The sequence below is a fragment of the Streptomyces sp. 3N207 genome (assembly GCF_052246355.1).
Taxonomy (GTDB): Bacteria; Actinomycetota; Actinomycetes; order Streptomycetales; family Streptomycetaceae; genus Streptomyces.
The window spans coordinates 1-109,997 of the sequence record NZ_JBQQBV010000026.1; the positions used below are offsets into that span (position 1 = coordinate 1).

Here is a 109,997-nt window from a genome sequence, read left to right on the forward strand (position 1 = left end):
GGGGGGGGAGGGGGTGTGGGGTGTCCCTTGGGTCCCCCCCCCACCGCACCGGGTTATCGGTGGGAGAAGTTGAGCGGGCGGCCCAGAGTTCGAGCTACTGGATGTGAGGGAATGGAAAGCGGACTGGTCGATGAAGTATCCACCGTTGACGCAAGGACAAGCACGCCGAGACCGGGCGGGGATACGCCGCGCCTACGGGAGAATTCTCCACTTTCCCGCCCGCTGCGACGAGTGATCGACATCGCCGCCACGCTGTGCGTGGCCACATGCCTCATTCATCTGCTTTTCGTCTTTCTGCACGTGGCACCACCCAGCACCATTTCGAAACGTTTCCAGGATCGGATCAACGCATGGATCTTCCCTTTGTTCGAGCAGAACTGGAAGCTCTTCGCCCCGAACCCGGAATCTTTTAATCAGAAGATCTCGGTGAGAACCATGCATACTACGGAAAACGGCACCCGTCAGGTCAGTGGCTGGTTCGATCTGTCTGCCGTGGATGATGCAGCAGTCCGGCACAGTGTCTTTCCGAGCCACACTGCGCAGAACACCCTGCGCAGGGCTTGGTCTTCTTATCTCGAGACACACGGCGGGGACGACCAGCCCCATTCGGATCGGTCCCGAATGATGCAGGAGTACCTGAGCAACATCGCGGCGGATCGGGTCGCTGCGCATCGGCGGGGCCCTTTCGAGAGCGTTCAGCTGCGTGTGCGTACCCGTCCGATCGCCGCGTCGTCAGCCGAAGGGAATTCTCAGCACACGGCACCCCCTCGTGGAGAGGTCCGGCATCTGCCGTGGTGGGAGGTGACCCCCCGTGCGAACTGAGCGCCCGAATCCCCCGAGCTCGCCCCGTGGGCGGCAGACCACCGCGCAGCTCGCCGGTACCGCGAGGAAACGAACGTTCGACACTCTGAGGTCCTGTCGTGTCGCCCTCACCGAGCAGGTCGGTTACCTGTACGCCGCGGCGGTGCTGCGCATCGGCTATGGGTTCCTCTACCTCGTCTTCCTCCTGCGGGAGTTCCCGCACCGTGACGAGATCTGGGGCCCCGGTTCGCCGTGGACACCTGCCCTCGCCAACGAGTTGTTCGTGCAGACCGGCTGGTCCAGCATCCTCACTCTGTCCCCGGGGCGCCTGTACTTCGAGACCTGCTACACCTTGGGCATCGTCACCTCCCTGCTCTTCATGCTGGGCTGGCGAGCAAGGGCCGTCTCCGTCGCCTTCGCGGTCATCGTGGCCTCGTTCCACGCACGGACCATCTTCATGACGGACGGGGGAGACAACCTGATCCTTCTCATGTCCCTCTACCTCTGCCTCACCGCATGCGGACGCCGGTGGTCCCTCGACGCGCGCAGGCGCCGGCTCCATTCCAGTGCGGCGGGTGCAGGGCTTCCGGCACCCACGGAGATCTCCAGCTTCCGGCTCCAGTTCGGGACCACGCGGCGATACCTGGTGACGCTCATCCACAACTGCGGAATGCTGGTCATCGCGGCCCAGGTCTGTCTCCTCTACGGGGCCGCGGGGCTCTACAAGGTGCAGGGCAGCTTCTGGGGTGACGGAACTGCCCTGCACTACGCACTCAACCTTGACCTGTTCCGGCCATGGCCCGCCCTGTCGCAGATGGTCGACCGTCAGACGATCTTCATCGCTGTCGCCGGATATTTGACGGTGCTGCTTCAAGTGGCTTTCCCCTGCCTGTTGTTCAGCAGACTGAAGTACGCCCTCCTCCCGATGCTCCTCGGCATGCACGTGGGGATCGCGGTACTTATGGGACTCCCGTATTTCTCCGCCGCCATGATCGTCGCCGACGCCGTATTCCTCCCCGACCGCTTCTACACCTCCGTGGCGCGCTTCCTGCGGCGGAAGGGAGGCCGGGAGGCCGACGGAAGGCCGGGAGCTGCCACCCCGGCGAAGAGTTCACTCCTGCCCTCGCAGCCTCGATCAGCGGACATGGGACAGAAACCACTGGGCCCCACTGGAACAGATCGCCGGTTCGCGACCGGTTCCGCGCCGCCTCCGTAACCCCTTCGGAGGCTCTGGATCGCCCCGCACCCCCTACGAGGACACGGCGTCGGCCTCGCACTCATGGAAGAAGCCCACCGGCCTCACAATCGCCGTGACCGTGGTCCACGGCTGGTCCACACACCCTGATCAAAGTCGAGACACCAGCGCACAGGGTGAGACACCCGCACAGCGAAGGGGCACCACCTGCACGGTGGTGCCCCTTCGTGAGCTGGGCCTTCATTCAGGCTGCGGAGGCGGTGGGATTTGAACCCACGGAGGTGTTGCCACCTCTACGGTTTTCAAGACCGCTCCCTTCGGCCGCTCGGGCACGCCTCCCCGCGTCGTTCGAGGACGACGCGGGGACAGCCTAGCGCGTGGTCAGTCGTCGCCCTTGCGGGAGCCGAGGGTCAGCTCGACGGTCTTCTCCTTGCCGTCGCGCTCGTAGGTGAGCTTGACCTTTTCGCCCGGCTGGTGGGTCCAGATGGTGCCGATGAGGGTGGGGCCGCTGTCGATCAACGTGTCGTCGAGCTTGGTGATGACATCGCCGGGCTTGAGGCCCGCCTTGTCGGCCGGACCGCCCGGGGTGACCGGGTCGGCACCGCCCTCGCCGGTGTTGGAGATGGTGGCGCCCTTGCCGCCGCCGCCCAGCTCGACGGTCGCGCCGATCACCGGGTAGACGGGGCGGCCGGTCTTTATCAGCTGCTCCGCCACGCGCTTGGCCTGGTTGGAGGGGATCGCGAAGCCCAGGCCGACGCTGCCCGACTGGCCGCCTTCCGGACCGCCACCGCCACCGCCACCGCCCGGCTGGATCGCCGAGTTGACGCCGACGACCGCGCCCTGGGCGTTCAGCAGCGGGCCGCCCGAGTTGCCGGGGTTGATCGAGGCGTCGGTCTGGAGCGCGCTCATGTATGACGCCTGGCTGCCTTGGCCGTCGCTGGAGGCCACCGGGCGGTTCTTCGCGCTGACGATGCCGGTGGTGACCGTGCCCGAGAGGCCGAACGGAGCGCCGATCGCGATGGTCGCGTCGCCGACCGCCACATCGTTGGAGTCGGCGATCGGAAGCGGCTGCAGCGTCCGGTCGCCGAGGCCGCTCAGCTTGAGCACGGCGACGTCGTAGCCCTGTGCCTTGCCGACGACCTGCGCGTCGTACTTCTTGCCGTCGGAGAACGTCGCCGTCAGCTTGCCGCCCTGCGCACCGTTGGCCACCACGTGGTTGTTGGTGACGATGTGGCCTTCCTTGTCGAAGACGAACCCGGTACCGGTCCCCTCTTCGCCGCCTCCGGAAGACCGGATGGTCACGACGCTCGGAAGCGCCTTGTCGGCTATGCCTGCCACCGACTTGGGGGAGCGGTTGAGCTTCTTCGGGTCCGCGGAGGAGCTGATCGTGGTGGTGTCGCCGTTCGCGTTGCGGTCGGCCGCCCAGAAGCCGATCCCGCCGCCGATGCCGCCGGCGACGAGCGCGGCGACGAGGACGCCGACGAGCAGCCCGCCGCGCCGCTTCCGGCCGCCCGGCTCCGGACCGAGCGGGTCCGAGGGCATCGCCCAGGGATCGTGCGGCGGCATCCCGCCACCGCCCGGGCCGCCGGGAGCGCCGCCCCCGCCGCCGTACGGGGGCGGAGGCGGCGGCGTCTGACCGCCCGCACCGCCCTGGCCCCAGCCTCCGGACTGCCCTGCGCCACCGTCATCGGAGCCCGGACCCGAGCCCGTGCCCGCGCCCGGTCCGCCGCCTGACACGGAGGGGGCTGCCGGGGCGGACGGCGGCTGCTGCGGTACGGGGGCCGTCGGCCCGTCGCCCGCGCCCTCCGGCATCCTCGGCGCCGCGTCGCCGTCCACCTGCGCCGACTGCACCAGCGTGTCCCCCGCGGACTCCTGCGCCGATACGACCGTGTCCTGGACGTCCGGACCGTTCTGCGTACGGTCCATGGCGGTGGCGGTGTCCGCGGCAGCCGCAGCAGCGGCGGAGGCCGGACCGGAAGCGGAAGAGTCGGGGGAGGGCAGCGAGAAGTCGCCGTCCTCGCGGCTCGTCGGGGCGCCGGTGGACGGGGCCTGGGCCGGCGCCGGGGGCGTGGGACCCGGCCCCGCCGCAGGCGTCACGGCAGCGCCCTCGTTCTCGGTGCTCACAACTCACTCCTCATCAGGTACACGACATCGCCGGGCTGGGTGTGTTCACGTACGCGGGTATCCGTGGACAGCTTTTCCCATCGCACGTCAGACGGACGTAAGCCGTCGCTGAGCGTCCGCTGGCCTTCTTTACAACAGGCCAACACCGGACAGAACGCCCGGCTTTCCCGGCCGCCACCGCACCCTCAGCCGCCACCGTCGACGGCGTACGGACCGACAGCGGGGCGGCGTCACCCACACGACCCACCGCTCGCACACGCGTACTCCGTGATCACAGCAACCAGCCTAGGCGCGCCGGACCCGAACCGCCCCTCGGCGACCTCGGCCACCGCACGGAGGCCGACTTCCACCGGAAGCACTCCGTAGAGCCCTGCACAGCGTGCACACCCGGCCCGGTGGCACGATAACCCGGTGAGCAACGAGATCGCCGGGCCGCGCCACCGTCCCGGCCGCCACCCGTCCGTCATCGCCCACCGCGGTGCCTCCATGGCGGCCCCCGAGCACACGCTGGCGGCCTACCGCCGCGCCATCGAGGAAGGCGCCGACGGGCTGGAGTGCGACGTACGGCTCACCGCGGACGGACATCTCGTCTGCGTCCATGACCGCAGGGTCAACCGCGTCTCCAACGGACGTGGTGCCGTCTCGGCGCTGGAGCTGGCCGAACTGGCCGCGCTCGACTTCGGCTCGTGGAAGGGCCGGCACGCCGACCCCTACGAGTCACCGGACACCGCGCTGGACACCGACGAGACCGACGGCCGCGCCGCGACGCCGGGACGTGTCGGCGCCTCGGGGCCGGTCGGCGCCATGGAGCCGGCCGGCGCCGCTGGGCCTGCCGGGAGGCCGCAGCGCAGCTCCGGAACCTCCGTACGTCCCGGTACGGCGGACCCCGAGCGCACCTCCGTCCTCACCCTCGACCGCCTGCTCACCCTCGTCGCCGAAGCGCCCCGCCCGGTCGAGCTGGCCATCGAGACCAAGCACCCCACACGCTGGGCCGGCCAGGTCGAGGAGCGGCTGCTGGAGCTCATGGACCGGCACCGGCTCGGCACACCCGTACGCATCATGAGCTTCTCCGCGCGCTCCCTGCAGCGCATCCGCGTGGCGGCGCCGCAGATACCGACGGTCTTTCTGATGCAGTTCCTGCTCCCCCGCCACCGGGACGGCCGGCTGCCGCACGGTGTGCGTATCGCCGGTCCGAGCATCCGCATCCTGCGTGCCCACCCGGAGTACGTGGCACGGGCACAGCGTGCGGGCAACGAGGTGCATGTGTGGACGGTCGACGAACCCGAGGACGTCGAGCTGTGCGTACGGCTCGGCGTCGACGCGATCATCACCAACCGCCCCCGCCAGGTCCGCGCCCAACTCGGGCGCGGGCGGGCCGGTTGAGAAGCGAGAGGGCCCGGCGGACGGAGTGCACCGGCGCACTCGGCGCTTATTGCAGACACGCGAGTGCGTCAAGAGAAGAAGAGTGGCCGGTTTCCGCCGCACTCAACTGGGGCATTCATCCCGATGGCGTGGGGCAAAGGAGGTCTCGGGGGTGGCGTTGGTGGTGGCACAGGAGGTGCCTACTTCGTCGACCATGGCCGTGCCCCATGGTCCGTCGGGTGTACGAGTCGCACGGCGCAGGATGCGCGAGGAGCTTCGCGCATGTGGCGCGCCCGACACGGTGGTCGATGATGCGACCTTGATTCTTTCCGAACTCCTCAGCAACGCGTGCCGACATGCGCGCCCACTGCACGAGGAGGCGGCCGGAGCGGGCGGTGCGAGCAGCCCGGTCGAGACAGTCAGAGCGTCGTGGCGCAGGGACGTACGGGGTGAGGTGACCATCGCCGTCACGGACGGTGGCGGTCCGACCCGCCCACTTCCGGCCAAGCCCTCCGTCACCGCACGCGGCGGCAGAGGGCTTGCCATCATCACGGCCCTCGCCCGCGACTGGGGGGTGCGTTCCGAACCGGGCACCCCCGCGGACGAGCCACCGGGTGTGACGGTCTGGGCCGTGCTGCGGCCGGAAAGTTCGTTCAGCGGCCGGGTCGCCGCCAGCCTGGGCGACCTCGACGACGGGCTCGGCGGCGAGTTCGACCTGGCCTCGGTGGAGGAGCTCAAGTAGCCGACGGCTTGACCGGAGTGTCTTGCATATCCGGCATCGGGGCTGCGCCCCGAAGGGGCGCGGGGAACTGCGCGACCAGCCACAGAGCACCCGCAGCCCGCACCCTTCGGGCAGGGGCGCCCCCTCACCGGAACAACGTTGGCGTAGGAAGAGCAAGCCGCGCGGCAAGCGCAATCCGCGCATGCAGCGTCGCGCGCCGTCCAGCTACTAGGATCACGGCGCCTACACACCGCCGCATACCTGGAGAACCGCTCGTATGGCAAAGAAGCGCCGACCCCAGTCAGCCGCCGCGGCGCCCGTCGGAACCTCCGCGGGCACGGCAGCCGCCGGAAGCCACCCGGTGGTGGGAGCCCGGCAGCCGTGCCCCTGCGGTTCGGGCCGCCGCTACAAGGCGTGCCACGGCAGGGCAGCCGCACAGGCGGCAACCGAGCTGGTGCGCCGCCCGTTCGAGGGGCTGCCGAACGAGAGCGACTGGGTCGCGATGCGCGAGCTGGTCCCCGCCGCGACTGCACGTCTCACCCTCAAGGACGGGCTGCCGGAGGGCGTTCCCGCGGTGACGCTTGCCACGGTGCTGCCGATGGCATGGCCCGCGCTCCGTCGCGACACCGGCGAGGTCCTGTTGGGCCTTCAGAACGACACGGCGTCCGGCGACATCAGCCGCGATCTGGCGGACACTCTCAGCCGGGCACTCGCGGCCGAGCCGGGCACGCCCGTCGACGCGGGGCGGGCGGCGCCGGACGGCCCGCGGCTCCAGGACCTGTTGGACTTGAACGCACCGTTCGAGCCAGAGGTGCACTCAGGGTTCGAGTTCTGGCTGGACGGTGACGAACAGCCGGCCGGTGAGGTGGCTGCGTCGCTGGAGAGCGCCAACGCGGCCGCGATCCCCACCGCCCGGCTGACGGGCGTGGAAGGCGCGTACTGGTGCGAGGCGCCCGAGAAGAACCACCTGCGCTGGGTGATGACCCACCCCGAGGAGCGGCTGCTGGACGCGCTCGCACGGCTGCACGCAGCCGGTGCCTCGGCGCTGGGGGAGCCGGGCGGTGCCTCCGGCGCCGAGGGCTCCCGGCTGGTGGGCTCCTTCCGTGCGCACGGGCTGACCGTGCCGGTGTGGGACCTGCCGTCGGAGATGACGTCCGAGGACTGCGAGAAGCCCGCGGCAGCGTTCGCCGAGCGGCTGGCGGAGGCGCTGTCGCTGACGGCGCCGCTGACGGCCGACGAGCGCCGGGCGCGCAGCGGCCTCACCAACCGTCAGGTGACGCTCAACTGAAGGCTGTCGGCGGATTCGACGGGGGGTTTGCGAAGGACTCGTGCCGTGACTCCGGTCACATCGAGGCCCCTAAGTTGCCCTACTCGCAGGTAAATCGGCGTCCGGATATGGGCGATCGAATTTGCTAACAGCCGATCTCTTGTTACCGTTCTAAGAGCCCGGTCGCTGGTGCATCCCCCGTCGCCAGCGACCGGGTTCTTTTGTGCCCGGCTCCGGACGGCGATCGAACTGATCGACTAACTCCGGCCGGGGCGCGGCGAGTTGTCTTCGCGGTGCCGCCCGTCGCTGCCGACCCGCAGCAGCCGCTCACCGTCCGCCGGGACCACCTCGACCACCGCTGAATACGCGCCCTCAGCCGCCTGTGCAGCCTTCGCACCGCGGTCACGCGGCGTCTCGCACACGCCCCGATCACCGCCGTCGCGCAGCGTGCAGTGCACCCTCTCCATCCGTCCGTCAGGGCCGTGGAGAGAGAGGACGGCAGGCAGCCGACGGTCGGTCGGGTTGCGGTAGTACGCGCGGGCCCAGGCATCGCCGCCCTTGGTCAACACACAAGCGCGGGCCGCCACACCTTCGGGGGAGGCGATTTCCGGCCCGCAGGAGATGGCCGGACGCCCACGCTCCGAGGGGCGGACATCGGAGGGGTGAGGCTCGGGAGCGGCGTCACCGTCATCAGCGTGCCGGGGCGGCTGGGCGGCGTGGAACGCCTCCGACGCCAGTCGCGCGTCCTGGCCCGCCACCGCAGCGGCGAGCGGCAGCGCGGCGGCGAGCGCAAGCGCGCTGGCGAGCGTGACCCCACGGAGCCGGGAGGTGCGCTGTTGCGGCTGGTGCATGAGGGACCCACTTGGGACACGAGCGAGGAGAGGGGGACCGGGCCGATTGATGAGGTGAACATATCGGGGCCGAGGGGCCGCCGGTTCGACAAGCCGCCCGTTTCCCCCACAACTCCGGTCGGCTCCTACCCGTACGGGTGAACAACGCACCCCGTTCCGTGGCAAGCCTCAGCGTTCCGGTGGCCAGCCTCAGCGGCCCCGCCCCAGTAGCCCCCGCACCAATGGGTCGGTCCCGGTGAGTCCCTCAGCGGGTCGCTCGGCAGATCGGCCTCAGTAGGCCAGCCGGCTCCCGTTGTCCGGCGTCGCGGAGCTCTCCTCGACCAGTACGTCGAGCAGCGTCTCCATCCGGGGCAGCCACGGACGCTCCTGGCCACCGCGTTCCGGCTCCCGCTCCCAGCGGACCTTGCCCGCGCCGGTGAGCGAACCGGGCAGCGCCACATAGCCGCCGTCACCGTGGAACCGCAGTGAACTCGGCACCCGGTCCTGGGCGTACAGCAGTTCGCCCAGCTCTTCGAGGGCGTAGGGCTCGACCAGGACCGAGAAGCGGGTGGGCGTCGCGATCACCGGGCCGACCCGGACGCCGGTGCGGTCGAACGTGGCGAGGGCGCGCGCCCCGGCGACGGCCGGCAGGCTCAGCGCGCAGGGCGCCGTGCCACCGGTCGCGAGGATGACGGGGGCGTCCGGCCGGTTCTCCCACCACCAGCGCACCATCGTCGGGTCGGTGGTTGCCGCCAGCAGCACGGGCTCGAAGGGGTGTGCCCCCGGCACCACGCACTCGGGATCCGGACACGCACAGACGGCCGAAGCACCGCGGGTTCCCGGTGACGCGAGCGCGGCGCCGGGAACCACCGGCCACTGCCACTCGAGGGCCGCCGTCAGCGCCGTGTTCCGCATCGGTGACCTGTGGTTGTACCGTCCGGACCGCGCCCAGAGCCGACGGCCCTGGAGCTGCGCCCAGGCCCGGAGGGAGCGCCTTCCGAGGATCTCGCGCATGAGCGCTCGTTCCTTTCCGTGAACGCCGAACAACGCCTATTACGCAAACACAGCAAATATCGCCAACTGGCCGTGCCGACCGATCTCTAGCTCAATACACCACGTGAAGCTCTGGTGACCGTGCGTGCCGAACAGCGCATCATGTTGCGGGCCGAGCGTGGAACGTGGCGGGGGGTGGCGCATGCATGGCGTTCGCGCTGTGGACTGCCACCTGCGCCGATGCTGCTCGTACTTGCTCGTTGCTTGCCGAGCACCTCCCCCAGCCTCCGGCTGGTGAGGTACCCACAGAATCCGCTCGTACCGCGCCTGTGCTGCCTGGTGCAATCCTGCGGCTGGTGCCCTCCCGCAAGAAGCGGGCGGGTCGGGGCCCGCTGCTCCCTAGGACGCCATGACTCCCCACAGGGTTCCGTACCCGCAACGGCGGTGCCAACGCGCTGCCGAATGGCCTCAGTCGACAGCAGTATGCACGCCACGTGGGCGATTTTCCGCCAATCTTTCCACACCTCGGCCAGCCCCCGTGAGGCGGGTCCCCTCGCCGGACATCCTCGGCACCGCAGCGCACGTGCTGGACATGCCCCAACGGCATGTGTAGATGTAGTGGCATTGATAGCGGAGCAGCATGACATGGGGGTTTGCGATGCTATTGGGACAGTTCACCCGCAGCCTGAGCCGCCACCCATGACCTCCCCGCACCTGCCGAAAGTGGCTGGAATCCAACCGGTGGTCTCCTCGAACTCCTCCACGAACGCAGCGGCATCCGCCGCTGCGGCACCCACCGCGTCCACAACCTCCACGACGTCTCCGGATCCAGCAACCGGCACGTCGTCTGCCGCATCGGCAGCGGATCCGTCCGCGCGGACCGCTCCCCCGGAGAGCGGAAGCTCACTGGCCGACCGCAACCGGATCTGCGACCTCTCCTCGCTCCACGACCTCACCACTCGGCTCGTTCGCATCACCAGCCTCGACACAGCGCTTCGCGAGACGCTGCGCGCCGGTTCCACGCTGCTGGGCGCCCCCCGCGGCATGATCGCGCTCGAACCCGGCACCGATCCCGGGAGCGACCCCTCCAGCACACCGGGCCGTGCCCCTGAACGCACCATCGGGCTCGGCCTCGGCCGCGCCGATCTCGGCCAGATCGAGACCGTCCCCCGCTCCTCCGCCGCGTACGCGCGCATCCTCGACGCGGAGCCCGGCGTCGGCGCGGCGGCCGAGGCGAGCCCTCCGGCCGGCGCAGCTCAGCCGTACAGGCCCGGCCGCAGCGACGACTCCGGCCACAGCGAAGTCCCCTGCCGTGGCGACGACGAGGCCGCCGCCTCCGACGCGTCGCCGGGCCCGGCTCCCGCCGGCGGCATCACCTGCCCCGATGTCGCCGCCGACCAGGGCCTCTCCCCCCGGCACCGGGAGGTCGCGGCCCGCCTCGGCTACGCGGCCACCTACGCCGTTCCGCTCACCACCGAGTCCGGCATCCGGCTGGGGGCCGCCGTCTGGCTCTACGACGAACCCGGCGAGCCCACGCCCCGCCAGCGCGAGCTGCTCGGCAGCTATCTGCGGCACGCCACCGAGCACTGCGCCCGGCTGGGCGAACTCGCCCGTACCCGCGCGGACATGGCCACCCTCAGCGAGGAACTGCTGCCCAGCGCGCTGCCCCGGGTGCCCGGTGTCTCGCTCGCGGTACGGCACCGTACGGGCCCGTGCGGGGGCGGGGACTGGTACGACGCGCTGCCGCTGCCCGACCGGGCCGTGGGGCTCGCGGTGGGCGGGGTCACCGGCAGCGGACCGGCAGCGGTGGCCGCCATGGGACGGCTGCGGGCCTCCCTGCGTGCGTACGCGGTGATGGAGGGCGAGGACCCGGTCGCCGTGCTGTCCGATCTGGAGCTGCTGCTGCGGCTGACCGAGCCGTCCTGTTCGGCGACCGCGCTGTTCGTCTACGCCGAGCCCGCCACCCGCAAGGTCCTGCTCGCCGGGGCCGGGCACTGTGCGCCGCTGATCGTCGGGCCCCGGCGCATCGAGCCGGTGGAGACGGCCGTCTCGGCGCCGCTGGGGATGCTGGCGTGCTGGGAGGCGCCCAGCGCGGAGGTCGTCCTGCAGGAAGGCGAAGCCCTTCTGTGCTACACGGACGGGCTGCTGCACCGCACGGGACACTCCATGGACCGCGCCTTCGCCCGGCTGCGCTCGGCCGCCGCCTCGGCCCCGCGCGCCGCCCGGGAGGACCCGGAAGCCCTCGTCGACCATGTGCTGCGCACCGTGCTGCCGGGGCCGCTGGCCGATCTGCCGGACCACCCCGAGGACGTCGTACTGCTGGCGGCCCGGTTCTGAGGGACGCCGCTTCCGCCCGGACCGGAACCGGCATCGGCCCGCACCGGCCGAAGCTCACATCCGCACAGCCGAACGTCACATGCGCACAGCTGTGGACCAGCCGGGCCCCACCCATACGATGGAAGGTGGTTTTATCCGTCAAAGAGGAGGCAGACGTGGCAGACGCCGCTGACGAGCAGCCGATCAAGCAGCGGAAGAACGGCCTGTACACGGGCGTCTCCGACGAGCTCGCCGAGAACATGAAGTCCGGCTGGGGCGACACCGAGCTGCACGATCTGGAGCCCGTCACGCAGGTCGCCGAGCTTGCCGAACGGCGCGAGCGGCTGTCGGCACGCTTCCCGGGCGAGCGTCTGGTCATCCCCGCGGGCAACCTCAAGACCCGGTCCAACGACACGGAGTACCCCTTCAGGTCGGCCGTCGAATACGCCTACCTGTCGGGCAACCAGACCGAGGACGGCGTACTGGTCCTGGAGCCCAGCGGAGCACACGGCCACAGCGCCACCCTCTACCTCCTGCCCCGCTCCGACCGGGAGAACGGCGAGTTCTGGCTGGACGGCCAGGGCGAGCTGTGGGTCGGCCGCCGGCACAGCCTCACCGAGAGCGAGAAGCTCTACGGGCTGCCCTGTGCCGACGTACGCACAGTGGCCGACACGCTCCGGGAGGCCACAGGACCGGTCCGGGTCGTACGCGGGCACGACGCCGGGATCGAGGCGGCGCTGGCGGACAAGGTCACCGCCGAGCGGGACGAGGAGCTGCGGAGCTTCCTGTCCGAGATGCGGCTGGTCAAGGACGAGTTCGAGATCGGCGAGCTGCAGAAGGCCGTCGACTCGACGGTGCGCGGCTTCGAGGACGTCGTACGGGTCCTCGACAAGGCGGAGGCCACCTCCGAGCGCTACATCGAGGGCACGTTCTTCCTGCGCGCCCGGGTGGAGGGCAACGACGTCGGCTACGGCTCCATCTGCGCGGCCGGGCCGCACGCCACCACGCTGCACTGGATGCGCAACGACGGGCCGGTGCGCTCGGGCGAGCTGCTGCTGCTCGACGCCGGTGTGGAGACCCACACCCTCTACACCGCTGACGTGACCCGCACCCTGCCGGTCAACGGGCGCTTCACCGAACTGCAGCGCAGGATCTACGACGCGGTGTACGAGGCGCAGGAGGCGGGCATCGCAGCCGTCAAGCCGGGCGCCAAGTACCTCGACTTCCACGAGGCGGCACAGCGCGTGCTCGCCACCAGGCTGGTCGAGTGGGGTCTGGTGGAGGGCCCGGTGGAGCGTGTGCTGGAGCTGGGCCTCCAGCGGCGCTGGACGCTGCACGGCACCGGCCACATGCTCGGCCTGGATGTGCACGACTGCGCGGTCGCCCGCCGGGAGACGTACGCCGACGGCACGCTGGAGCCGGGCATGTGCCTGACGGTGGAGCCCGGGCTGTACTTCCAGGCGGACGACGAGACAGTGCCCGAGGAGTACCGCGGCATCGGCGTACGCATCGAGGACGACATCCTGGTGACCGAGGACGGCAACCGGAACCTGTCCGCCGCACTGCCGCGCAGCAGCTCCGCTGTGGAGAGCTGGATGACGAAGCTGCGGGCCTGAGCCCGGCGGCAGCCCCTGAGGCAGCCGGCAAACAGTCGAGCACAGCGGTGAGGACGGGAGTCGACGTCACGGCACACGCCTGCTGAGCGAGGTCACGGACAAGAAGGAAGAGAGCACGCTTTGGTCTCCCGGTTGCGGACCGGACTGCTGTCCGCGTTTCCCTTCCTTGCCATGGGTGTCGTCGGTGCCGCCGATCTGACGGGCGGCCCCGGGATCGGGGTGCAGCCGATGATGGCGCTCGGTCCCGCCTTCGCCGGGCTCACCGGCGGCAAGCGGCGTACCGCGCTGGTCGGCGCGCTGGCGATGGCGCTGTCGATCGCGCTGAGCCTCTACAACGGCCAGTTCGGCGAAAGGCGCGGCAACGCCACGCTGATCTCCGTCGCAGGTGTCTCGGTGGCCGCGCTGGTGGCGACCGCGATGCGGCAGAAGCGGGAGGCCGAGCTGGCCAATGTGCGCTCCATCGCGGAGGCCGCCCAGCGTGTGCTGCTGCGTCCGGTGCCGCGCGGCGCCGGGCGGCTGCGGGTCGCCGTCTCCTACACCTCGGCCGTCGCCGAGGCACGGATCGGCGGCGACCTGTACGAGGTGGTCACTTCGCCGCACGGGGTGCGCGTCATCATCGGGGACGTCCAGGGCAAGGGGCTGGAGGCGGTGGAGACGGCCGCCGTGGTGCTCGGCGCTTTCCGTGAGGCCGCCTACGACGAGCCGGATCTGCCGGCCGTCGGGGAGCGCCTGGAACGGGCCCTGGACCGGCACCTGCTGGGCGAGAAGTTCGTGACGGCGGTGCTCACCGAGGTGCCGCACGGGGCGCACGCCCAGAGCGCGACACTGCTCAACTTCGGGCACCCGGCGCCGCTGGCGGTCCGGCAGGACGGCAGTGTGCACTTCGCGGAGCCGCCGCAGCGCTCCCTGCCGCTGGGGCTCGGGCTGCACGGCAGCGAGCCGCCACGCCCGCACGAGGTGCCGTTCGCCCCGGGCGACCAACTGCTGCTGTACACCGACGGCGTCACCGAGGCCCGCGATCCGGACAACCGCTTCTACCCGCTGGACGAGCGCGCCCACCTGCTCAAGGACACCGACGCGGAGGGCGCGCTGGAGGCCGTACGGCAGGACCTCCAGGAGCACGTACGCTCCCCGCTGCACGACGACGCGGCCATGCTGCTGCTGCGCTACCGCAGCGCCACGGGTGAGCAGGGGGCGGTCAGGACGCGGTCATGAGGTGTCCGTCGCGGCGGGCGAGCACCTTGTCGAAGCTGACGACGGCACCGCCGTGGCCGGGCCGGTTGCGGAACCGTACGTGGTCGGCGAGGGACTCGATCAGGAACAGGCCCCGCCCGCTCTCGGCCTCGTTCGCACAGCGGGCCGAGGCGTACCCGGCGGGAAAGCCGGGGCCGGTGTCCGCCACCTCGATGCGGCAGCGGTTGCCCTCCAGATAGGCGGAGACACGGTACGCACCGGCCATGTCACCCGCGGTGCTGCCGTGCTCCACGGCGTTCGCACACGCCTCGGACAGGGCGAGACACATGTCGTAGGCCACGTCCGGGTCGACGCCGGCCGAGGCCATGGAGCTCAGCAGGAGCTGCCGCGCGAGCGGCACACTGGCGGCTTCGCGCCGTAGCCGGAGAGACCACCACAGGCTGCTCATGCTCACCCTCCATGCGGCTCGACACACGGATTACCTATTGCCTGCCCGTACCAGCACTACGCGGTGCCGTCGCGATGACCCCCGTACGGCGGAGGGCGGGCAGCGCCATGTGCAGGCCGTAGGGCACTACATGCGGTACGGCTGAAGCACGACCCGGGGTGCGCGCCCCCTCCAACCGGAGGGCACCTTGGCAACCTGACGCGGCGCACCGGTGGGGTGGTTGAGCGCCGGTGGAGCCGGTGTGGCCCTGCTGTGTGCAGGGTGGGAGGGCGGTGAGATGATGGCGCGGCCATGACTGCCGGTGCGGACCTGAGACTGCTGCGGGCTGCGGTGTTCGCCGCGGTCTGCGTCACCGTGTCCGCCGCCGGGCACCTGCTCGCCGCCGACACTGTGCTTCCGTTCGGAACGCTGGCGTTGGGCTTCGGCTGCGTGTTCGTGATCGCCGTCGCGCTGGCCGGGCGGGAACGCTCCCTGCCGGGCATCGTGGGGCTCCTCTCACTGGGCCAGGTCGCCCTGCACCTGGTGTTCTCGATGGGTGCCGGCGGACACCACGCCGCGGCGGGAGCTGCCGGCTCGGCCACCGCCCAGGGGCCGGGCGGGGTACGGGCGCTGGCCGGGAAACTGCTGTGCAACGACAGCGCGATGGGCATGAGCGAGGCCGAGGCACGGCGGGTCGTCGCCCGCGCGGGGCTCGACCCGCACGCGGCCTCCCCCACGGCAGGCAGCGGCGCGGGCGGTGCCGCGGAGCACGCCGCGCACGCCGGCCACCATGCCGGCTCCGCGATGCCCTTCCCGGACACGCCGCTCGACTGTCTGCGGGAAGCCGCGCGGGCCGCGGCCGGCATGTGCGAGGTGCCGATGCTGCTCGGGCATCTGTGCGCCGGGCTGCTGCTCGGCTGGATGCTGCGGCGGGGCGAGGCCGCGCTGTGGCGGCTGGTACGGCTGTCGGCTGCCGCCGCGGCGGCAGCCGACGAGCTGGTGGCCGCGCTGGCCCTGGGTACGGCGCTGGCCTACGTCCGGGCGCTGCACACCGGGTTGCTGTCCTGGGCGCCCGTGCGGGTCGGCTTCGACCAGCCTGCCGACGAGATGCCGCCCAGGCCACTGCTGCTCCAGCACTCCGTCCACCGGCGCGGCCCGCCCGCACGGTCGGCGGACGCCTTCGCGCTCGCAGCCTGACGCACCGCATTCACGAAGCTCACCGGGATCGGACTGTCCACGTGCCCGCTCGACGGGGCACGGGGCGGCCCTGCCATGACAGCGACGCGGTGCGGGCCTCGCGCGCCCGCGTGCCCGCCCTCCCGCATGTCATGTCACTCGTCCTGCGTCTCGCAGGCCGTGCCTCTCAGGAGCTCACCCATGAAGATCGCCAACCGCCGCGCCGCTACCGTCTGCGCGCTCGCCGCCGGGACCGTACTGCTGGTCGGGGGCCCCGCCTCGGCGCACGTAAGCGTCGACCCGCAGGAGGCCGCCAAGGGCGACTACAGCACGGTCAACTTCAAGGTTCCGAACGAGAAGGACGACTCCTCCACCGTGAAGCTGGAGGTCACCTTCCCGACGGACCACCCGCTGGCCTCCGTGATGCCGCAGCCGGTGCCCGGCTGGGACATCAAGGTCGAGAAGAAGAAGCTGGACAAGCCCATCAAGGTGCACGGCGAGAAGATCACCGAGGCCGTCTCGAAGGTCACCTGGAGCGGCGGGAAGGTCAAGCCGGGCCAGTTCCAGCAGTTCCCCGTCTCCATGGGACAACTGCCCGAGGATGCCGACCAGTTGGTGTTCAAGGCCCTGCAGACCTACGACAACGACGACATCGTCCGGTGGATCGAGGAGCCGAAGGAGGGCGCTGCGGAGCCCGAGCACCCGGCTCCGGTGCTGAAGCTCGCCGCCGCCGAGGACGCCGGGAAGGGCGCCGCCGCCTCGGGCGCCTCCTCGGACGACGCGAAGGCCACGGAGAAGACCGCGGCCTCCTCCGACGCCGACTCCGGTTCCGGCTCGGACACCACCGCACGGGTCCTCGGCGTCGTAGGCATCGTCGTCGGGGTCGCAGGTGTCGCCTTCGGCGTCCTGGCGGGACGGCGCCGCACCGCGTGATCCGGGGCCCGTACCTTCCCTGACGGGCCCGTACGTCCCTCACGGTGGTGCGGCCCGGCGTCCGTCGTCCGGCCGCACCACCGGCACCTCAGCCTCTGGACACCCTCACCCTCTGCACCATCCCTACTGCACGATGCGGACAAGCACTATGCGCACAACGAGAACGGCCGCGGCAGCCGTCGCCTTCGCCGCAGCCGCCACGCTCGCCCTGGCGGGCTGTGGCTCCGGCGACGGCGGCGACAAGGCCGCGGACAAGCCGGCGAAGGTCGAGAAGGGGCAGCACAAGGGCGCCACGGCCCTCGACGAGCCCTTCGCCAAGCCCGACCTGACGCTCACCGACACGCACGGCAAGAGCTACGACCTGATCAAGGAGACCAAGGGCCACCCCACGCTGCTCTACTTCGGCTACACGCACTGCCCGGACATCTGCCCGCTGACCATGAGCAACATCTCGGTGGCCAAGGCCAAGCTGTCGCCGGAGCAGAAGAAGAAGCTGCGGGTCGTCTTCGTCACCACCGACCCCAAGCGGGACGCCCCCAAGGAGCTCGGGAAGTGGCTGCACGGCCAGGACCCGTCCTTCACCGGGCTGACCGGCGACTTCGACACCATCCAGGCGGGCGCCCGCAGCGTGGGCATCAGCGTCGAGCCCTCGTACAAGAAGAAGAACGGCGACATCGTCTCCACACACGGCGCCCAGCTGCTCGTCTTCTCCCCCAAGGACGACAAGGCGCACGTCCTGTACACCGAGGACAACACCGGGCCGGAGATCCTCCGGAAGGACCTGCCCAAGATCGTCGAGGGGAAGAACCCGTGACCGCCCGCCCCTTCGCCCCCCGTTCCCGCCGGTCGCTCGGCGCCGTAGCGCTCGGTGCGGCACTCACGCTCGCCCTGGCCGCCTGCTCCTCCGACGACAAGGAGGGTGCCGCCAAGGGTGACGGCCGCCCCGAGCTGAAGGTCAGCGGCGCCTATGTACCGCAGCCGCCGACGAAGGAGATGGCCGGCGGCTTTCTGACCGTACGCAACGGCGGCGACCAGGCCGACAAGCTGACCTCCGTCTCCAGCGATGTTGCGGGCAAGGTCGAGTTGCACAGGACCGTCAAGCAGCAGATGCAGCAGGTGAAATCACTGACCGTGCCCGCCCACGGCACTCTCCGGCTGGAGCGCGGCGGCAACCATCTGATGCTCATGGAGCTGGAGCGCAAGCCGGTGAAGGGCCAGACGGTCACCTTTGTGCTGCACTTCGCGCGGTCCGGCTCCGTCACGGTCAAGGCTTCCGTCGAAGCGACGAACTACACACCCAAGAAGTGAGGTTCGCAGGCGTGCCGTCCACCACCCGAGCTCCCTTCCGCACCGCTGTCCGCTCCGCCGTACGGCGCTCCTGCGCACCCCGGTCCGCCGCCCGTCGCTCCGCCGCCTCCCGCGTGCTGCTGGCCCTCGTCATGGGTGCCGTCGCGCTGCTGGGGGTACTGGCCACCGCGGGCCCGGCAGGGGCGCACGCCGCGCTGACCGGCAGCGACCCCGCGGAGGGCTCGGTGGTGCGCGGCGCGCCCCGGCAGGTCACGCTCGACTTCTCGGAGGGCGTGGCGATGTCCGACGATGCCATCCGGGTGCTGGACCCGCGCGGAAAACGGGTCGACACCCGTAAGGTCCGCGACACCGGTACGGGCAGCAAGGTACGGCGTGCCGTCTCGCTCGAGCCGGGTCTCGGCAAGGGCACCTACACCGTCGCCTGGCAGGCCGTCTCCGCTGACAGCCACCCCGTCTCGGGCGCGTTCACCTTCTCCGTGGGCAAGCCGTCCAAGACGAGCGTGGCACCGCCGCAGCAGGACGGGAACGCGGGCGGCGGGACCGTGGAAACCCTCTACGGGTTCGGCCGGTACGCCGCCTACGCGGGCTTCGTGCTGCTGGTGGGCGGTGCGGCCTTCGTGCTGCTGTGCTCACCGCGGGCCGCCTCCTCGCGGGCGGTGCAGCGGCTGACGGTCACCGGCTGGAGCGTCCTTGCGGCGTCCACGCTGGTGCTGTTGCTGCTGCGCGGCCCGTACACCGGCTCGGGACGGCTCGCCGACGTCGTCGACCTGGGCGGGCTCAAGGACGTGGTGGCCACCAAGCCGGGTGCCGCGCTGGTTGCCCGGCTGCTGCTGCTCGCGGCAGCCGCACTGTTCGTCTCGGTGCTCTTCGGTGCGTATGCGCGGCGCGGAGAGGAGGACGTCGAGAGCGCGGACCCGCCCGAGAGGGAGGAGGCCGACCGGCAGCGGCGGGATCTGTTCTTCGGGCTGTCCATCGGAGGCGCCGTGGTGGCGGCCGGTCTCGCGGCGACCTGGGCGATGGCCGAGCACGCCTCCACCGGTATCCAGACCGGGCTGGCGATGCCCGTCGATGTGCTGCATCTGCTCGCGGTCGCGCTGTGGCTGGGCGGTCTGACCGCGCTGTTCTGCCTGCTGCGCTGGGGGCCCGCGCCCTCGGGTGCAGCAGTGCGGCGGTTCTCCCGGCTGGCGCTCACCTGTGTCACCGTGCTGGCCGCCACGGGGCTGTACCAGTCGTGGCGCCAGGTGGGGTCGTGGAGTGCGCTGACGGGCACCTCCTACGGGCAGCTGCTGATCGTAAAGGTCGTCCTGGTGGCCGCCCTGGTGACCGTCGGCTGGTTCTCCCGACGGTGGACAACCAGGTTGACCGATGTTCCGGCAGAGGCTGGAAAACCCGGGAAGAGCGCGGCATCCGAGCGGGCCGAATCCGCAGCCCGTACGGCAGCCGTTCCGGGCAGCCGCAGCCCGGAACGGGCCGCTGTCCGAACGTCCGCACAGGACAGCATCAAAGCCTCAGCACAGGACGAGACCGGAGCTTGCGTATGGGACGAGACCGGAGCCCCCGCGCAGGACGACGCCGGGGGCCCGGGACGCGAGCCGGCCGACCCTGTACGGGCCGCACAGCTGGCGCGGCAGCGGGCCGCGGCCGAGGCGGCCAGGCGCCGTCAGGAGCGGGAGGCCGACCCACAGCGCAGCGGGCTGCGCCGTTCGGTGCTGACCGAGGCGACCGTCGCGATCGTCCTGCTGGCCGTCACCACACTCCTGACCGGCACCGAGCCGGGCCGTACGGAGGAGCGGGTACGGGAGGCGGGCAGTGCCGCGCAGAACGAGCCGGCCGGGCCGGTGGATGTGAAGGTGCCGTTCGACACGGGCAGCCCGGGCGGCAAGGGCACCGCCGAGCTGGAGATCGAGCCTGGCACCAGCGGCGAGAACGCCCTGGAGCTGCGCACCACCAGCCCCAGCGGCAAGCCCGTGGAGGCACGCGAGGTGAAGGCCACCTTCACGCTGCCGGCCAAGGACCTCGGTCCGCTGCCGGCCCCCCTCAAGCCGGTCAAGGGCGAGCAGGGGCACTGGAAGGCCGCCGGGCTCCAGCTGCCCATGGCCGGAAAATGGAAGGTCGCGATCACCGTCCGCACCTCCGACATCGACCAGGTCACCGAGACCACGACCGCCACCATCGGCTGAGCCGGAACCGAGCGACGACGCATATGAGCAAGCAGAACGCACAGAACTCGCACCACCCGCGGAGCACGCGGAAGACCAAGGCCCAGCGGAGCAATGCCCCGCAGAGCACCCCGGGTGACGGCGCCGACGACCGCTCCTCCGACACCCGGGGCCAGGTCCAGGGGCAGGCGCGCCCGGAAGTGGCCGCACAGCTGTCCCGCCGCCGGCTGCTGGGCACCGCCTCGGCGGCAGGCGCTGCCGGGCTGGCGCTGGGCGGTGCGGGGGGCGCCTGGGCGCACTCGGCGGCCCAGGAGGAGCCACCCACGGCGCTGGAAACGCTGGGCTCCTCCACCGTGCCGTTCCACGGCACCCACCAGGCGGGGATCGTCACGCCCGCACAGGCGCACGGTCATCTGCTCGCCTTCGACCTCGTCCCGGACGCCGGCCGGAAACAGGCCGCGGCACTGCTGCGCCGCTGGTCCGAGGCCGCCCGGCGGATGATGGCGGGCGAGCGGCCCAGGGACGGGGAGCGGGACACCGGGATCGCGCTGGACGCCGGTCCGTCCTCGCTGACGGTCACGTTCGGGTTCGGCCGTACGTTCTTCACCCGTACCGGCCTCAAGGACCGGCTGCCGACCCAGCTGGCGCCGCTGCCGGACTTCTCGGCGGACGCGCTGGACAAGAAGCGCTCGGACGGCGACCTGTGGGTGCAGATCGGTGCCGACGACGCGCTGGTGGCCTTCCACGCGCTGCGCGCCCTCCAGCGCGAGGCGGCGGGCACCGCTCGGGTGCGCTGGCAGATGTCCGGCTTCAACCGTTCCCCTGGCGCCACCGACCGTCCCCGCACGGTGCGCAATCTGATGGGCCAGGTCGACGGCACCAACAATCCCAAGCCTCGGGAGAAGGACTTCGCCGCGAAGGTGTTCGTGCCGTCCTCGGGTGAGCCCTCCTGGATGGCCGGCGGCTCTTACGTGGTGCAGCGGCGCATCCGGATGCTGCTGGACGACTGGGACAAGCGCTCACTGGACGAGCAGGAGAAGGTGATAGGGCGGCGGAAGTCGGACGGCGCGCCGCTGACCGGCGGCCATGAGCACACCGAGCCGGATCTGGACAAGCGCGGCTCGGACGGGCTGCCGCTGATCGCCGGGGATGCACATATCCGGGTCACGGCCCCGGAGACCAACGGGGGAGCTGCGATGCTGCGCCGCCCGTTCTCCTTCCACGACGGCTTCCGGGACGACGGTGCGCCGGACGCGGGGCTGCTCTTCCTGGCCTGGCAGGCCGACCCGCTGCGCGGCTTCGTACCCGTCCAGCGCAAGCTCGACCGGGGGGACGCGCTCTCCCGCTTTCTGCGGCACGAGGCGAGCGGGCTGTTCGCCGTACCGGGCGGTCCCCGGAAGGGCGAGTACGTGGGCCAGCGGCTGCTCGAAGGCTGAGACCGGCACCCGGTGGGCTCCCCGCCCGACTACCGTGGCGGCATGTCACCTGCAAGCCGCTATACGTACCTCGGCCCCGAGGGCACCTTCACCGAAGCCGCGCTGCACACCCTGCCCGAAGCCGCCACCCGTCAGCTCACCCCGATGGTGTCGGTCCCGGCGGCCCTGGACGCCGTACGGAACGGGGAGGCGCAGGCGGCGTTCGTACCGATCGAGAACTCGGTGGAGGGCGGCGTCACGGCCACCCTGGACGAGCTGGCCGGCGGCCGCAGGCTGATGATCTACCGCGAGGTGCTGCTGCCCATCACCTTCGCGCTGCTGGTGCGCCCGGGCACAGCGCTGGAAGAGGTCAAGACGGTCACCGGGCATCCGGTCGCACAGCCGCAGGTGCGCAACTGGCTGGCCGCGCATCTGCCGGACGCGCTGTGGGAGTCGGCGGCCTCCAACGCGGACGGTGCCCGGCTGGTGCAGGAGGGCCGCTACGACGCGGCCTTCGCGGGTGAGTTCGCCGCCGCGACCTACGGCCTGGAGCCGCTGGTCACCGGTATCCACGACGCGGAGAACGCCACGACGCGCTTCGTGCTGCTGGGGCAGCCGGGGCGGCCGGCTGCTCCGACGGGCGCGGACAAGACCTCGGTGGTCTTCTGGCTGCGCGGGGACCAGCCGGGTGCGCTGCTGGAGGTGCTGCACGAGTACGCCTCGCGCGGCGTCAACATGATGCGGATCGAGTCGCGGCCCACGGGTGAGGGCATCGGGCAGTACAGCTTCTCGGTGGACTGCGAGGGTCATGTGCAGGAGCGCAGGGTGGGTGACGTGCTGATGGGGCTGAAGCGCTCCTGCCGTGCGGTGCGCTTCCTGGGCTCGTACCCGCGCGCCGACGAGCAGCCGCCGACGCTGCGCTCCGGCACGGCGGACGAGGACTTCGTGGCGTCGGCGGACTGGCTGTCGCGCTGTCTGGACGGGCGGGACTGACCCCGGCGGGGTGTCGTACACACCCTCTCCGAAGTTATCCACAGGGGCGGGTGCCGACCTGTGCACAAGTCGACAGAGAAAACGGACTCAGTCGACAAAGCGGCATGCAGACCACATCTCCCTCCACAGTCCCCAGCTCCCACCCCGTCACCACAATTCCGCTGATCAACTCTTTGGAGTGAGCTAATCCCCCTCGATTGAGTGGGTATTTCTGGTTTACCCCGGGAATTCCACGCGGGCCGAACAGTTGCCGGAACGGAACTCCCTCATTTCCACAGCAGCACTTCTTCGCCTGTGGAAAACTTCCCCGGCGCCCGGCGCAGCTGTGGATAAGTGCTGCCGGATCCCTGCTCACGCCCTGTTCAACTCCCCCACGAGTGCGCCCAGTCCACCGGCTCCCGGCAGAGCGGACAGACTCCGCCCGGTGCTGCCGAAAGACCGGAAAGCCGTAAAACCGGAAGAGCGAGAAACCCCGAGAACAGTATTTTTCCGAGGGTGGCAAAACACCTAATTCGGACAAAACATGGCAAATAGATATCGAATCGAGCGGCGTCCGAGGCCACCGGTAGTCTGGCGGGGTGATTGACCTTCGCCTGCTCCGTGAGGACCCCGACCGTGCGCGCGCTTCCCAGCGTGCCCGTGGAGAGGACGTCGGCCTCGTCGACGCGGTGCTCTCCGCCGACGAGCGGCGCAGGTCCTCCAGCGTCCGCTTCGACGAACTCCGCTCCGAGCAGAAGCAACTCGGCAAGCTCATCCCCAAGGCCGAGGGCGAGGAGAAGGCGGAGCTGCTGCGCCGCACCGGTGAGCTGGCGAGCGCGGTGAAGGCCGCCGACGCGGAGAAGGACGAGGCCGCGGCGGAGACCCAGCGGCTGCTGCGCCAACTCAGCAACCTGGTGCACCCGGACGTCCCCGTCGGCGGCGAGGAGGACTTCACCGTCCTGGAGACCCTCGGCACGCCCCGCGACTTCGCGGCCGAGGGCTTCGAGCCCAAGGACCACCTGGAGCTGGGCCAGAAGCTCGGTGCCATCGACGTCGAGCGCGGCGCCAAGGTCTCGGGTTCGCGGTTCTACTTCCTCACCGGCGTCGGGGCGCTGCTTGAGCTCGCCCTGGTCAACGCGGCGGTCGCCCAGGCGACCGAGGCCGGTTTGACGCCGATGCTGACGCCCGCGCTGGTCAAGCCGCAGGCCATGGAGGGCACCGGCTTCCTCGGCCAGGCCGCGCAGGACGTCTACCACCTGGACAAGGACGACCTGTACCTCGTCGGCACCTCCGAGGTGCCGCTGGCGGGGTACCACATGGACGAGATCATCGAGGCCGATCGGCTGCCGATGCGCTACGCCGCCTTCTCGCCCTGCTTCCGGCGCGAGGCGGGCTCGTACGGCAAGGACACCCGGGGCATCTTCCGCGTCCACCAGTTCGACAAGGTGGAGATGTTCTCCTACGTCGCACCGGAGGACTCCCAGGAGGAGCACCGCAGGCTGCTCCAGTGGGAGAAGCAGTGGCTGTCCTCCCTGGAGCTGCCGTTCCAGGTGATCGATGTGGCCACCGGTGATCTGGGCTCCTCGGCGGCCCGCAAGTTCGACTGCGAGGCGTGGATCCCCACCCAGGGCAAGTACCGCGAGCTGACCTCCACTTCGGACTGCACCGAGTTCCAGTCGCGTCGCCTCTCCATCCGGATGCGGGACGGCAAGAACGTCAAACCGCTGGCGACGCTGAACGGGACGCTGTGCGCCGTACCGCGCACGATCGTGGCGCTGTTGGAGAACCACCAGCAGGAGGACGGCTCGGTGTGGGTGCCGCCGGTGCTGCGGCCGTATCTGGGCGGCCGTGAGGCGCTGGAGCCGGTCGCCAAGTGAGCGCGCCGCCCGCCGCCTCCGCCGACCCGGACGCGTTCCCGTACCGGCTGATCGCCACCGACCTCGACGGCACGCTGCTGCGCTCCGACGACACCGTCTCGGAGCGCACCCGTGCCGCGCTGGACGCCGCCACCGCGCGGGGTGCTGCGCACATCGTCGTCACCGGCCGGGCTGTGCCGTGGACGAAGCAGATACTGGCGAACCTCGGCCACCGCGGGCTGGCGGTGTGCGCACAGGGCGCCCAGGTCTACGACGCGGGCTCCGGCCGGCTGCTGACCTCCGTCACGCTCGACAGGCGGGTCGCCGAACAGGCCCTCGCGCAGTTGGAGAAGGAGGTCGGCACGGTCGCGGTGGCCGCCTCCCGCGACGGGCTGGACGGCGAGGTGCTGGCGGGGCCCGGCTACCGCGTCCACGACGGGCCGCTGCCCTACATCCCGTTCGACGACCGCGAGACCATCTGGCGGCAGCCGCTGAACAAGATCTACATCCAGCACTCGCAGCTCGACGACGACGAGCTGGCGAAGGCCGCACGGGCAGCCGTCGGCGAGCTGGTCGGTGTGGTGATGGCCGGTAAGGGCATCGTGGAGCTGCTGCCACTGGGCCTGTCCAAGGCCAAGGGGCTCGCCCTGGCCGCCCGTCGGCTCAAGGTCCGCGCTGCCGAGACCATCGCGTTCGGCGATATGCCCAACGACATCCCCATGTTCGCCTGGGCCGGACGGGGCGTCGCCATGGAGAACGCCCACGAGGAGCTGCTGGCCGTCGCGGACGAGGTGACCGCCTCCAACGACGAGGACGGCATCGCGCTGGTGCTGGAGAAGCTGGTCGGCTGACGGCGGTCAGTGCGGCCCGCCCAGGAACGGCCCGGGCCCCTTCAGGCTGCGGACCTCGGGTACGTCTCGAAGTCCCGCACTCCTGACAGCCGGGCGACCGGGGCTGGACCGATCTTCGTGATCTGCGGGGTGACGGCGCCGGCGGCCGGGGTCGCTGTCCTGCTGTTCGTACGGGGGCGCGCGGCGACCGAGCAGGCGCCCGGTGACGGGCACGCGGATGGAGGCGGGCACGCACCGGACACGCGGCACGCGGTTCACTCCTCGGCTTCGTAGGACGACGGTTCGCCGGCGCAGGTGGCCGGTGCTGTGTCGCCAGGGGCACGGGGGGAGGGGGCGGCACCGCGCTGTGCGTCGTACAGCGCGGTCACCTCGTGGAGCCGGTGCAGCAGTTCGTCGATGGCCTCGGGGGGATCGAGCACCTCCACCCAGTGGCCGAACTGGAGGAGCACGCTGACGCCGGGAAGGAAGGAGAAGGCAAGGCGGACAGTGACCCAGTCGCCCTCGTCCTGGTCCGCTGTGTCCCCACCCGGGGCCTCGGTCAGGAGGGGGCCGACGATCCGGGTGAACATGCCGAGCCGGGAGCAGTGCACCCGTACGGTCACGTGCACGTCCCTGGGCCGCTCCTCGACGCGGCGGCGCAGCGTCTGCCAGACGTCCGCGAGTTCGACCTCGTCACGTCGCCGCACCGGCTCCTCCAGCACGGTCGCTGAAGCGATCCGGTCCGCGCGGAAGAGGGCGGGGGAGCGCTGCCGGTCGGCGACCAGGTACCAGACTCCCGCCTTGCTGACGAGACCGTACGGATCGACGGTGTAGGTGCGCAGTTGGCGGTCGCCGCTGTGCCGGTAGCGCAGGCGTAGCCTGCGGTCGGCGAAGACCGCCGTGTGCAGCGCGTCCAGTTCGACCGCGCGGCGGGGACCGGGCAGCCAGCGGTCGGGGTCGACCAGGATGCGGCGGCTGGTCAGTTCGGCTGCCGGACGGTGCGGTGCGGGGAGCGCAGCCATCACCTTGCGCAGGGCCGAAACCAGCGCACTGTCGAGACCGAGCGCGGAATGCACGCCCTGTGCGGTCAGTACGAACAGGGCACGGGCCTCGTCACCGGTCAGGCCGGTCACATCGGTGCGGTAGCCGGGCAGCAGCGTGATGCCGCCGTGCCGCCCACGCTCCGCGTACACGGGCACCCCGGCGGCCGACAGCGCCTCCACGTCCCGGTAGATGGTCCGTGCGGAGACCTCGAGCTCCGCCGCCAGCTCGTCGGCGGGTACACGGCCGCGCGTCTGGAGGAGCAACAGGATGGCCAGCAGCCGGTCGGATTTCACCTCCCAACAGTGCCGCAAAAACTTGACGGGTTGTGTCAAGTTTTCGCGGCAGACTCTCCTCACGTCGAAGCCACCGGCTCCGCAGAAGCCAGTGGCACCACATTGAGGAGCGGACTGTGAACAGCACCCCTGAGATCCCCGACCCCCGTCCCCTGTACGCCCGCGCCACCGCCCAGCTGGCGACGCTGGTCGCCGCCGTCCGGCCCGAGCAGTTGGACGGGCCGACGCCGTGTTCCGAGTACGACGTACGCGACCTGCTGGGCCACCTCGTCAGCGCGGCCCGCCGGATCGCGACCGTCCCCGAGGGCAGCGAGGGGAAGGGCCCCGACGTTCCCGAATGGACGGCCGACGTTCCCGCCGAACAGTGGCCGGAGCTCTACGAGGACGGCTGCAAGCGCATGCTCAGCGCCTGGGACAGCGACGAGGTCATGGACGCTGTCGTGACGGTGCCCTGGGGGCAGATGCCGGGCCGGATCGCGCTGTCGGGTTGTGTGATGGAGACCGTCGGCCACACCTGGGACCTGGCCCGGTCCATCGGCTGGACCGGCGAGCTGGACGAGGAAGTGGCCCGGTTCGCGCTGAGCTCCGCACAGCTGGCGTTGCCCGCCAAGGGCCGCGAGCACCTGCCGTTCGGCGAGGTGCAGCAGGTCCCGGAGGGCGCCGACACCACTACCCGGCTCGCCGCCTGGCTGGGCCGGGACCCGGAGTGGCGCTCACCGGGCAGCCCGGCGCAGCAGTAAGCCGTAAGAGACAGACCGAGCGGCAGTCCGGACAACCGACAGTCCCGGGCAGCGGCAGTCCGGACAGCGACAGTCCGGACCAGCGACAGTCCGGACCAGCGACAGGAGAGAGCAGCATGGCGGGGAGGACGGACGGGATGCGGACGGAGGCACTGGACGCGCTGCGCGACGCGGTGCGCGGCAGTGTGCTCGTACCTGGGGACGAGGGATACGACCAGGAGCGCGCCGGTTTCCAGACCGGGAATCCGCACCGCCCGGACGTGATCGTCGCCGCGCACACGCCGGAGGACGTCCGGACGGCGGTCGACCACGCGCAGCGGCACGCGCTGCCGCTGGCCGTGCAGGCGACCGGGCACGGTCTGGGTGCGGCGGCCCGTGAGGGCGTGCTGGTGAGTACGCGCCATATGACGGGCATCCGGATCGACGTGTCGGCGCGCACCGCGTGGATCGAGGCGGGCGTCCGGGCGCGTGATCTGGTTGCGGAGGCGGCACGGCACGGACTGGCGCCTGTCAACGGTTCGGCTCCGGGGGTCGGCGTCGTCTCGTACGCGCTGGGTGGCGGAGTCGGGCTGCTGGGGCGGGAGTTCGGCTACGCGGCGGACCGGGTGCGGCGGATCGATGTCGTCACGGCGGACGCGCAACTGCGCGAGGTGACAGCACACAGCGACCCAGAGCTGTTCTGGGGGCTGCGCGGGGGCGGCGGCGGTTTCGGTGTGGTGACCGGGATGGAGCTCGAACTCGTCCCGGTGGAGCGCATTTTCGGCGGCAGGCTCGTCTTCGACGGTGGCCAGGTCGCGGAAGAGGTGCTGCGGATCTGGCAGAAGTGGACCGAATCGGTCCCCGACGAGCTGACCTCTGCCGTGACGCTGCTGCCCATGCCCGACATACCCGCCGTTCCTGCACCTCTGCGGGGCCGCTATCTGGCTCAGGTGCACATCGCGTTCACCGGGTCGCGTGACGAGGGCGAGCGGCTGGTCGAGCCGCTGCGCGGCATCGGCTCGCTCCTGGTGGACGAACTGCGGGAGATGCCGTACGCCGAGTGCGCAGCGGTCTTCAGCGAGCCGGACACGCCGCACTCGTACCGCAGCGCCAACGTACTGCTGGGCGCCGGCGGACTGGACGACAGCACACGGCGGTCCGTACTGGCGGCTGCCGGACCGTCCGCCGAGGCGATGTGTGTGCTGAGCGTGCGCCATCTGGGCGGTGCCTTCTCCCGTCCGCCCTCCGTGCCGAACGCGGTGGCGCACCGGGACGCGGAATATCTGCTCTATGTGCTCTCCCCGGTGTCGGACCCGGGCGAGGACGTGGTGCGCGCCCTGCACGAGCGGGTGCTGGACCCGGTGAGTGACCAGGCGCTCGGACGGAGCGCCAACTTCCTCTACGGGCCGCAGGACCGCCATGTCGCACAGGCGGCCTACGGGCCCGAACTCGACGGTCGACTGGAGCGGCTGAAGGCGGAGTGCGATCCGCAGGGGCTGTTCCGGTTCAACCTGCGGGGCACCGGGCGCGGTTGAACCGACCGGGCTGCCGCCGGGTCGTACGGAGCAGCAGGGGACGAGGGAGAAAGAGAGCGCTCCCTCGTCCCCCGAATCGCGTAACCGTACGACTGTCGAATCGTTGTACCCCTTGCGCGGAGACGACTGGAGAGCGCGGCGACGAGAGTGTGTGAAGCAGTGGTAGCCGGTTGAGAGCCGGCCCGCGCAGGACGCGGGGCGGGTACCGAAGGGCTCTTGCCGGTAGTGCGGTACGTGGGAAGACATGAGCTGATCTCCGCTCCTGGTTCCTGGATACGGACACCTGTCGACCCCCAGGTGATCGGGGTTTCTCAGACATGTCCGGAACGAGAACCCAGGAGGGTCTCCCATGTACACCGATTCCGTCCTGCTGGAGTCGCGCAGCGCGCGCTCCGGCATGGCACACAGGGTCGAAGTCCTCGACAAAGTGAAGGCGTTGGCGTTTTCCACAGGCCGTGCACAGGCCACCACGCGGGATGTGGCCAACTACTTCGAAGTGCCCGTGAATACTGTGGAAAAGCTGACCGAGCGACACCGCGAAGAGCTCATCAGCAACGGAATGACCGTCCTCCGGGGTGCTGACCTGCGCGAATATCAGGCCGACACGATGCCGGTCTCATCCGGGCCGGAGAGCGGTTATCCACAACGTCGTAGTGCACTCACCGTCTTCAGCCGCCGTGCCGTCCTCAATGTGGCGCTGCTGCTGCGTGACAGCGTGGTCGCCCAGCGGGTCCGTACGTACCTCCTCGACGTCGAGGGGAGCGCCCGTACGCACCCCGGGGTCGAGGCGATGCGGCAGTCGACCGAGGAGCTGCGGCAGACGGTCAGCACGCTGGCCGTCGGTTACGGGTCGCTCGACCGCAGGGTCGGCAATCTGGAGGCGGCCGGTGCCGAACTCGGCGCCGTACTGCAGGAGCTGGGTCCGGTCATCGGCCAGCTTTCCGCGCGGGTCGAGCGCATGGACGACCGGCTGGCCCAGACCGAACGCCGCACGGAGCGCACCGAACAGGTCGTGTGCGCGATGAGTCAGCGGCTCGCCGACATGGGTGAGGAGATGCGTGCCATGCGGCGGGAGCTGCGCGGCGTCGTACGTGCCGTGGGCGCCGAGCCGGCTTCTCCGCCGTCGGGCACGGAGTCCTGAGGGCAGCCGCCTCGTGAACTGAGGGGTGCTCCCGGCTCGTCACAACGCGCCGGGGGCACCGTCCGGCCGATCCTGTTGCATGCGCCGGACCGTCATGGGCCCGCTGTGCCGTCCGGCGGCAGCAGCTCGACCGTGCTGAGCCTGTGCCGCAGGTGCGCCTGTTCGGCTTCGTTGCCGGCCAGTCCGAGTGCCTGGCGGTAGGCCGCTGCGGCCTCGGCGGGCCGGTCGAGCCTCTGCAGCAGGTCTGCGCGGGCTACGTGGTAGGGAAGGTAGCCGCGGAGCCGCTCCTCGTCGGCCAGTTCGTCGAGCAGGGCCAGGCTCGCTTCCGGGCCGTCACGCATGGCCACGGCCGCCGCCCGGTTCAGTGCGACGACAGGGGACGGGGCGAGCGTGAGCAACACGTCGTAGAGCGCGACGATCTGCGGCCAGTCGGTGGTCGCGAGGTCCGCCGCCTCGTCGTGCAGGGCAGCAATGGCGGCCTGCACTCCGTACGGGCCGGGCGGGCCGCCGGTCAGTGCGGCGGGCACCAGGGCGAGCCCTTCTTCGATCAGGGGGTGGTCCCAGCGGCTCCGGTCCTGGTCTTCGAGCAGGACGAGTCTCCCGTCCGGCCCGGTGCGGGCCCCGCGCCGCGCATGGACCAGCAGCATCAGGGCCAGCAGCCCGGTGACCTCCCGGTCGGTGGGCAGCAGCCGGCGCAGGATCCGCGCCAGCCGGATGGCTTCCTCGGCGAGATCGGGCCGCTGGAGGTCGGGACCGGAGCTGGCCGCGTATCCCTCCGTGAAGACCGAGTACAGGACCTGCAGCACCCCCGGCAGGCGCTCGGGCAGTTCGTCGGCCCCGGGCGTCCGGAAGGGGATCCGGGCCTCACGGATCTTCTTCTTCGCCCGTACGACCCGCTGCGCCATCGTCGCAGTGGGGACGAGATAGGCCCGTGCGACCTCTGCCGTCGTCAGCCCGGCCAGACAGCGCAGCATCAGGGCGCCGCGGGCCTCGGCGGGCAGTGCCGGGTGGGTGCAGGTGAAGAACAGCTGCAGCCGTTCGTCGGGAAGGGCGGCTGCGGCGTCCGCGGGCGGGGTGGAAGCGGCCCGGTCCGCTTCCACCTGCAGGACGGCGAGCCGGGCGGCGTAGGTGTGGTCCCGGCGCAGCCTGTCGACGGCCTTGCGGCGGGCTGTGGTCAGCAGCCAGGCGCCGGGCCGGGCCGGGACCCCCTGTGCCGGCCAGTGCACCAGCGCCGCCTCGATCGCGTCGGAGGCGACCTCCTCGGCCAGGTCCAGGTCGCCGAAACGGCGCACGAGAGAGGCCAGCAGCCGGCCGTGTTCCTCGCGGAACACCGACTCCACAGCGCTGCCGGTACCGGGTGCCTGCTCGTGCACCGCGTTCACGCTCCGAAGTCGGCGACCGGCCGCACCACGACCGAACCGCTGCCGCGCGCCCCCGGGCAGCGGGCCGCCCAGTCCAGCGCGGCGTCCAGGTCCGGCACGTCGATGACGTAGAAACCGCCGAGCACCTCGCGGGTCTCCGCGAACGGCCCGTCGACGACCGTCCGCTCGCCGTTCGGGGCGACCCGGATCGTGGTGGCGGTCACCAGGTCTGCCAGCGACTCCCCCGAGACCAAGATGCCCGCGTCCCGCACCTCCTTGTCGTAAGCCGTCCACTCCTGCACGTCGCACTCGGCGGCCCCGCCGTCGGCGTCGATCGCACCGGCGTTGATCAGAAGCATGTACTTCACAGCTGAACTCCTGTCGGTTCCCGGGTCTGTCGGTTCCCGGATCCTGTCGTCTCCACGTGCAGCGAAGCGCCGCACACCATGACGACGAACGGGCTGCGGCCGGATCGACAACGTCTCTGAAAAATTCGTCCAAGGCGAGTCCTCGGACCCGTGCACTGCTCGCCTGCGAGGCTCGCCGGGCTGCTGGTCGCGTCGGGCTGCTGGTCGCGCCGGTGGCCGGCGCATGGGTGTGGGCGACGCTGCTGGGCCTGGGCGCGGGCAGGGACCGCAGGATCGCTGGTACGGCGCACTGGCGGAACGTCCGGCGGGTGGGAGCGAACGCCTCGCTCCCACCCGCCTTTTTGCACCCCTCCTCGCCCCCGAGCCAGCTTTACTCCTCCCCCGCCAGCGTCAGCGTGCGCAGCTTCTGCCCGGCGAAAAGGGTGCCGCCTACGGTGACGACCACGATGAGCACCAGTGCCGCCGGAAGTCCCACCGAAGAGGTGACGTCCGCGCCGCTGCCCGCAACCTTCTCGGCGAGTGCGAGAGCCCACTGCTGCACGCTGAGCGTCTTGGCACCCGGCACCAGACTGCCGATGAGCGCCTCCCAGATCAACGCGTACACCAGGCCGATGACGACAGCGTGCCTGCTGACCGTCCCCAGCAGCAGGAACAGCGCGCTGTAGGCGACGGAGGCGACCGCTGCGGCAAGCGCGTAGGCGACGGCGATCTGCTGGCTGTTGCCGTTCAGGATGAAGCCCGCGACGAGTACCGGTACGGCCGAGAAGACGGCGGTCGTACCGGTGGCGACGAGCAGTTTGGTGACGATGACGGAGGTCCGTGACACCGGCTTGGAGAGCAGATAGACGACCGAGCCGTCGTCGATCTCCGGTCCGATGGCGCCCGTTCCGGCGATCACGCCGATCAGCGGCACCAGTGTGGCGAGCGCGAATCCGCCCAGCAGTTGGCTGGTGACCGCGTCGTCGGCGCCGTTCATGGCGCGTACGGCGGCGGCCACGACGAGCAGCAGTGCCGGGAGCGCACACAGGATGAGCGCGCGGCGGCGACCGAGGAGTGCGCGATAGGTGAGCCGCGCGACCGTCGGGTTGTACATCTGGTCAGCTCCTTTCCGCCGCTCAGGCCGCGACGAGGTACGAGAAGACGCTCTCCAGGGACTCGTCGGAGGGCGAGACGGTGTAGAGCCGGATACCGTGCTCCCGCGCGACGCGGGGCAGCAGCGTGGTGAAGCGGGTGAAGTCGACGGCCTGGATGCGCAGCGCGTCCTCGGCCTTGTCCACCTCGATGCCCGCTGTGGAGGCGTCCGCGATGAGCGCCGCCGCCAGCCGCCGGTCGTCGCTGGAGCGCACCAGATAGCGGTGCGGACGGTCGGTCATCAGGCGGCGGATCTTGCGGAAGTCGCCGCTGGCGGCGTGCCGCCCGGCGACGATGACCTCGATATGGGAGGCGAGCTGTTCGACCTCCTCCAGTATGTGCGAGGAGAACAGCACGGTGCGGCCCTCGTCGCCCATCCTGCGCAGCAGTTCCATCAGGTGCATGCGCTGGCGCGGGTCCATCCCGTTGAACGGCTCGTCCAGCAGCAGCACCGAGGGCTGGTGCACCAGTGCGGAGGCCATTTTCACCCGCTGTCGCATGCCCTTGGAGTAGGTGGAGATACGGCGGTCCTGTGCATACTCCATCTCGACCGTCGCCAGCGCCTCGGCGGCCGCCGCGCGCGGGTCGGGCAGGCCGTGCAGTTCGGCGTTGGCCAGTACGAACTCATGGCCCGTGAGGAAGTCGTACATCCCCTCGCGCTCGGGCACCAGGCCGATGTGGCGGTAGGAGTCCTCGTTGCGCCAGATCGGCGCTGCGGTCGCCGTCCTGCCGTCGGGGCCGGGGGAGGGCTCCAGGGTGACGCTGCCGTTGGAGGGCGCCAGAAAGCCGCCCATCATATGGATGAGTGTGGACTTGCCGGCGCCGTTGGGGCCGAGGAGGCCGGTGACACCGGGGCCGATGTCCATGGTGATGTCGTTGACCGCGACGACGTTTCCGAACCAGCGGGAGACGCGGTCGATGTGGATCGTTGTCACAGTCCAGCCTTTCGGTAGCGGCGCAGCAGGAGGGCGTAGAAGCAGGCGACCAGCGCCACGAAGACGACGAGGTAGACGGCGCCTTGGGCGCCGGTGAGGGTCTGCGCGTCCGGGAAGCCGGAACGGCCGTCGAGGAACCTGCTCTGGATACCGTCCAGCAGCGTGCCGGGCGAGCCCAGCCCGAGCCAGCCGACGGCGCTGCCGTTGTCGGAGGTGAGGGCGATGCCCTGAAGCGCGGTGATCAGGAAGTACGGCACCGTGATCGCCACGATGATCGCCGCGATGCCGAAGCCGCGGCGCGGAGTGAGCGCGGCGATCCAGGCTGCAATGGCGGCGTGCAGCAGGGCGAACAGTGCGCAGAAAACGAGCCCTTGGGCGGCTCCCTTGGTCTGGCCGGAGAAGTCGAGCTTCACCAGCAGGGCGCCGACATACATGATCAGTACGGGTACTGCCGTGAACAGGAAAAGCGCTGCCGAGAGGGCCGCGTATTTGGCGGCCACGTAATCGCTGCGCTCCATGGGGCGCGAAAAGTACAGCGGCGTCGTCTTGAAGCGCAGGTCCATGGAGATGGCCTGCGGTGCGGCGGCGGCCAGGTAGATGCCCAGCAGGGGCTGCATCAGCAGCACGTACTCCGCGTAACCGGCCTCCAGCTCCTTGGCCTTGGTGAGGGCCGCGACTGCCACCAGGATGGCGGCCGGTACGCACACCGCGGCGAACAGCAGCATCGGCAGGACCTTGGACTTGGCCGAGCGGCCCAGCCCGTAAGAGCCGCGCAGCGACTGGGTGAACAGGGCGCGCCGCGCATAGGAGCGGCCCAGCCGGGGGCCCTCATAGCCGCGGTAGCCGATGTTGTGGATGACGTCCTGGCCGCGACGTTCGGCGGTGGCCGCCCCGCCGTGCGCGGGGGCGGTGGGCTGCGCGGCGGTGGGGTTCCCTGTGGCGGGGTGACCTGTGGCGGGGTGACCTGTGGCGGGGTTCCCTGTGGCGGGGTTCCCTGTGGTGCGGTCAGGCGACATCGCCGGCGCTCCTTTCCGTGAAGACCTCGGAGATCTGGTGCCTGCGCTCTTCCATGCGGACCAGGCCCAGGCCGAGGTCCGCCGCGGTGTCCCGCACGGTGTCGAAGACCGATTCGTCGGCGCCTGAGGACTCGCCGCCGATGTCGAGGGTGACCAGGTGCCCGGCGCCGGGTGCCAGGGCGCTGTCGGGCGCGGGCTCGTGCGGGTTCAGGCCCGCCTTCCGGAGGGCGGTACGCAGGGCCGCGGTGCCGTCGGGATGCTCGTCGGTGTCGGTGACCTCGACGGCCAGCACAGCGGTGCGCTGCGTGAAGTCCGCGGTGGAGGAGGAGCGCAGCAGCTTGCCGCCGTCGATGACGACGATGTGGTCGCTGGTGCGTTCCAACTCGCCCAGCAGGTGCGAGGTGACCAGCACGGAGATGCCGAAGTCGGTGTGTACGCGGCGGATCAGGCCGAGCATCTCGTCGCGGCCGACCGGATCGAGTCCGTTGGTCGGCTCGTCGAGGAGGACGAGCCGCGGATCGTGCACCAGGGCCTGTGCGAGCTTGACCCGCTGCTTCATGCCCGTCGAGTAGCCGCCCATGGGGCGGTAGCGCTCCTCGTACAGGCCGACGTGCCGCAGGGTGTCGGCGGTGCGCTCCCGGGCTGCCGTGGCGGGCAGCCCCGACATTCGCGCCATGTGGACGACGAACTCGGTGGCGGACACGTCCGGGGGCAGACAGTCGTGCTCGGGCATGTACCCCACCCGCTCCCGGATCGCGCCGCCCTGGGTGGCCACGTCCATGTCGAGCACGGAGGCGGTGCCTTCAGTGGCGGGGGACAGCCCGAGCAGGATCTTGATGAGAGTGGACTTTCCGGCCCCGTTGGCGCCCACCAGACCGGTGACGCCCGGCTCTATGCCGACGGTCAGCCGGTCCAGTGCGGTCACCCGCGGGAACCGCTTGCTGAGGCTTTCGATCGCGATCACAGTCACGCTTCGACGCTAGGAGCGAATCGTCGCGTCCGCGTCAGACGCGGCGTCGGTTTCCGCACCGGTTCCGTACCTCTCAGGTGCTTGGGCCCCTCCCTCTCAGGTCTGAGAGCCCCGTAGGGGACCGACCCCGAAGATCGTTTCCGGAGTTATCCACAGGCTTGACAGGCCCCTTGACCCCGCCACGGACCGATGTCACATTCATCAGTGTCAAGTTGCTCACGTACCGGAACGGCACGGCGACGGACCGCACGGGTATCGGAACCCGCCGACGCGCGATGCGGCGATGTCAGCGATGCGGCGGCGACAGTGACGCGACGACGACGCCAACGGCACCGACGACCAAGATCGAGGATCACCACGGACGGAAGGCTGGACATGCGCGCGGCGACGATCTGCCGCATGTGCGGCGCTGGCAGGAGGAGGCACAGTCGGTATGACAGGCGGTATGAGCGGAAAGGCGAACGGCGCCGCACCGGGCGGGCACTCGGCGGAGCGCGGTTTGCTGGAGGGCGCGCGGGAGCGCCGGGTCGCCACCGGGGGGATCGAGCTGTGTGTCGCCGAGCTGGGCGACACCACGCGGCCGACGGTCATGCTGCTGCACGGCTATCCGGACAGCAAGGAGGTCTGGGCCGAGGTGGCGCACCGCCTCAAGGACCGCTTCCATGTGGTGTTGTACGACGTACGGGGCTGCGGCAGGTCGACGGCGCCCAAGCCGCTGCGTGGCGGTTTCACCCTGGAGAAGCTCACCGACGACTTCCTGGCGGTCGTCGAGGCGGTCAGCCCTCATGAGCCGGTGCACCTGGTGGGGCATGACTGGGGCTCGGTGCAGGGCTGGGAGTTCGCGACGGTGCGTCGTACGGAAGGCATGATCGCCTCCTTCACCTCGATCTCCGGACCCTCGCTGGACCACTTCGGCCACTGGATCAAGAAGCGGATGTCCCGGCCGACCCCGCGCCGTGCAGCCCAACTCCTCGGCCAGGGGGCCAAGTCCTGGTATGTGTACGCGCTGCATACCCCGGTGTTGCCCGAGCTGGCGTGGCGGGGACCGCTGGGCAAGCGCTGGCCCCGCCTCCTGGAGCTGACCGAGAAGGTGCCCGGCGGCGGCTATCCGACCGCGTCCCTGCCCGACGACGCGGCGCACGGCGCCTGGCTCTACCGGGACAACGTCCGCGCCCGGCTGCGCCGTCCCCGCACCGACTGCTACGCCCATGTGCCGGTCCAGCTCATCACTCCGACCGGGGACGCCTTCCTGAGCGAGCGCCTCTACGACGAGCTGGAGTTGTGGGCACCCCGGCTCACCCGCCGCACCCTCCCGGCCAAGCACTGGGTGCCGCGCACCAGGCCCGACCAACTGGCCGCCTGGATCACCGAGTTCGTCACCGGGAGCGAGCCGGGGATGCCGGCCCGGGAGCCCGCCGCCACCGGCAGACACGCGGACCGCTTCGCAGGCCAACTGGTGCTGGTGACCGGCGCAGGCAGCGGCATCGGCAGAGCGACGGCCTTCTCGTTCGCCGAGGCCGGAGCCCGGGTGGTCGTCGTCGACCGGGACGCGGAGAGCGCCGCCCGTACCGCGGACATGGCCCGGCTGGCGGGCGCACCACAGGCGTGGGCGGAGACGGTCGACGTCGCGGACGAGCAGGCGATGGAGAAGTTGGCCGAGAAGGTGGCCGCCGAGTACGGCACGGTCGACGTGCTGGTCAACAACGCGGGCATCGGCATGGCGGGCTCCTTCCTGGACACCAGCACCGAGGACTGGCGGCGCACGCTGGACGTCAATCTGTGGGGAGTCATCCACGGCTGCCGCCTCTTCGGACGGCAGATGGTCGAGCGCGGCCAGGGCGGGCACATCGTCAACACCGCTTCGGCCGCCGCGTATCAGCCCTCCCGGGCCCTGCCCGCGTACAGCACCTCCAAGGCCGCTGTGCTGATGCTCAGCGAGTGCCTGCGCGCAGAGTTGGCGGGCCAGGGCATCGGCGTGACGGCGGTCTGCCCCGGCTTCGTCAATACCAACATCGCCGGCACCGCGCGGTTCGCCGGGGTGGAAGAGGCGGAGCAGGAGCGCCTCAGGCGCCGGACATCCCGGCTGTACGGGATACGGAACTACCCGCCCGAGAAGGTTGCGGAGGCCATCCTGCGGGCCGTCGTCCGGAACCAGGCCGTGGTGCCGGTGACGCCCGAAGCCCGCGGGGCACGGCTGATGTCCCGCTTCGCCCCGCGGGCCCTGCGCGGCATCGCCCGTGTCCGGCCACCCATGTAGACCTTCAGCCACCCGTCCCAGGCCGAGGTGACCAGCGGCGGGAGACCCTCGCCGGGCACCGCCGTGCCAGCTGTGTCACCCGTTGTGTCATCCGTGTCAGCTGTATCTGAGGAGACCACAACCATGCCTCCGTCCTCCCGGTCCACGAGCCCCGTCCCGGCGTCGGCTTCGCCGTCCGAGCCGGAGTACCGCATCGAAGATCTCGCGCACCGCAGCGGTGCGACGGTGCGCACCATCCGCGCGTACCAGGACAAGGGCCTGCTGCCGAAACCGGAACGGCGGGGGCGGGCCAACGTGTACGACGACTCGCACCTGGCGCGGCTGCGGCAGATCGCCGACCTGCTGGAGCGCGGCTACACGCTGGCGTCGATAAAGGAGCTGCTCCAGGCATGGGACGAGGGTCGTGGCCTGGGCGGGGTGCTGGGCCTGGTCGCGGAGGTGGACGGGCCGTGGACGGACGAGGAGTCGGGCCGCATCTCGCGGGCCGAGCTGGACGAGCTGTTCGGCGGCGAGTACGACGAGGCGGCCGTCTCCGAGGCGGTGGCCCTGGGCGTGCTGGAGCCGCTGCCGGGGCGGGAGGACGAGTTCCGGGTGCCCAGCCCGCAGGAGCTGTCGGTGGCGGCGGAGCTGCACAAGGCGGGGGTGCCGCTGCTGGCCATCACCGAGCAACTGCGCGAGCTGCGGGGCCAGGTGGAGCACATAGCCGCCCGCTTCCTGGACTTCACCAACGAGCACGTCTTCGTCCGCTATCTGGGCGCCCATCTCTCCGATGTGGACGCCTCCGAGGCAGCAGACCTGGTGCGCAGGCTCCGCCCGCTGGCGCAGCAGACCGTGGAGGCCGAACTGGCCCGAGCCATGCACAAGTTCGCGGCCCGCAACCTCCGCGACCACCTGCGCTCGGCCGCCGCCGCCCCGGCCTCCGCCGCTCGGGGCGGCACGGGCCGGATCGAACCAGTCCGATTGCCTGCCGAAACGGTCGAGGCAGTACGCGAGTTGGTCGGCGAGGCCCGCGTGCCGGACTTCATCGCCGCAGCGGCAGAACGGGAGGTAGGGGCCCGCGCAATGGACCGTATGACAGCGGAACGGGGGTGACGCGAACCCCGGTCGTTAGCACGTAATCGTTCGGGTTCCGGCCTTGTCAGTTGTGGGTGAGGGGGCCAGCGTGTGGGGGGTCGAAGTGCCATAGAGGGGAGCAGATCATGCGAAGACGTGTCTTTCTGGCGGGTGCCGCTGTCACGGGCTTAGCGGGACTTGCCGCGCAATCCGGCGGTACGGCTGCGGCGGCATCCAGGCTCGTCCGCCCGGGCGCGGGGACCTCTGCGCGGGCGGTCACCAGGGCAGCAGCCGCGCAGCCGGGCTGGCGGCTGATGCCGGCGCCCGCTGCTGCGCCGGCGTCCCGGTTGCTGTCGGTCTCCGCCGCGAGCGCGGAGCTGGCCTGGGCGGTGGGCGAGCAGGGGGTACCGGAACAGGGCGCGGGCGGCAGTCCGTTGGCGCTGCGGTGGGACGGCGCGGCGTGGTCGCACACGGACGTGAGGCACCTGGGGCTCAACGGCTCTCTGCGTGCGGTGAGCGGAACGTCGTCGGGCGCGGCCTGGGCAGTGGGGGAAGACCGGGACGGCGCCGACCGCCTGCTGCGCTGGGACGGCAGCACCTGGCGGCAGGTGCGGTATCCGGGCGACGGCGATCCGGCCACCGTTCTGACCTGGGTGGCTGCCGACGGCGACGGCAGGGCGTGGGTCACGGGCCAGCACGAGGGGCGGCCGAAGTTGCTGTGCTTCGACGGCAGCAAGTGGACGTGGACGCCGCCCATTCCGGGTGCGACCTCGCCGAACGCCCCGTGGCGGGTGCGGGTCTCGCCCTCCGGAGGCGTGCACACGGTCGGCTGGGATCTGGCGCGCTGGGACGAGGGCGCGGCTTCGCGCGGCTCCTGGACGGTGCTGCCGCCGCTCACCGGTATCCGGCTCGGCGTCAACGATCTACTGCCCACAGCGCCGGACGATCTGTGGGCGGTGGGCGCGGCGTTCGGGGTCGGCGGACCGCCGGGCAAGCCGCCGTCCGTGGTGCTGGCCCACTTCGACGGTACGGAGTGGACACACGTCACCGGTGACACACTGCCGTTCAAGATCGGCTCGCTGAACGCCATCACCGGGGGCGGTACGGGAACGGGTGGCGTGGGTGGCGGGCCCGGGCTGATCGGCGGGTGGGACTTCTGGGACGACAGCTCCGCGCACTATCTCCGTTGGACCGGTGCGGAGTGGGCCGGGGAGCGAGGCGCGGCCGACGGCGTCGATGCGTACGTGCGGGATGTCGCAAGCATTCCCGGCACCGGTACCCGCACCGGCACCCGCACGGGCCCGGGTGCCGGCACCAGCACGGGCGCCGGCATGGGCACGGGCACCAGCACCGGCACCGGCACCGGCACCGGCACGGGAACCAGCACCCGCAGCACCCGTGCCCAGGGCGGGGCATGGTCGGTCGGCCACACCCGCAATGTGCCGGCGGCCGAGGTCCGGTTCCGGATCGAGCGCTACGGCTAGGGCTCCCGGACCGTCCCGTCGGCGGGCTTCCAGCCGGGTCAGCCCAGTTGGGCGGGGGCCTCTGTGGCCACGCGCTCGAAGACCGATGTGTCTGCTTCGAAGCGGGTGCCGGGGAGGGGCCAGTGGAGGGCGAGTTCGTCGAAGCCGAGGGTGGCGAGGCGACCGGCGAAGTCCACGAAGGCGTCGAGCGACTCCAGGGGGCGGTCCGGGGTGAAGCCGGTCAGCAGGGTGCGGCCGAGGGTGTGCGGGGCGCGGCCGGTGTCGGCGCACGCCTTTTCCAGGGCCTCGGTCTGACGGGCGAGGGCGGCCAGCGAGTCGGCGGGAGTGCCGGTCTCGTTGGCTGCCGGGTCGCCCGTCGTCAGCCATGACTGCCCATGGCGGGCGGCCAGCCGCAGCCCGCGCGGGCCGGTCGCGGCGACGGTGAACGGCAGCCGGGGGCGCTGCACGCAGCCCGGCAGACCGCGCGCCTCGTGGGCGGCGTAATAGGTGCCCTCGACCGTCACCTCGTCCTCGGTGAGCAGCCGGTCGAGCAGCGGGACGAACTCGGCGAAGCGGTCGGCGCGCTCCCGGCGGGTCCACGGGTGCTCGCCCAGGGCCGTCGCATCGAATCCGGAGCCGCCAGCGCCGATACCCAGGGTGACGCGGCCATCGCTGATGTCGTCGAGAGTGATCAGTTCCTTGGCGAGCGGTACGGGGTGCCGGAAGTTCGGCGAGGTGACCATGGTGCCGAGCCGCAGCCGGGAGGTGGCGGCAGCGGCGGCGGTGAGGGTCGGCACGGCACCGAACCAGGGGCCGTCGCGGAACGGTACCCGCCAGGAGAGATGGTCGTAGGTGTACGCGGCGTGAAAGCCCAGCTCTTCGGCCCGTCGCCACATCTCCCGTCCGCCCTCGGACCAGCGGCGGACGGGGAGGATCACGGTACTCAGACGCATACCCCGAGCTTAAGCGCACCGTCACCGGACCCGCCCGGCCCCCGCACCGCATCACCCCGCCACACACCGCCCCACACTCACCGCTATGGCGCGCCCAACCCATGACCACAGCGGGCCCAATACACGGCACGGCGCCCAGCGCATCCAATACACCGGCACACACCGCCGCACCGGCACACCGCCGCACCCACAGATCAACAGCCCTCACTCAACGAACCAGGCTGTCCGCGGACGGTGTGGCGTCGGAAGGGGCGGCCGGGGCCGGGGTGGGGGCGCCGTGGTGGGCGTGCGCGGCGCGGAGGTAGGTGCGTAGGCGGTCCACCGGGTCGGGGTCGTCGGTGGACTTGGGGGCGAGGAACTGGGGATAGATGATCTCCGGTGCGAGGGTGACGGAGGCACCCAGCTCCTCGTACAGCCGCTCGGTACGGAGGCGTACCCATTCGTCCAGTGGCGTGCTGTCGACCCAGAACGGCAGTTGGACGCCCTGCTCCCCCATGGTGTCCAGAGCATGGTTGACCGTGTCCGTGACGGCATCGTGCGGGGACATCAGCGCGATGGGCAGCCGCTCTGGAACGAAGGCGGCCAGGCGCGGGTCGCCGTCCGAGGCGCCGAGCGCCATCGAGGCCAGCCGCGGGGCCAGCGCCGGCGAACAGTGGAAACCGTCGCGGTACGTACCCGTGGCGAAGATCAGACCCGGCACCGAGCAGCGGCCGAGCAGCGGGAAACAGTCCACCGGGATGGGCCGGGCCCCGGCCATCCAGCGCTGGACGCGGGCGAAGGCGAGGTCGTGGTCGACCTGCTCACACACCTGCCGCATCAGGGCGTGTGTGGAGCCGAGCTCCGCGCCGGTGACGGGCTGGGTCGTGATCAGGTTGGTGGCCCCGATGTACTGATCGCCGGGCTCCGTCATCGGTACGACGTGCAGCCCGCAGGTCGCGGCGCGGTTGGGGGTCCGCAGCACATGACGGGCCCCCGGACCGCTCGCCGCCGTGCGGGTCACCAGCAGGGAGACCCCGGTGCCTGACAGCATGGGCGGCACGGCACCCGGCGGCAGCACCGGCTCGGCCAGGGCGGTGCTGGCCGCGCCCGCCGCGAGCACCACGGTGTCCGCCGCCAGCGTGCTGCCGTCGTCGAGCTGTACGCCGCACACACCACGTACGCCGCCCACGCCGCTCGCACCACGTACGCCACCCTCGCAGCCCGCACCACCCTCGCCGCCCGCACCACTCGCGCCACCACCACGTACGCCGCTCACACCCACACCACGTACGCCACCCCCACCGTCCGCCCCAACCGCGACCCCACCCCCCGTCAGCAGCGACCGCACGCTCCCCGCGACATGCCGCACGCCCAGCCGGGCTGTTGCCGCTTCCAGTGCGGCCAGTACGGCGCGGGCGTCCACCGAGCCTTCCCGGCGCAGATGCAGCACCCGCAGCGGACGGGCGTCGCTGCGTGGCGCCAGGCCCTCGACATCCCGGGCATCGACCAGCTCGTGCGGTTCACCATGCTGCTCCGCGGCGGCCCGCATGGCCTCGAAGTTGTCGGCTGCCACCGCTCCTGACCGGCCGCTGAGCAGAACGAAGGTGCCGGGGAGGTGCGAGGCGCGCAGGGCCGGGCCCGCGGGAGGACCGGCCAGTTCGGCGAGCATCTCGATCCAGCCGGGCCAGGCGTCCAACGCCTCGCGGGCCAGTGCGAAGCGGGCCCGGGTCGCCGGATGCCGGGAGGTGTAGCGGGTGACCTCACCGAAGCAGTTGAGCATCGCCCCGGCCGCGTACGTCGCCGACATCGGCCGCTGCGGAGGTCCGACGACGCTCACCCGCGAATCCGGGCTCTGCCGGGCGATCTCCAGGGCCACCGACAGCCCCATGACGCCGTTACCGACCACGACGACATCGGCAACCTCGGCGACATCGGCAACATCCGCAGTCCGCGATTCCACCGATCCCACCGGTTCCACCCGTTCCACCATGAAGGTGCCCTTCCGTCGGCCGGCCCTCGGTCCAGCGTGCGCCGAAGGCATCGCCCATGCAGCGCGGCGAACGATGAACGGGTGACGGCCCGCATCGCGAGCTCCCGGCGCCCGGCCCCGTTCGGCAGTCGGGCCCGGAACCGGGCATGCTCGGTGGTATGGACCACATCCGTCATCCGCACCGGCTGCCACGGATCCGCAGCACCGAGTCGGCCGTCTCCGTGCTCAGCGCGCTGGCCGAGCGCCGCGGGCTGCCGGTGGCGGTGGAGCATGCGATCGGTGCCGACGAATCGTCGCGGCGTACGGCTGCCGGGGCGTTCGCCGTCACCGACGAGGACGGTTCGCTCCCGCACGAGGCGCTGCTGGAGATCCCCGCGACCGAGGGCCCGGACGGGGCACCGTTCACTCCGCAGATCACGGTCCAGCTCTTCGAGGAGGGAGACGCGCACATCACGCTCGACGGGGTGACGTTCCACGATCTGCCGCGCGAGGCGACACCGGCCTTCCTGGAGGCCGTCTTCGACAGGCGCGCCCATCTGAGGAGGACGTGGTACCCGCCGTTCTGCCGACTGGTGGTGACGCTGGACGACGAGCTGTCCTACAAGGAGATCGTCCCCGTGGCCTACGGCCTCTCCCCCTGGCTGAACTCCTTGGGCGGAGAGAACGTCCGCCCCGACGTCGCGGAAGACTGAGCGCCCCCCAGGCACCCAAGCCCCCAAGCCGGAGGAGGTGCCCCAGCGCTAACGCACCCCGCCGAGGCCGAAGATGCGGGCCGCGTTGTCGTGGCAGACGGCGCGCAGCCACGGCTCCCCCAGCCCCGTCCGCGTCTCCAGCGCCTCCAGGGCATCGGCGTACGTGTAGGGGATGTTGGGAAAGTCGGTGCCCAGCAGTACGCGGTCGCCGAGCGCTGCCAGCCGGGGCAGCGCTTCGCGGGGGTAGGAGGCGGCTTCCTCGACGAAGTGGGTGAAGGCCATCGTCGTGTCGAGCATGACCTCCGTATGGCGTTCGGCCAGCGCGAGGAAGTCGGCGTACTCCGGCATGCCCAGATGGGCGACGACCAGCCGCAGCTTCGGATGCCGCTCCAGTACGGCACCGATCGGGCCGGGCCCGGTGAACGGGCCGGGTACCGGGCCGGATCCGCAGTGCGTGACCACCGGCACCCGCGCTTCGGCGAGCAGACCCCACACCTCGTCCAGCAGCGGGTCGCGCGGATCGAAACCGCCGACCTGGAGGTGGCACTTGAAGACGCGGGCGCCCTGGTCGAGTGCGCGGCGCACATCGTCGGCCGCGCCAGGCTCGGCGTGGAAGGTGGCGGTGTGCAGACAGTCGGGCGTACGGGCTGCGAAGTCGGCCGCCCAGTCGTTGAGGGAGCGGGCCATGCCCGGTTTGTGCGGGTAGAGCATCGCGGTGAACGCGCGTACGCCGAAGCCGCGCAGCACCGCCAGCCGTCGCTGCTCGTCGGCGCGGTAGGTGACCGGCCACTCCCGCCCGACCAGCGGCCCGGCCGCGTCGAAGTACGCCCACACCTTCGCCAGCAGCCGCTCGGGCATGAAGTGGGTGTGGACGTCGATGAGGGCGGGGGCGCCTATGCGCGCCCGGAACGCCGCCACCCGCGCCTGCTCCTCCGCTATGGCATCAGGGTCCATGCCGGTCACCCTAGAGTGCGGCCCCCGGTGCGCAGCGCCCGCCCGCTGCCCCGGTCGGCCGCCCCCGGCGTATGGCCGAACGCGCGGCGGAACACGTCGATGAACGCGCTGCTGGACGCCCACCCGCAGCGGTGGGCCACCGCCGTGACGGGCGTACCCTCGGCCAGCAGCCGAAGGGCATGGTGGAGCCGGAGCTGGGTGCGCCATTGCGGGAAGCTCATCCCGAACTCGGCGCGGTAGAGCCGGGACAGGGTGCGCTCACCGGCGCCGACGGCGGCGCCGAGCTCGGCGAGGGTACGGATGTCGGCCGGGTCCTCGTGCAGCAGCCCGCACACCGCCGCCAGCCGCGGGTCCTTTGCAGTCGGCACGTGGACGGGCTGCTGGTCACAGTGGCGCAGCTGGTCGAGCAGTACGGCGCGCAGGCGGCGCCATTCTGCGGCGGTGCCCCGGAAGTCCCCCGTGCAGGCGAGGAGCAGTTCGCGCAGCAGTGGGCTGACGCCGAGCACGGCAGGCCGGTCGAGCCGGAGTGGATTGTCCTTGACCGGCAGCCCTACCAGGTGGAGGTCGGTGGCGCCGTAGGCCCGGTGCTGGTGCGGCGTTCCAGCAGGGATCCACAGCGCACGCGTTGCGGGGGCGACCCAGGCCCCCGCCTGTGTCGTGACGGAGACGACTCCGCGCCCGGCGTAGACGATCTGGTGCTCGTCGTGCCAGTGCGCATCGACCTCCTCCCCGGGGGAGAGGGCGAGCGTCCGCGTCACGGCGCGGGGCGAGTGGCGGGTTTTCGGCATCGCTTGGCAATTTATCGGAAGCGGTACCGTCGCGCGGCCCCGCAGGATCGCCGTATGACGACGAGCGACCACCTGGTACCCCCTCTCGCCACCCTCCGCGAGCGCCGCAGCGCCAAGTGGCAAAGCCACCCCGCGGACGTGCTCCCGCTCCCCGTCGCGGAGATGGACTTCGTGCTGGCCGAACCAGTGGCCCGGGCCCTCCGCGCGGCGATCGACCGCTCCGACACCGGATACGCGGCCCCCACCCGCGAGCTCGCCCACGCACTCCGCGGCTACGCCCGCCGCGCCTGGGACTGGACGATCGACCCGGACCACGTCCGTACGGTCACGGATGTGGGCATCGGCATCGTGGAGACGCTGCGCCGGCTCGTCTCCCCCGGCGACGGCGTGGCGCTGAGCCCTCCGGTGTACGAGCCGTTCGGCTGGTGGATACGCGAGGTCGGCGCGCACCCGGTGGACGTCCCCCTCGCCACCCGGCCGGACGGCGAACGGCGGCTCGACCTGGAGGCGCTGGAGGAAGCCTTCGCAGCCCCCGGCACCGTCGCGTACCTGCTGTGCAACCCGCACAACCCGCTCGGTCTGGTGCACAGCCGCCAGGAGCTGACGGTGCTCGCCGAACTCGCCGACCGGTACGGCGTCCACGTCCTCTCCGACGAGATCCACGCCCCCCTCACCCTCCCGGGGGCCGCCTTCGTCCCCTTCCTCTCGGTGTCGGAGGCGGCCCGCCACCGCGGCTTCGCGTTCCACTCCGCCAGCAAGGGCTGGAACCTGGCCGGGCTCAAGGCGGCCACCGTCGTCACCGCCGACCCGGCCCCCAAGCGGTACGTCGACCGCTTCTCGCCGCACTCCCTCTTCCGTACCGGGCACCTGGGCGTGCTCGCCACCGTCGCCGCGTACGAGCACGGTGACGCGTGGCTGGCCGAGGTGGTGGCGGCGCTCGACCGCAACCGGCGGCTGCTGGGCGAGTTGCTGGCCCGCCACGTCCCGGACCTGGGCTACCGCCCGCCGGACGCCGGGTTCCTCGCCTGGCTCGACTTCCGCCGCCTGCGCGGCGAGGGCCGGCGCGACGACCCCGCCGCGCACCTGCTGAAGACCGCCCGCATCGCCCTGACCTCAGGACTCGGATACGGCCCCGAGGGCCGCGGCTTCGCCCGCCTCAACTTCGCCTGTGCGCCGGACACGTTGACCGAGGCCGTCACCCGCATCGCCGAGCCCCATGCCATGCTCGGCTCCTGACCGACGCGGAGCCGGTCGAGGACCGGTACGACGATGATGAGCTCCCCCCACCCTCGCGCCCAACACCCCCGGCGGAGTGGGCCGAGTTGAGGCCCGTCCCGACGCGGCAGCCGACGCCCAGGCGGGCAGGCGCTAGCTCCACGCGGGGGCGCGCCGCAGGTGAAGGGCGTACCCCGCGGTCAGCGCCTGCGCGGCGCGGTCGGCTGTGGTGCCCGTCAGCCTTGCCCCGTGCAGGAGGGCCCGGAGGGTGAGGACCTGGGCGGCCATCAGGGCGATGACGGGGTTGCGGGAGGTGAGATAGGGCTCGCAGCCGGGGTCGGCCAGGTCGGAAGGGGCGAGGCGGCGGCCGTCACACATTTGGGCGGTGAGATCTTCGATGCGCGTACGCAGCGCGGCGGATGCCTCGCCGGCCGCCCATCGCAGATAGGAAAGCTCGCGTTCGCCCATGGCGACGAGCACGGTCTCGGCCATGCGCCGGACGACCGGGTCGGGGTTGAGCAGTTCGTGCGCCTGGCAGACGGGGATGCAGGTGCAGACCTTGTTACAGGTGCAGATCGTGCCCCCGCTCCCCGTACTCCCGCTCGACGTGCTGCCGTAGGTCGAGCCTCCGGTCGTCGTGCCTCCGGTCGTCGTGCCGCCGGTGCCGTAGGTCGGGCTCTCCGTGGGAGTGGGGGTGTAGGACGGTGTGTCGGTGTCGTCCGGATAGGTCGGTGGGCTCGAATAGTCCGGCTCGGTGGGAGTAGGGGAGTAGGAGGACTCCGAGTCGCTCGGTGTCGGCGACGACGGGGACCCCGAGCCGCTGTCGTCACTGCACCCGCTGAGCAGCAGGGCCGCCGCGACCGACGAGGCGACGCCCGCGCCGAGGAAGCCGCGCCGCCCGGACTTCGCCGCCCACGGCGGCCGGGTGATGGGCAGCACCTCGACAGGGCCGCTGGAGTCGTCGGCGTTCACCCGCTGGATCTCGTAGTGCGGAGCGGTCTTGTTCTCCGCCGTTCGATCCTTTCCGTCCTTGCCCGGGCGCCTCGGCTCCGGCCAGGGCAGCATCACGTCACTCACTTCGGCCTCCGTGAAGAGTGCAGGGCTCGCCGTCGTGGCCGTCACGCCAGAGGAGGCCACCCGATCCTGCGATGCGGGTGAGGAGCTGGTCCTTCACCAGCTCCCTGGTGATGTGGCAGCGCTGCGAACCGACGAACTCGCCGCGTCCGTTCGCCGACAGGGACTTGTGATAGCAGTCGCCCGCGCAGTTCCACTTGGCGAAGCATCCATCGCAGAAGGAGCGCTGTTCGACGCCCAGCTCGCGCAGTCGGCCGAGCGCGTCCATGTCGAACGTATAGCCGTCCGGCCCCGACGTGCCGTAGAAGAAGACGTCTGCGAACTCGTTGTCCTCGGAGAAGGCTTCGAAGCAGGCCGAGACGTTGCCCGAGGGGGTGAGGCAGAAGTTGTCCTGCGTGATGCCGCAGAAGTGGTTGGTGAGAGTGCCGACGCGTGCCGCGCTGTAGATCAGTTCCTGGCCGAACCGCGCGGCGCGGGCCTGGGCTTCGCGGTAGGCGGCGATGAAGTCCTCTGTCTCGGCGTCGGGCTTTCCCTCGTGCCGGCCGAGTTGGTAGGCGGGTTCCACCTGTACGCGCTTCGGCGTGAAGTTGGACAGGACGAACTCGATGGAGTCGGGCAGCAGCGGTATCTGCTCGGCGGTGACGGTCAGCCGCACCGCGTAGGGGTAGTCCGCCTCCGTGAAGCGTCTCATCGTGTGCATGACGCGAGAGCTCGAACCCGTGCCCCGTACGGTCGGCCGGTGCTTGTCGTGCGCCTCGGGCAGGCCGTCGAACGACAGGCTCATGCCACCGTTGAGGTTGGCGATCATCCAGTCGATCTGCCGGTCGGTGAATACGCCGTTCCCCGCGGACGCCGCGATCACGTCGCGGCCGTCCGCCCGGTCATGGGCGTACGCGAGCGACTCGGTCATGAGGTTCCAGTGGACGCTCGGCTCCCCGCCACCGTGGTAGTTGACCCCGACATAGGGCGCGTTCTGCCGCTTGGCGTTGTCGATGACGAAGTCGATGCCCTGCTTGGCGACTTCCATCGACATATATGTGGCCGGAGCGTCGCCCGCCGAGGCGTAGCAGTAGGTGCAGCGCAGATTGCATGCCGTCGTCAGGAACAGCGTGACCTCGGTCGGCGAGGGATCGCCCTGACGGCGTGTGACGGGTGAATGCGGAGTTCTCAGCAGCCCGGCCTGGCGCGCGAACGCGACCACGCTTTCTTCCCCGCCCTCACCGGTCAGGACGCCGGGAAGCGCTGCCGCCAGCCCCTTCGTCGCGGCGAAGGCGACACCGTGCAGCGGCGCATACACCAGATACGCCTCGTCATCCAGGGGGACGGCGAAGATGTCCGGAGTTCCGTTCAAGAATCACTCCAGTCGCTCGAAGTCGAGCCAGCTCTACGCATCGGCATCGAATCACAACGCAGAGCATCATCCCCAGGTTGTGGATTGCCGACAACGGTTCGGACATCTTCCGTTACCCTGCGCGGCCGTCACACCTGTCAGATGTCAGGGGTGGTCGCCTGTCGGGCGTCAGGAGTGGTCGGCCGCGTCCCCTTCAGGAGCCGGTGACCTATGGGAGTTGGGAAGGCATCGACATCGGGTCCGGATGTCCGGGTGCCCGGGGGTCCTGGTCACAGCACCTCGGCGGCGACCTCCGAGGGGCGGGCCAGTCGGGTGCCTTTCTCCGTCACCACGAAGGGCCGCTGGATCAGCACGGGGTGCTCGGTCATGGCCGTGATCAGCTCGTCGTCGGTCATATCGGGCCGGTCGAGGCCGAGCTCCTTGTACGCGGCTTCCTTGGTGCGTACGGCGTCCCGTACGCCCACCCCCGCGTCGGTGATCAGCTGCCGCAGGGTGGCCGCGTCCGGCGGGGTCTTCAGGTACTCCACGATCTCGATGTCGTAGCCCGCGTCCTCCAGGAGGGCCAGGACCGTCCTGGACGTACCGCAGCGGGTGTTGTGGTAGATCGTCGCCGTCTTCGCCATGCGCCTCATGCTAAGCGGCGGCAAGCCGCGGCCGGCTGACCGGCGTCAGCCGAGCGCAGCGAGCGCAGCGAGCAGTTCGCGCTCGCGCCGGGCGCTGAGTCCGGCCCGCCGCGGCCGGTCGAGGCCCTGCTCGCGTTCCCAGCGCAGGGTGTCGACCAACAGCTCCTCCCGCGACCGATGGCGGAGTCCGGCAGCGCGGGCGGCGGCACCGCTGCGCGCTGACCATCCCTCCCATCCCGGCTCGACCAGCCACATCGGCAGCGACTCGGACCCCATGAACTCGGCCACGCCTTCCTCCTCGCGCAGCCACCCCGAACCGGCGCTGACCACCGGGCCGGTGTGCCCGCCGATGGTCCGGGACAGCTCGATCCACTCCGCGAACGGAACGATGGGACCGACGGCGTCATACGTACCGGTGACCCCCTTCTCCGCGGCGTCGAGCAGCCAGCCGGCGAGATCCCGTACGTCGACGACCTGGGTCGGCAGGTCAGGCGTGTCGGGTACGAGCATCGGCTGCTGGGGGTCGCGGGCTGCGCGGGCCACCCAGTAGCCGGAGCGGTCGCTGCCGTCACCGGGGCCGCCTATCAGGCCGCAGCGGGCGTTCAGGAGGCGGTCGCCGACGGCAGCCTCCGACGCCTGCTCGCAGGCGACCTTGGCCTCGCCGTACAGCGACCGGTCCACCTCGCTCCGGTCGGTCGGGGCGAGGACGGGCGCGGACTCGTCGGCGCCGGGCGTGCCTTGGGACGCGTAGGCGTTGATGGAGGAGACATAGGACCAGTGCCTGGCCCTCTCGCCCAGCGCGCCGAGCGCACCGCGCACGAACCCCGGCTGCCATGACACTTCGACGACCACGTCCCACTCGCGGTCGAGCAGCGGTTCGTACGCCGTCGCGTCGCGCCGGTCGGCGACGACCAGCCGCGCGCCCTCCGCCACGTCCCCGCTCTCACCCCGCGCCAGGCACGTCACCCGATGCCCGCGCCCGATCGCCTCCCGCGCCACTTCCCGGCCCACCCACGCCGTTCCGCCCAGCACCAAAGTCTCCATCGCTCCACCCAAGCACCCCCACCCCGAACACTCACTCGAATTCGCTCACAGCAGAGGGGCCGACAACAGCAAGTGCGCGCACCCTGGTGGCGGGTGCGCGCACTTGTGAGCCGTCGGGAGAGGCCGCACCGCGTCGTCGGCGGAGGTGGGGCCTCGGCAAGGGCGGCCGGGGTCAGTTCTTGACCGGCCACTCCAGCGGGTCCTTGTAGAAGCCCCGGCTCAGTTCGACCGCGGTGGCCTTCTGGCCCTCGGGGACGAGGAACGCGGAGCAGATCTTCTCCGAGGCGCCCGCCTGCACCTTCTTGCTGGTCTCGGTGGCGGGGCAGTTGGGCCACTTGGCCGCGCCCATGAGCACGATGAGGGCCTTGGTGCGCTTGCCCTTGTCCGTCTTGACGACCAGGTCGTCGTCCATGTCGCCGAGCTCCATGGTCTTGCCGCTCTTGTGGGTGACGGTCGACCAGACGTACACGGGGATCTGCGGACCGTCCTCCTTGTCCTTCTTGAGGCCGGAGTTCTCCATGTCCGCCTTCGTGCCGGTCTGCACCTTGGTGGGGGTGACCGTGTACTTGGCGCCCTTCGAGCTCGTCTGGTCGCTCGTCTGCACCGGGCTGGACTCACCCAGGGCGAAGGTCTTCTTGCCGCCCGACGAGCCGGAGTCGGAATCGGAGTCGGACGAGTGCGAGCCGGAGCCGCGGCTCTTCTTCCCGCCGCCAATGTCGCAGCCGGTCACTGCCATGGCCAGCACCAGCGCTCCCGCCACCGCCGGAACAGCACGAGTCCACGTACGCATGTCTTCCTCACTTCCCCGTTGAATAGCCCCGTCGCCCGGCAGGGCGGTTCGCCCGCGCGGCCGGACCAGAGTTCGGCGCCTGTGTTCAGGCGCTGATCCTGCCAGAGCGGAACCCGCACCTCAGCAGGAGGGGGTACCGCCAGGGTTGACCCGTCGCCCTGGACTGCCGCGACGGTCCACCCCGATCTCGGGTCCACGACTGACGCGCCCGCGCCCCGCCCGCCCCTACTGTCCTGTACAGACCCGCAGTTGCGGGAGCGAAACCAACGGGGGATTCACCATGGAACGGAGCACTGGTTCACGTACGCGTACGCGCCGGCGCCGTACCGTCCTGTCCGCCACCGCCGTGGCGGCGGCACTCGCCGTCGGGGGCGTGGGCGTTGCCGTCACCGGTTGGAGCGGTGACGGGAGCGGGGGCGGCAACCGCAACGGGGAGGCCCGAGACGGGGAGACCAACGCCGCGGGCAAGGCCGGCAAGAACGAAAACAAGGGTGCCAAGAGCGGCAAGGGCGACCAGCTGCGCAACAGGGCCGCCGGCGAAGCGAACGGCGCCGCCTCGCCGAACGCCGCGACGTACGGGAACCGCGTCGTCACCTGGAACCTGCACGGACCCGGCCACCACAGTGCCCACGAACAGGCGCGGCAGATCGCCCGTTACCGGCCCGGCGTCATCGGCCTCCAGGAAGCCTGCAAGACGAAGGTCGACAGGATCGCGAAGGCCCTGCGGGAGATCCACAAGCTCGACTACCACGTCACTTACGGCACCATCAACCGCAAGCGCGGCCAGTGCGGCGGCGTCTTCAAGGGCGGCGCATACGGCCAAGCCATGCTGACCGCCGCACCCGCCAAGGACCCGGTCAACGTGCGCTACAGCAACGGCGGCTCGGAACCGCGCGGATACATGGCCGTCACCGTGCCCATCCAGGGCAAGGACGTACGGGTCTTCACCACGCACCTCGCGCAGAAGACGGCGGACGACCAGCAGACCGCGGTGCGCGCCCAGCAGGTGCGTGAACTGGAGGCCGCAGCCCGTCCGCACAGCCGCGCGGTCGTGCTCGGCGACTTCAACACCCTGCCCAGTTCGAGCGAGCTGGCCCCGATATGGCAGCACTTCGCCGAGGCCGACCCGCACTGCGGTGCCAAGCCGGACGCCCGCTGCCAGGGGACGGTCGGCGCACCGTCCAACGCCAAGAAGCTGGACTACATCCTGCTGCGGCGCGGCGCCTTCGATCCGCCGGGCGTCGGCGTCCACGACCCGCAGGACCAGTCGGACCACTCACTGGTGCACGCGGATCTGAAGCCGCTGTTCTGAAGGCGCTGCTGTGCGGCCGTACGGCTCACGGCGGAGGAGCTCACAGCCCCGGGGCGCCCCAGACGGGGAACCAACGGCTGAGGTCGGCCTCCAGCGGGAGGTCGTTCGCCAGGAGGCTGCGGACCTGGAGCTCCAGCCCGTTGTCCCGCTTCTCGGTGCCGCCGGGGATCGGGACGAAGGGATAGAAGGTGCCGCGCTTGTAGAGGTAGATCAGTGCGAGCGAGGCGCCCGAGCCCTCCTGCCGGAAAGACACCAGCGAGCACAGCAGCTGCGGCCCGAAGCCGCCCTCGGCCAGCAGCGTGTTGACGGCGTGCAGATCGTTGACGAGGGCCGCCATGTCGTCGGCGGGCTGGCGCGCCGTGAGCCACGTATAGCCGTAGGAGTCCTGGTCGAACTCGACGGGGATGCCGCCCCGCTCGGTGTCCGCGTCCAGCAGCTCCCGTACCTCCTGCCGGAGCCGGGTGAAAGCGCCGCCCTCCACGCTGGCGAAGCAGACGGCGCCGACGCCGGTCGGCACGAACGCGGTCCCGGCCTGGAGGGTCAGCGCGGCAGCGGGCAGCGCGAAGAGCTGGTCGAGGTCGGGCCGCTTGGGCTTGCTGCGGCCGAGGAGCACGTCCAGAAAGCCCACGGGCCGTCTCCCTTCGTCGGTCCTGTCACTCGCCTCACTCGCCGTGGCCCAGCCGGCTCGATATCCGCCCGAGCTGATCCAGGCGCTTCTCCAGCGTCGGGTGCGAGGAGAACACCGAGGCGAGGCTCTCGCCGGAGAAGGCGGGAACGAAGAAGAACGCGTTGTACGGCTCGGCCTTGCGCAGGTCCCTGGTGGGGATCCGGGCCATATCGCCGCTGATCTTGGTGAGGGCCGAGGCGAGCGCTGAGGGACGCCCGGTCAGCAGGGCGCCGGCGCGGTCCGCCGACAGTTCGCGGTAGCGGGACAGCAGCCGGGTGAGCAGAAAGCTGATCACGTACACCACGGCGCTGACCAGCGGAACGAGCAGCAGGAGCAGGCCCACCCCGTTGTTGTCCCGGCCCGCGCTGCGGCCGATGCCGCCCCACAAGGCCACCCGGGTCATGATCCCCGCCAGCACACCGAGGAACGAGGCGATCGTCATGACGGCGACATCGCGGTGCGCGACGTGCGACAGCTCGTGCGACAGCACCCCTTCGAGTTCTTCCCGCTCCAGCCGGCGCATCAGCCCGGTGGTGGCACACACGAGGGCGTTCTGCTGGTTACGGCCCGTGGCGAACGCGTTGGGGACGTCACTGTCGGCGATGGCGACGCGGGGTTTGGGCATATCGGCGAGGGCGCACAGCCGGTCGACGGCGCCGTGCAGCTCCGGCGCCTGCTGCGGGGTGACCTCATGGGCGCCCATGCTGAAGGCGGCGATCTTGTCGCTGAACCAGAACTGGGCGATGAACAGCGCGCCCGCGATCACCAGCACGATGGGCCAGGCTTTGCCCAGCAGCGCCACCAGGACGCCGACGAGGACGACGTAGAGCAGGCCGATCAGGAACATGGTGGTGACCATCCGTGTGGTCAGCCCACGGTCTGCGACGTAACGCGAGTGACGAGCCATGACGGCCGCTCCTTCCCGAAGCGCGGATGCCCTTCCCGAAGCGCAGAAGCACAGCGCGCATGAAGCACTCACTTCGATTGTGCCTGTTTGGTACGTCGGAGGACGATTTTGGAGGGTGAGAAGGTGATAAGAGCGCTCCGCCCCCTCTGTCCCCGCATATGCCGGAGCCCACTCCTGCCCCGTGCGCCCCTCTGTGCGCTCGCGTGCCCCCCTGGCCTCGAGGCGTGCTCTCATCCGGCTCTCATCTGTGCGGAGCTTCGCACGCCTGTTCAGGCATATGCGGGAAGATGGTGCCTGTGACTCCTCCGACTCGCCCGTCAGAACGCCTCGACTCCCCGTCCCCGCAGAGCCCGCCGTCGCCGGGCAGGTGCACCGCGCCCCGGCTGATCGCCACCGACCTGGACGGCACCCTGCTGCGGAACGACAAGACGGTCTCCGACCGCACCATCGCGGCCCTCGCCGCCGCGGAGGCCGCCGGGATCGAGGTCTTCTTCGTCACCGGTCGGCCCGCCCGCTGGATGGGGGTCGTCAGCGAGCACGTACACGGCCACGGGCTCGCCATCTGCGCCAACGGTGCGGCCATCGTGGATCTGCACGCGGGCCGCCGGGTGATCCGCGTACGGGAGCTCGCGCGGCGGGACGCGCTCGCCGTCGTCCACGCCCTGCGTGCCGCGGCCCCCGGCGTCAGCTTCGCCGTCGAACGCACCGGGGGCATCCACTACGAGCCCGAGTACCCGTCCTTCCCCCATGATCCCGGCGCCTCCTTCGCCCCCGTCGACGAACTGCTCACCGACAGTCACGAGGGCCACTACGCGGAGCCCATCGTCAAGCTCCTCGCCTACCATCCGTCCGGGGACCCCGACGACTTCCTCGCCCTCGGACGCAAGGCCGCCGGAGCCCACGCCGAGTTCACCCGCTCCAGCCCCAGCGCCCTGCTGGAGATCTCGGGGCGCGGCGTCAGCAAGGCCAGCACTCTCGCCCTGGCCTGCGAAGAACGCGGCATCACCCCCCAAGAGGTCGTCGCCTTCGGCGACATGCCCAACGACCTGGCCATGCTCACCTGGGCAGGCACCTCCTACGCCATGGCCAACGCCCACCCCGACGTCCTCCTGTGCACCACCCACACCACAGCCTCCAACGAGGACGACGGCGTAGCCACCATCATCGAGAGCTTCCTCTGAGCTCCTGTGAAGTCTTGTGAGCTCTTGGCGCCGATGGACTCTCGGCCCGAAAGAGTGCCCACCCACTGACCATGAGCGAAAGCTCGACATCGACAAGTCGGGAGCCAAGGCACACCGAGGCTGACGAAGCGCGCCCTGCAGGCTCGAACCGCCTGCAGGGCGCTGTTGTGCTGCCCGCTTCCGTAGCTTCATAGTTTCGTGGGGGGAGAACGTGGTTTCCTACCACTCGCTGCTGCACGCCGATCTCAAGCCGTTGAAAGAAGCCGTGCAAAAGTGGCACAAGGTTCCGGGTAACTATCGAGAGGTGAAGGTCCAGTTCCACCGACAGGTGGAGAAAGGGCTCCGGAACTCCGACATGGAGGGTGAGACAGCCGACGCCGCGCTGAAAGCACTGGGAAAAACCAGTCGGCAGATCGACGAGGCAATCGGGGAAGCCGAAGACACCTGGCACTTCCTGGACAGTACCCACAGGTCACTGCACAAGTGGAACAAGAAGCTCAAGAGGCGCGTCGAAGAGATCGCGGACGACAAGAACCTCCACATCGATTCCAAGGGCAAAGTTCACTGCAAGCCCAAGAACATCGACGCGTTGAAACCGGACGAGATCGGGCCGCAGGCCAAGCGGTAAAAGGAAGTCGTCGAAGCCCACAACGACTACAAGGGAGACCAACCTGATGGCGACTGAGCTGCACCGCGTGGCCGCGCTCGGTGCGGCGATACTCTTTTCCTTCGGCATCACGGCCTGCTCGGCGGACTCCGACAAGGGCCATGAGCGCGTGGCGGGGACTCCGCTGATGCGAGCCTGTGACGGCATCTTCGACCAACAGATGGTCAAAGAATCCCGACGGTCACAAGTACACGTCGAGAAGGCCGACAGCTACAAAGAAGCTGCCAGGTACCTGCTGCGGCCGGATTCACACAAGACCTACGCCGAAGAACAAGAGGTGTGCAACCTCACAACGACCAAAAAGGGCGCTCCGTCGCAATTGCTGAGCGTGAGCGCTGTTTGGCGCCCGATCGGCCCGAGAAACGGTAATTCCGTAGAATGGCGCGCGCCTTTTGATGGAGGGCGCGCGGCCGGCCATGTCGTCGTGGATTGCCGTAATCCCGGCGGCAAAAGCATCCGCTCGGCCTTCGACGCAATCCAATTGTATTTGTACAACGAACTCCTCAGTCTCAGCTACAACTCCCGCGCCAAGCTGCTCATCGCCGCCGCGAAAAAGCTCATGCCCCGCATGCACTGCGAGAACAAGATCACCTACCCCGACCCGGACAAGGTGGCCCCCAGGTAGAGGAAACTGGTGGACCGGAGCCGCGCGAAAGGCGATAGTGCGGGCATGCCAACTCTCGTAAGACACCTCACAATTGACTGCCATGACGCCTACCGCCTCGGGCAGTTCTGGGCCGCTGTGCTGGAGGGGACCCTTTCCGACGACGACCGGCCGGGGGATCCCGAGGCGTTGGTGGAGGCGTCGGGCTCGGCGTTGCTGTTCGTTGCCGTCCCCGAGGCGAAGAGCGTCAAGAACCGGCTGCACCTCGATCTCCAGCCGCAGGACCGCAGCCGGGACGAAGAGGTCGAGCGCGTGCTGGCGTTGGGCGCCACCGTCGTCGCGGACCACCGCACGCCGGACGGCAAGGGGTGGGTGACGCTTGCCGATCCGGAGGGGAACGAGTTCTGCGTCGAGCGCAGCGCGGCGGAGCGGGCCTCAGCCGGCGGGTAGGGGCGTGGTGGCGCCCGCGGCTTCGCGTTCGCGTGCCAGCATCGCTGCGAAGGGGCCGTCGGCGTAGGCCAGTTGGTCGTAGGTGCCACGCTCGACCGGGCGGCCGTGGTCCAGGACGACGATCTCGTCGACCGCTGCCAGGCCCTGGAGGCGGTGGGTGATCAGTACGGTGGTGCGGCCCTCCGTCGCCGTCAGCAGGTCGGCGGTCAGGGCGTCCGCGGTGGGCAGGTCGAGGTGTTCGGCGGGCTCGTCGAGGACGAGGACGGGGAAGTCCGCGAGCAGGGCGCGAGCCAGCGCGAGGCGTTGCCGTTGGCCGCCGGAGAGCTGGGCCCCGTGCTCGCCGACGAGGGTGTCCAGGCCGCGCGGGAGTGTCGCCACCCAGTCGTCGAGGCGGGCGGCGGCGAGCGCCGCGTGCAGTTCGGGTTCGGCCGCGGACGGCCGGGCCAGCCGGAGGTTCTCCCGCAGCGAGCTGTCGAACAGGTGGGCGTCCTGGGCGCACAGGCCGACGTGGCGTCGAACGGTGTCCGTGCTGGTGGCGAGCGCGGAGACGGCCGAGGACGCGCCGAAGGTGTAGGAGCCCGCCGCCGGGTCCACGAAGCGGAGCAGCGCGTTGGCGAGCGTCGTCTTGCCGGAGCCGGACGCGCCGACGACGGCCACCCGGCGGCCCGGGGTCAGATCGAGATCGAGGCCGGAGAGGGCGGGTGGCGCCTCGGGCACGGCATCCACATACCGAACGGTCAGTTTGCGGATACGGAGGGGGAACGGGTCCGCCGGCAGCGGTTCGGGGTGCTCCGGTTCCGCGACGGGCGCGGGGGCGTCCAGCACCTCGTACACCCGCTCCGCCGAGCGCCGCACCCGCTGCCGGAACTGCACCGCCTGCGGCAGCGGCGTCACCACCTCGAACGTGGCGAGCGGCGTGAGGACCACCGTGGCCAGCAGGAGCCCGTCGAGCGTGCCGTCCGTGGCGGCACGCGCGCCTGCCCATGCCGCCGCCGTGACCGTCAGCCCGGCGGCCAGGGTGCTCAGCCCTGACGCCAGCGCCGTACGGGACGCGGAGCGGGCCGCGAGACGGGTCAGGGCGGTGTCTGCTGCGGTTGCCTCCGCGCGGCGGGGGGCAAGTGCGCCGGTGACCGGGAGTTCGCCGGATGCGGTGCCGGTCAGCAGATCGACCGTACGGACCGCCAACCGGGCCCGCGCGGGGGCCAGTCGGCGTTCCGTACGGCGGGAGAGCGCCGCGGTGAGGGCGGGTACCGCGATGCCCGCCACCGCCAGGCCCACGGCGAGGGCCGCTCCCGCGGCGGGGAGGAGCCAGCCGGTGAACGCGACAGCCGCCACGCCGACGGTTCCGGCGACGGTTGCCGGGAGCAGCCAGCGCAGGAAGTAGTCCTGGAGGGCGTCCACATCGGCGACCAGTCGGGTGAGCAGGTCGCCGCGGGCCTTGCGCTGGAGGCCCGCCGGGGCGAGGCGTTCCAGGCGCTGGTAGACGGTGACGCGGAGGGCAGCGAGGACGCGGAGGGCGGCGTCGTGGGAGACGAGGCGTTCCGCGTAACGGAAGACGGCGCGGCCGATGCCGAACGCTCGGGTCGCTGTGACCGCCACCATGAGGTAGAGGATCGGGGGCTGTTGGGCGGCCCGCGAGATGAGCCAGCCGGAGGTCGCCATGAGACCTACCGCGCCGGCCAGCGCGAGGGCTCCCAACGTGAGGGCGAGGGCGAATTTGCGGCCCAGGCCGCGCGCGTTGCCCCGCACCCGAGCGAGAGGGCCCCGCGCCGTGGCGGCGCCCCCGCTGATTTCGTGGTGCGGGCTGGTGGGCGCCTGCGGGCCGCCTTGGCCCACCCTGCCGCCCCTGGCGGCAGCCTGCCCCAAGGCGTTCGGGTACTGCGCGGCCCCCGCGGAGGCCGGGGCCGAGCCCTGGTGGGGGGCTTGGGGGGCTTGGGGGGCTTGCCCCCCGATTTCGGGAAGGGGCGGGATCGGGGAAAGCTCCAGCACCCGGTCGGCGGCGGCCAACAGCGCCGGCCTGTGGGTCACCAGGACCACCGTCTTGGTCCTGGTGAGACGGCGGACGGCGGTCAGGACAGCCGCCTCCGTCGCACCGTCCAACGCGGCCGTCGGCTCGTCCAGCAGCACGAGGGGCCGGTCGGCGAGGAAGGCCCTCGCCAGGGCCACGCGGCGGCGTTGGCCCGCAGAGAGACCGGCACCGGACTCCCCCAGTTCCAGCGCCGGGTCGAGATCCGGCGCCCCGGCATCGGCGAGCGCCCGGGCGACCGCGCCCTCATCGGCGTCGGGCCGGGCCAGGCGTACGTTTTCCGCGATCGTCCCTGCGAAGAGATACGGGTGCTGGGGCACCCAGGCGATCTGCTGGTGCCAGGCTGCGAGGTCCACCGCGTCGAGCGGGGTCCCTCCCACCAGCACCCGGCCCTCCGTCGGAGGCGTGAAGCCCAACAGCACCGACAGCAAGGTGGACTTGCCGCCACCGGAGGGGCCCGTGAGGGCCACCGTTTCGCCGGGGCGCAGGACCAGGTCGGTCGGCGGGAGCGAGTATCCGGCCCGGCCCTCGTGCCGTACGGCGACCCCCTCCAGCGTCAGCGGAGCCTCCCGTACGTCCACCCTGGCCGAGCCGTGCGCCGGCGCGGGGCGCTCCAGCACCTCGAAGACGGACTCCGCGGCGGCGAGCCCTTCGGCGGCGGCGTGGTAATGGGTGCCCACCTGCCGCAGCGGCAGATACGCCTCGGGCGCGAGGATCAGCACCAGGAGACCGGTGTGCAGGTCCAGCTCTCCGTGCACCAGCCGTGTTCCGATACTCACCGCCACGATGGCCACCGAAATCGTCGCCAGCAGCTCCAGCGCGAACGACGACAGGAACGCCAGGCGCAGAGTGCGCAGGGTGGCACGGCGGTAGTCGCCGGTGATGGTGCGGATGTTGTCGGCCTGGGCCTTGGCGCGGCCGAACACCTTCAACGTCGGCAGCCCGGCGACCACGTCGAGGAAGTGGCCGGACAGCCGGGCGAGCAGCTTCCACTGGCGGTCCATCCGCGACTGGGTCGCCCAGCCGATGAGCGCCATGAAGACCGGGATCAGCGGCAGGGTCACGACGATGATGGCCGCCGAGACCCAGTCGGCGGTGACGATACGGGCCAGCACGGCTGCGGGTACGACGACGGCGAGGCCGAGCTGGGGCAGGTAGCGGGCGAAGTAGTCGTCCAGCGCGTCGATGCCCCGGGTGGCGAGGGTGGTCAGCTCGCCGGTGCGCTGCGTGGTGAGGAAGCCGGGACCGAGCGCAGTGGCCCGCTCCAGCAGCCGGACCCGCAGCTGGGACTTGACCGCGGCACCGGAGCGGTGCGCGGCCAGCTCGGTCAGCCAGGAGACCAGCCCCCGGGCGACGGAGACGGCCGCGAGCAGCAGCAGCGCGCCGCGCTCGAACTCGCCGTGCCGGTAGGCGCCGACGATCACGTCCGCGAGCAGCACGGCCTGGGCCACGACCAGTCCGGCACCGGCCAGCCCGAGGGCCACCGAGGCGACGAGGAAGACGCGCGTGGCACGGGCGTGGTGCAACAGCCGCGGATCGACGGGCTTCATGACGACCCCACCTCCCTCAGTGCCCGCCGGAGGGGGCCAGGTGCTGAGTGCCGATGCGCTTGCGGAACACCCAGTACGTCCAGCCCTGGTAGAGCAGCACGACGGGGGTGGCGACGGCCGCGCACCAGGTCATGATCTTCAGCGTGTACGGGGTGGAGGCCGCGTTGGTGACGGTCAGGCTCCATTCCTCGTTCAGCGTCGAGGGCATGACCTCCGGAAAGAGGGACAGGAAGAGCATCGCCACAGCCGCCACGATGGCCAGCCCGGAGAAGGTGAACGACCAGCCCTCGCGGCCCGCGAGGTTGGTACCGAGCGCGGCCACCAGCGCGACCCCGGCGACGAGCATCGCGACCAGGGAAGCCGCGTCGCCCCGGTCGGCCTGGGTCCACAGCAGGAAGATCACGGCGAGTACGGCGGCGGCAGCACCCACCCCGGTCGCCGTCCGCCGGGCCCGCGTCCGGATGTCGCCGACGGTCTTGAGCGCGGTGAAGACGGCGCCGTGGAAGGTGAAGAGGGTCAGCGTGACCAGCCCGCCCAGCAGGGCGTACGGGTTGAACAGATCGGCCAGGGTGCCGGCGTACTCCATGTCCGCGGCTATCCGCACCCCGCGCACGACGTTCGCGAAGACCACGCCCCACAGGAACGCGGTGATCAGCGAGGTCCAGAAGATCGCGTGCTCCCAGTTGCGCTGCCAGTACTCCTCCGGCCGCTTGGCGCGGTACTCGAAGGCGACACCGCGCACGATCAGGCAGAGGAGGATGACCAGCAGCGGCAGGTAGAAGCCGGAGAAGAGGGTGGCGTACCACTCGGGAAAGGCGGCGAAGGTGGCGCCGCCCGCGCTGAGCAGCCACACCTCGTTGCCGTCCCAGACGGGCCCGATGGTGTTGATCAGTACCCGCCGCTCGGCCCGGTCGCGGGCGAGCAGCCTGGTGAGGATGCCGACCCCGAAGTCGAAGCCCTCCAGGAAGAAGTAGCCGATCCACAGCACGGCTATGACGACGAACCAGACGTCATGGAGTTGCATTGCTCAGCGCCCCTGTCTGTCAGTACGAGCTCAGTACGAGAAGGCCATGGGCCGGTCTTCGGCATCGGAGTCGGCGCCGGGGTCGCCGCCGATCCGGGTGGGCGGGTTGAGGTCGGCCTCGGTCAGCTCGGGCGGACCGGCCTTCACGTACTTGACCAGCAGCCGGACCTCGATCACGGCCAGCAGCGCATACAGCGACGTGAAGGCGATCAGCGAGGTGAGGACCTCGCCCTGGGAGACGCTGGGGGAGACCGCTGAGGCGGTGGGCAGTACGCCGTAGACGACCCAGGGCTGCCGGCCCGTCTCGGTGAAGATCCAGCCCCAGGCGTTGGCGATCAGCGGAAAGCCGAGAGTGAGCACGGACAGCCGCCAGTACCAGGTGCCCAGCCGCGGGTTCAGCTCCCGGTCCCTGGTGAGGGCGAGCCGCGGCAACTCGTCCTCACCGGTACGCAGCCGTTCGGCCAGCCAGAACCGGCGGCGGGTGAGGTAGAGACCGACGAAACCGAGCGTGAACGAGGCCATCCCGAAGCCGATCATCCAGCGGAACGACCAGTAGGCGACCGGGATGTTGGGCCGGTAGTCGTCCAGCCCCGTGTCGGCCTTGAACTTCTCCTTCAGCTGCGCGTTGGTGTCGTTGATGCCGGGGACGGCCTCGTAGAAGTTGTCGTGCGCGAGGAAGGAGAGCACGCCGGGGATCTCGATGGCGACCTTGTTGTGGCCCTTGTCGACATCGCCGTAGGAGAAGACGGAGAACGGCGCCGGGGCCTGGGTCTCCCACAGCGCCTCGGCGGAGGCCATCTTCATCGGCTGCTGCTCGTACATGATCTTGCCGAGCCGGTCGCCGCTGACGACGGTGAGCAGCCCCGCGGCCACCAGCGTGACCAGTCCGAGCCGCAGCGAGCTGCGCATCACGGATATGTGCTTCTTGCGCAGCAGGTGGTACGCGGAGATACCGACCATGAACGCGGCGCCGGTGAGGAAGGCGGCGGTCATGGTGTGGAAGAACTGCGCCAGCGCGGTGTTCTGGAACAGGATGCCGAAGAAATCCGTCATCTCGGCGCGGCCGGTCTTCTCGTTGAGGCGGTAGCCGACCGGGTGCTGCATCCACGAGTTCGCGGCCAGGATGAAGTACGCCGAGGCGACGGTGCCCAGCGCGACCAGCCAGATCGTCGCCAGGTGCAGCTTCTTCGGCAGCTTGTCACGGCCGAAGATCCACAGCCCGATGAACGTCGACTCCATGAAGAAGGCGATCAGCGCCTCGAAGGCGAGCGGCGCGCCGAAGATGTCGCCGACGAAGCGGGAGTAGGCGGACCAGTTCATGCCGAACTGGAACTCCTGCACGATGCCGGTGACGACGCCCATGGCGATGTTGATCAGGAAGAGCTTGCCCCAGAACCGGGTCGCCTTGAGGTACTTCTCCTTGTTCGTCCGCACCCACGCCGTCTGGAGCACCGCGGTGAGGGTGGCCAGCGAGATCGTGAGAGGGACGAAGAGGAAGTGGTAGACGGTCGTGATGCCGAACTGCCAGCGCGCCAGTGTCTCCGGCGCCAACGCAAGGTCTGTCACGTCGCTCTCTCCCTCACCTCGCGGCAGACTTCGTGAATGAGTTCACATTCACAAGACCTAGCGTACGACGCGCCCATTTCGGACGTGTGAGCGGGGGGTACCCCTCACCAGGTCGTGGGCGCTCGGTCCGCCCGAGAGGCCGGGCCGAGCGCCCACGGCGGAAAGAGCTACAGCTCCTTCTTGAAAGCAGCCGCTACCTGCAAAAAGATGTCATTGGCCGCGGTCTCGCCAACGGTGACCCGCACGCCCTCCCCCGGGAACGGGCGGATCGTGACGCCGGCCTCCTCGGCGCGCTCCGCGAAGGCGGAGGTGCGCTCTCCCAGCCGGAGCCAGACGAAGTTGGCCTGCGACTCGGCCACTGTCCAGCCCTGTCCACGCAGCTCCGCGAGCACGCGTGTGCGCTCTTTCACAAGCGCCTCGACCCGCTCCAGCAGCGCATCCTCGCTGCGCAGCGAGGCAATGGCAGCCTCCTGTGCGAGCTGGCTCACACCGAAAGGCACCGCCGTCTTCCGCAGCGCGGCGGCCACCGGCTCATGCGCGACCGCGAAGCCCACCCGCAGCCCGGCCAGGCCGTACGCCTTGGAGAACGTCCGCAGCACGCATACGTTCGGCCGGTCGCGGTACAGCTCCAGCCCGTCGACCACCTGCTCGTCCCGGACGAACTCGCGGTACGCCTCGTCCAGCACCACCAGCACATCGCCCGGCACCAGGTCCAGGAAGCGCTCCAGCTCCGCACGGGGGATGGCAGCGCCCGTCGGGTTGTTGGGGTTGCAGACGAAGACGAGGCGGGTGCGCTCGGTGATCGCGTCCGCCATCGCGTCCAGATCGTGCGCCTCCTGCTCCGCGCCCCCGGTCAGCGGCACCTGCACCGAGGCGGCCCCGGAGATCTGGGTGATGATCGGGTACGCCTCGAAGGAGCGCCAGGCGTAGATCACCTCGTCCCCGGGCCCGGCCGTGGCCTGGAGGAGCTGCTGGGCCACGCCGACCGAGCCGGTGCCGGTCGCCAGGTGCGAGACGGGCACCCCGAACCGCTCGGCCAGTTCCGCGTACAGCCCGGTGCAGGCCATGTCGGGGTAGCGGTTGAAGGACGCCGCAGCCGACGTCACCGACTCCAGCACCCCGGGCAGCGGCGGGTAGGGATTCTCGTTCGACGACAGCTTGTAGGAGACGGGGCCGCCGGCGGCTGCCGGACGCCCCGGCTTGTAGCTGGGGACGCCCTCCAGCGCCGCGCGCAGCCGGGGCCCTCCCGCACTCCGCTCGCTCTTGTCACTCACCGCTGCTCCTTCTCCGTCGTCGCCCTCGTGGCCCTCGTCGCCCTCGTCGGCCGAGACCTCCGGCGTCCCGCGCCAATGCTCTTCACCTTATGAGGATTCACCCGCGCGGCGTAGATCCCGGGCAACTCCGGGCAGCCCCGGACCGCGTCGGCCTCCCCGGAGCACGCCGACAAGTGCTCCCTCCCGTGCGTGCGCCTGCGTGCGCCGATGTGCCGCGCGCGCTGTGGCGGGCGCGGTGGCGCGCGTCGCTCATGAAGGTGAGTTGAGACTGCCTCGCCGCCTCGCCACCACACCGGCCCAGCCCGCCCCCGCGGCCGGACACTCGCCGGGTGCCCCCGTTCCGAGCTGGGGTTTCCATGGTCGTCGGCGAGAGTGGCTCATGCAGAATCGTGCCTCCGCACGCCCCTCGAACGCTCCCCGCCGTCAGCATGCACCGGGCCTACGATCGGCTCGCCATGACAGCAGCAGAGAAGCATCAGGCGGTTCGGACATCGGCCTCCGTCCCCCCGCCCACGGCCGGGAGGTGCCTTCCGCCGCGCGGCGGCGCCCGGCTGAACGGGCGGGCGGGCATCAGGGATGTCGCCGCCGCAGCCGGTGTCTCCATCACGACTGTCTCCGACGCCCTCAACGGAAAGGGCCGCCTCCCGGACGCGACGCGCAGCCACGTCCGCGAGGTCGCCGAGCGGCTGGGCTACCGCCCGTCGGCCGCCGCACGCACGCTGCGTACGGGAAAATCGGGCCTGATCGGCCTGACGGTGACGACCTACGGCGAAGAACCGTTCACCTTCACGGAGTTCGCCTACTTCGCCGAGATGGCCAGAGCCGCCACCTCGGCCGCACTCGACCGCGGCTACGCACTGGTCATCCTGCCCGCGCCGGCCCGGCGCGGACCCGCGGGCGCCGGTGGCCCGGACGTGTGGTCGAACGTCGCGCTCGACGGCACCGTCGTCGTCGACCCCTCGGCGCAGGACCCGATCGTCAGCGAACTGCTCCGCTCCGGACTGCCGGTCGTCTCCGACGGCCGCCCCAGCGACTCGCTGCCGGTGGCCGCCTGGGTGGACAACGACCATGAGGCGGCCGTTCGCGGCATCCTCGACCACCTCGCCGAATCCGGAGCCCGCCGTATCGGACTGCTGACCGGTACCAGCACCGACACCTACACCCGGCTCTCCACCACCGCGTATCTGGACTGGTGCGAGCGGGTGGGTCAGGAACCGGTCTACGAGCGCTATCCCGCGCACGACCCGTGTGCGGGAGCCGTCGCCGCCGACCGGCTGCTGGCCAGACCCGACCGCCCCGACGCGGTGTACGGCCTCTTCGACCCCAACGGCACCGACCTGCTGGCCGCAGCGCGCCGCTACGGGCTGCGGGTGCCGGAGGACCTGCTGCTGGTGTGCTGCAGCGAGTCCCCCGCCTACGCCACCACGGCGCCGCCCATCACCACGCTGTCGATGAAACCGGGACGCATCGGCAACGCCGTCATCCAGCTGCTGATCGACGCCATCGAAGGGCTGGCCCCGGCCCGCCCCGTCCAGCGGGTGATGCCGACCGAGCTGATCGTCCGTACGTCCTCCCGGCGCGGCAGCGCCCCCACGACGGTCAGTGCGCCCCGCGCCCCGAGGACCGGATGAGAGCCAGAAGAGCGCGGAACGGGCGGGGCCGGGGCGCCGGCCGGGCCGGTCGACCGCCGGTCCGAGCGGCGTGGCGTGGCCGGGCGGGTCCCTGGGCACGGATTCCGTAGGGTACGTCAGCGGAGAATTCAGGAGGAATTCCCGCCGGGTCGGGCCACCTCGCCAAATGCGCGCCCCCAGGTGCGTCACAAGCCGCGACCAGCGTTCCTATGATTGGGGGCACCCCGGCGGAGGCCGGGGGAGGACGACACCGGGACCAGCTCCCGACCTGGGGCGGCACCCCGGCCGAAAGACCAGCGACCGGGGCCCCATGGAAGGGGAAGGTCCTGCGGTGCACGGCGGCGGCGCGATGGTGGAGGGGTCGATGACTCAGGGGGCCGGTCAGGGACCCGACGTATGGCACGGCGGGACGGCAACGCACGGCGAGGGTTCCGCCCCGGTGCTGTCCGCGACAGCGCAGGACGCCACGGTGCCGCTCGGCACCCGCGTCCCGCAGCAGGCAGCCATGACGGCTGCGACAACACCGACAGCTGCAACAACCGCGGCGGCTGCAACAACTGTGGCGGCTGCGACCAGCACGACGGCCGCGACAAGCACGACGGCCGCGGAGGAGAGTCCGAAAGCGGCGCTCACCCAGTCCACTCCGCCGACCGCTCCGCCGACCGCCGACGGGGCGAGGGCACACGAGCCGGCGCCGGGCGTCGAGCCCACGGCCCCACGCGGGCCCGAGGCCCCAGCGGCGTCGCGGGTCCCGGCCGTCGGCGTCGGCGTAGGGCCGGGCGGACCGGGTGAATCGGGTGAGCCGGGCGGGCGGCTCGATCCGCGGTCGGCCGAGCCGTCGGTGGCGCCGAGTGCACCGGGCTCCGCCCGCACCGACCCCCGCACCCCGAACGCCCGTCCCCGTGACCCCGTACCCGCACCGGTCGCCTCGGCAGCCGACGGCGCCGTACCGCGCGGCTTCGCGGCACGGAGCGGACCCGAGCCCGCCGAACCCACACCCGCACCCGCACCTGCACCCGCACCCGCACCCGCACCCGCACCCGCCGAACCGACGCCCGCAGGGGCCGGGGTGGGGGTTCCGGTGGGGGACGGGTCGCCGGAGGAGTACACCCCCACCGCGCGGGATCTCCCGGTGGTCGAGGCGGTGGCCGCCGCGGGAAGTGGGAAGCCGGAGCCGACGATGGTGGACGTACCGCTCCCGGCCGGGGCGGGCAACGACGGCGAGGGGCCGCTGTACGTCGTCGGGGACGTACACGGCTATCTCGACGAACTGCGCACCGCGCTACGCCAGTTCGGCATCATCGACGCGGACGACCACTGGATCGCGGGCAACGCGCGCCTGTGGTTCCTTGGCGACTTCACCGACCGGGGCCCCGACGGCATCGGCGTCATCGATCTGGTCCGGCAGCTGTCCGCCGAGGCCGCGGCAGCGGGCGGGTACTGCAAGGCGCTGATGGGCAACCATGAGCTGCTGCTGCTCGGTGCGAAGCGGTTCGGGGACACGCCGGTCAACTCCGGTGCCGGTACGGCCTCGTTCCAGGCGGCGTGGCTGCTCAACGGCGGCCAGCGCACCGACATGGAGCGGCTGGCCGACCACCATGTGCAGTGGATGTCCCGGCTGGACGCCATCGCGCTGGCCGACAACCACCTGCTGGTGCACTCGGACGCCACCTGCTACCTGGACTACGGCAGCACGATCGAGGACGTCAACGACGCGATCACCGAGGCCCTCCAGCGCAACGACGCGGAGGAGACCTGGGAGCTGTTCCGCAAGTTCACCAAGCGGTTCGCCTTCCGCGAGGAGACGGCCGGCCCGCCCGCCGTACGCGAGCTGCTGGACACCTTCGGCGGCAAGCGGATCGTGCACGGGCACAGCCCGATCCCGTATCTGCTGGGCGAGGTCGACAGCGAGGACGGCGAGAGCGCGCCCAACGTCACCGGTCCGCATGTGTACGCCGACGGGCTGGCTGTGGCCATGGACGGCGGCGTCACCATGGCCGGAAAGCTCCTCATCGCGCAGCTCCCGCTGGTGCAGTGACCCCGCTCCGGGGGCGTGGGGACCGGGCCGGCGGGGGCGCGCGAAGCGTGGTTCCACACCACTTCTGATTCGCGCGCGGATAACCGGGCAGGTGTTTTCCCAGAAATGATCGGCTGGGGGGCGTAGCTGTAGCGGGTCAATTCTGGAAACTCTCTGTCACGCAGCGCCGGAACGGCTCTACCATCGGCTTGCCGAGACGAGTTGTCCGCCTGCTGACCTGCCCCGCCCTCGACCGGCCGCCTGGGCCCTACGGAGCATCGGGGGATGCACATGAACAGCGCTCCGCACCTGTTGCGCGAAGACCGGCCCGAGTTCGAGCGGGTCCTCGACGAGGCACTGCGAACCGCTCACCGACGCCCCGACCTGGCGGCGCTCGGACAACGGCTGAACGCCGAGCAGTTGCGCACGATGGCGCTCAGCGCAGCCACCGCGATAGCCGCCTGCGCCGAGGCGGAGTACCAGCAGTTCGTACGGCTGCGTGAGGAGTTGCGCCGCCCGGAGAACGCCCCCTCGGTCTCGGGCGTCGCGGCGCGCGGTTCCGGAAGCGGGAACAGCACCGCCGAGGTGCGCGGCCCGGGGCAGGGCGGCGGCAGCAGCGTCAGCGAGAAGCTGGTCGGCGCGATGGGCGGCGAATCCCTCGCCGAGGCGTCCGGCGCCGGGCTGATGGCGGTCGTCTCGGTGCTCGCTCCGGTACTGGCCGCCACGGCCGCCGTCATCTTCCTGCTGCTGGGGTACGCGCTGCGGATGCTCTCACCGGAGCCCGCCGTCGCGGGGCCGATCCGCAGCGCGGGCTGGGTGTTCGCGGCGTTCGCCGCCGCCGGAATCCTGGTGGCCATGGCGGGCCTGCTGCTCACGGCGCTGCGCAACGGCTCCAGTTCCATCCGGGCCCCCGGCAGGGGCGGGCAGGGTGCCGATCCAGGCGGCAGCCGCCTCGCGGAGGAGGTGGCGCTGGCACGCGCCGCCTGGCGCGAGGCACTGCTCGAACGGGGCATCGTGCCGTTCCTCCGCGAGGCGCTGGCCGATCCGAACGGTCCGGAGCAGGCCCCGACGGCGTATGTGCCGCAGCAGCCAGGCAGTCGGCTCGGCTACTCGCACCCCGGATTCTCCAGCCGCCCCTCGTCCGAGACGACGGAGGAGACGCACTCCCGCCCGCGCTTCAGCAGCCCCGACTACTCCAGCCCCGAGTACGGCGGCCCGGAGACCCCCACGGCCTGATCCCGTACGGTCTGATCCCCGTACGGCCTGATCCCCGTACGGCCTGGCGCCTCAGCCCGTCTCGTCCAGGGCACGGCGGAGGTCCGTCACCAGGTCCGCGCTGTCTTCCACGCCGACCGACAGCCGGACGAAGCCGTCCGGCACCTTGTCGCCGCCCCAGCGGCCCCGGCGTTCGGCCGTGGAGCGGACCCCGCCGAAGCTGGTGGCGTTGTTCACCAGACGCAGATTGGCCAGGAACCGGTTGGCATATGCCTGGTCAGGCAGGGTGAAGGAGACGACGCAGCCGTAGCGGCTCATCTGCCGGGCCGCCTGCGGATGTGCGGGATCGTCGGGCAGCCCCGGGTGGCGGACGTCGCGCACCTCGGGGCGGGCAGCCAGCGCTTCCGCGACGGCGAGCGCGTTCCCCGCCTGGCGCTGGGTCCGTACGTCGAGCGTCGCCAGCGAGCGGTGCGCGAGCCACGCCTCCATCGGCCCCGGAATCGCGCCGACCGTCTTGCGCCAGCCGCGTACGGCCGCTGCGACCTGTGCGTTGCGGGTTGCGACATAGCCGAGGAGCACATCGCCGTGCCCGGTCAGCGCCTTGGTGCCGCTGGCCACCGAGATGTCGGCACCCAGCAGGAGAGGGCGTTGCCCGAGCGGGGTGGCCAGCGTGTTGTCCACCGCCACCAGCGCGCCCCGCTCGTGCGCCGCGTCTGCCAGTTTGCGGATGTCGCACACGTCCAGCCCGGGGTTGGAGGGCGTCTCCAGCCACAACAGGTTCGCCCCGTCCAGCTCGGCGAGCTGTGCGTCGCCGCCCGTGGGGGCCGTCCGCACCGTGACGCCGAAACCGTCGAGCTGCTCGTGGAGCGCGGCCAGCAGGTTGTAGCCGTCCGAGGGCAGCACCACCGTCTGCCCGGGGCGGGTCAGCGAGAACAGCACGGCGGAGATCGCACCCATCCCGGACGCGAACGCGATCACCTCGGCGTCCGGATCGCCCGGCGCCTCCAGCTCGGCGACCGCCCGCTCCAGCAGCGACCAGGTGGGATTGGCGTCCCGCCCGTACGCGTACGGCGCCCCCTCCACCTCCCCCGGCAGGTGGTAGTGCGCGGCGAACACCGGACCGGGCAGCGGTGGCTCGTACGGCTCCTCCGCGGGCAGCCCGGCCCGCACCACGCGGGTGGCGTCCGCGTCGTTGGCCGGCCCGTAGTCCAGCTGCGGACCGGTGAGGGGCGGATCGTCCGGTGCGGTCATGGGTGCCTCCTTGCAGGGTTCTCAGGGGCCGCAGCCTCCTGGCTCGGTTCAGGGGCGAAGCGCCGAGCGAGCCGCCGAGCCGCTCTGTGCACCGTAACCGCCGCCGAAGAGCACGGCATGGACGAGAAGGTGCTGGAGCTGGTGCAGCGGGACCCGGTCCTGGCGGCCGGGCAGCGGGCGTACCTCCTCGTACGCGGCGAGGATGCGGGGCAGTTCGGGGCAGCCGAACAGCTGGAGCATCGCCAGGTCCGTCTCAGGGTGGCCGCCCTGGGCCGCCGGGTCGATCAGCACGGCCCGGCCGTCCGCCGCCCAGTGCACATTGCCGGACCACAGGTCGCCGTGGATGACGGCGGGCGGCTGCGGCGGGCCCGCGACGGCCTCGTCGTCCAGCCGGTCGCACAGCCGCTCGACGTCCCGCGCGTCCTGCGGTCCGATGTGGGCGCTGTCCACGGCGGCGCGCAGCAGCGGCAGCAGCCGGTGCTCGGCGTGGAAGCGGGGCCATGCGGCCGGTTTCGTAACCGGCTTGGGTGGTGACGTCAGCGGCAGGGGCCCGAGGTAGCAGGGCTCGCCCGGGGTGCCCCAGGACGGCGCCGGGCTCTCGTGCAGCGCGGCCAGCCGGCGGCCGAACCGTTCAGCGGCCCCCCGGTCGGGCACCCCCGGCTCCACCCACTGGAGGACGAGCACCTCGCGCTCTGCCGCGTACACCTCGGGCACATGGACGGTGCCGGTGGCACGCAGCCGCGCGAGTCCGGCTGCCTCGGCGGCGAAGAAGTCGGCGGGGGCGGCGTCGAGCGACTTGGCGAAGACCGTTTCGAACGGCCCCCCGTCCTGCTCACCGCCCACGCCTCCGAAGACCTCGTAGGCATCACAGATCGAGCCTCCGCCGACCGGATCGGCGTGCGCGACGGCGTACCCCAGCAGCCGGGCGACGCGCTGTTCCAGGCTCCGGCTCACGGGCGGTGTCTCGCCCATCAGCCGACCTCCCGCGCTTCGAGCGCCGCGCCGACCTCCGACAGCAGCCCGGGAACGGCGGCCTCCACCAGGGCCAGGCACTCCGCGAAGCCGCGCGAGCCGCCGTAATAGGGGTCGGGCACGCTCAGCTCGTCCGGATCGGCGTCGGGATCGTACGAGCGCAGCAGCCGCACCTTCGCGGCCTCGGCGGTATTGCGCGCCATGGACCGCAGTTCGGCGGCATGCCCCTCGTCGAGCGCGACGACGAGATCGTTCCGGTCGAACCAGTCCGGATCGAACACCCGCGCGGTGTGGCGGAGCGGGTAGCCGGCGGCATCCAGTACGGCCGTCGTCCGCGGATCGGCGGCATCCCCCAGGTGCCAGCTGCCGGTGCCCGCGCTGCTGATCTCGACCAGGCCGTCCAGCCCCGCCTCCCGTACGTGTGCACGGAAGACGGCTTCGGCCATGGGCGAGCGGCAGATGTTGCCCGTACACACGAAACAGACGCGGTACATGCGCTGTCAGTCCCGGTCCCTGTCGAGCACCAAGTGCAGGGCCCACGCGACGATCGAGATGATCAGGCCGCCGAGGAAGGCCGCGCCGAACCCTTCCACGTGGAAGCTCACGTCAAGCTGGTCCGCGACCCACGAGGTCAGCATCAGCATCAGCGCGTTGATCACCAGCGTGAACAGCCCGAGCGTGAGCAGCAGCAGAGGCAGTGACAGCAGCTTCACGATCGGCTTGACCACGACGTTGACGACACCGAAGATCAGGGCGACGACGAGCAGCGTCAGCGCCTTCTCACCTCCGGAACCGCCGGTCAGCTCGATATCGCTGAGCAGCCAGGTCGCCACGGCAAGGGCTGCTGCGTTGGCCAGCGTCTTGATGAGGAAGTTCATACTCAGATCGTGGCAGAACAGCCGCCCTGCCAGGGAGAGGGGACAGCGTTGAAGGCATTCCGGCTGGACGAACTGGAGGCGGAGCGCGCCGCCAACGACGGCGCGTACCTGCGGTTCCTGCACGAGCGCAATATGTCGGCCGGCCTGTACGCGCTGGATGCGGGCGCCGCCGACCGGCAGCAGCCGCACGCCCAGGACGAGGTGTACTTCGTGGTCAGCGGGCGCGGCTCGATCACCGTCGGGGACGAGACGACGTATGTGGCGCGGGGCAGCGTCGTCTACGTACCGGCCGGGGTGACGCACAAGTTCCACCACATCTCGGAGGACCTACGAGTCCTGGTGGTCTTCTCGCCCCCCGAGGGCTGAGGCGGCATTCGGCCGCCGTACTTCAGGGTCGCCTCAGGGTCGGATTCAGGGGAGGACCGGGGCCCGCACCGCTCCGTCGCCTTGCGGCCCGCCCTAGCATCGAGGTCAGAGGGCGCGAAGCCTTCGAAAACTCTCAGAGACGGAGCACACAGTCATGGACGTGAAAGGCACCCTCTCCGGCCTGCCGTGGTGGGTCACATGGATCGTCATACCGGTGATCGCGCTGGTCGTCTTCGGCGGCCTGATCGCCAATCTGGTCGGCTTCCTCATCGGCCTGCTGTTCAAGGTGCTGGTCTTTGTCGCCCTGGTGGGCGGTGTGGTCTACCTCGTCCGCCGCGTCAAGGCCGGCGGCTCCAGCCGCAATGATTGGTGACCCCGCAACTCCCTGGGAGGGAGAGCCCTCACTTCGGCTTGCGGCGCCTGCCGCGACCGCCGGCGGCGGGACGGCGAGCGGCCGCCGGGCCTCCCGGTGAGGGGGCCGGAATGCTCGGCGGAGCCCCCGGAGGCGGAGGCGCCATGTGCGGAGCCGCCATGTGCGGGGCGCCATCTCCGGGGCGGCTCCGGTCGGCGGAGACGACGAGCGCGGCCAGCAGGGTGGTGACCGGGACCGAGGCGACCAGCCCGATGGAACCGACGAGCGTCCGGATGATCTCCTCGGCGACCACCTCACTCGTGGCGACCATCGTCACATCGCTGCGCGCGATCGAGAAGAGCAGCAGCAGAGGCAGCGACGCACCCGCGTAGGCCAGCACCAAAGTGTTGACGACGGACGCGATGTGATCGCGCCCGATCCGCATCGCGGAGCGGTAGATACCACGCCAACTCGCCCCCGGATCGGCTTCTCGGAGCTCCCACACGGCCGATGTCTGGGTGACCGTCACATCGTCGAGCACCCCGAGCGAGCCGATCAGTACCCCGGCCAGCAGCAGGCCCCGGATCTCGATGCCGGGATAGAGCCCGTGCACCAGACCGGTCTGGTCGTCGGTGTTGCCGGTCAACTGCGCCCAGCCGATGAACAGCGAGCCCAGCAGCCCGATCAGCAGCAGCGAAACCAACGTGCCCAGCACCGCCACCGACGTACGGGCCGACAGGCCGTGGCACAGATACAGCGTGGCCAGCATGATGGCGCTGCCCCCGACCACCGCCACCACCAGCGGATTCGAACCCTGCAATATGGCGGGCAGGATGAACAGCGTCAGTACGGCGAAGCTGATGACGAGGCCCACCAGCGCCAGCACCCCGCGCAGCCGTCCCACCAGCACCACCACCAGCGCGAAGATGCCGGCGAGCAGCACCATCGGCAGATCGCGGTCGGTGTCGACGACGCTGTACTGGAGGTTGCGCGGCGCCTTTTCCGCGTACCCGACGACGACGCCCTGGCCGACCGAGTAGGTGCGGGTGGCGTCCGGCGGCACTGCCTCGGTGAAGGTATGGCCCTTGTCCTTGCCCTCGGTGACCTCGATCGTCGCCTTGCGGCACGGTCCCTTCGAGGCACCGCTCTCCTGTGTGCCGCCCGGGGTTTGGGCGGCGCCTCCCGAGGAGGCGGGCGGCTGGCGGATGTTGGCCTTCTCACAGTCCACTTCAACCAGTTTGACGACTTTCGCGTCGAACGTCGGCCGGTCGAAGCCGACACCGGAGTGGTCGTGCTCATGGCTCGGCGCACCCCCCGGCCACAGCACCACCAACCCCGTCAGCACCGCCACCGCGAACGGCACGAGCACGGCCGCGATGATCTTCCGCAGATGGCGGGAGACGGGCGCGGCGGGCCCATGTGCGTGCGCGTGCGCCTGGGCGTGGCCGGGGGCATGGGAGGGGCCGGATGCGGGGCCCGGAGGGTGCGCGGGGCCGGGGGCGTCGGAGTGGGTCACCGCCCGATCATCGCAAGAACAGCCGTGCGGGGTGTTCAGTCCGGCCCGTGTGCCGTTAGCGTAGAGACGCCTTTGCACATCGCGGGAGCTCCGAGCACGGGGCTGAGAGGGCGCTGACCTCCGTGGAAATCACCACGGAAACGGCTGCGCCGACCGCCGAACCTGTTACCGGGTAATGCCGGCGTAGGGAGTGGGTCTCATGACCACGCAGGATGCACACGCGCGTGCCGAAAACGCGACTGCCGCAGCGGCCGAGAAGGCGATCGGCTCGCACAAGGGATATCTGCAAGGACCACGCCCGGACATCCGGGTCCCCGTCCGACGGGTGCATCTCACCAACGGCAAGGACGTGACGCTCTACGACACGTCCGGGCCGTACACCGACCCCCACATCGACACCGACGTACGCCGCGGTCTGGCGCCGCTGCGCGAGAACTGGATCATCCAGAGGGGAGACACCGAGGAGTACGCGGGCCGTGAACTGCGGCCCGAGGACGACGGCATCAAGCACACCAGCCCACGCGGTGGGCTGCTCCGGAGCGAAGCGGCTGACCTGGCAGGTCTCGATGCCGTCTTCCCCGGCCGCCCGCGCCAGCCGCGCCGGGGCCGGAACGCTACGGCCGTCACCCAACTCGCGTACGCGAAGCGGGGCGAGATCACCGCGGAGATGGAGTACGTCGCCCTCCGCGAGAACCTCACCCCCGAGTTCGTCCGGGACGAGATCGCCGCGGGCCGCGCCGTACTGCCCGCCAACGTCAACCACCCGGAGACCGAGCCGATGATCATCGGCAAGAACTTCCTGGTGAAGGTGAACGCCAACATCGGCAATTCGGCCGTCACCTCCTCCATCGAGGAGGAGGTCGAGAAGATGACGTGGGCGACCCGGTGGGGCGCCGACACCGTCATGGACCTCTCGACCGGCCGCAACATCCACACCACCCGCGAGTGGGTGCTGCGCAACTCCCCCGTCCCCATCGGCACGGTGCCGCTGTACCAGGCACTGGAGAAGGTGGACGGCAAGGCGGAGGAGCTGTCCTGGGAGGTGTACAAAGACACCGTCATCGAACAGTGCGAGCAGGGCGTCGACTACATGACGGTGCACGCCGGCGTACTGCTGCGCTACGTACCGCTGACGGCGAACCGCAAGACCGGCATCGTCTCGCGCGGCGGCTCGATCATGGCGGCGTGGTGCCTGGCGCACCACAAGGAGAGCTTCCTGTACGAGCACTTCAGCGAGCTGTGCGAGATCCTGCGCACGTACGACGTGACGTTCTCGCTCGGCGACGGGCTGCGCCCCGGCTCGATCGCGGACGCCAACGACGCGGCGCAGATGGCCGAGTTGGACACCCTGGGCGAGCTCAACCGGATCGCCAAGGCGCACGACGTGCAGACCATGATCGAGGGCCCGGGCCATGTGCCCATGCACAAGATCAAGGAGAACGTCGACCGCCAGCAGGAGGTCTGCGAGGAGGCCCCGTTCTACACGCTCGGCCCGCTCACGACGGACATCGCACCCGCCTACGACCACATCACCAGCGGCATCGGCGCGGCGATGATCGGCTGGTGGGGCACGGCGATGCTCTGCTACGTCACCCCGAAGGAACACCTGGGGCTGCCGGACAGGGACGACGTCAAGACGGGTGTGATCACCTACAAGATCGCAGCCCACGCCGCGGACGTGGCCAAGGGCCACCCCGGAGCCCAGGACTGGGACGACGCACTGTCCGACGCCCGCTTCGAGTTCCGCTGGGAGGACCAGTTCAACCTGGCCCTCGACCCGGACACGGCACGCGCGTTCCACGACGAGACGCTGCCGGCCGAACCGGCCAAGACCGCGCACTTCTGCTCCATGTGCGGGCCGAAATTCTGCAGCATGAAGATCTCCCACGAGATCCGCGAGCAGCACGGGGCGACGATGGAGGAGGTCGAGGCCGGAATGGCGGAGAAATCCCGGGAGTTCGCGGAGGCGGGAAACCGGGTGTATCTGCCGATGGCGCAGTGAACCCGACGACGCGGTGAACCGGCGCCGCTGAGTGCGAAGGGCGGTTCGTGGCTCCCCCCTCTTGCCACGAACCGCCCGGCTCTGTGCGCTGCGCTGCCCGGCTCTACGCGCGAAGCTGCGCAGACGACAAGAGTAGTTGACTCTGCGTCAGTGTCCAATCACTTATCGATATAGACTTATCGGGAGATTTAATCGTCCACCACGCACAGTGACGAAAGCGGAGGGTTTGGCCCGGGCTGTTGTGGGCCAGACCTCCTGCATGTTCGTCGAACGTCCCGTGGTCAAGCGGACTGCCCGCGCCATCCTCCTCGCCCCCGGTGACGGCCGGGGCCGGCCCGCGGAGCTGATCCTCATCAAGCGCACCAAGCCCGGTCAGGAGCCGTACTGGATCACGCCGGGGGGCGGTGTCGAACCCGACGTGGACCGAACGGTGGTGGACGCCCTGCACCGCGAGGTGGCCGAGGAACTGGGGGGCCGGATCACCGATGTGGTGCCCGCATTCGTGGACACGGTGAGTGATCCCGCGGAGACGCCGGGTGGAGTGAAGGTACAGCACTTCTTCGTGTGCCGGCTCGTCTCTCTCGACCCCCGCCTACGGCACGGACCCGAAGTGGAGGAGCCACAGGGGGAGTACGAGATCGTACGGCTGCCCTTCACCCCGGAGGGCCTCACCTCCGTGGAGGTCGTGCCGCCGTCGCTGCGGGCCTTTCTCGCCGCCAACATCGAGGGCGTACAGGCGTTGCTCGCGCCCGACCTGAGCTGACCTATCCGAACCAGCCCTGGAATCCGGCGGATTCGCGCGTTTCGTCCGACTCCGCGCTGCGGCCCCGGCGCTGTGCCTCGGCCAGCGCCCGTTCGGCCTCCAGGCGCCAGGCGGAGATGTCCCGGGCGTGCTCGGTGGGCTCCCCGTTCCCGGACCGCGCCGAGATGGCGGCGGAGACCGCCGAGGAGGCGGCGGGAACGGCGGCCGACGGGGCGGCAGCCGCATGCCGCCGCCGGGGCAGCGGCGTGGGCCCGGCGGCATACGCGGGCTCGAGTCCCGCATCACGCTCGGGCTCGGGTTCGGGCTCGGCCTCGGCGGCTGCCGGTTCCGGGCTTGTGGCGGGTCCTCGCGTCGGCTCGTACGCAGGCTCCTGCGCGGGCGGGGTTGCTGGAGCGGGCGGCACGACGGGCAACGGCGGCGCCGCCGGGACAGGCGGCACTTGGGGGGCTCGCTGCACCGGTGGGGCTTGCGGTGTCTCCGGGCCGGCGTCGGCGGAGGCGGACGCCGGTGCGGGCGGGGCCCCGGGAACCGCGGGGAGTTCGGGCGGCGGCGACGGCGGCGCCGCGAGCGTGAGTGTGTCCTCGCCGAGCACCGCGCTGACCGCCTCCTCCGCGGCGGGCTCCGTGGCGGGCACAGGCTCCGAGGCGGAGACGGGCTCCGCAGCGGGCACCGGCTCGGCAGCGGGCGCAGGCTCCGCGGCGGGCGCAGGCTCCGCGGCCGTTTCCGGCTCCGAGGCTCCGTCCATGGCTGTCGCCGCCTCCCGGCGGGTCTCGCGGGCGTCGCGGGCGGCACCGAAGAAGTCGCCGCCCTTGCGCTTGTAGTCGTCGGTGCCCCATTCCCGCGCGGGGCGGCGCGGGGCCTTCTGGAGATGCGGGATGTGCTTGGCGCAGTGGATGTACGCCTCCTCCACCTCGACCCGCACCCACAGCACGGCCCGCCGTCCGGGCACCGGGTCCTGCGGCAGGTCCGGGACCCAGGGGCGCAGTTCCGCGTCGTCCAGCACCTCGGCACGGCCGTTGATGTGCAGTCCGATCCTCGCCCGGAGGAAGTCGATGAGGAGGATGCCCACATGGGGGTTCTCCTGGATGTTGCCGAGGCTGGCGTGTACGCCGTTGCCGCGGTACTCCGGGAAGACCAGCGTCCGCTCGTCCAGCACCCGCAGGAACCCGGGCGGCCCGGCGCGGAAGCTGTTGTCGCACTCGCCGTGGCGGTCGGCGGTGGCGAGGAAGAACATCTCCTGCCGGCGGGTGAACTCCTGCATCCGCTCGTTGAGGTGGTCGAGCACCTGGTCCTGGTAGAACCGGTTGGCGCGGCCGTCCGAGCCGATCCGCTGCTGGAGCGCGTGCTCCCCGTCGCTGCCGGGCAGCCGCCGCGGCGGGCCGTGGTCCGTGTCCGCGCCGTGGCCCGCGCCTGCTATGTGTCCCGCGGACCCGTCGCCGTATCCGTTCGCGTCACTCAACGCCGCCACTCGTCCCTTTCCTCAACCGGCCGGCCCTGGTCAACCGATCCGCAACCGGACCTGGATTCGCGGCCCTCGACAGCCACAATCCGAACACCCCACCATCTAGGCCCCCTGCGCGACCAGTTCGTCGAGGGAATCGTGGCGTATGCGGTGGGTCGGGATGCCGAGCCCGATCAACGTCTCGACCCCGGTTTTGATCATTCCGGGCGGTCCTGACAGATAGCCGTCGTACGTGGGCCACGGGCCGTATCTGCGTACCGCGTCGGGAAGTTCACCGGCAAGCGCCTGTGCCGTGGCCTGCGCCGCGCCCGCTGCGACGACGGGGCGTACGGACAGCCAGTTGTGCCGGTCCTGGAGGCGCAGCATCGTGTCCAGGTCGTAGAGGTCGTGGTTGGTGCGTGCGCCGTAGAAGACCTCGACCGGGCGCGGCCTGCCCTGCCCTGCCACGTCCTCGACCAGCGCCTTGATGGGGGCGATACCGGTGCCGCCGCCCAGACACAGCAGTCCGCTGTCGGCGCGGTGGTCGACGACCATCGAGCCGGCGGGCGGGCCGAGCCGCAGCACATCGCCGGGCCGGGCACGCTGCACCAGCGCGGTGGAAACCCACCCGGCGGGCACGGACTTGACGTGGAAGGTCAACAGCCCGTCGGGACGCGGGGCCGACGCGAAGGAATAGTGCCGCCACACCCGTGGCCACCAGGGCGTCTCCAGGCTGGTGTACTGCCCGGCGCGGAACGGGTACGGCTGGTCCGGGCGGACGGTGATCACGGCGATCTCCGGGGTGCGCAGCTCGTGCGAGACGATCTCCGCGTCCCACCAGGCCGGTGCCCGGCGCTCGTCCTCGGCCGCCGCGTCGATCATCGTCTGGGAGATCGCGGTGTAGGCACGCACCCAGGCCGCCTCGGTACGCGGGCCCCAGCTGTTCGGCGCATAGCGCGCGATCGCGGCCATCAGGCACTCGCCGACGGCCGGGTAGTGGGTGGGGAGGGTGCCGTACTTGCGGTGGCCGCGGCCCAGGTTGGCGAGGTAGTCGCCGAGCAGCTTGCCGTCGTCGTAGAGGCGTACGGCGGTCAGCAGCGCGCGGAAGAGCCGGTCGCGCTGGTTGTCCATGGCGGCCGGGAACATCTCGCGCAGCTGCGGGTACTGGACGAACAGCAGCGCGTAGAAGTACGCGGTCGCAGCGCCGGCGGAGTGTTCCAGCTCGGCCATGGATGTCCGGATCAGCTCGGAATCGGTGGCTTGTTCCGCAGCGGGGGCCGGTGCCGGGGTCGGTGCAGGGGCCGGCACGGTGCCGGGAGCCGCCTCGGGAGCTGCCGTTCGAGCGGGGTCCGCCGGTTCCGACACTTCCGCCGCCGGTCCGCCTTCCGGTTCCGGTTCCGCTTCCGGCTCGGCCGCGGCTGTTCTGGTGCTCTGCGGGGTCGGTGTCGCGTCCAGTGCGCCTGGCGCGGGGCGCTCCGCGGGTGCGGCATCGGACGCCGGGGTGAACCATCCCCATCCGCCGCTGCCACCGGCGGACGCACCGTCGCTGCCCGACATGGTGGTCATGCTCGCCTCGCCTCGTACCTCTTCCGGACGTTCTGTGCACATCCGTGTTGCGAAAGTTCCGGTAAACCGCCCCCTGCGAACATCGAGCGAGGAAACCTTTGCAGTCCTTACAGCACGATGCGGGAGGGAACCGACCATACCGTGAAGCGTTCACGCCACAACCCCTGCTCGTGGTTCCGGTGAATTCCGTCATTCGGAACACGAACCGGAATTACCGTGCCGGAGAGACGAGTCCGTAGGCGTCCCGTAGATCACGACCGGTGTAGTGATGCGAAGCGAGGGAGCGTACGTGCTGATCGGCGTTTACCGCCACGGAGACCGGGACGGTGGCGAACAGCTCGGCGTCCGACAGGGAGTCACCGTATGCCACGCAGTCCTGGGGCCGGACGCCGAATTGGGCGCACAGCTCCTCCGCGATCTTCACCTTTGACGACGGCGAAAGAATCCCGGCCGGATCGAGGGGACGCATCGGATACTTCGTACTTCCGTTCGGAATTGCGCGCGGAACCTCCGGCCACTGTGAACCGTGGGTAACGTCGGCCCCCCAATTCTGTAGTCGGCGCACAAAAAAATCCGGCGAGAGCGAAATCACGGCACAGCGCTCCCCGTTGGCCCTGATGTCCGCCCACACCTCGCGAATACCCGCCAGCCATGGCGCTTCCGCGAAGGCGGCGCTCACGATCTCGTCGGTGAGCTCCGACCACAGCGCACATGCCCTGAGTGCGAACTGCGGAGGTGTCAGTTTCCGTTCCGCAAAGGCGCGTTCGAGCTGCTGGATCTCGCGTTCCACACCGAGCTGCTGGGATATCTCCACCGAGGCCGCCGAACCGTACAGCAAGGTGCCGTCGAGGTCGAAGAGGTGAAGCCGGGGACGGCGCTCTCCCGGCGCCGTTCGCGCGGTCGCGTGCTGAGCCGGATGCATACCCGCGATCGTACGGCCGCACGAGGGGCGAGGGGCGAGGGACGGCACGCATCGGGGGCAACGCCCCGCGCCCACGTACTCGGGAGCGAGTATCCGTCGATACTCCCGCTGTCAGACGCCGTCCGCAGCGTGCGACGGCACAGTCGGTGGCATGCGGCAACTCTCCCGACGTGCCCGTAGAGGCACCCTCGCGCTCCACGTCTGCGCCTCGGCCGGCTGGCTGGGCATGACGCTGTGTCTGCTCGCGCTCGGCCTCACCGCGGCCCTCACCGGTCCGGGTGCGGTCGCCGAGGCGTCGTACCGCTCCATGAAGCTCTTCGCGGACTGGCTGCTCGGTCCGCTCGCCCTGGTCACCCTGGTCAGCGGGCTGCTGCTGTCGCTGGGCACCAGGTGGGGGCTGGCGCGCCACCGGTGGGTGTGGATCAAGTTCTGGCTCACCCTGGCCGCGGCGGCGGCGAGCGTGCTCGTCTTCCGCGTTCGGATCGACGGCACGCTCGCCGATGTGCTCGCCGGGCGCCCGGTTCTGCCGTACGAGCTGGTGATCCCGCCGGTCGTCTCGCTGGGCGCCTATACGTTCATGACGGTCATCTCGGTGCTGAAGCCATGGGGCTTGACGAAACGGGGGCGCCGCCGCGCTTCCGCTGCTCGCAGCCGCGGTTAGGTTGCTGCCCCGCCTCGCTCCTGTTCTGGCGAGGGGGTGCCGGTGCCCCGGCCCGACGTCGCAGGCTGCAGGGGCTTTGTGGCTGGTGGGGGCACCTCCCGGCCGGAGGCTGTGCGCGCAGTTCCCCGCGCACCTTCGGGGCGCACAAGCGCAGCCCGGTGAGCCCTGTTCCGCACTCCGGCCGACCGCTCCAGCAGTGCCGAGGTCACCGCCAGGACCAGCGCGCCGACCGCAAGCGCGGCGCCCGCCAGGTTCGGCGAGGTGGGGCCGAAGCCGGCGCCGAGCACCAGTCCGCCGAGCCAGGTGGCCAGCGCGTTGCCGAGGTTGAAGGCACCGATGTTCATGGCGGAGGCGAGGGTCGGCGCGTTCGCCGTCTGGTCGAGCACCCGCTTCTGGAGCGGCGGGACCGTGGCGAAACCGAACGCGCCGATCAGCGCGAGCGTGACCGCCGCCGCCACCTTGTCGTGCGCGGTGACGGTGAACGCCGCCAGCGTCAGGGCCAGCGCGATCAGCGCGGTGAACAGCATCGGCAGCAGCGCCCGGTCCGCGAACCGGCCGCCGACCAGGTTCCCGGCGACCATGCCGATACCGAAGAGCACCAACAGCCACGTCACCGAGGTGTCGGCGTATCCGGCGGCGTCCGTCATCATCGGCGCGATGTAGGTGATCGCGGCGAAGACCCCGCCGAAGCCGAGCACCGTCATCCCCATCGCCAGCAATACCTGGACGTTGCGGAAGGCGGCCAGCTCATCACGGATCCGGCCGCCGGCCGCCGGAGCCTGCCCGGAGTCCGGTGCGTCCCGCGGCACCAGCGCGGCGACGCCCACCAGCCCCAGCACCCCCAGCGCGGCGACGGCCAGGAACGTGAGCCGCCAGTCCGCCTGCTGTCCCAGCATGGTGCCGAGCGGCACGCCGATCACCGTGGCGAGGGTCAGTCCCGTGAACATCATCGAGATGGCGGCGGCCTTGCGGTGCGGGGCCACCAGCCCGGCCGCGACGATCGAGCCGATGCCGAAGAAGGCACCGTGCGCGAGCGAGGCGATGACCCGGCCCGCGAGCATCACGCCGAAGACGGGCGCGAGCGCGGAGACCAGGTTGCCCACGATGAACAGGCCCATCAGCAGCATCAGCATCCGCTTGCGGGAGATCCGGGTGCCGAGGACGGCGAAGACGGGGGCGCCGAGCAGTACCCCGACCGCGTAGCCGGAGGCCAGATACCCGGCCGTGGGGATGGAGACATCGAACTCGGCGGCGACCTCGGGCAGCAAGCCCATGATCACGAACTCGGTTGTCCCGATGCCGAAGGCACCGATGGCGAGCGCCAGCAGGGCGAGAGGCATGAGCGAGCCTTCCAGTGCAGATGGGGGTTGCGCGCGTGCGGTCCGCGCAGGCGCGGGTCCGCGCAGGTGCGGGTCCGCGCAGCTGGGGTTCAGCGCGCCCGGGATCACCGCGTGGGATCACGCGGTCAGCAATTACAGGCGTCGACATTAATTGCAGACGCGGGGTATATGCAAGCGCCGGATATTGCGGAGCGACGGATGGCCTAACCTGGGAGCTACGCCCCGTGCGGGGCGAGGAGCCGCCAGGAGAGGAGCCCCTCATGTCACGTCGCGCCGATCTCGGTCTCGCGCACAGCTGGTGCGCGCTCTCGGCGCTGCACGGCCGCATCGAGGCGCACATCGAACGGGAGCTCCAGGCCGCACACGAGCTCAGCGTGCGCGAGTTCTCCCTGCTGGACGTGTTGAGCGAGCAGCACGACGGGGACGGCGGCCACTTCCGTATGAATCAGCTCGCCGACGCCGTCGTCCTCAGCCAGAGCGCGACGACACGGCTGGTCACCCGGCTCGAGGACCGCGGACTGCTGCGGCGGTATCTGTGCCCCGACGACCGGCGCGGCATCTACACGGACGTGACCGAGGAGGGCCACGCCCTGCTGGACGCGGCGCGTCCCACCCATGACGTCGCGCTCAAGGAAGCCCTCACCGCGGCCGAGGCCCGCCCCGAACTGGCCCCCCTCGCCGCAGCCGTCCGCTCCCTCGCCCCCGCCCAGCCGACGGGCCGGTCCAAGGGCTGAGGCGCCTGGGGCAGTACGTGCACCTGGGCGTATCGTGCGGAGGATGACCACGGATTCCACCGGCTCGGCGAACTTCGCGCAGGAGCCGCCCGACGAGGAGTTCGCCGTCCGCCGGGCGACCGCCGAGGACCTCCCCGAGATCGTCGCCATGCTCGCCGACGACGCGCTCGGTGCCGGCCGGGAGACCCCGTCGGATCTCGCTCCGTACCGCGCCGCGTTCGACCGGATCGACGCCGACGCCAACCAGCATCTCGTCATCGCCGAGTTGGGCGGCAGGACGGCCGGCACCCTGCACCTCACCGTCATCCCGGGCCTGTCCCGCCGCGGATCCGCCCGCTCCCTCATCGAGGCCGTACGGATCCACACCGATCTGCGCGGCAGCGGACTGGGCACCCGGCTCATCGAATGGGCCGTCGCCGAGTCACGGCGCCAGGGGTGCGTACTGGTACAGCTCACCTCCGACGCCACCCGCGTCGAAGCGCACCGCTTCTACGAGCGCCTGGGCTTCCAGGCGTCGCACCTCGGCTTCAAGATGCCGCTGGACTGAGGGTCGCCCCCTCGGGACGGACCGGGCCGACCCCTTGCGGGTGCCCTCACACGCCGCCCCACACACGCCGCCCCCTCACACGCGGGCCGCGCGCTCCAGCAGCGCCAGGAAGTCGGCCCGTTCGCGCGCGGAGAAGCCCTCCAGCAGCGCGTCGTTGGCGCGGTCGGCCGCCGCGGCGCACCGGGCGAGCAGGCGCTCGCCCGCGGGGGTGAGGCTTACGGCGTTCTTGCGCCGGTCCTCGGGGTGCGGCTCGCGCCGCACATAGCCGTCCTTCTGCAGGTCGTTGAGGATGCCGACGACGTCCTTGGGGTCGAGCGCCACGCTGCGGGCGAGCTCCGCCTGGGCAACCGGCTGGTGGTCGGAGGCGGCGGCCAGCACCACGTGGTGCCACATCCGCAGCCCCTCCTCGGCCAGCGCCTCGGCGACGAGCGCGCGTCCACGCGCCGCGGCCCGGCCCAGCAACCAGCTCGGCAGCGTACGGATCAGCGTGGGGGCGTGCGGCGTCTCCGGCATGCCGCCAGCGTACGCGACCGTAGGGAATCCCCACGAATATTCATTGGGTCTCCCTACGATTTCTGGTTATCGTTGGGGCTCCCCACGGTAATCAGCAACCACCCCACCGGGAGCCCTCATGCGTCGCGTCCGCCACACCTCCGGCACCCTCACCCTCCAGCAGACCCCCGCCCCCACCCCCGGGCCGGGCGAACTCCTCATCCGCACCGAGGCGATCGGCGTCACCCTCCCCGCCATCCGCAACCTCCGTACAGCGGGCCGAACGAGCGGAACCGAGGCGTCGGCCGAAGCCCAGGGCGCGGCCGAACCACAGCCGGTCTCCGGCGAGGTCGCAGGCACGGTCGAGGCGGTCGGGCCGGACGTCACCGGCCATATGCCCGGCGACCGCGTCACCGGGCTCTGCTTCGGCGATGCGTACGCCGAACTCGCCCTGCTGCACACCAGCATGGCCACCCCCGTCCCCGCGCACGCCACAGCGCGCGAGGCCGTGGCGCTGCTGCGCGGCGGGCTCGTGGCGCTCGGCGCGCTGGAGACCGCGCGGCCCCGGCCGGGCGAGACCGCGCTGATCACCGGGGCCGCAAGCGGCGTCGGCCATCTCGCCGTCCAGCTCGCCCGGCTGCACGGCGGCGCCGCCCGCGTCGTCGCGGCCGTCAGCGACCCCTCCGCCAAGGGGTCGTTCCTCCGCAGCCTGGGCGCCGACGCGGTCATCGGCTACGAGGACCTCGGCAAGCCCGACGTGACCGCTCCCGCCAGCTACGTACTGGACGCCGTCGGCGGCGAGTTGCTCACCCCCGCCGTCCGCACACTGGCCGACCATGGCCGACTGGTCGCCTACAGCTCGGGCGGCGGCACCGTCGACGCGTACGAGCTGCTGATCGGCGGCAGATCGGTGACCGGCTTCCAGGTCGGCCGCACAGCCCGGGACCAGCCCGACCGCTACGCCGCCTGGTGCCAGGAGCTGTGGCGGCTGCACGCGGCGGGCACCCTGCGCCCCGCCGTCGCCGCCGCGCTCCCGCTGGACCGGGCGGACGAGGCACACCTCCTCATCCAGCGCCGCGCCAACCTCGGCAAGGTGCTGCTGATCCCCTGACGGCCGCCCCACCCCGGGGCCCCGAACCACACGCACCCGCGCCCTGGGCCGTGCCCCCGGCACCGGCCGCGCCACCGGCCTGGAGTCCGAGCCGCTCCCACACCCGCCCGCGCAGCAGTGTGTACTCGGCGGCTCTGCGCAGCGAGTGCCCCATCGGGCGGGGCACGGAGATCCCCTCCATGACGACCTGACCGGCGTGGAACCGGTCACGGGTGAGATCGACCTCGGAGCCGTCCGGCAGCCTGTTCCACCAGTGGAAACCCTGCCGTTGGCCGTTCACCGCGTACACCTCCCCGCACATCAGCTCCCCGCCGAGCAGGTCGTGCACCACCAGCGCCGTCACATCGCACTGCCCCCACGCGGGGTTCGCCGGACTCCAGCCCGCGCGCTCCAGCTCCTCCGGGGAGCAGGTGTCCGCGCCCCAGGACGCCCGCAACGCCCCCTCGATCCGGCCCAACTCCGAAGCACCAACGCCCACACCGGAAACGCCGACCGCATCCACACTCATGTCCGCAAGCATGCCCCACCCCACTGACAACGACCCCTGCCGACCGCGTCACACCGCAGATGTCCGACCGCTGTCGCCGCCAGTACAGGCAACCGACACCTGACCGCCGGTCTCGGGCCGCCGGCCGCGCGCAGCGAAGCGCTCCAGTGCATGCGCCGTCTCCAGCGGCCGGTCCTCCGGCAAGAAGTGGCCGCCGCCGGGGATCAGCTCCCGCCGGGCGCCCGGGATCGCGGCAGCCAGCCGGTCCGCGGTCGGCGGGGCGAGCCAGCGGTCCTCCTCGCCCCACAGCACCAGCGACGGCACCGCCACCTCGCCGAGCCGGTCCACCACCTCGCGGGTGTCCTCGAAGCTGACCGCCTCGACCTGGTCGAGCCACCGGCGCTGCCCGTCAGCGCCCTGCCACGGCGCGGCGTAGGCGCGGGCGGCCTCGGGTGGCATGGGGTGGTGGGTCGCCGAGGTGAACCGGGCGGCGACGAGGTCGCCGAAGATGTCCGCCGGCATGGTGCGGTAGACCTCCGCGTGCCGCTGCTGGTGCTCGGTGAAGGGGGTGTTCCACGGCCCGAGCACCGCCGCGTCCACCAGCGCGAGCCGGGCGGCGGCCAGCCCCTCCAGCAGATGCGCACGCGCGACGACCCCGCCCCCGATGTCGTGCCCGACCAGCATGGCCCCTCCGTCGTCGATGCCCCAGTGGGCGGCCAGTTCGACCAGCGTGCGGGCCTGCCGGGCGATGGTGGGCGCGACTCCCTCGTCCGCCCGGGAATCCCCGTATCCGAGCAGGTCCCAGACGTGGACGGTGTGGTTGCGGGCGAGGACCGGGGCGACCTCGCGCCAGAGGTACGACGACGCGGGAGAGCCGTGCGTCAGCACGACGGGCGGGCCTTCCCCCATGACGTACGTGGCCACTTCACCGCCGGACACCCGCACTCGTCGTGCCGTGTTCGTCTGCATCCCGCCCACACCGATCACTCCCCGATGCTTCCCTCGTAAGGGGTAAAATTCCTGTTATCCAGTTACGGTAGCAGGGAGCGAGCAGCAGGGAGTAAGGCGTGCAGGTACTTTTTTCCGATTACGGCTGGGGAGCCGGAACGGCCACCGATCTGGTCAACACCTCGCCCCGGGTCAGAAGCGCGGGCGAGGCCCTGCCCGACCCCGATGCGCTGACCCGCTTCCTCACCGAGCACCGGGTCCCGGTTCCGGGCCCGGTCCCGGGCCCGGTCGGCGGCACCGGGCCCGCCCCGACAGCCGATGATGTGCTGTCCGTCCATGCCCTGCGCGACGAACTGCGCGCCTTGCTGGAGTACGGCAGCGAGACGGAGATGGCCGACGCCGCCAACGCGATGCTGAGCCGGAGCACGCTGGGCGCCCGCCTCGGGCGGGACGAGGCGGGCACCTGGCAGTGGTACGTGCACACCGCGCCGGACGCGGCGCCCGGGGTGCAGCTGGCCGCACTGTCCGCCGTAGGCGTCCTCGGCACCCTGCGCACCCTGGGCGCCACCCGTTTTCGCGGCTGTGCAGCGCCGGACTGCGACGGCGCCTTCATCGACACCAGCCGCGCGGGACGCCGCCGCTACTGCATGCCGGAACTGTGCGGCAACCGCCAGAACGTGGCCAACCACCGAGCACGCGGCAACCGGCGCGAAGGGGCCTGACGGCCGCCCGGCAACAGACTCGTCAGCAGGGCATCCGGGCAGGCCGCCGACAGGCTCGTCAGCGCGGTCCGAAGCCTCCGTACGGCCGCAGCGGGACGATCCGGAACTCCGACATCTCCTTGCGGGCCAGCGGAAGCGTGTCCACAGCCGCCTGGGCCTCCGCCAAGGACGCGGCCTCCAGCAGGAAGCAGGCCCCCGGTCCGTCGGCACGCAGCCAGATCTGCCGCAGCACCCCGTCCGCGTACAACTTCCGTACCGTCTCGGCCTCTTCCGGCAGCACAGCGGCGAACTCCTCTTCGGAGTAGCGGTCGCCGTAGCGCTGGGTCATCACCATGAATTGCATATGCCGGACCATATGCCGACAAGTCACCGCACGGTGCTGGGGCCCATGGCGGCCTCACCCGGCCGACCTCGTGAAGCTGTACCGGACCCGGCCCTCCTCGGACACCGAACACCGGAAGCCCGCCTTCTCCAGCACCCGGACCGAGGCGGGGTTCGACAGTTCCACGTCGGCGAACACGGTGCGTACCTCCGGCGAGGTGAAGGCGAACTCCGTCAGGGCACGGGCTGCCTCGGCGGCGTAGCCCCGGCCACGGCGGGAGCCGACCATGCCGTAGCCGATCTCCAGCGCGCCCTCGCTCGGCGGCCAGAACAGACCGATCGAGCCCACCACCAGGCCGCTGTCCCGCTCGATGACGAGACGGTGACCGTAGCCGCCGAGCCAGGCGGGGAACTGTGCGAAGAGGCCGGCGACGACGCGGTCGCCTTCGGCGGGAAAGTCGTCCGCCCACTCCGGCGACCGGGCGCCGCCGAGAACCGCACCGGCCTCGGCCGTCGTCCACGGCCGCAGCACGAGCCGATCGGTGACCAGCTCCGCGGAAGTGGCGGACTCCGCAGAGGCAGACGAAGAGAGGGAAGGGAAGGAAGAGGGCGAAGAGGGAGAAGAGGAAGAAAACGAGGAAGACACGCGTCACTCCTGATCGTGGGTACGACCGGACCGCGCTCGCTACCGCGCGGGCCGGTAAAGGGCAGGCTGAGGACGGCCGACGGCGGCCATATTCATCAACCCCCCTGTCCCTTGATCACGCACACGCGCCTCTCGCGCTGCGTCTCGCGCTGCCGGGACGCTAACAACCTCCCCGCAGCCCCGGCAAAGGCTTTTGCGGCGGACTCACGCAGCAGTCACGGAAGGGTCAGTATGCGGGGGCCCTCTTCGGTGATGGCGACGGTGTGTTCGATGTGGGCCGCCCGGCTGCCGTCGGCGGTCCGCAGAGTCCAGCCGTCGGCGGCGACGCGGTATGCGTCACGGCCACCGGCCATGAGCATGGGCTCGATGGCGAGGGCCAGACCGGGCCGGAGGGGGTAACCGCGGCCGGGCCGCCCGCGGTTGGGCACGTGGGGGTCTTCGTGCATACGCCGGCCGATGCCGTGCCCGCCGAAGTCGGCGGGCATACCGCAGCGAGCTGCCTCAGCGACCGTGCCGATGGCGTACGAGATATCACCGATGCGGTTGCCCGGCCGGGCGGCGGCGATGCCTGCGTCGAGCGCCTTCCGGGTGGCGTCGACCAGGTCCCGGTCGTCGGCCCTGGCGGTGCCCACGGTGAAGGAGATGGCGGCGTCACCGGTCCAGCCGTCGAGCTCGGCACCGCAGTCGATGCTGACCAGATCGCCGTCGCGCAGCCGGTAGTCGGTGGGGATGCCGTGCACGACAGCGTCGTTGACCGAGGTGCAGATGACTGCCGGGAAGGGGGTCGGGGCGAAGGAGGGCCGGTAGCCGAGGAAGGGGGAGCGGGCACCGGCCTCGGCCAGCACCGTGCGGGCCGCTTCGTCCAGTTCGCGCAGGGACACTCCCACGGCCGCCGCTGCACGGACGGCGGCGAGTGCCCGGCCCACGACACGCCCGGCCTCGCGCATGGCCTCCAGCGCCGATTCGGTCTTGATCTCCACCATGCCCCGCATCTCCTTGTCCACCACCACGCCAGGTGCGCCTGGCGCACCTACGACGTACGCCTGGCTCCCCCGCGACCCAATTCTTATACCGGTATTAGTATCACGGACATGGTGCGGACTCCTTTGACCCCTTGGGAACGGCAGCGCGGAGAGCAGTTGGGGGCACTGCTGCGTCAGGCACGCGGCGAGCGCAGCATGGTGGAAGTCGCCTCGGCGGCGGGGGTGTCGGCTGAGACCCTGCGCAAGATCGAGACCGGCCGCGCACCGACCCCTGCCTTCTTCACCGTGGCCGCACTGGCCGTCGCACTCGGCATGTCCCTGGACGAGCTGGCCGCCGCGTGCGCACAGGACGCCGGCTGGGACCCCGCTTTGTCGGCCTGAACCTCCGGCGTGCTCCCGCGGGGCGCCGGTTGCCGCAGGCACAGGGCGGCTACCGTCCCAGGAACTCGGCCCACCACTGCCCCAAGGCCACCGGATCCACCGAGCGACCGCGCTGTTCTGCCCACGGTGAAGACCGGCCCGACCGGGCTCGGCGATCACTACAGTCCAGCCTCATGACGACGATTACAACGCGCACGGTCGAATACCCGGCCGACGGCCTGACGATGATCGGGCACCTCGCGCTCCCCGCCGGTGTCGACCGCCGGCCCGCAGTCCTGATCGGGCCCGAGGGGCCGGGCCTGAACGACTTCCAGCGCCGTCGGGCCGAAGCCCTCGCCGAGCTGGGGTACGTGGCGCTGGCCTTCGACCTCCACGGCGGGCGCTGGTTCACCGACCCGCAGGAGATGCTGGCGCGCACGACGCCGCTGCTCGCCGACCCCGACCGGATGCGGGGCATCGGCCATGCGGCCCTCGATGTGCTGCGTGCCGAACCGCGGACCGACCCCGACCGGATCGCCGCTGTCGGCTACGGCACCGGGGGCGCAATCGTGCTGGAACTCGGGCGCGACGGCGTCGATCTGCGGGCGATCGGGACAATCAACGCACTGACCACGGGCCGACCGGGCGAGGCGGCGCACATCCGTTGCCCCGTGTGGGCCGGGGTGGGATCGGAGGACCCGATCATGCCCGCTGAGCAACGGGACGCCTTCGCCGCCGAGATGCAGGCCGCGGGCGTCGACTGGCGCCTCGTGGTCTACGGCGGAGCCCTGCACGCCTTCCACCACCCGCCGGTCGACCAGACCGTGGTCCCTGGCGTCGACTACCACCCGCAGCACGCGCAGCGAGCCTGGCACGACATCGTCGACCTGCTCGCCGAGTGCCTGCCCATAACGGAGTGAGCCAGAGCGTCAGGACTGCCGTCGCCATGAGCCGTCGCCATGACACGACAGCGGAGGAAAAGGACATAAAGCCTGAGAACCTCCATGCACTCCGCTACGTCTGAGCCATGTCGACGAAGCGGGAGTAGTGGCCCTGGAAGGCGACCGTGATGGTGGCGGTGGGGCCGTTGCGGTGCTTGGCGACGATCAGGTCCGCCTCGCCCGCGCGCGGGGACTCCTTCTCGTAGGCGTCCTCGCGGTGCAGCAGGATCACCATGTCGGCGTCCTGCTCAATGCTGTTATGGATCAGTATGCCGTTTGCCGTGAAATTATGCGTTCCAGGAACCGTGGCATCGTAGACCTTCTGCTCGCCCAGGCTCTCGATAGAGACAACCTCGTCCCAGCAGACGTCACTCGTCGCGACAAGCTCCAAGTGCTCGTCTTCCAGCACTTGGGCAATCCGGGACAGTCCACTGTGCGATGGGCTTATGGCCGGATTCAGATCACCACGACTCGCCGTCCCTACTGCCTTCTGCAGTCGGAACGGGTTGGTCTGGCGCTCCTCCACGGCACTCCGGACCCGGCTCCGCACCTCTGCCGGGATCGTGTCGGAGCTGCCAGCGGCGTTCATGGCATCGAGCCTGTGCAGGGCTTGGGTGACATTCCCGGAACGGGCTCCGAAAACGCCAACATTTTCGAGGAACTGACGCTGATCTGTCACCCCGCACACGTCCACGGTCCAGCCAGGCCGCCCCTTCGTCTTCCCCACTCTCCGCAGCCGCGCACGAATGTCCAAGCGCAACAGGAGCAGCTGCAGATCTCGCGCGAGCCGCTCGCTCGTCGTCGCGTAACAGACGTGCACCGCACCGGATGTGGAGACGGTCACTGACCCATCCGTCGCCCACAGGTGGTGCAGGAACAGCCGTACCTGGTCGTCGGGTAGCCCAAAGATCTCCGACGGCAGGAACTTCTCGTGGGCCCGCTTGCCATAGAGCCCGAAGCGCCCCAACCACTCCGCGATGGGGTTGCGGGGGCCGTGTGTGAGCCGGAAGGGCGCAGGCAGGTATACGTGCCACCAAGCGTCCTGTCGCTCCCTACGCGGCACGATGCCGAAGTGGGCAGCGGCCTCTTCCACGGCCCGCAAGTTCGCTTCGTCGTTGCTTGTGTAGTGGATGGGCTGTCGCGGTGCCACACACCCGTCGCCGAGCATGTGGGCCAGCATCACTACCTCCAGCTCAGGCCACGCCTTCGTGTGCGCTGGAGCGTCGATCCGCCTCGGCACAGCCACGCGTGAGCCGACCACCAGCTCGCCGAGCGGCTTCCAGCCGTCGTACGTCAGGAACGGGTGGTTCGCCGTCGCTTCGATCTCCCGCCCGGAAGCCAGCTTCAGCCGGAAGACCTCCTTGACGCCGCTCGGGAAGACATGAGTCATCGTCCGAGGCACGAGACGCAGTTGCTCGTCCAACGACCAGACAGGCACATTCCGTTCGCCGCTCTCAAGCAGCTCGCCCATGGTCACCTCGGCGCCCGTATCGGCGCGCAGCACTCGCGTGCCCGCCGTGACGCACCCCGACTCACGAAGGTCCGAAACCATCGGCTTCTTGTCCGTACGCTGCTCGGGGCCACGGTTCAGCTGCGACAGCGCGATGACCGGGACTTCCAGCTCCTTGGCAAGGAGCTTGAGGTTTCGGGACATCTCCGAGACCTCCTGCTGACGGCTCTCGGGGCGGCGGGAGCCGCCCGTCTGCATCAGCTGGAGGTAGTCGATGACGATCATCTGGAGGTCGTTGCGCTGCTTGAGGCGGCGGCACTTGGCGCGGATCTCCATCATCGACAGGTTCGGCGAGTCGTCGATGTACAGCGGCGCGTCGGTGACCTGCGGCATCTGCCGCGCCAGCCGCGTCCAGTCCTCGTCGGTCATCGATCCGGACCGCATGTGATGCAGCGCCACCCGCGCCTCGGCGGACAGCAGCCGCATCGCGATCTCGTTCCGCCCCATCTCCAGTGAGAAGATCACGCTGGGCATCGCGTGCTTGATGGAACAGGCGCGGGCGAAATCCAGGGCCAGCGTGGAGTTGTGAACGACGATGTCGTTGGCAACGAAGTTGTGCGTACCGTCTACGGTGAGGTCGTATACCTCGTCCTCACCGTCCGGAACAATCGTTTCGATCGGGTCCCACTGAACATCCGAGTCTGCGATATCGATGAGCGAACGGGAGCCGAGTGCCTTACCCAACTCGCGCAACCTGTGCCGACTGATCTGCTGACCGACATGCCAGCTCTCGTTGCGCGGCCTGCCGATACGGGCATTCACCTCAGCCCAGCTCAGGTTTCCCTTCTCAGCCTTGACCAGCTCCCAGACCTCGCTCGGGATCAGGTCCGTATGCGGTTCGGCCATACGCTCGCCGAAAGACTCCAGGACCTCGGTCACCTGTCGCTCTTCGGAGAAGATCCCCACTCGCTGAGCGAAGGTACGGATCTGGTCGAGATCGTGGATCAGCACCTGGTAGGCGGGACGTCGCTCGCCCTCGTACGTCACGGTCCGATCGACGACCTTTGCGACGATGCCGAGCCGCAGCAGTAGGTGAGCGACATCGTGTGCGAGCCGCTCGCTGACCGAGCAGTACCCGACCTGCGGCTGATTGCCCGGCTTCGAGACACAAGCCCATCCGGCAGTGGCGTACAGGCGGGACAAGAAGTGCGCGATCTGGACCTCGGAAAGACGGAAAAACACCTCTGGCACGAACTTGTCGTGGCTCCCCTTGCCCAGCAATCCCCACGCCCGGAGCCAGGTAGTGAGCTGGTCAGCACCGGGGACTGCCGAAGTGAAGCTGAGACGCGAAGGGTGAGTGTGCTCGTCCTTTCCGTTGCGGGGACATTCCGCGTCGCTACAGGGACTTGAGGCGCTGCGGGAAGTGCGCAGCAAGAGGTGGCCGGCGCACCGCTCGGCATCGTGACGGACAGCGGACGAAAGCGCCCGGAGTTCCGGGACCCCGCTTCGCAGGCTGCCGTCACCGAGGAGGTAGCCGGTCAGCGCGACCAGAGCACTGGGCAGTTCGGCAGAGGGGCGGGAGGGCAGGTCTCGGGCGACCGCGATCCGATCGCCGGGACGTAGCTCCTCCAGGGGCACCCAGCCTCGCAAGGTGCGGAAGGGGTGGTTGGGAGTCGCAGAGATCGACCGACCGAGCTGGGTCGTCAGACGCAGCACCGCACGCCGACCGTTAGGGATGAAATCCGAGGGACGGAGACTGCGCAGCTTCCAGTCGTCGGTGAGGCTGTGGACCTGAAGGTCTTCGCCGGCCTGGCCGCGTCGCACGAAGTCCTCGACACTGATGCGCTCTCCCGAACCAGCATCGACCAAAGTGGTGGTGGAACTGACGCACTTACCCATGGCCGGGCGGGCGGCGATGACGATCATCTGGCCCGGGTGGAGGCCGTTGGTGAGGGAGTCGAGGTCGGTGAAGCCGGTGGGGACGCCGGTCATCTGGCCGCTGCGGGAGCCGATGGCCTCGATCTCGTCGAGGGCGCCCTCCATGATGTCGCCGAGCGGAAGATAGTCCTCCGAGGTGCGCTGCTCGGTGACGGCGTAGATCTCGGCCTGGGCGCCGTTGACGATGTCGTCCACGTCGCCGTCGGCCGCATAACCCATCTGGGTGATGCGGGTGCCCGCCTCGACCAGCCGCCGCAGGATGGCGCGCTCGTGGACGATCTCCGCGTAGTACTCGGCGTTGGCCGCCGTGGGAACCGCCTGGACGAGGGACTGGACGTAGCCGGGCCCGCCGACGCGGGCGATCTCACCGCGGCGGGTCAGCTCGGCGGTGACGGTGATCGGGTCGGCGGGCTCGCCCTTGGCGTAGAGGTCGAGGATGGCCTGGTAGACCGTCTCGTGCGCCGGCCGGTAGAAGTCGTTGCCCTTGAGGACCTCGACCACGTCGGCGATGGCGTCCTTGGACAGCAGCATGCCGCCGAGGACGGACTTCTCCGCCTCCAGGTCCTGCGGGGGAACCCGTTCGAACCCGCCGGCCGGGCCCTCGGAGCCGCGTTCGTGCTGCTCGGGGAGGGCGAGCGCGGAACGGTCGCCGCCGGGGCCGCCACGGGAGCCGTTCCCGTATCCGTTGCCGGAGCCGTTGCCCTGGCGGCGCTGCGGTGGCTGCGATGACTGCGGGGCGACCGGGAAGCCCTCCTCGGCAGCGAGGTCGGCGGCCCAGGGGTCTTCCACATGTTCGGGCTGCTGCGTCACCCCGCCTCGCCTCCTCCCACCGGTCTCTCCCACAGGTCCCGTCGTACGGCACAGTCTTACGGCACAGCACTGACAAACGCTGGCAATCGAGCCGCCCGGCCCGAGTTACGGCGCGTCGGTGCGACGGTGAAGAAAGGGGGAACGGACAACGGGCGCTGGTACACGGTAGGTGGCCCGCGCGGTTCAGCCAATCACCTTATCCACAGGGTGGTGTGGACAGCCGTTGCCAACCTGTGGAGAAGCCGCCGAAAGCTGTGCACGAGTCGGGGGACAGCGCTGTGGATTACTCGTACGACCCCCCTCGCCAACCATCCTGACCTGCCGTTTTACCGTCCACCGGCTGTGCGGGAAAAAAACTTCCGCACTGTACCCACAGGAGGATCACCGAGGGTGTTCAAGCCTGCCGCGTACACCGTCAAGTAAGCGGCGGAAGTCGCTTGCGCTCATTACCTGTGGATGTTTGGATCGAATCTATGAGCCCCGCTTCCCCGACCCCGCGCGCCACCGTGCGGCGCCACGACCGTGAGATCATCGCGCTCGCCCTCCCCGCCTTCGGCGCCCTCGTCGCGGAACCCCTCTTCGTGATGGTCGACAGCGCCATCGTCGGCCACCTCGGCACCCCCCAGCTCGCCGGGCTCGGCGTCGCCGCGGCGCTCCTCCAGACCGCCGTCAACATCTTCGTCTTCCTCGCCTACGCCACCACCGCCGCAGTCGCCCGCCGCCTCGGCGCCGACGACCTGCCCGCCGCGCTCCGGCAGGGCCTCGACGGGATCTGGCTCGCGCTCATCCTCGGCGCCCTCGTCATCGCCGCCGCCGTACCGACCGCGCCCTGGCTCATCGACGCGTTCGGCGCCTCCGCGACCGCGGCCCCCCACGGCACCACCTATCTGCGTATCAGCGCGCTCGGCATCCCCGCCATGCTCGTCGTCCTCGCCGCGACCGGCGTACTGCGCGGCCTTCAGGACACCAAGACCCCGCTGTACGTCGCCGTCGGCGGCTTCGGCGCGAACGCGGCGCTCAACGCGCTGCTCGTCTACGGCGCCGGGCTCGGCATCGCAGGCTCCGCCTGGGGGACGGTGCTCGCCCAGTGGGGGATGGCGGCCGTCTATCTGACCGTCGTGGTCCGGGCGGCCCGGCGGCATGGCGCCTCCCTGCGCCCCGACCTCGCCGGAATACGCGCCAGCGGACGGGCCGGAGTACCGCTGCTGATCCGTACGCTGTCGCTGCGTGCCGTGCTGATGATCGCGACGGCGGTCGCGGCGCGGCTGGGCGACGCGGACATCGCGGCGCACCAGATCGCCCTGACCCTGTGGTCACTGCTGGCCTTCGCCCTGGACGCCATCGCCATCGCGGGCCAGGCCATCATCGGGCGCTACCTCGGCGCCTCCGACGCGGAGGGCGCCAAGGCGGCCTGCCGCCGGATGGTGCTGTGGGGAGTGGTGTCCGGAGTGGTGCTGGGTGCGCTCGTCGCGCTGGTGCGGCCGGTGTTCATGCCGATCTTCACGACGGACCAGACCGTCATCGACCAGCTGACGCCGGTGCTGCTGGTGGTGGCCCTCACCCAGCCCATCGCAGGCGTCGTCTTCGTGCTGGACGGCGTACTGATGGGAGCCGGCGACGGCCCCTATCTGGCGGGCGCCATGCTGGTCACGCTCGCGGTCTTCGCCCCCGTCGCGGTAGCGGTACCGGCCATCGGCGGCGGACTCACAGCACTGTGGTGGACGGTCGCCGGCCTCATGATGGGCACCCGCCTGGCAACCCTCGCCCTCCGCGCCCGCTCCGGCCGCTGGGCGGTGACGGGCGCGGTACGGGCGTGAACCACCGCGGGGTGACCCGAGCCCCGACGGCGCCCCAGCCAAGGAGGCACAGGCACCCCGGACAGCAAAGAGGGCGCACCCCTCACGGGGCACGCCCTCTCCTCGACGTATGCCGAGTGCAGCGTTACGCGGCGGCGACGTCCACGTCGACCGTCGCGGTCACATCGGCGTACAGCCGGACGGCGACCTGGTGGGCGCCCAGCGACTTGATGGGCGAGCCCACCTCGACACGGCGCTTGTCCACGTCCGGACCGCCGGACGCCTTGATGGCGTCGGCGATGTCCGCCGGGGTGACGGAGCCGAACAGCCGGCCCTGCTCCCCGGCCCGCACCTTGAGGCCGACGCGCAGGCCCTCGAGCTGGGACTTGATCTCGTTGGCCTGCTCGATCGTCGCGATCTCGCGGATCTTGCGGGCGCGGCGGATCTGCTCGACGTCCTTCTCGCCGCCCTTGGTCCAGCGGATCGCGAAACCGCGCGGGACCAGGTAGTTGCGGGCGTAGCCGTCCTTCACCTCGACGACGTCGCCGGCGGCACCGAGGCCGGAGACCTCGTTGGTCAGGATGATCTTCATGATGTGGTCACCCTTCCCTTAGCGCGCGGTCGAGGTGTAGGGCAGCAGTGCCATCTCACGGCTGTTCTTCACAGCCGTGGCGACGTCACGCTGGTGCTGGGTGCAGTTGCCGGTGACCCGGCGGGCACGGATCTTGCCGCGGTCGGAGATGAACTTCCGCAGCAGGTTCGTGTCCTTGTAGTCGACGTAGGAGATCTTCTCCTTGCAGAACACGCAAACCTTCTTCTTCGGCTTGCGAGCAGGCGGCTTCGCCATGTCTCTACTCCTATGAGTTTTGCTCAGAAGGGTGGCTCGTCCGAGTAGCCGCCACCGTTGCCACCGCCGGGGCCTCCGCCCCAGCCGCCGCCACCGCCGCCCTGACCGCCACCGGCCGGGGCGCCCGTTGCCCACGGGTCGCCCGCGGGGGCGCCGCCGCCCTGCTGGCCGCCAGGACCGCCGGGGCCGCCGCCCCAGCCACCGCCCTGGCCGCCACCGCCGCCGAAGCCACCACCCTGACCACCGCGGCCCGTGGTCTTGGTGACCTTGGCCGTGGCGTTGCGGAGGCTGGCGCCGACCTCGTCGACGTCCAGCTCGTAGACCGTGCGCTTGATCCCCTCACGGTCCTCGTACGAGCGCTGCTTGAGGCGGCCCTGCACGATGACGCGGGTGCCCTTGGTGAGGGACTCGGCGACGTTCTCCGCCGCCTGCCGCCAGACCGAGCAGGTCAGGAACAGGCTTTCGCCGTCCTTCCACTCGTTGGTCTGCCGGTCGAAGGTGCGGGGTGTGGACGCGACACGGAACTTCGCGACCGCCGCACCGGAGGGGGTGAAGCGCAGCTCGGGGTCGTCGACGAGATTGCCGACGACCGTGATGACGGTCTCGCCTGCCATGGGTGAACCTCTCGGCGTGCTGCTGGCTGCTGTGGTGCCTGGTGGAGCTCAGTGGAGCTGTGGTGCGTGATGCGTGGTGTTCTGACTACTCGGGAGTCGGCCTCAGTGGGTCGACGGGCGGAGGACCTTGGTCCGCAGAACGGACTCGTTCAGGTTCATCTGCCGGTCGAGCTCCTTGACCACAGCGGGCTCGGCCTGGAGGTCGATGACCGAGTAGATGCCCTCGGGCTTCTTGTTGATCTCGTAGGAGAGACGACGACGGCCCCAGGTGTCGACCTTCTCGACCTTCCCGTTGCCCTCACGGACGACGGAAAGGAAGTTCTCGATCAGGGGGGAGACAGCGCGCTCCTCCAGATCGGGGTCGAGGATGACCATCACCTCGTAGTGACGCATGTGGAACCCACCTCCTCTGGACTCGGCGGCCACGGTCGTTCCGTGGCAGGAGGGTCGTGATGCGTTTCCACGCCCATGGAGCACCAGGGACGCAGACGGGCCAGCTTACCTGGCCGCGGCCTTCCGGTTGAAATCCGGGGGTAACCCGGAGCAATCTGGACACCTCAGATGTGAGCGGCGTTACAGTTCGCGCCGCGCTCTGACAGGAGGTGCCGCATGGCACAGGCAGTGCGCTGGACCCACCCTCTCTCCTATCTGAACACCGACGGCAAGCGGCATCCCGTGGAGAACTCCTTCGCGGCCGCGACCATGCTGCTGGGCCTGGTGGCCGTCATCTCCGCCTGGTGGCCGGGGCTGCATGTGCTCGGCTCGTGGACGGGGCTGGTCGGCATCCTGGCCGGGGCCTGGGGCCAGTACATCTCGGCGACGACGGGTGAACGCTTCGTCACGATCATCGGTCTCGGCGCCGCGGCGTTCGGCTTCTATCTGGGCGTGGCGCACGGCGGCCTGGTGCCATAGGGCAACACCTCGTACGAACCCAGGGAGGCGGTGCGCAACCGCGGCGTGAAACCGCCTCCCTGGGCTCGGCCCTGGGCCGAACGGGGCGTTGCGGGGCACAGTAGGCTTCCGGCGAGCATCAGTCAGTTCGCCGGAGGAGCGTCCCGCCATGAGCCTGACCCTGAGGACCGTCAGCCGAGAGCAGCATCTGGCGTATATCCAGAGCCTGCCGTCGGCAAGCCACTGTCAGGTGCCCGCCTGGGCGGACGTCAAGAACGAGTGGCGCGCGGAGAACCTGGGCTGGTTCGACGAGCGTACGGGCCAGATGGTGGGAGCCGGGCTGGTGCTCTACCGGCAACTGCCGAAGGTCAAGCGCTACCTCGCGTACCTGCCCGAGGGCCCGGTGATCAACTGGTACGCGCCCAACCTGGACGAGTGGCTGCGTCCGATGCTCGACCACCTCAAGAAGCAGGGCGCCTTCTCCGTGAAGATGGGCCCGCCCGTGGTGATCCGGCGCTGGGACGCGGCCGCCATCAAGAAGGGCATCCAGGACCAGGACGTCAAGCGGCTGCGGGACATCGAGGCCACCCATATCGAGCCGCGTGCCTTCGAAGTCGCCGACAAGCTGCGCCGGATGGGCTGGCAGCAGGGCGAGGACGGCGGCGCCGGTTTCGGTGACGTACAGCCGCGCTATGTCTTCCAGGTCCCGCTGGAGGGCCGCTCCCTCGAAGAGGTGCACAAGAACTTCAACCAGCTGTGGCGCCGCAACATCAAGAAGGCCGACAAGGCGGGCGTGCAGGTGGTCCAGGGCAACATGGCCAACCCGTACGACCTGGACGAGTGGCAGCGGCTGTACGAGATCACCGCCGAGCGCGACAAGTTCCGCCCCCGCCCCAAGGCGTACTTCCAGCGGATGTGGAACGTCCTGAACGCCGAGGACCCGCAGCGGATGCGGCTGTACTTCGCCGAGCACGAGGGCGAACGCATCTCGGCCGCCACGATGCTCGTCGTCGGCGGGCACGTCTGGTACTCCTACGGCGCCTCGGCCAACCACAAGCGCGAGGTGCGGCCTTCCAACGCGATGCAGTGGCGCATGCTCCAGGACGCCTACGCGCTGGGCGCGAGCGTGTACGACCTGCGCGGTATCAGTGACTCCCTGGACGAGAACGACCACCTTTTCGGCCTGATCCAGTTCAAGGTCGGCACCGGTGGGCAGGCGGCCGAATACCTCGGCGAGTGGGACTTTCCGCTCAACAAGCTGCTGCACAAGGCGCTCGACATCTATATGTCGCGGCGCTGAGCGCGCTCCCCGCGCCCGACACGCCTGACATCCAGACCCCTTCAGAAAGGTTCCGTACCGGCCATGGCGCTCTCCCTCTACGTCGACACCGATCGCTGGCGGGCGCACCAGCAGACGGTGATTCAGCAGTTCCCGGGAATCGTTCCGGTCTGCAAGGGCAACGGCTACGGCTTCGGCCACGAGCGCCTGGCAGACGAGGCCACCAAGTTCGGGGCCGACATACTGGCCGTCGGTACGACCTATGAGGCGGCCCGTACGAAGGACCTGTTCGGCGGCGATCTGCTGGTGCTCACCCCGTTCCGCAAGGACGAGGAGCCGGTGCCGCTGCCGGACCGCGCCATCCGCTCGGTCTCCTCGGTGGAGGGCGTGGGCCTGATGCGCGGGGCCCGGGTGGTCATCGAGGTGATGAGCAGCATGAAGCGGCACGGGGTCACCGAGCAGGACCTGCCGCGGCTGCACGCGGCCATCGACGAGGTCCGGCTGGAGGGCTTCGCCATCCATCTGCCGCTGGACCGGGCTGACGGCTCGGACGCGGTGGAGGAGGTCATCGGCTGGATGGACCGGCTGCGTGCCGCGCGGCTGCCGCTGGAGACGATGTTCGTCAGCCATCTGAAGCCGGAGGAGTTCGCCGTCCTCCAGCAGCAGTTCCCGCAGACCCGCTTCCGCGCGCGGATCGGCACCCGGCTGTGGCTGGGCGATCATGCCGCCACCGAGTACCGGGGCTCGATCCTGGACGTGACGCGAGTGGCCAAGGGCGAGCGGTTCGGCTACCGGCAGGCCAAGGTGTCGGGCGACGGCTGGCTGGTCGTCGTCGCGGGCGGCACCTCGCACGGGGTGGGCCTGGAGTCCCCCAAGGCCCTGCACGGCATCACGCCGCGCGCCAAGGGCGTCGCCCGCGCGGGCCTGGCGACCGTCAACCGCAACCTCTCGCCGTTCGTCTGGGCCGGCAAACAGCGCTGGTTCGCGGAGCCCCCGCACATGCAGGTCTCCATCCTCTTCGTCCCTGCGGATGCGCCTGAGCCGCATGTGGGCGAAGAACTGACCGCGATTCTGCGCCACACGACAACAACGGTGGACCGCACGGTGGATCGCTGAGTCGCGCCCGAAGGGGCCCGGGGAACAATTCCCCGGGCCCCTCACTCACATGCGGAGCGCTCAGCGCTCGACCTTGCCGTCGATGAAGTCCTGCACATTCTTCCGCGCGACATCATCGAAGTACTGCACCGGCGGCGACTTCATGAAGTAGGACGACGCCGAAAGGATCGGGCCACCGATACCACGGTCCTTGGCGATCTTCGCGGCGCGCAGCGCGTCGATGATGACGCCCGCCGAGTTGGGCGAGTCCCACACCTCGAGCTTGTACTCCAGGTTGAGCGGTACGTCGCCGAACGCGCGGCCCTCCAGGCGGACGTACGCCCACTTGCGGTCGTCGAGCCAGGCGACGAAGTCCGAAGGGCCGATGTGCACATTGTCGGCGCCCAGGTCCCGGTCGGGGATCTGGGAGGTGACGGCCTGCGTCTTGGAGATCTTCTTGGACTCCAGCCGCTCCCGCTCCAGCATGTTCTTGAAGTCCATGTTGCCGCCGACGTTCAGCTGCATCGTACGGTCCAGGACGACGCCGCGGTCCTCGAACAGCTTGGCCATCACGCGGTGCGTGATGGTGGCGCCGACCTGCGACTTGATGTCGTCGCCGACGATCGGCACACCGGCGGCGGTGAACTTGTCCGCCCACTCCTTGGTGCCGGCGATGAAGACGGGCAGCGCGTTGACGAAGGCGACCCCGGCGTCGAGGGCGCACTGCGCGTAGAACTCGACGGCCGACTGGGAGCCGACGGGCAGGTAGCAGACCAGGACGTCGGCCTGCGCGTCCTTGAGCGCCTGGACGACGTCGACGGGCTCGGCGGCGGACTCCTCGATGGTCTCGCGGTAGTACTTGCCCAGGCCGTCATAGGTGTGGCCGCGCTGCACGGAGACACCGGTGGGCGGCACGTCGCAGATCTTGATGGTGTTGTTCTCGCTGGCGCCGATGGCGTCGGCCAGGTCGAGGCCCACCTTCTTGCCGTCGACGTCGAAGGCGGCGACGAACTCGATGTCGCGCACGTGGTAGTCGCCGAACTGGACGTGCATCAGACCCGGCACCTTGCTGACCGGGTCGGCGTCCTTGTAGTACTCGACGCCCTGGACCAGCGATGCGGCGCAGTTGCCCACGCCGGCGATGGCTACGCGAACCGAACCCATTCCGGTTGCTCCCTGTTTGTTCTCGCTGAGGCTGCGACGGAGCGCGGCCTCATCTGTCGGTGTTGTCGGACGGACCCGGCGCTGGGGGTTCCGGACCGGTCTCCCGCTCCGGGCGCCCCGAACGCTCGGTTCCGTTCCGCTCGCTCTCGATGAGTTCGCTGAGCCAGCGGACCTCGCGCTCCACGGATTCCATGCCGTGTCGCTGGAGTTCCAGCGTGTAGTCGTCGAGGCGCTCGCGGGTGCGGGCCAGGGAGGCACGCATCTTCGCGAGCCTCTCCTCCAGCCGGCTGCGGCGTCCTTCCAGCACGCGCATGCGGACATCGCGCGAGGTCTGGCCGAAGAACGCGAAGCGGACGCCGAAGTGCTCGTCCTCCCACGCATCGGGACCCGTCTGGGAGAGCAGGTCCTCGAAGTGCTCCTTGCCCTCGGCCGTCAGCCGGTAGACGATCTTCGCCCTGCGCCCGGCGAGCGGTGCCGCCTGTGCGCGTCCGGGCTGCTGCTCCTCCGGCTCCCCGCTCGGCTCCTCCACCAGCCAGCCGCGCTGCACCAGCGCTTTGAGGCAGGGATAGAGCGAGCCGTAGCTGAAGGCACGGAAGACGCCGAGCGAGGTGTTGAGCCGTTTCCGCAGCTCATACCCGTGCATCGGTGATTCGCGCAGCAGACCGAGAACGGCGAACTCGAGAACGCCTGAGCGCCTGCTCATCGTCCGCCCACCTCCATCCACAAGCGCTTATCCCGCGCTTATCTCGCTCTGATGTATCGACTCGATACATCCCGACGATAGAACGCCGCTTCGGGAGCGACAAGAGGGGGGTCGGTGAAGGGACTCACATCACTGATTCACCGCAGTCCCTTTGCGTCGATTGCGGTGAATAGGGGTTAAGGCGGGTTTTGAAGCTGCGTAGTCTGTCCGCTGTGCAGACCACGAGTACCGGGAACCATGCGACGTCAGTGAGCGTCCTCGTCCCCGGTGCAGTGCGCCCGGGCCTGGTCTTTCCGTCCCGGCGCACTCGGGGGGACCAGATGCCAACTGCCACCTTCAGGCGCAAGGGCCGCCTGCCCGAGGAGTAGCTGTTCCAATGAGCGGAAACCGTCGAAAGCCGCCGCAGGGGCGCGGCCGTCGTGCGGCGCAGCCGCCACCGTCCCCCGGTCGTCGCGCAGCATCGCGCGGCGGGCAGGCACCGCCCTCCGCACCGGGCCCCGAAGGGCACGGTCGCCGAGCCGTGCAGGGCCACGGGGCGGCGCCGGGCGCGCCGGGACACGGCGGTCGTGCGGAGGCCAGGAGGGCCGCGCAGAGTGGTGGGGGCCGACGACGGGCCGCCGCCGCGGCGGCGAGCGCGCAGGGCGCCCGGCGCGGCCGGGGCCGCGGACGCGGGGTGCCGGAGCGTAAGCGCTTCATCGACTACCCGCGCGCGGGCAAGTACGGCGTACGGCGCTGGCTCCCGTCCTGGAAGCTGGTGAGCGGCACCTGCTTCGGCTTCTTCGCGCTGATGATGGGCGCGCTGGGGATCGGCCTGCTCCTCGTGGACGTCCCGAACGACGAGCTCGCCGCGGCCCAGGCGCAGAAGAACGTCTACTACTGGAAAGACGGCAGCCAGATGGTGGTCGCCGGCGGCGGTGACCAGAACCGGCAGATCGTCGGCATCAACGAGATCCCCGAGCACATGCGGTGGGCGGCCATCGCCGCGGAGAACGAGACCTTCTACGAGGACAGCGGCGTCGACCCGATGGGCATCGCCCGCGCGGTCTTCAAGATGGCCACGGGCGGGGAGACCCAGTCCGGCTCCACCATCACGCAGCAGTACGTGAAGAACTCCTACCTCGACCAGTCGCAGACCCTCACCCGTAAGGCCAAGGAGCTGCTGATCTCGATCAAGGTCGGCGGGGTCAAGAGCAAGGACGAGATCCTCGCCGGCTATCTGAACACCGGCTACTACGGGCGCGGCGCCTACGGCATCCAGGCGGCGGCACAGGCGTACTACCACAAGGACGCCAAGAACCTCGACGCCAGCGAGAGTGCCTTCCTGAGCGCGACGCTGAACGGCCCGAATCTCTACGACCCGCAGGGCGGCGTCGGTTCCGCGGCGACCCCGGAGAAGAACCTCAAGCGGGCGAAGGCCCGCTGGTCCTGGACGCTGGACCGCGAGGTGGCCATCGGTCGTATGGACAAGTCCAAGCGCGACGCGATCAAGGCCAAGGGCTTCCCCGATCCCGAGAAGCCGAAGAAGTCGACCGAGCTGAAGGGGCAGACCGGCTACCTGGTGCAGTTGGCGGACAACTACATCAAGAACCTGCCCGCCAGCGAAGGCGGCATCTCCGAGCGCAGCCTCGACCAGGGCGGCTACCGCATCCACACCACCTTCGACAAGAAGAAGGTCCAGCAGCTCCAGAAGACCGTCGAGGCGGTCAAGAAGAAGAACATCGACCCGGAGAAACGGGACGTCGACAAGTACGTCCAGTTCGGCGGCGCATCAGTCCGACCACAAGACGGCGCGATCCAGGCCATCTACGGCGGTGAGGACGCGGTCAAACACTTCACCAACAACGCCGACTACACCGGCGTCCAGGTGGGCTCCACGTTCAAGCCCTTCGTGATGGCGGCGGCGATGCGGGACGGCGTACGCGATCCGAAGGGGCCCGAAGTACAGGCCCCGGACATGCGCACCAAGGTCTCACCGAAGAGCGTCTACAACGGCAACAACAAGATCAAGCTGCGGAACTACGACGGCACCGTCTGGCACGACAAGGACGGCCGCGAGTGGCACCAGAAGAATGACGGCAATGAGAGCCGCGGCATGATCAACCTGCGTACTGCCATGCAGTACTCGGTGAACACCCCCTTCATCCAGCTCGGCTGGGACGTCGGCACCGAAAAGGTGAAGCAGGCGGCGCTGGACGCGGGCCTCACCAAGGACAGCCTCGCCCGCACCACACCCACCTTCTCGCTCGGCACCTCGCAGCCCAGCGCCATCCGGATGGCCAGCGCCTACGGCACCTTCGCCACCAGCGGTACGCAGGCCGATCCCTACTCGGTCACCAAGGTCGAGCGAAAGGGCGAGGTCCGGTACGAGCACAAGAGGGTGACCAAGCCCGCCTTCGACCGGCCGGTCGCCGACAACATCACCAGCATGCTGGAGACCGTCGTCCAGAAGGGCACCGGCACCACGGCCAAGGGCCTGGGCCGCCCCGCGGCGGGCAAGACGGGTACCACGGACGGCAACAAGTCCGCCTGGTTCACCGGCTACACCCCTCAGCTGTCCACCTCGGTCGGCATGTGGCGGGTCAACGACAAGGCCAAGTCGCAGAAGTTCCTGGAGATGTACGGCGTGGGCGGCCAGAAGTCCATCCACGGCGCCTCCTTCCCGGCCGAGATCTGGACGAAGTACATGAAGCAGGCCCTGAAGGGCGCCCCGATCAAGAAGTTCCCCGTGCCGGAACCGATCGGTGAAAAGGTCTACGGCGACGGTGCGAGCCCGGATCCGACGCCGACCAAGCCCTCGGCCCCGCCGACACCGTCCGACGAGCCCAGCCAGACCCCGTCCGACAAACCCTCCGAGACCGAGTCGCCGTCCCCGTCCCCGTCGAACACGAGCTGCCCGCCGTTCGACCCGAACTGTGACGACAACCAGGACAACGGCGGAAGCGACAGCGGCGGCGCTGACGGCGGCGGTGGTGACCCAGGTGGCAACACGGGTGATCCCGGCGGCGGCGATCCCGGCGGCGGCGATCAGGGCGGCATCTTCGGCGGCCCGAACAGCTACCGGCGAGAGTGACGAAAAGGCCCACAGAACGGCCTGCTTCGAACGGCCCCCGGCTCGGACTCCGAGCCGGGGGCCGTTCCCGTGCGCGGCGTGCGGCAGGATGAATTCCATGACGAGCGCCCCCACCGAACGGAACCCCGCTCAGCGGCGGCCTGGCCGGCCACCCGCCGCACGCCCCGTCGTACAACCCACGGACCACGACGAGGTGGCGACAACCGCGAGCGAAGTGGCCGGCGGTCCGGCAGGACGGCGGACCGTGGACGGACCAGGGTGGTGGACCCCGCTCCGCGTGGTGGTGGCAGTCGCGCTGGGGATGTACGCGCTCGGCCTGCTGCAGAAGCTGCCCTGCCTGGACGGCGCCTGGTTCTCCGGACAGACCTCGCAGTACGTCCACGCCTGCTACTCCGACATCCCGCACCTCTACAACGGCCGCGGCTTCGCCAGCGGGCTCACCCCGTATCTCGACCGCATTCCTGACCGGATCTCCGGCGGGATGGAGTACCTCGAATACCCCGTACTGACCGGGGTGTTCATGCTGATCGCGGCCAAGCTGACGGTCGGTGGGAACTCGCTCCAGCAGGACGAGCAGCTCTACTGGGTGGTCAACGCGGGGATGCTGATGCTCTGCGCGGCCGTGCTGATCGTCTGTGTGGTCCGTACCCACCGCAACCGCCCCTGGGACGGCATGCTGGTCGCGCTGGCGCCGGGGCTGGCGCTGACGGCGACCATCAACTGGGACCTGCTGGCCGTGGCGATGACGGCCGCGGGGATGCTGCTGTGGGCCCGTTCGCGGCCGCTGGCGGCGGGCGTGCTGATCGGCCTGGCGACGGCGGCGAAGCTCTACCCCGTACTGCTGCTCGGGCCGCTGCTGCTGCTGTGCTGGCGGGCCGGGCGCTGGGGCGCCTTCGGCCGTGCTGCCGGAGGAGCCGCCGCCTCGTGGGCGGTGGTGAACGTGCCGGTGATGCTGCTTTCCTGGCAGGGCTGGGCGAAGTTCTACACCTTCAGCCAGGAGCGGCCGGTGGACTTCGGCTCGCTATGGCTGATCATCCAGCAGCGATCCGGACGCACGTTCGATGACGCCAATGTCTACGCCACCCTGCTGATGATCCTCGGCTGTGCCGGTGTCGCCGTGCTTGCACTGTGCGCCCCCCGCCGTCCCCGGTTCGCGCAGCTCGCCTTCCTGGTGGTCGCGCTGTTCGTGCTGACCAACAAGGTCTACTCACCGCAGTACGTACTGTGGCTGATTCCGCTGGCAGCCCTCGCCCGGCCCAGGTGGCGCGACTTCCTCATCTGGCAGAGCTGTGAGGCGCTCTATTTCCTGGGGATCTGGATGTACCTCGCCTACACCGGATCCGACAAGCACCACGGCCTCCCCGAGGACGGCTACCAACTCGTCATCGCTGCACATCTGCTCGGCACCGTGTATTTCTGCGCGATGGTGGTGCGCGATGCGCTGCGGCCCGAGCACGACCCGGTCCGCAGGGATGACGGCTCGGACGATCCCGGCGGCGGAGTCCTGGACCGGGCGCCCGATGTGTTCAGCCTCGGCACCCTCGCCCGCAAGCCGGCGCTCCAGCGCTCTGGCCTCCCCATTCGGCGGACTGTTGTGCGCTGGGGGGCCACGTTGCGGGAGTGAGGGCGACATCCCCTTGCAGCGTGGTTTCACGTGAAACCCCACTTCACATGAAACAACAAGACCCGGGCC

Annotated in this window: 97 protein-coding genes, 1 tRNA gene and 1 pseudogene; 50 read left to right on the plus strand and 49 right to left on the minus strand. The window is 70.5% G+C overall.

Annotated features, from left to right (window positions below):
* The first annotated feature begins 231 nt into the window (after positions 1-231).
* Complete coding sequence (locus ACTWP9_RS30245; RefSeq protein WP_443249501.1) at positions 232-822, plus strand: DUF5819 family protein; 591 nt, start codon at positions 232-234, stop codon at positions 820-822.
* Positions 823-907: 85 nt separating this feature from the next.
* A complete protein-coding gene (locus ACTWP9_RS30250) occupies positions 908-2,017 on the plus strand; it encodes an HTTM domain-containing protein (protein ID WP_443249591.1) in 1,110 nt (369 codons plus the stop codon).
* 231 nt (positions 2,018-2,248) lie between these two features.
* On the opposite strand, the gene ACTWP9_RS30255 is transcribed toward ACTWP9_RS30250, so the two are convergent.
* Positions 2,249-2,335: transfer RNA gene (locus ACTWP9_RS30255), tRNA-Ser, on the minus strand.
* A 42-nt stretch (positions 2,336-2,377) separates the two neighbouring features.
* Positions 2,378-4,120 (minus strand): S1C family serine protease, encoded by a 1,743-nt coding sequence (locus ACTWP9_RS30260; protein WP_443249502.1) that lies wholly within the window; start codon positions 4,118-4,120, stop codon positions 2,378-2,380.
* A 486-nt stretch (positions 4,121-4,606) separates the two neighbouring features.
* On the opposite strand from ACTWP9_RS30260, the gene ACTWP9_RS30265 reads away from it, so the two are divergent.
* From ACTWP9_RS30265 to ACTWP9_RS30275, 3 genes are all read left to right on the plus strand, one after another.
* Positions 4,607-5,503 carry a glycerophosphodiester phosphodiesterase family protein gene (locus tag ACTWP9_RS30265; RefSeq protein ID WP_443249592.1) on the plus strand — a complete coding sequence of 299 codons (897 nt, stop codon included), beginning with the start codon at positions 4,607-4,609 and terminating at the stop codon, positions 5,501-5,503.
* Positions 5,504-5,744: 241 nt separating this feature from the next.
* Positions 5,745-6,224 (plus strand): ATP-binding protein, encoded by a 480-nt coding sequence (locus ACTWP9_RS30270; RefSeq protein ID WP_443249503.1) that lies wholly within the window; start codon positions 5,745-5,747, stop codon positions 6,222-6,224.
* A gap of 256 nt (positions 6,225-6,480) precedes the next feature.
* Positions 6,481-7,491: a DUF5926 family protein gene (locus tag ACTWP9_RS30275; RefSeq protein ID WP_443249504.1), complete on the plus strand. Its 1,011-nt coding sequence runs from the start codon at positions 6,481-6,483 to the stop codon at positions 7,489-7,491.
* Positions 7,492-7,727: 236 nt separating this feature from the next.
* On the opposite strand, the gene ACTWP9_RS30280 is transcribed toward ACTWP9_RS30275, so the two are convergent.
* Positions 7,728-8,321 carry a hypothetical protein gene (locus tag ACTWP9_RS30280; RefSeq protein WP_443249505.1) on the minus strand — a complete coding sequence of 198 codons (594 nt, stop codon included), beginning with the start codon at positions 8,319-8,321 and terminating at the stop codon, positions 7,728-7,730.
* Positions 8,322-8,591: 270 nt separating this feature from the next.
* Positions 8,592-9,314, minus strand: coding sequence for a bifunctional DNA primase/polymerase (locus ACTWP9_RS30285; protein ID WP_443249506.1), 723 nt, complete (start codon positions 9,312-9,314; stop codon positions 8,592-8,594).
* A 720-nt stretch (positions 9,315-10,034) separates the two neighbouring features.
* Between ACTWP9_RS30285 and ACTWP9_RS30290 the strand changes: the two genes are divergently transcribed.
* The 3 genes from ACTWP9_RS30290 to ACTWP9_RS30300 all read left to right on the plus strand — a co-directional run bounded on the left by ACTWP9_RS30290 (position 10,035) and on the right by ACTWP9_RS30300 (position 14,440).
* The gene (locus ACTWP9_RS30290) at positions 10,035-11,630 is read left to right on the plus strand and encodes a PP2C family protein-serine/threonine phosphatase (RefSeq protein WP_443249507.1); all 1,596 of its coding nucleotides are present in this window, start codon (positions 10,035-10,037) and stop codon (positions 11,628-11,630) included.
* A 155-nt stretch (positions 11,631-11,785) separates the two neighbouring features.
* Positions 11,786-13,225 carry an aminopeptidase P family protein gene (locus tag ACTWP9_RS30295; protein WP_443249508.1) on the plus strand — a complete coding sequence of 480 codons (1,440 nt, stop codon included), beginning with the start codon at positions 11,786-11,788 and terminating at the stop codon, positions 13,223-13,225.
* 171 nt (positions 13,226-13,396) lie between these two features.
* Complete coding sequence (locus tag ACTWP9_RS30300; RefSeq protein ID WP_443249593.1) at positions 13,397-14,440, plus strand: PP2C family protein-serine/threonine phosphatase; 1,044 nt, start codon at positions 13,397-13,399, stop codon at positions 14,438-14,440.
* Here ACTWP9_RS30300 and ACTWP9_RS30305 read toward each other — a convergent pair.
* Complete coding sequence (locus ACTWP9_RS30305) at positions 14,424-14,867, minus strand: ATP-binding protein (protein ID WP_443249509.1); 444 nt, start codon at positions 14,865-14,867, stop codon at positions 14,424-14,426. The genes ACTWP9_RS30300 and ACTWP9_RS30305 overlap by 17 nt on opposite strands.
* 291 nt (positions 14,868-15,158) lie before the next feature.
* Between ACTWP9_RS30305 and ACTWP9_RS30310 the strand changes: the two genes are divergently transcribed.
* The 9 genes from ACTWP9_RS30310 (at position 15,159) to ACTWP9_RS30350 (ending at position 25,516) form a co-directional block, all read left to right on the plus strand.
* Entirely contained in the window at positions 15,159-16,043 is an 885-nt protein-coding gene (locus ACTWP9_RS30310) for a hypothetical protein (protein ID WP_443249510.1), read from the plus strand.
* Positions 16,044-16,223: 180 nt separating this feature from the next.
* Positions 16,224-16,955: a YcnI family copper-binding membrane protein gene (locus tag ACTWP9_RS30315; RefSeq protein ID WP_443249511.1), complete on the plus strand. Its 732-nt coding sequence runs from the start codon at positions 16,224-16,226 to the stop codon at positions 16,953-16,955.
* Between the two features lie 148 nt (positions 16,956-17,103).
* Entirely contained in the window at positions 17,104-17,769 is a 666-nt protein-coding gene (locus tag ACTWP9_RS30320; protein ID WP_443249512.1) for an SCO family protein, read from the plus strand.
* A complete protein-coding gene (locus ACTWP9_RS30325) occupies positions 17,766-18,263 on the plus strand; it encodes a copper chaperone PCu(A)C (RefSeq protein ID WP_443249513.1) in 498 nt (165 codons plus the stop codon). Before ACTWP9_RS30320 ends, ACTWP9_RS30325 begins: the two co-directional genes overlap by 4 nt.
* 11 nt (positions 18,264-18,274) lie before the next feature.
* Entirely contained in the window at positions 18,275-20,443 is a 2,169-nt protein-coding gene (locus tag ACTWP9_RS30330) for a copper resistance protein CopC (RefSeq protein WP_443249514.1), read from the plus strand.
* Between the two features lie 23 nt (positions 20,444-20,466).
* Positions 20,467-21,858 carry an iron uptake transporter deferrochelatase/peroxidase subunit gene (gene efeB, locus ACTWP9_RS30335; protein WP_443249515.1) on the plus strand — a complete coding sequence of 464 codons (1,392 nt, stop codon included), beginning with the start codon at positions 20,467-20,469 and terminating at the stop codon, positions 21,856-21,858.
* A 42-nt stretch (positions 21,859-21,900) separates the two neighbouring features.
* Positions 21,901-22,830, plus strand: a complete 930-nt coding sequence (gene pheA, locus ACTWP9_RS30340) for a prephenate dehydratase (RefSeq protein ID WP_443249516.1) — start codon at positions 21,901-21,903, stop codon at positions 22,828-22,830.
* Positions 22,831-23,408: 578 nt separating this feature from the next.
* Entirely contained in the window at positions 23,409-24,686 is a 1,278-nt protein-coding gene (gene serS, locus ACTWP9_RS30345) for a serine--tRNA ligase (RefSeq protein WP_443249517.1), read from the plus strand.
* Positions 24,683-25,516, plus strand: coding sequence for an HAD family hydrolase (locus ACTWP9_RS30350; protein ID WP_443249518.1), 834 nt, complete (start codon positions 24,683-24,685; stop codon positions 25,514-25,516). Before serS ends, ACTWP9_RS30350 begins: the two co-directional genes overlap by 4 nt.
* Positions 25,517-25,770: 254 nt before the next feature.
* Here the strand turns inward: ACTWP9_RS30350 and ACTWP9_RS30355 are convergent, their stop codons facing one another.
* Positions 25,771-26,832, minus strand: coding sequence for a helix-turn-helix transcriptional regulator (locus ACTWP9_RS30355; RefSeq protein ID WP_443249519.1), 1,062 nt, complete (start codon positions 26,830-26,832; stop codon positions 25,771-25,773).
* A gap of 116 nt (positions 26,833-26,948) precedes the next feature.
* Here ACTWP9_RS30355 and ACTWP9_RS30360 point away from each other — a divergent pair, with 116 nt between their 5' ends.
* From ACTWP9_RS30360 to ACTWP9_RS30370, 3 genes are all read left to right on the plus strand, one after another.
* Positions 26,949-27,572 (plus strand): TIGR03086 family metal-binding protein, encoded by a 624-nt coding sequence (locus ACTWP9_RS30360; protein WP_443249520.1) that lies wholly within the window; start codon positions 26,949-26,951, stop codon positions 27,570-27,572.
* A 116-nt stretch (positions 27,573-27,688) separates the two neighbouring features.
* Positions 27,689-29,086: an FAD-binding oxidoreductase gene (locus ACTWP9_RS30365; RefSeq protein WP_443249521.1), complete on the plus strand. Its 1,398-nt coding sequence runs from the start codon at positions 27,689-27,691 to the stop codon at positions 29,084-29,086.
* Positions 29,087-29,435: 349 nt separating this feature from the next.
* Positions 29,436-30,227 carry a hypothetical protein gene (locus ACTWP9_RS30370; protein WP_443249522.1) on the plus strand — a complete coding sequence of 264 codons (792 nt, stop codon included), beginning with the start codon at positions 29,436-29,438 and terminating at the stop codon, positions 30,225-30,227.
* A gap of 92 nt (positions 30,228-30,319) precedes the next feature.
* Here ACTWP9_RS30370 and ACTWP9_RS30375 read toward each other — a convergent pair whose 3' ends face one another.
* From ACTWP9_RS30375 to ACTWP9_RS30400, 6 genes are all read right to left on the minus strand, one after another.
* Positions 30,320-31,609: an RNA polymerase sigma factor gene (locus tag ACTWP9_RS30375; RefSeq protein WP_443249523.1), complete on the minus strand. Its 1,290-nt coding sequence runs from the start codon at positions 31,607-31,609 to the stop codon at positions 30,320-30,322.
* Positions 31,606-31,956: a YciI family protein gene (locus ACTWP9_RS30380; RefSeq protein ID WP_443249524.1), complete on the minus strand. Its 351-nt coding sequence runs from the start codon at positions 31,954-31,956 to the stop codon at positions 31,606-31,608. Before ACTWP9_RS30380 ends, ACTWP9_RS30375 begins: the two co-directional genes overlap by 4 nt.
* A gap of 370 nt (positions 31,957-32,326) precedes the next feature.
* Positions 32,327-33,049 carry an ABC transporter permease subunit gene (locus tag ACTWP9_RS30385; protein ID WP_443249525.1) on the minus strand — a complete coding sequence of 241 codons (723 nt, stop codon included), beginning with the start codon at positions 33,047-33,049 and terminating at the stop codon, positions 32,327-32,329.
* 22 nt (positions 33,050-33,071) lie between these two features.
* Positions 33,072-34,022 carry an ABC transporter ATP-binding protein gene (locus ACTWP9_RS30390; protein WP_443249526.1) on the minus strand — a complete coding sequence of 317 codons (951 nt, stop codon included), beginning with the start codon at positions 34,020-34,022 and terminating at the stop codon, positions 33,072-33,074.
* Entirely contained in the window at positions 34,019-35,038 is a 1,020-nt protein-coding gene (locus ACTWP9_RS30395) for an ABC transporter permease subunit (RefSeq protein ID WP_443249527.1), read from the minus strand. Before ACTWP9_RS30395 ends, ACTWP9_RS30390 begins: the two co-directional genes overlap by 4 nt.
* Complete coding sequence (locus tag ACTWP9_RS30400) at positions 35,028-36,002, minus strand: ABC transporter ATP-binding protein (protein ID WP_443249594.1); 975 nt, start codon at positions 36,000-36,002, stop codon at positions 35,028-35,030. Before ACTWP9_RS30400 ends, ACTWP9_RS30395 begins: the two co-directional genes overlap by 11 nt.
* Before the next feature lie 451 nt (positions 36,003-36,453).
* Here ACTWP9_RS30400 and ACTWP9_RS30405 point away from each other — a divergent pair, with 451 nt between their 5' ends.
* The 3 genes from ACTWP9_RS30405 to ACTWP9_RS30415 all read left to right on the plus strand — a co-directional run bounded on the left by ACTWP9_RS30405 (position 36,454) and on the right by ACTWP9_RS30415 (position 40,802).
* A complete protein-coding gene (locus ACTWP9_RS30405; RefSeq protein ID WP_443249528.1) occupies positions 36,454-38,265 on the plus strand; it encodes an SDR family oxidoreductase in 1,812 nt (603 codons plus the stop codon).
* 123 nt (positions 38,266-38,388) lie between these two features.
* A complete protein-coding gene (locus tag ACTWP9_RS30410) occupies positions 38,389-39,357 on the plus strand; it encodes a MerR family transcriptional regulator (RefSeq protein WP_443249529.1) in 969 nt (322 codons plus the stop codon).
* Between the two features lie 275 nt (positions 39,358-39,632).
* Positions 39,633-40,802 (plus strand): hypothetical protein, encoded by a 1,170-nt coding sequence (locus ACTWP9_RS30415; RefSeq protein WP_443249530.1) that lies wholly within the window; start codon positions 39,633-39,635, stop codon positions 40,800-40,802.
* A 38-nt stretch (positions 40,803-40,840) separates the two neighbouring features.
* Here ACTWP9_RS30415 and ACTWP9_RS30420 read toward each other — a convergent pair whose 3' ends face one another.
* Together ACTWP9_RS30420 and ACTWP9_RS30425 are read right to left on the minus strand one after the other, a co-directional pair.
* A complete protein-coding gene (locus ACTWP9_RS30420; RefSeq protein WP_443249531.1) occupies positions 40,841-41,734 on the minus strand; it encodes an LLM class flavin-dependent oxidoreductase in 894 nt (297 codons plus the stop codon).
* 208 nt (positions 41,735-41,942) lie between these two features.
* Entirely contained in the window at positions 41,943-43,673 is a 1,731-nt protein-coding gene (locus ACTWP9_RS30425) for an FAD-dependent oxidoreductase (RefSeq protein WP_443249532.1), read from the minus strand.
* Between the two features lie 188 nt (positions 43,674-43,861).
* On the opposite strand from ACTWP9_RS30425, the gene ACTWP9_RS30430 reads away from it, so the two are divergent.
* The gene (locus tag ACTWP9_RS30430) at positions 43,862-44,395 is read left to right on the plus strand and encodes a hypothetical protein (RefSeq protein WP_443249533.1); all 534 of its coding nucleotides are present in this window, start codon (positions 43,862-43,864) and stop codon (positions 44,393-44,395) included.
* 48 nt (positions 44,396-44,443) lie between these two features.
* Here ACTWP9_RS30430 and ACTWP9_RS30435 read toward each other — a convergent pair whose 3' ends face one another.
* The gene (locus ACTWP9_RS30435) at positions 44,444-45,349 is read right to left on the minus strand and encodes an amidohydrolase family protein (RefSeq protein ID WP_443249534.1); all 906 of its coding nucleotides are present in this window, start codon (positions 45,347-45,349) and stop codon (positions 44,444-44,446) included.
* A 5-nt stretch (positions 45,350-45,354) separates the two neighbouring features.
* A complete protein-coding gene (locus ACTWP9_RS30440) occupies positions 45,355-46,137 on the minus strand; it encodes an AraC family transcriptional regulator (protein ID WP_443249535.1) in 783 nt (260 codons plus the stop codon).
* 54 nt (positions 46,138-46,191) lie between these two features.
* Here ACTWP9_RS30440 and ACTWP9_RS30445 point away from each other — a divergent pair, with 54 nt between their 5' ends.
* Positions 46,192-47,373: a MalY/PatB family protein gene (locus tag ACTWP9_RS30445; RefSeq protein ID WP_443249536.1), complete on the plus strand. Its 1,182-nt coding sequence runs from the start codon at positions 46,192-46,194 to the stop codon at positions 47,371-47,373.
* Between the two features lie 132 nt (positions 47,374-47,505).
* Here the strand turns inward: ACTWP9_RS30445 and ACTWP9_RS30450 are convergent, their stop codons facing one another.
* The 5 genes from ACTWP9_RS30450 to ACTWP9_RS30470 all read right to left on the minus strand — a co-directional run bounded on the left by ACTWP9_RS30450 (position 47,506) and on the right by ACTWP9_RS30470 (position 52,234).
* Positions 47,506-48,429: a hypothetical protein gene (locus ACTWP9_RS30450; RefSeq protein ID WP_443249537.1), complete on the minus strand. Its 924-nt coding sequence runs from the start codon at positions 48,427-48,429 to the stop codon at positions 47,506-47,508.
* Entirely contained in the window at positions 48,422-49,777 is a 1,356-nt protein-coding gene (locus tag ACTWP9_RS30455) for a radical SAM protein (RefSeq protein ID WP_443249538.1), read from the minus strand. Before ACTWP9_RS30455 ends, ACTWP9_RS30450 begins: the two co-directional genes overlap by 8 nt.
* A 269-nt stretch (positions 49,778-50,046) precedes the next feature.
* Positions 50,047-50,400 (minus strand): arsenate reductase (glutaredoxin), encoded by a 354-nt coding sequence (gene arsC, locus ACTWP9_RS30460; protein ID WP_443249539.1) that lies wholly within the window; start codon positions 50,398-50,400, stop codon positions 50,047-50,049.
* A gap of 45 nt (positions 50,401-50,445) precedes the next feature.
* Complete coding sequence (locus tag ACTWP9_RS30465) at positions 50,446-51,444, minus strand: NAD-dependent epimerase/dehydratase family protein (protein ID WP_443249540.1); 999 nt, start codon at positions 51,442-51,444, stop codon at positions 50,446-50,448.
* A 172-nt stretch (positions 51,445-51,616) separates the two neighbouring features.
* On the minus strand, positions 51,617-52,234 hold the full coding sequence (locus tag ACTWP9_RS30470; protein ID WP_443249541.1) for a hypothetical protein: 618 nt from the start codon (positions 52,232-52,234) through the stop codon (positions 51,617-51,619).
* Between the two features lie 280 nt (positions 52,235-52,514).
* Between ACTWP9_RS30470 and ACTWP9_RS30475 the strand changes: the two genes are divergently transcribed.
* Positions 52,515-53,546, plus strand: coding sequence for an endonuclease/exonuclease/phosphatase family protein (locus tag ACTWP9_RS30475; RefSeq protein ID WP_443249542.1), 1,032 nt, complete (start codon positions 52,515-52,517; stop codon positions 53,544-53,546).
* Between the two features lie 40 nt (positions 53,547-53,586).
* On the opposite strand, the gene pspAB is transcribed toward ACTWP9_RS30475, so the two are convergent.
* Together pspAB and htpX are read right to left on the minus strand one after the other, a co-directional pair.
* The gene (pspAB, locus tag ACTWP9_RS30480; protein WP_443249543.1) at positions 53,587-54,174 is read right to left on the minus strand and encodes a PspA-associated protein PspAB; all 588 of its coding nucleotides are present in this window, start codon (positions 54,172-54,174) and stop codon (positions 53,587-53,589) included.
* 34 nt (positions 54,175-54,208) lie between these two features.
* On the minus strand, positions 54,209-55,120 hold the full coding sequence (gene htpX, locus ACTWP9_RS30485) for a zinc metalloprotease HtpX (protein WP_443249544.1): 912 nt from the start codon (positions 55,118-55,120) through the stop codon (positions 54,209-54,211).
* Between the two features lie 296 nt (positions 55,121-55,416).
* Between htpX and ACTWP9_RS30490 the strand changes: the two genes are divergently transcribed.
* From ACTWP9_RS30490 to ACTWP9_RS30505, 4 genes are all read left to right on the plus strand, one after another.
* Complete coding sequence (locus ACTWP9_RS30490; RefSeq protein ID WP_443249545.1) at positions 55,417-56,301, plus strand: Cof-type HAD-IIB family hydrolase; 885 nt, start codon at positions 55,417-55,419, stop codon at positions 56,299-56,301.
* A gap of 211 nt (positions 56,302-56,512) precedes the next feature.
* Positions 56,513-56,929: a hypothetical protein gene (locus ACTWP9_RS30495; RefSeq protein ID WP_443249546.1), complete on the plus strand. Its 417-nt coding sequence runs from the start codon at positions 56,513-56,515 to the stop codon at positions 56,927-56,929.
* A 46-nt stretch (positions 56,930-56,975) separates the two neighbouring features.
* Positions 56,976-57,593: a hypothetical protein gene (locus tag ACTWP9_RS30500; RefSeq protein ID WP_443249547.1), complete on the plus strand. Its 618-nt coding sequence runs from the start codon at positions 56,976-56,978 to the stop codon at positions 57,591-57,593.
* A gap of 45 nt (positions 57,594-57,638) precedes the next feature.
* Positions 57,639-58,022 carry a VOC family protein gene (locus tag ACTWP9_RS30505; RefSeq protein ID WP_443249548.1) on the plus strand — a complete coding sequence of 128 codons (384 nt, stop codon included), beginning with the start codon at positions 57,639-57,641 and terminating at the stop codon, positions 58,020-58,022.
* On the opposite strand, the gene cydD is transcribed toward ACTWP9_RS30505, so the two are convergent.
* From cydD to hisC, 4 genes are all read right to left on the minus strand, one after another.
* Complete coding sequence (gene cydD, locus ACTWP9_RS30510; protein WP_443249549.1) at positions 58,008-61,598, minus strand: thiol reductant ABC exporter subunit CydD; 3,591 nt, start codon at positions 61,596-61,598, stop codon at positions 58,008-58,010. The two genes, ACTWP9_RS30505 and cydD, sit on opposite strands and share 15 nt — an antisense overlap.
* A gap of 16 nt (positions 61,599-61,614) precedes the next feature.
* Complete coding sequence (gene cydB / locus ACTWP9_RS30515; protein ID WP_443249550.1) at positions 61,615-62,622, minus strand: cytochrome d ubiquinol oxidase subunit II; 1,008 nt, start codon at positions 62,620-62,622, stop codon at positions 61,615-61,617.
* Positions 62,623-62,652: 30 nt separating this feature from the next.
* Positions 62,653-64,188, minus strand: a complete 1,536-nt coding sequence (locus ACTWP9_RS30520; protein WP_443249551.1) for a cytochrome ubiquinol oxidase subunit I — start codon at positions 64,186-64,188, stop codon at positions 62,653-62,655.
* A gap of 167 nt (positions 64,189-64,355) precedes the next feature.
* Positions 64,356-65,462, minus strand: a complete 1,107-nt coding sequence (gene hisC, locus ACTWP9_RS30525) for a histidinol-phosphate transaminase (RefSeq protein ID WP_443249552.1) — start codon at positions 65,460-65,462, stop codon at positions 64,356-64,358.
* Positions 65,463-65,917: 455 nt separating this feature from the next.
* On the opposite strand from hisC, the gene ACTWP9_RS30530 reads away from it, so the two are divergent.
* The 3 genes from ACTWP9_RS30530 (at position 65,918) to ACTWP9_RS30540 (ending at position 70,346) form a co-directional block, all read left to right on the plus strand.
* Positions 65,918-67,093, plus strand: a complete 1,176-nt coding sequence (locus ACTWP9_RS30530; protein ID WP_443249553.1) for a LacI family DNA-binding transcriptional regulator — start codon at positions 65,918-65,920, stop codon at positions 67,091-67,093.
* A gap of 841 nt (positions 67,094-67,934) precedes the next feature.
* On the plus strand, positions 67,935-69,131 hold the full coding sequence (locus tag ACTWP9_RS30535) for a metallophosphoesterase family protein (RefSeq protein ID WP_443249595.1): 1,197 nt from the start codon (positions 67,935-67,937) through the stop codon (positions 69,129-69,131).
* 264 nt (positions 69,132-69,395) lie between these two features.
* Positions 69,396-70,346, plus strand: a complete 951-nt coding sequence (locus tag ACTWP9_RS30540; protein WP_443249554.1) for a hypothetical protein — start codon at positions 69,396-69,398, stop codon at positions 70,344-70,346.
* Between the two features lie 51 nt (positions 70,347-70,397).
* On the opposite strand, the gene ACTWP9_RS30545 is transcribed toward ACTWP9_RS30540, so the two are convergent.
* Genes ACTWP9_RS30545 through ACTWP9_RS30560 form a run of 4 tightly spaced genes read right to left on the minus strand, consistent with a single transcriptional unit; the run spans position 70,398 to position 73,426 of the window.
* Positions 70,398-71,576 (minus strand): cystathionine gamma-lyase, encoded by a 1,179-nt coding sequence (locus ACTWP9_RS30545; RefSeq protein ID WP_443249555.1) that lies wholly within the window; start codon positions 71,574-71,576, stop codon positions 70,398-70,400.
* Between the two features lie 48 nt (positions 71,577-71,624).
* The gene (locus tag ACTWP9_RS30550) at positions 71,625-72,548 is read right to left on the minus strand and encodes a fructosamine kinase family protein (RefSeq protein WP_443249556.1); all 924 of its coding nucleotides are present in this window, start codon (positions 72,546-72,548) and stop codon (positions 71,625-71,627) included.
* Positions 72,548-73,042, minus strand: a complete 495-nt coding sequence (locus tag ACTWP9_RS30555; protein WP_443249557.1) for a low molecular weight protein-tyrosine-phosphatase — start codon at positions 73,040-73,042, stop codon at positions 72,548-72,550. Before ACTWP9_RS30555 ends, ACTWP9_RS30550 begins: the two co-directional genes overlap by 1 nt.
* Before the next feature lie 6 nt (positions 73,043-73,048).
* Positions 73,049-73,426 (minus strand): phage holin family protein, encoded by a 378-nt coding sequence (locus tag ACTWP9_RS30560; RefSeq protein WP_443249558.1) that lies wholly within the window; start codon positions 73,424-73,426, stop codon positions 73,049-73,051.
* 48 nt (positions 73,427-73,474) lie between these two features.
* On the opposite strand from ACTWP9_RS30560, the gene ACTWP9_RS30565 reads away from it, so the two are divergent.
* Together ACTWP9_RS30565 and ACTWP9_RS30570 are read left to right on the plus strand one after the other, a co-directional pair.
* The gene (locus ACTWP9_RS30565) at positions 73,475-73,792 is read left to right on the plus strand and encodes a cupin domain-containing protein (RefSeq protein ID WP_443249596.1); all 318 of its coding nucleotides are present in this window, start codon (positions 73,475-73,477) and stop codon (positions 73,790-73,792) included.
* 154 nt (positions 73,793-73,946) lie between these two features.
* Entirely contained in the window at positions 73,947-74,165 is a 219-nt protein-coding gene (locus tag ACTWP9_RS30570) for a DUF5326 family protein (RefSeq protein ID WP_443249559.1), read from the plus strand.
* Between the two features lie 28 nt (positions 74,166-74,193).
* Here ACTWP9_RS30570 and ACTWP9_RS30575 read toward each other — a convergent pair whose 3' ends face one another.
* Positions 74,194-75,660, minus strand: coding sequence for a YibE/F family protein (locus ACTWP9_RS30575; RefSeq protein ID WP_443249560.1), 1,467 nt, complete (start codon positions 75,658-75,660; stop codon positions 74,194-74,196).
* Between the two features lie 199 nt (positions 75,661-75,859).
* Here ACTWP9_RS30575 and thiC point away from each other — a divergent pair, with 199 nt between their 5' ends.
* Positions 75,860-77,662 (plus strand): phosphomethylpyrimidine synthase ThiC, encoded by a 1,803-nt coding sequence (gene thiC / locus ACTWP9_RS30580; RefSeq protein WP_443249561.1) that lies wholly within the window; start codon positions 75,860-75,862, stop codon positions 77,660-77,662.
* Positions 77,663-77,921: 259 nt separating this feature from the next.
* Positions 77,922-78,425 (plus strand): NUDIX domain-containing protein, encoded by a 504-nt coding sequence (locus ACTWP9_RS30585; RefSeq protein ID WP_443249562.1) that lies wholly within the window; start codon positions 77,922-77,924, stop codon positions 78,423-78,425.
* Between the two features lie 774 nt (positions 78,426-79,199).
* On the opposite strand, the pseudogene ACTWP9_RS30590 reads toward ACTWP9_RS30585, so the two are convergent.
* The 3 genes and pseudogenes from ACTWP9_RS30590 to ACTWP9_RS30600 form a co-directional block, all read right to left on the minus strand.
* Positions 79,200-79,791 (minus strand): annotated as a pseudogene (locus tag ACTWP9_RS30590) (pyridoxamine 5'-phosphate oxidase family protein); the annotation flags it as partial.
* 198 nt (positions 79,792-79,989) lie between these two features.
* Complete coding sequence (locus tag ACTWP9_RS30595; protein WP_443249563.1) at positions 79,990-81,432, minus strand: globin domain-containing protein; 1,443 nt, start codon at positions 81,430-81,432, stop codon at positions 79,990-79,992.
* Between the two features lie 211 nt (positions 81,433-81,643).
* A complete protein-coding gene (locus ACTWP9_RS30600; RefSeq protein ID WP_443249564.1) occupies positions 81,644-82,354 on the minus strand; it encodes an HAD family hydrolase in 711 nt (236 codons plus the stop codon).
* 151 nt (positions 82,355-82,505) lie between these two features.
* Here ACTWP9_RS30600 and ACTWP9_RS30605 point away from each other — a divergent pair, with 151 nt between their 5' ends.
* On the plus strand, positions 82,506-83,015 hold the full coding sequence (locus ACTWP9_RS30605; RefSeq protein ID WP_443249565.1) for a DUF2269 domain-containing protein: 510 nt from the start codon (positions 82,506-82,508) through the stop codon (positions 83,013-83,015).
* Here the strand turns inward: ACTWP9_RS30605 and ACTWP9_RS30610 are convergent.
* Entirely contained in the window at positions 83,012-84,355 is a 1,344-nt protein-coding gene (locus ACTWP9_RS30610) for an MFS transporter (protein ID WP_443249566.1), read from the minus strand. The two genes, ACTWP9_RS30605 and ACTWP9_RS30610, sit on opposite strands and share 4 nt — an antisense overlap.
* A 260-nt stretch (positions 84,356-84,615) precedes the next feature.
* Between ACTWP9_RS30610 and ACTWP9_RS30615 the strand changes: the two genes are divergently transcribed.
* Positions 84,616-85,089, plus strand: a complete 474-nt coding sequence (locus ACTWP9_RS30615; RefSeq protein WP_443249567.1) for a MarR family winged helix-turn-helix transcriptional regulator — start codon at positions 84,616-84,618, stop codon at positions 85,087-85,089.
* Positions 85,090-85,132: 43 nt separating this feature from the next.
* Positions 85,133-85,636, plus strand: a complete 504-nt coding sequence (locus ACTWP9_RS30620) for a GNAT family N-acetyltransferase (RefSeq protein WP_443249568.1) — start codon at positions 85,133-85,135, stop codon at positions 85,634-85,636.
* 75 nt (positions 85,637-85,711) lie between these two features.
* Here the strand turns inward: ACTWP9_RS30620 and ACTWP9_RS30625 are convergent, their stop codons facing one another.
* On the minus strand, positions 85,712-86,149 hold the full coding sequence (locus tag ACTWP9_RS30625; protein WP_443249569.1) for a MarR family winged helix-turn-helix transcriptional regulator: 438 nt from the start codon (positions 86,147-86,149) through the stop codon (positions 85,712-85,714).
* A 118-nt stretch (positions 86,150-86,267) separates the two neighbouring features.
* Here ACTWP9_RS30625 and ACTWP9_RS30630 point away from each other — a divergent pair, with 118 nt between their 5' ends.
* Positions 86,268-87,239 (plus strand): quinone oxidoreductase family protein, encoded by a 972-nt coding sequence (locus ACTWP9_RS30630; protein ID WP_443249570.1) that lies wholly within the window; start codon positions 86,268-86,270, stop codon positions 87,237-87,239.
* Here the strand turns inward: ACTWP9_RS30630 and ACTWP9_RS30635 are convergent.
* Entirely contained in the window at positions 87,193-87,747 is a 555-nt protein-coding gene (locus ACTWP9_RS30635; protein ID WP_443249571.1) for a YunG family protein, read from the minus strand. The genes ACTWP9_RS30630 and ACTWP9_RS30635 overlap by 47 nt on opposite strands.
* A 48-nt stretch (positions 87,748-87,795) precedes the next feature.
* Positions 87,796-88,695, minus strand: a complete 900-nt coding sequence (locus ACTWP9_RS30640; protein ID WP_443249572.1) for an alpha/beta fold hydrolase — start codon at positions 88,693-88,695, stop codon at positions 87,796-87,798.
* Positions 88,696-88,793: 98 nt separating this feature from the next.
* Here ACTWP9_RS30640 and ACTWP9_RS30645 point away from each other — a divergent pair, with 98 nt between their 5' ends.
* Complete coding sequence (locus ACTWP9_RS30645; RefSeq protein ID WP_443249573.1) at positions 88,794-89,396, plus strand: CGNR zinc finger domain-containing protein; 603 nt, start codon at positions 88,794-88,796, stop codon at positions 89,394-89,396.
* A 58-nt stretch (positions 89,397-89,454) separates the two neighbouring features.
* Here the strand turns inward: ACTWP9_RS30645 and ACTWP9_RS30650 are convergent, their stop codons facing one another.
* The 3 genes from ACTWP9_RS30650 to map all read right to left on the minus strand — a co-directional run bounded on the left by ACTWP9_RS30650 (position 89,455) and on the right by map (position 91,346).
* Positions 89,455-89,739: a muconolactone Delta-isomerase family protein gene (locus ACTWP9_RS30650; RefSeq protein WP_443249574.1), complete on the minus strand. Its 285-nt coding sequence runs from the start codon at positions 89,737-89,739 to the stop codon at positions 89,455-89,457.
* 54 nt (positions 89,740-89,793) lie between these two features.
* Positions 89,794-90,249, minus strand: a complete 456-nt coding sequence (locus ACTWP9_RS30655) for a GNAT family N-acetyltransferase (RefSeq protein WP_443249575.1) — start codon at positions 90,247-90,249, stop codon at positions 89,794-89,796.
* A gap of 329 nt (positions 90,250-90,578) precedes the next feature.
* Positions 90,579-91,346, minus strand: a complete 768-nt coding sequence (map, locus tag ACTWP9_RS30660) for a type I methionyl aminopeptidase (protein WP_443249576.1) — start codon at positions 91,344-91,346, stop codon at positions 90,579-90,581.
* A 108-nt stretch (positions 91,347-91,454) separates the two neighbouring features.
* Between map and ACTWP9_RS30665 the strand changes: the two genes are divergently transcribed.
* Positions 91,455-91,727, plus strand: coding sequence for a helix-turn-helix domain-containing protein (locus ACTWP9_RS30665; protein WP_443249577.1), 273 nt, complete (start codon positions 91,455-91,457; stop codon positions 91,725-91,727).
* Positions 91,728-91,900: 173 nt separating this feature from the next.
* Positions 91,901-92,626, plus strand: coding sequence for a dienelactone hydrolase family protein (locus tag ACTWP9_RS30670; RefSeq protein WP_443249578.1), 726 nt, complete (start codon positions 91,901-91,903; stop codon positions 92,624-92,626).
* Positions 92,627-92,720: 94 nt separating this feature from the next.
* On the opposite strand, the gene ACTWP9_RS30675 is transcribed toward ACTWP9_RS30670, so the two are convergent.
* Complete coding sequence (locus ACTWP9_RS30675; RefSeq protein ID WP_443249579.1) at positions 92,721-96,878, minus strand: replicative DNA helicase; 4,158 nt, start codon at positions 96,876-96,878, stop codon at positions 92,721-92,723.
* A gap of 440 nt (positions 96,879-97,318) precedes the next feature.
* On the opposite strand from ACTWP9_RS30675, the gene ACTWP9_RS30680 reads away from it, so the two are divergent.
* Positions 97,319-98,662, plus strand: a complete 1,344-nt coding sequence (locus ACTWP9_RS30680; RefSeq protein WP_443249580.1) for an MATE family efflux transporter — start codon at positions 97,319-97,321, stop codon at positions 98,660-98,662.
* Positions 98,663-98,786: 124 nt separating this feature from the next.
* Here the strand turns inward: ACTWP9_RS30680 and rplI are convergent, their stop codons facing one another.
* From rplI to rpsF, 4 genes are all read right to left on the minus strand, one after another.
* Positions 98,787-99,233, minus strand: a complete 447-nt coding sequence (gene rplI, locus ACTWP9_RS30685) for a 50S ribosomal protein L9 (protein ID WP_443249581.1) — start codon at positions 99,231-99,233, stop codon at positions 98,787-98,789.
* Between the two features lie 18 nt (positions 99,234-99,251).
* A complete protein-coding gene (gene rpsR / locus ACTWP9_RS30690) occupies positions 99,252-99,488 on the minus strand; it encodes a 30S ribosomal protein S18 (RefSeq protein WP_003978893.1) in 237 nt (78 codons plus the stop codon).
* Positions 99,489-99,511: 23 nt separating this feature from the next.
* Complete coding sequence (locus tag ACTWP9_RS30695; protein ID WP_443249582.1) at positions 99,512-100,102, minus strand: single-stranded DNA-binding protein; 591 nt, start codon at positions 100,100-100,102, stop codon at positions 99,512-99,514.
* A gap of 102 nt (positions 100,103-100,204) precedes the next feature.
* Positions 100,205-100,495, minus strand: a complete 291-nt coding sequence (gene rpsF, locus ACTWP9_RS30700) for a 30S ribosomal protein S6 (RefSeq protein ID WP_443249583.1) — start codon at positions 100,493-100,495, stop codon at positions 100,205-100,207.
* Between the two features lie 216 nt (positions 100,496-100,711).
* Between rpsF and ACTWP9_RS30705 the strand changes: the two genes are divergently transcribed.
* The 3 genes from ACTWP9_RS30705 to ACTWP9_RS30715 all read left to right on the plus strand — a co-directional run bounded on the left by ACTWP9_RS30705 (position 100,712) and on the right by ACTWP9_RS30715 (position 103,388).
* Positions 100,712-101,014 (plus strand): hypothetical protein, encoded by a 303-nt coding sequence (locus tag ACTWP9_RS30705; RefSeq protein WP_443249584.1) that lies wholly within the window; start codon positions 100,712-100,714, stop codon positions 101,012-101,014.
* A gap of 148 nt (positions 101,015-101,162) precedes the next feature.
* Positions 101,163-102,293, plus strand: coding sequence for a lipid II:glycine glycyltransferase FemX (locus ACTWP9_RS30710; RefSeq protein ID WP_443249585.1), 1,131 nt, complete (start codon positions 101,163-101,165; stop codon positions 102,291-102,293).
* A 63-nt stretch (positions 102,294-102,356) separates the two neighbouring features.
* Positions 102,357-103,388 (plus strand): alanine racemase, encoded by a 1,032-nt coding sequence (locus ACTWP9_RS30715; protein WP_443249586.1) that lies wholly within the window; start codon positions 102,357-102,359, stop codon positions 103,386-103,388.
* A 60-nt stretch (positions 103,389-103,448) separates the two neighbouring features.
* Here ACTWP9_RS30715 and ACTWP9_RS30720 read toward each other — a convergent pair whose 3' ends face one another.
* Together ACTWP9_RS30720 and ACTWP9_RS30725 are read right to left on the minus strand one after the other, a co-directional pair.
* A complete protein-coding gene (locus ACTWP9_RS30720; RefSeq protein WP_443249587.1) occupies positions 103,449-104,531 on the minus strand; it encodes an inositol-3-phosphate synthase in 1,083 nt (360 codons plus the stop codon).
* Positions 104,532-104,580: 49 nt separating this feature from the next.
* The gene (locus ACTWP9_RS30725; RefSeq protein ID WP_443249588.1) at positions 104,581-105,234 is read right to left on the minus strand and encodes a helix-turn-helix transcriptional regulator; all 654 of its coding nucleotides are present in this window, start codon (positions 105,232-105,234) and stop codon (positions 104,581-104,583) included.
* Positions 105,235-105,610: 376 nt separating this feature from the next.
* On the opposite strand from ACTWP9_RS30725, the gene ACTWP9_RS30730 reads away from it, so the two are divergent.
* Positions 105,611-108,304: a transglycosylase domain-containing protein gene (locus ACTWP9_RS30730; protein ID WP_443249589.1), complete on the plus strand. Its 2,694-nt coding sequence runs from the start codon at positions 105,611-105,613 to the stop codon at positions 108,302-108,304.
* 97 nt (positions 108,305-108,401) lie between these two features.
* Positions 108,402-109,928, plus strand: a complete 1,527-nt coding sequence (locus ACTWP9_RS30735; protein ID WP_443249590.1) for a glycosyltransferase family 87 protein — start codon at positions 108,402-108,404, stop codon at positions 109,926-109,928.
* Positions 109,929-109,997 lie beyond the last annotated feature (69 nt).

What these genes read in the sequence shown, in the direction of transcription:
- ACTWP9_RS30265 (WP_443249592.1), top strand. Translation starts at nt 4,607, where the DNA reads ATGGCGGCCCCCGAGCACACGCTGGCGGCCTACCGCCGCGCCATCGAG.
- ACTWP9_RS30270 (WP_443249503.1), top strand. Translation starts at nt 5,745, where the DNA reads ATGCGCGAGGAGCTTCGCGCATGTGGCGCGCCCGACACGGTGGTCGAT.
- ACTWP9_RS30275 (WP_443249504.1), top strand. Translation starts at nt 6,481, where the DNA reads ATGGCAAAGAAGCGCCGACCCCAGTCAGCCGCCGCGGCGCCCGTCGGA.
- ACTWP9_RS30280 (WP_443249505.1), bottom strand. Translation starts at nt 8,321, where the DNA reads ATGCACCAGCCGCAACAGCGCACCTCCCGGCTCCGTGGGGTCACGCTC.
- ACTWP9_RS30285 (WP_443249506.1), bottom strand. Translation starts at nt 9,314, where the DNA reads ATGCGCGAGATCCTCGGAAGGCGCTCCCTCCGGGCCTGGGCGCAGCTC.
- ACTWP9_RS30300 (WP_443249593.1), top strand. Translation starts at nt 13,397, where the DNA reads ATGGGTGTCGTCGGTGCCGCCGATCTGACGGGCGGCCCCGGGATCGGG.
- ACTWP9_RS30305 (WP_443249509.1), bottom strand. Translation starts at nt 14,867, where the DNA reads ATGAGCAGCCTGTGGTGGTCTCTCCGGCTACGGCGCGAAGCCGCCAGT.
- ACTWP9_RS30310 (WP_443249510.1), top strand. Translation starts at nt 15,159, where the DNA reads ATGACTGCCGGTGCGGACCTGAGACTGCTGCGGGCTGCGGTGTTCGCC.
- ACTWP9_RS30315 (WP_443249511.1), top strand. Translation starts at nt 16,224, where the DNA reads ATGAAGATCGCCAACCGCCGCGCCGCTACCGTCTGCGCGCTCGCCGCC.
- ACTWP9_RS30320 (WP_443249512.1), top strand. Translation starts at nt 17,104, where the DNA reads ATGCGCACAACGAGAACGGCCGCGGCAGCCGTCGCCTTCGCCGCAGCC.
- efeB (WP_443249515.1), top strand. Translation starts at nt 20,467, where the DNA reads ATGAGCAAGCAGAACGCACAGAACTCGCACCACCCGCGGAGCACGCGG.
- pheA (WP_443249516.1), top strand. Translation starts at nt 21,901, where the DNA reads ATGTCACCTGCAAGCCGCTATACGTACCTCGGCCCCGAGGGCACCTTC.
- ACTWP9_RS30365 (WP_443249521.1), top strand. Translation starts at nt 27,689, where the DNA reads ATGGCGGGGAGGACGGACGGGATGCGGACGGAGGCACTGGACGCGCTG.
- ACTWP9_RS30370 (WP_443249522.1), top strand. Translation starts at nt 29,436, where the DNA reads ATGTACACCGATTCCGTCCTGCTGGAGTCGCGCAGCGCGCGCTCCGGC.
- ACTWP9_RS30385 (WP_443249525.1), bottom strand. Translation starts at nt 33,049, where the DNA reads ATGTACAACCCGACGGTCGCGCGGCTCACCTATCGCGCACTCCTCGGT.
- ACTWP9_RS30395 (WP_443249527.1), bottom strand. Translation starts at nt 35,038, where the DNA reads ATGTCGCCTGACCGCACCACAGGGAACCCCGCCACAGGGAACCCCGCC.
- ACTWP9_RS30405 (WP_443249528.1), top strand. Translation starts at nt 36,454, where the DNA reads ATGAGCGGAAAGGCGAACGGCGCCGCACCGGGCGGGCACTCGGCGGAG.
- ACTWP9_RS30410 (WP_443249529.1), top strand. Translation starts at nt 38,389, where the DNA reads ATGCCTCCGTCCTCCCGGTCCACGAGCCCCGTCCCGGCGTCGGCTTCG.
- ACTWP9_RS30415 (WP_443249530.1), top strand. Translation starts at nt 39,633, where the DNA reads ATGCCGGCGCCCGCTGCTGCGCCGGCGTCCCGGTTGCTGTCGGTCTCC.
- ACTWP9_RS30420 (WP_443249531.1), bottom strand. Translation starts at nt 41,734, where the DNA reads ATGCGTCTGAGTACCGTGATCCTCCCCGTCCGCCGCTGGTCCGAGGGC.
- ACTWP9_RS30430 (WP_443249533.1), top strand. Translation starts at nt 43,862, where the DNA reads ATGGACCACATCCGTCATCCGCACCGGCTGCCACGGATCCGCAGCACC.
- ACTWP9_RS30435 (WP_443249534.1), bottom strand. Translation starts at nt 45,349, where the DNA reads ATGGACCCTGATGCCATAGCGGAGGAGCAGGCGCGGGTGGCGGCGTTC.
- ACTWP9_RS30440 (WP_443249535.1), bottom strand. Translation starts at nt 46,137, where the DNA reads ATGCCGAAAACCCGCCACTCGCCCCGCGCCGTGACGCGGACGCTCGCC.
- ACTWP9_RS30445 (WP_443249536.1), top strand. Translation starts at nt 46,192, where the DNA reads ATGACGACGAGCGACCACCTGGTACCCCCTCTCGCCACCCTCCGCGAG.
- arsC (WP_443249539.1), bottom strand. Translation starts at nt 50,400, where the DNA reads ATGGCGAAGACGGCGACGATCTACCACAACACCCGCTGCGGTACGTCC.
- ACTWP9_RS30465 (WP_443249540.1), bottom strand. Translation starts at nt 51,444, where the DNA reads ATGGAGACTTTGGTGCTGGGCGGAACGGCGTGGGTGGGCCGGGAAGTG.
- ACTWP9_RS30470 (WP_443249541.1), bottom strand. Translation starts at nt 52,234, where the DNA reads ATGCGTACGTGGACTCGTGCTGTTCCGGCGGTGGCGGGAGCGCTGGTG.
- ACTWP9_RS30475 (WP_443249542.1), top strand. Translation starts at nt 52,515, where the DNA reads ATGGAACGGAGCACTGGTTCACGTACGCGTACGCGCCGGCGCCGTACC.
- htpX (WP_443249544.1), bottom strand. Translation starts at nt 55,120, where the DNA reads ATGGCTCGTCACTCGCGTTACGTCGCAGACCGTGGGCTGACCACACGG.
- ACTWP9_RS30500 (WP_443249547.1), top strand. Translation starts at nt 56,976, where the DNA reads ATGGCGACTGAGCTGCACCGCGTGGCCGCGCTCGGTGCGGCGATACTC.
- ACTWP9_RS30505 (WP_443249548.1), top strand. Translation starts at nt 57,639, where the DNA reads ATGCCAACTCTCGTAAGACACCTCACAATTGACTGCCATGACGCCTAC.
- cydD (WP_443249549.1), bottom strand. Translation starts at nt 61,598, where the DNA reads ATGAAGCCCGTCGATCCGCGGCTGTTGCACCACGCCCGTGCCACGCGC.
- cydB (WP_443249550.1), bottom strand. Translation starts at nt 62,622, where the DNA reads ATGCAACTCCATGACGTCTGGTTCGTCGTCATAGCCGTGCTGTGGATC.
- ACTWP9_RS30530 (WP_443249553.1), top strand. Translation starts at nt 65,918, where the DNA reads ATGACAGCAGCAGAGAAGCATCAGGCGGTTCGGACATCGGCCTCCGTC.
- ACTWP9_RS30540 (WP_443249554.1), top strand. Translation starts at nt 69,396, where the DNA reads ATGCACATGAACAGCGCTCCGCACCTGTTGCGCGAAGACCGGCCCGAG.
- ACTWP9_RS30545 (WP_443249555.1), bottom strand. Translation starts at nt 71,576, where the DNA reads ATGACCGCACCGGACGATCCGCCCCTCACCGGTCCGCAGCTGGACTAC.
- ACTWP9_RS30550 (WP_443249556.1), bottom strand. Translation starts at nt 72,548, where the DNA reads ATGGGCGAGACACCGCCCGTGAGCCGGAGCCTGGAACAGCGCGTCGCC.
- ACTWP9_RS30555 (WP_443249557.1), bottom strand. Translation starts at nt 73,042, where the DNA reads ATGTACCGCGTCTGTTTCGTGTGTACGGGCAACATCTGCCGCTCGCCC.
- ACTWP9_RS30560 (WP_443249558.1), bottom strand. Translation starts at nt 73,426, where the DNA reads ATGAACTTCCTCATCAAGACGCTGGCCAACGCAGCAGCCCTTGCCGTG.
- ACTWP9_RS30570 (WP_443249559.1), top strand. Translation starts at nt 73,947, where the DNA reads ATGGACGTGAAAGGCACCCTCTCCGGCCTGCCGTGGTGGGTCACATGG.
- thiC (WP_443249561.1), top strand. Translation starts at nt 75,860, where the DNA reads ATGACCACGCAGGATGCACACGCGCGTGCCGAAAACGCGACTGCCGCA.
- ACTWP9_RS30585 (WP_443249562.1), top strand. Translation starts at nt 77,922, where the DNA reads ATGTTCGTCGAACGTCCCGTGGTCAAGCGGACTGCCCGCGCCATCCTC.
- ACTWP9_RS30595 (WP_443249563.1), bottom strand. Translation starts at nt 81,432, where the DNA reads ATGACCACCATGTCGGGCAGCGACGGTGCGTCCGCCGGTGGCAGCGGC.
- ACTWP9_RS30600 (WP_443249564.1), bottom strand. Translation starts at nt 82,354, where the DNA reads ATGCATCCGGCTCAGCACGCGACCGCGCGAACGGCGCCGGGAGAGCGC.
- ACTWP9_RS30605 (WP_443249565.1), top strand. Translation starts at nt 82,506, where the DNA reads ATGCGGCAACTCTCCCGACGTGCCCGTAGAGGCACCCTCGCGCTCCAC.
- ACTWP9_RS30610 (WP_443249566.1), bottom strand. Translation starts at nt 84,355, where the DNA reads ATGCCTCTCGCCCTGCTGGCGCTCGCCATCGGTGCCTTCGGCATCGGG.
- ACTWP9_RS30615 (WP_443249567.1), top strand. Translation starts at nt 84,616, where the DNA reads ATGTCACGTCGCGCCGATCTCGGTCTCGCGCACAGCTGGTGCGCGCTC.
- ACTWP9_RS30620 (WP_443249568.1), top strand. Translation starts at nt 85,133, where the DNA reads ATGACCACGGATTCCACCGGCTCGGCGAACTTCGCGCAGGAGCCGCCC.
- ACTWP9_RS30625 (WP_443249569.1), bottom strand. Translation starts at nt 86,149, where the DNA reads ATGCCGGAGACGCCGCACGCCCCCACGCTGATCCGTACGCTGCCGAGC.
- ACTWP9_RS30630 (WP_443249570.1), top strand. Translation starts at nt 86,268, where the DNA reads ATGCGTCGCGTCCGCCACACCTCCGGCACCCTCACCCTCCAGCAGACC.
- ACTWP9_RS30635 (WP_443249571.1), bottom strand. Translation starts at nt 87,747, where the DNA reads ATGAGTGTGGATGCGGTCGGCGTTTCCGGTGTGGGCGTTGGTGCTTCG.
- ACTWP9_RS30640 (WP_443249572.1), bottom strand. Translation starts at nt 88,695, where the DNA reads ATGCAGACGAACACGGCACGACGAGTGCGGGTGTCCGGCGGTGAAGTG.
- ACTWP9_RS30650 (WP_443249574.1), bottom strand. Translation starts at nt 89,739, where the DNA reads ATGCAATTCATGGTGATGACCCAGCGCTACGGCGACCGCTACTCCGAA.
- map (WP_443249576.1), bottom strand. Translation starts at nt 91,346, where the DNA reads ATGGTGGAGATCAAGACCGAATCGGCGCTGGAGGCCATGCGCGAGGCC.
- ACTWP9_RS30665 (WP_443249577.1), top strand. Translation starts at nt 91,455, where the DNA reads ATGGTGCGGACTCCTTTGACCCCTTGGGAACGGCAGCGCGGAGAGCAG.
- ACTWP9_RS30670 (WP_443249578.1), top strand. Translation starts at nt 91,901, where the DNA reads ATGACGACGATTACAACGCGCACGGTCGAATACCCGGCCGACGGCCTG.
- ACTWP9_RS30680 (WP_443249580.1), top strand. Translation starts at nt 97,319, where the DNA reads ATGAGCCCCGCTTCCCCGACCCCGCGCGCCACCGTGCGGCGCCACGAC.
- rplI (WP_443249581.1), bottom strand. Translation starts at nt 99,233, where the DNA reads ATGAAGATCATCCTGACCAACGAGGTCTCCGGCCTCGGTGCCGCCGGC.
- rpsR (WP_003978893.1), bottom strand. Translation starts at nt 99,488, where the DNA reads ATGGCGAAGCCGCCTGCTCGCAAGCCGAAGAAGAAGGTTTGCGTGTTC.
- ACTWP9_RS30695 (WP_443249582.1), bottom strand. Translation starts at nt 100,102, where the DNA reads ATGGCAGGCGAGACCGTCATCACGGTCGTCGGCAATCTCGTCGACGAC.
- rpsF (WP_443249583.1), bottom strand. Translation starts at nt 100,495, where the DNA reads ATGCGTCACTACGAGGTGATGGTCATCCTCGACCCCGATCTGGAGGAG.
- ACTWP9_RS30705 (WP_443249584.1), top strand. Translation starts at nt 100,712, where the DNA reads ATGGCACAGGCAGTGCGCTGGACCCACCCTCTCTCCTATCTGAACACC.
- ACTWP9_RS30710 (WP_443249585.1), top strand. Translation starts at nt 101,163, where the DNA reads ATGAGCCTGACCCTGAGGACCGTCAGCCGAGAGCAGCATCTGGCGTAT.
- ACTWP9_RS30715 (WP_443249586.1), top strand. Translation starts at nt 102,357, where the DNA reads ATGGCGCTCTCCCTCTACGTCGACACCGATCGCTGGCGGGCGCACCAG.
- ACTWP9_RS30720 (WP_443249587.1), bottom strand. Translation starts at nt 104,531, where the DNA reads ATGGGTTCGGTTCGCGTAGCCATCGCCGGCGTGGGCAACTGCGCCGCA.
- ACTWP9_RS30725 (WP_443249588.1), bottom strand. Translation starts at nt 105,234, where the DNA reads ATGAGCAGGCGCTCAGGCGTTCTCGAGTTCGCCGTTCTCGGTCTGCTG.
- ACTWP9_RS30730 (WP_443249589.1), top strand. Translation starts at nt 105,611, where the DNA reads ATGAGCGGAAACCGTCGAAAGCCGCCGCAGGGGCGCGGCCGTCGTGCG.
- ACTWP9_RS30735 (WP_443249590.1), top strand. Translation starts at nt 108,402, where the DNA reads ATGACGAGCGCCCCCACCGAACGGAACCCCGCTCAGCGGCGGCCTGGC.